The sequence below is a fragment of the Streptomyces sp. NPDC048419 genome, from assembly GCF_043200415.1.
Classification (GTDB): Bacteria; Actinomycetota; Actinomycetes; order Streptomycetales; family Streptomycetaceae; genus Streptomyces.
Genome location: NZ_JBICXT010000001.1, coordinates 461053 through 576395 on the forward strand (window position 1 = coordinate 461053; position 115343 = coordinate 576395).

The 115343-nt window shown below is 71.4% G+C and carries 96 protein-coding genes and 2 pseudogenes (2 of these 98 only partly in view); 51 read left to right on the plus strand and 47 right to left on the minus strand.

The window, feature by feature from the left end; genetic code table 11:
* The 9 genes from ACGFYN_RS02005 to ACGFYN_RS02045 all read left to right on the plus strand — a co-directional run.
* Window positions 1-407: the end of an ABC transporter substrate-binding protein gene (locus ACGFYN_RS02005; RefSeq protein WP_393863764.1), read on the plus strand. It extends 859 nt beyond the left edge of the window; 407 of the gene's 1266 nt are visible here — the last part of the coding sequence; its start codon lies beyond the left edge, outside the window; its stop codon occupies window positions 405-407.
* Between the two features lie 20 nt (window positions 408-427).
* Window positions 428-1396, plus strand: a complete 969-nt coding sequence (locus tag ACGFYN_RS02010; protein WP_393863765.1) for a carbohydrate ABC transporter permease — start codon at window positions 428-430, stop codon at window positions 1394-1396.
* Window positions 1393-2262, plus strand: a complete 870-nt coding sequence (locus ACGFYN_RS02015) for a carbohydrate ABC transporter permease (protein WP_393863766.1) — start codon at window positions 1393-1395, stop codon at window positions 2260-2262. The genes ACGFYN_RS02010 and ACGFYN_RS02015 overlap by 4 nt, the downstream gene beginning before the upstream one ends.
* Before the next feature lie 25 nt (window positions 2263-2287).
* Window positions 2288-5167, plus strand: coding sequence for a glycoside hydrolase family 2 TIM barrel-domain containing protein (locus tag ACGFYN_RS02020; protein WP_393863767.1), 2880 nt, complete (start codon window positions 2288-2290; stop codon window positions 5165-5167).
* Between the two features lie 299 nt (window positions 5168-5466).
* On the plus strand, window positions 5467-6798 hold the full coding sequence (locus tag ACGFYN_RS02025) for a jacalin-like lectin (protein ID WP_393863768.1): 1332 nt from the start codon (window positions 5467-5469) through the stop codon (window positions 6796-6798).
* Window positions 6799-6883: 85 nt separating this feature from the next.
* A complete protein-coding gene (locus ACGFYN_RS02030) occupies window positions 6884-7477 on the plus strand; it encodes a TetR/AcrR family transcriptional regulator (RefSeq protein WP_393863769.1) in 594 nt (197 codons plus the stop codon).
* On the plus strand, window positions 7470-8285 hold the full coding sequence (locus tag ACGFYN_RS02035; RefSeq protein WP_393863770.1) for an alpha/beta fold hydrolase: 816 nt from the start codon (window positions 7470-7472) through the stop codon (window positions 8283-8285). The genes ACGFYN_RS02030 and ACGFYN_RS02035 overlap by 8 nt, the downstream gene beginning before the upstream one ends.
* Before the next feature lie 50 nt (window positions 8286-8335).
* Entirely contained in the window at window positions 8336-9724 is a 1389-nt protein-coding gene (locus ACGFYN_RS02040; protein WP_393863771.1) for a hypothetical protein, read from the plus strand.
* A 43-nt stretch (window positions 9725-9767) separates the two neighbouring features.
* The gene (locus ACGFYN_RS02045; RefSeq protein ID WP_393863772.1) at window positions 9768-10499 is read left to right on the plus strand and encodes a hypothetical protein; all 732 of its coding nucleotides are present in this window, start codon (window positions 9768-9770) and stop codon (window positions 10497-10499) included.
* Here ACGFYN_RS02045 and ACGFYN_RS02050 read toward each other — a convergent pair.
* From ACGFYN_RS02050 to ACGFYN_RS02075, 6 genes are all read right to left on the minus strand, one after another.
* Window positions 10486-10905 (minus strand): NUDIX hydrolase, encoded by a 420-nt coding sequence (locus tag ACGFYN_RS02050; protein WP_393864145.1) that lies wholly within the window; start codon window positions 10903-10905, stop codon window positions 10486-10488. The genes ACGFYN_RS02045 and ACGFYN_RS02050 overlap by 14 nt on opposite strands.
* Before the next feature lie 79 nt (window positions 10906-10984).
* On the minus strand, window positions 10985-11764 hold the full coding sequence (locus ACGFYN_RS02055; protein WP_393863773.1) for an isocitrate lyase/phosphoenolpyruvate mutase family protein: 780 nt from the start codon (window positions 11762-11764) through the stop codon (window positions 10985-10987).
* Entirely contained in the window at window positions 11761-12219 is a 459-nt protein-coding gene (locus tag ACGFYN_RS02060) for a hypothetical protein (RefSeq protein ID WP_393863774.1), read from the minus strand. The genes ACGFYN_RS02055 and ACGFYN_RS02060 overlap by 4 nt, the downstream gene beginning before the upstream one ends.
* A gap of 55 nt (window positions 12220-12274) precedes the next feature.
* Entirely contained in the window at window positions 12275-12643 is a 369-nt protein-coding gene (locus tag ACGFYN_RS02065) for a VOC family protein (protein ID WP_393863775.1), read from the minus strand.
* A gap of 49 nt (window positions 12644-12692) precedes the next feature.
* Entirely contained in the window at window positions 12693-14408 is a 1716-nt protein-coding gene (locus tag ACGFYN_RS02070) for a DUF2264 domain-containing protein (RefSeq protein ID WP_393863776.1), read from the minus strand.
* A gap of 96 nt (window positions 14409-14504) precedes the next feature.
* The gene (locus tag ACGFYN_RS02075; protein ID WP_393863777.1) at window positions 14505-15560 is read right to left on the minus strand and encodes a rhamnogalacturonan acetylesterase; all 1056 of its coding nucleotides are present in this window, start codon (window positions 15558-15560) and stop codon (window positions 14505-14507) included.
* A 222-nt stretch (window positions 15561-15782) separates the two neighbouring features.
* Between ACGFYN_RS02075 and ACGFYN_RS02080 the strand changes: the two genes are divergently transcribed.
* Complete coding sequence (locus ACGFYN_RS02080; protein WP_393863778.1) at window positions 15783-17462, plus strand: rhamnogalacturonan lyase B N-terminal domain-containing protein; 1680 nt, start codon at window positions 15783-15785, stop codon at window positions 17460-17462.
* Window positions 17463-17464: 2 nt separating this feature from the next.
* On the opposite strand, the gene ACGFYN_RS02085 is transcribed toward ACGFYN_RS02080, so the two are convergent.
* Window positions 17465-18877, minus strand: a complete 1413-nt coding sequence (locus ACGFYN_RS02085; RefSeq protein ID WP_393863779.1) for an RICIN domain-containing protein — start codon at window positions 18875-18877, stop codon at window positions 17465-17467.
* Between the two features lie 20 nt (window positions 18878-18897).
* A pseudogene (locus ACGFYN_RS02090) lies at window positions 18898-19974 on the minus strand (family 43 glycosylhydrolase).
* Window positions 19975-20159: 185 nt separating this feature from the next.
* Between ACGFYN_RS02090 and mmuM the strand changes: the two are divergent.
* Complete coding sequence (gene mmuM / locus ACGFYN_RS02095; RefSeq protein ID WP_393863780.1) at window positions 20160-21077, plus strand: homocysteine S-methyltransferase; 918 nt, start codon at window positions 20160-20162, stop codon at window positions 21075-21077.
* A 39-nt stretch (window positions 21078-21116) separates the two neighbouring features.
* On the opposite strand, the gene ACGFYN_RS02100 is transcribed toward mmuM, so the two are convergent.
* The 7 genes from ACGFYN_RS02100 to ACGFYN_RS02130 all read right to left on the minus strand — a co-directional run bounded on the left by ACGFYN_RS02100 (window position 21117) and on the right by ACGFYN_RS02130 (window position 32235).
* Window positions 21117-22703: a carboxylesterase/lipase family protein gene (locus tag ACGFYN_RS02100; protein ID WP_393863781.1), complete on the minus strand. Its 1587-nt coding sequence runs from the start codon at window positions 22701-22703 to the stop codon at window positions 21117-21119.
* Between the two features lie 141 nt (window positions 22704-22844).
* Window positions 22845-24101 (minus strand): alginate lyase family protein, encoded by a 1257-nt coding sequence (locus ACGFYN_RS02105; protein WP_393863782.1) that lies wholly within the window; start codon window positions 24099-24101, stop codon window positions 22845-22847.
* A 35-nt stretch (window positions 24102-24136) separates the two neighbouring features.
* Complete coding sequence (locus ACGFYN_RS02110; RefSeq protein WP_393863783.1) at window positions 24137-27472, minus strand: alginate lyase family protein; 3336 nt, start codon at window positions 27470-27472, stop codon at window positions 24137-24139.
* Window positions 27469-28998, minus strand: coding sequence for a glycosyl hydrolase family 28 protein (locus ACGFYN_RS02115; protein ID WP_393863784.1), 1530 nt, complete (start codon window positions 28996-28998; stop codon window positions 27469-27471). Before ACGFYN_RS02115 ends, ACGFYN_RS02110 begins: the two co-directional genes overlap by 4 nt.
* A 32-nt stretch (window positions 28999-29030) precedes the next feature.
* Window positions 29031-29894: a carbohydrate ABC transporter permease gene (locus ACGFYN_RS02120; RefSeq protein ID WP_393863785.1), complete on the minus strand. Its 864-nt coding sequence runs from the start codon at window positions 29892-29894 to the stop codon at window positions 29031-29033.
* The gene (locus ACGFYN_RS02125; protein ID WP_393863786.1) at window positions 29891-30889 is read right to left on the minus strand and encodes a carbohydrate ABC transporter permease; all 999 of its coding nucleotides are present in this window, start codon (window positions 30887-30889) and stop codon (window positions 29891-29893) included. Before ACGFYN_RS02125 ends, ACGFYN_RS02120 begins: the two co-directional genes overlap by 4 nt.
* The gene (locus tag ACGFYN_RS02130) at window positions 30886-32235 is read right to left on the minus strand and encodes an extracellular solute-binding protein (protein WP_393863787.1); all 1350 of its coding nucleotides are present in this window, start codon (window positions 32233-32235) and stop codon (window positions 30886-30888) included. Before ACGFYN_RS02130 ends, ACGFYN_RS02125 begins: the two co-directional genes overlap by 4 nt.
* A gap of 470 nt (window positions 32236-32705) precedes the next feature.
* On the opposite strand from ACGFYN_RS02130, the gene ACGFYN_RS02135 reads away from it, so the two are divergent.
* From ACGFYN_RS02135 to ACGFYN_RS02165, 7 genes are all read left to right on the plus strand, one after another.
* The gene (locus ACGFYN_RS02135; RefSeq protein WP_393863788.1) at window positions 32706-33719 is read left to right on the plus strand and encodes a hydroxyacid dehydrogenase; all 1014 of its coding nucleotides are present in this window, start codon (window positions 32706-32708) and stop codon (window positions 33717-33719) included.
* A gap of 189 nt (window positions 33720-33908) precedes the next feature.
* Window positions 33909-34994 carry a LacI family DNA-binding transcriptional regulator gene (locus tag ACGFYN_RS02140; protein ID WP_393863789.1) on the plus strand — a complete coding sequence of 362 codons (1086 nt, stop codon included), beginning with the start codon at window positions 33909-33911 and terminating at the stop codon, window positions 34992-34994.
* A gap of 285 nt (window positions 34995-35279) precedes the next feature.
* Entirely contained in the window at window positions 35280-36614 is a 1335-nt protein-coding gene (locus tag ACGFYN_RS02145) for an ABC transporter substrate-binding protein (protein ID WP_393863790.1), read from the plus strand.
* 258 nt (window positions 36615-36872) lie between these two features.
* Window positions 36873-37757: a carbohydrate ABC transporter permease gene (locus ACGFYN_RS02150; protein ID WP_393863791.1), complete on the plus strand. Its 885-nt coding sequence runs from the start codon at window positions 36873-36875 to the stop codon at window positions 37755-37757.
* On the plus strand, window positions 37757-38662 hold the full coding sequence (locus tag ACGFYN_RS02155) for a carbohydrate ABC transporter permease (protein ID WP_393863792.1): 906 nt from the start codon (window positions 37757-37759) through the stop codon (window positions 38660-38662). The genes ACGFYN_RS02150 and ACGFYN_RS02155 overlap by 1 nt, the downstream gene beginning before the upstream one ends.
* A complete protein-coding gene (locus ACGFYN_RS02160) occupies window positions 38659-40263 on the plus strand; it encodes a family 43 glycosylhydrolase (protein ID WP_393863793.1) in 1605 nt (534 codons plus the stop codon). The genes ACGFYN_RS02155 and ACGFYN_RS02160 overlap by 4 nt, the downstream gene beginning before the upstream one ends.
* A gap of 173 nt (window positions 40264-40436) precedes the next feature.
* Window positions 40437-41477: a LacI family DNA-binding transcriptional regulator gene (locus tag ACGFYN_RS02165; protein ID WP_393863794.1), complete on the plus strand. Its 1041-nt coding sequence runs from the start codon at window positions 40437-40439 to the stop codon at window positions 41475-41477.
* Window positions 41478-41578: 101 nt separating this feature from the next.
* Here the strand turns inward: ACGFYN_RS02165 and ACGFYN_RS02170 are convergent, their stop codons facing one another.
* Entirely contained in the window at window positions 41579-42226 is a 648-nt protein-coding gene (locus ACGFYN_RS02170; protein ID WP_393863795.1) for a hypothetical protein, read from the minus strand.
* A gap of 81 nt (window positions 42227-42307) precedes the next feature.
* Between ACGFYN_RS02170 and ACGFYN_RS02175 the strand changes: the two genes are divergently transcribed.
* Window positions 42308-42940: a VOC family protein gene (locus tag ACGFYN_RS02175; RefSeq protein ID WP_393863796.1), complete on the plus strand. Its 633-nt coding sequence runs from the start codon at window positions 42308-42310 to the stop codon at window positions 42938-42940.
* Between the two features lie 63 nt (window positions 42941-43003).
* On the plus strand, window positions 43004-43399 hold the full coding sequence (locus ACGFYN_RS02180; RefSeq protein WP_393863797.1) for a VOC family protein: 396 nt from the start codon (window positions 43004-43006) through the stop codon (window positions 43397-43399).
* A gap of 10 nt (window positions 43400-43409) precedes the next feature.
* Here the strand turns inward: ACGFYN_RS02180 and ACGFYN_RS02185 are convergent, their stop codons facing one another.
* Window positions 43410-44090, minus strand: coding sequence for a helix-turn-helix domain-containing protein (locus ACGFYN_RS02185; RefSeq protein WP_393863798.1), 681 nt, complete (start codon window positions 44088-44090; stop codon window positions 43410-43412).
* Between the two features lie 5 nt (window positions 44091-44095).
* Window positions 44096-45049: an AraC family transcriptional regulator gene (locus ACGFYN_RS02190; RefSeq protein WP_393863799.1), complete on the minus strand. Its 954-nt coding sequence runs from the start codon at window positions 45047-45049 to the stop codon at window positions 44096-44098.
* A gap of 80 nt (window positions 45050-45129) precedes the next feature.
* Here ACGFYN_RS02190 and ACGFYN_RS02195 point away from each other — a divergent pair, with 80 nt between their 5' ends.
* Window positions 45130-45972 carry an NAD(P)H-binding protein gene (locus ACGFYN_RS02195; RefSeq protein WP_393863800.1) on the plus strand — a complete coding sequence of 281 codons (843 nt, stop codon included), beginning with the start codon at window positions 45130-45132 and terminating at the stop codon, window positions 45970-45972.
* 10 nt (window positions 45973-45982) lie between these two features.
* Here the strand turns inward: ACGFYN_RS02195 and ACGFYN_RS02200 are convergent, their stop codons facing one another.
* A complete protein-coding gene (locus ACGFYN_RS02200; RefSeq protein WP_393863801.1) occupies window positions 45983-47125 on the minus strand; it encodes a YihY/virulence factor BrkB family protein in 1143 nt (380 codons plus the stop codon).
* A gap of 854 nt (window positions 47126-47979) precedes the next feature.
* Between ACGFYN_RS02200 and ACGFYN_RS02205 the strand changes: the two genes are divergently transcribed.
* The 20 genes from ACGFYN_RS02205 to ACGFYN_RS02300 all read left to right on the plus strand — a co-directional run bounded on the left by ACGFYN_RS02205 (window position 47980) and on the right by ACGFYN_RS02300 (window position 70625).
* The gene (locus ACGFYN_RS02205; protein WP_393863802.1) at window positions 47980-50424 is read left to right on the plus strand and encodes a Pls/PosA family non-ribosomal peptide synthetase; all 2445 of its coding nucleotides are present in this window, start codon (window positions 47980-47982) and stop codon (window positions 50422-50424) included.
* Window positions 50425-50459: 35 nt separating this feature from the next.
* The gene (locus tag ACGFYN_RS02210; RefSeq protein WP_393863803.1) at window positions 50460-52553 is read left to right on the plus strand and encodes an amino acid adenylation domain-containing protein; all 2094 of its coding nucleotides are present in this window, start codon (window positions 50460-50462) and stop codon (window positions 52551-52553) included.
* A gap of 14 nt (window positions 52554-52567) precedes the next feature.
* Window positions 52568-53578, plus strand: coding sequence for a TauD/TfdA family dioxygenase (locus tag ACGFYN_RS02215; RefSeq protein ID WP_393863804.1), 1011 nt, complete (start codon window positions 52568-52570; stop codon window positions 53576-53578).
* A complete protein-coding gene (gene sbnB / locus ACGFYN_RS02220; RefSeq protein WP_393863805.1) occupies window positions 53575-54630 on the plus strand; it encodes a 2,3-diaminopropionate biosynthesis protein SbnB in 1056 nt (351 codons plus the stop codon). Before ACGFYN_RS02215 ends, sbnB begins: the two co-directional genes overlap by 4 nt.
* A 31-nt stretch (window positions 54631-54661) precedes the next feature.
* Window positions 54662-55627, plus strand: coding sequence for a 2,3-diaminopropionate biosynthesis protein SbnA (gene sbnA / locus ACGFYN_RS02225; RefSeq protein WP_393863806.1), 966 nt, complete (start codon window positions 54662-54664; stop codon window positions 55625-55627).
* Window positions 55628-55733: 106 nt separating this feature from the next.
* Window positions 55734-57368, plus strand: a complete 1635-nt coding sequence (locus ACGFYN_RS02230; protein ID WP_393863807.1) for an acyl-CoA dehydrogenase family protein — start codon at window positions 55734-55736, stop codon at window positions 57366-57368.
* A 295-nt stretch (window positions 57369-57663) separates the two neighbouring features.
* Window positions 57664-58953 (plus strand): GAF domain-containing protein, encoded by a 1290-nt coding sequence (locus ACGFYN_RS02235; RefSeq protein WP_393863808.1) that lies wholly within the window; start codon window positions 57664-57666, stop codon window positions 58951-58953.
* Window positions 58954-59163: 210 nt separating this feature from the next.
* Complete coding sequence (locus tag ACGFYN_RS02240; protein ID WP_393863809.1) at window positions 59164-60432, plus strand: hypothetical protein; 1269 nt, start codon at window positions 59164-59166, stop codon at window positions 60430-60432.
* Window positions 60433-60449: 17 nt separating this feature from the next.
* Entirely contained in the window at window positions 60450-61022 is a 573-nt protein-coding gene (locus ACGFYN_RS02245) for a GNAT family N-acetyltransferase (protein WP_393863810.1), read from the plus strand.
* A 127-nt stretch (window positions 61023-61149) separates the two neighbouring features.
* Window positions 61150-61233: a putative leader peptide gene (locus tag ACGFYN_RS02250; RefSeq protein ID WP_309486338.1), complete on the plus strand. Its 84-nt coding sequence runs from the start codon at window positions 61150-61152 to the stop codon at window positions 61231-61233.
* 128 nt (window positions 61234-61361) lie between these two features.
* Complete coding sequence (locus tag ACGFYN_RS02255) at window positions 61362-63062, plus strand: nitrite/sulfite reductase (protein ID WP_393863811.1); 1701 nt, start codon at window positions 61362-61364, stop codon at window positions 63060-63062.
* Entirely contained in the window at window positions 63059-63238 is a 180-nt protein-coding gene (locus ACGFYN_RS02260; RefSeq protein ID WP_384256866.1) for a hypothetical protein, read from the plus strand. Before ACGFYN_RS02255 ends, ACGFYN_RS02260 begins: the two co-directional genes overlap by 4 nt.
* Entirely contained in the window at window positions 63235-63945 is a 711-nt protein-coding gene (locus ACGFYN_RS02265; protein WP_393863812.1) for a phosphoadenylyl-sulfate reductase, read from the plus strand. The genes ACGFYN_RS02260 and ACGFYN_RS02265 overlap by 4 nt, the downstream gene beginning before the upstream one ends.
* 2 nt (window positions 63946-63947) lie before the next feature.
* Complete coding sequence (cysC, locus tag ACGFYN_RS02270; RefSeq protein ID WP_393863813.1) at window positions 63948-64517, plus strand: adenylyl-sulfate kinase; 570 nt, start codon at window positions 63948-63950, stop codon at window positions 64515-64517.
* Complete coding sequence (gene cysD / locus ACGFYN_RS02275; protein WP_393863814.1) at window positions 64514-65449, plus strand: sulfate adenylyltransferase subunit CysD; 936 nt, start codon at window positions 64514-64516, stop codon at window positions 65447-65449. The genes cysC and cysD overlap by 4 nt, the downstream gene beginning before the upstream one ends.
* A gap of 2 nt (window positions 65450-65451) precedes the next feature.
* Window positions 65452-66786 (plus strand): sulfate adenylyltransferase subunit 1, encoded by a 1335-nt coding sequence (locus tag ACGFYN_RS02280; RefSeq protein WP_393863815.1) that lies wholly within the window; start codon window positions 65452-65454, stop codon window positions 66784-66786.
* 219 nt (window positions 66787-67005) lie between these two features.
* Entirely contained in the window at window positions 67006-68109 is a 1104-nt protein-coding gene (locus tag ACGFYN_RS02285; RefSeq protein ID WP_393863816.1) for an aliphatic sulfonate ABC transporter substrate-binding protein, read from the plus strand.
* A gap of 35 nt (window positions 68110-68144) precedes the next feature.
* Window positions 68145-68930 carry an ABC transporter ATP-binding protein gene (locus ACGFYN_RS02290; RefSeq protein WP_393863817.1) on the plus strand — a complete coding sequence of 262 codons (786 nt, stop codon included), beginning with the start codon at window positions 68145-68147 and terminating at the stop codon, window positions 68928-68930.
* Complete coding sequence (locus tag ACGFYN_RS02295) at window positions 68917-69801, plus strand: ABC transporter permease (protein ID WP_393863818.1); 885 nt, start codon at window positions 68917-68919, stop codon at window positions 69799-69801. The genes ACGFYN_RS02290 and ACGFYN_RS02295 overlap by 14 nt, the downstream gene beginning before the upstream one ends.
* A gap of 5 nt (window positions 69802-69806) precedes the next feature.
* Window positions 69807-70625: a sirohydrochlorin chelatase gene (locus ACGFYN_RS02300; protein WP_393863819.1), complete on the plus strand. Its 819-nt coding sequence runs from the start codon at window positions 69807-69809 to the stop codon at window positions 70623-70625.
* Here ACGFYN_RS02300 and ACGFYN_RS02305 read toward each other — a convergent pair.
* From ACGFYN_RS02305 to ACGFYN_RS02325, 5 genes are all read right to left on the minus strand, one after another.
* Window positions 70603-72903 (minus strand): fibronectin type III domain-containing protein, encoded by a 2301-nt coding sequence (locus tag ACGFYN_RS02305; RefSeq protein ID WP_393863820.1) that lies wholly within the window; start codon window positions 72901-72903, stop codon window positions 70603-70605. The two genes, ACGFYN_RS02300 and ACGFYN_RS02305, sit on opposite strands and share 23 nt — an antisense overlap.
* A gap of 428 nt (window positions 72904-73331) precedes the next feature.
* Window positions 73332-73949: a DsbA family protein gene (locus ACGFYN_RS02310; protein WP_393863821.1), complete on the minus strand. Its 618-nt coding sequence runs from the start codon at window positions 73947-73949 to the stop codon at window positions 73332-73334.
* A gap of 55 nt (window positions 73950-74004) precedes the next feature.
* A complete protein-coding gene (locus ACGFYN_RS02315; protein WP_393863822.1) occupies window positions 74005-74598 on the minus strand; it encodes a TIGR03086 family metal-binding protein in 594 nt (197 codons plus the stop codon).
* 25 nt (window positions 74599-74623) lie between these two features.
* Window positions 74624-75664: a ketopantoate reductase family protein gene (locus ACGFYN_RS02320; RefSeq protein WP_393863823.1), complete on the minus strand. Its 1041-nt coding sequence runs from the start codon at window positions 75662-75664 to the stop codon at window positions 74624-74626.
* Between the two features lie 72 nt (window positions 75665-75736).
* A complete protein-coding gene (locus ACGFYN_RS02325; protein ID WP_393863824.1) occupies window positions 75737-76282 on the minus strand; it encodes a DUF1697 domain-containing protein in 546 nt (181 codons plus the stop codon).
* Window positions 76283-76678: 396 nt separating this feature from the next.
* Between ACGFYN_RS02325 and ACGFYN_RS02330 the strand changes: the two genes are divergently transcribed.
* Entirely contained in the window at window positions 76679-78940 is a 2262-nt protein-coding gene (locus ACGFYN_RS02330; RefSeq protein WP_393863825.1) for an MMPL family transporter, read from the plus strand.
* Window positions 78941-78992: 52 nt separating this feature from the next.
* On the opposite strand, the pseudogene mgt reads toward ACGFYN_RS02330, so the two are convergent.
* From mgt to ACGFYN_RS02350, 4 genes and pseudogenes are all read right to left on the minus strand, one after another.
* A pseudogene (gene mgt, locus ACGFYN_RS02335) lies at window positions 78993-80250 on the minus strand (macrolide-inactivating glycosyltransferase).
* Window positions 80251-80392: 142 nt separating this feature from the next.
* On the minus strand, window positions 80393-81679 hold the full coding sequence (locus ACGFYN_RS02340) for an ABC transporter substrate-binding protein (protein WP_393863826.1): 1287 nt from the start codon (window positions 81677-81679) through the stop codon (window positions 80393-80395).
* On the minus strand, window positions 81679-82512 hold the full coding sequence (locus tag ACGFYN_RS02345; RefSeq protein ID WP_393863827.1) for a carbohydrate ABC transporter permease: 834 nt from the start codon (window positions 82510-82512) through the stop codon (window positions 81679-81681). The genes ACGFYN_RS02340 and ACGFYN_RS02345 overlap by 1 nt, the downstream gene beginning before the upstream one ends.
* Window positions 82509-83417, minus strand: a complete 909-nt coding sequence (locus ACGFYN_RS02350; RefSeq protein ID WP_393863828.1) for a carbohydrate ABC transporter permease — start codon at window positions 83415-83417, stop codon at window positions 82509-82511. Before ACGFYN_RS02350 ends, ACGFYN_RS02345 begins: the two co-directional genes overlap by 4 nt.
* A gap of 189 nt (window positions 83418-83606) precedes the next feature.
* Between ACGFYN_RS02350 and ACGFYN_RS02355 the strand changes: the two genes are divergently transcribed.
* Entirely contained in the window at window positions 83607-84470 is an 864-nt protein-coding gene (locus tag ACGFYN_RS02355; protein WP_393863829.1) for a phosphotransferase enzyme family protein, read from the plus strand.
* Between the two features lie 93 nt (window positions 84471-84563).
* On the opposite strand, the gene ACGFYN_RS02360 is transcribed toward ACGFYN_RS02355, so the two are convergent.
* On the minus strand, window positions 84564-85463 hold the full coding sequence (locus tag ACGFYN_RS02360) for a LysR family transcriptional regulator (protein WP_393863830.1): 900 nt from the start codon (window positions 85461-85463) through the stop codon (window positions 84564-84566).
* Window positions 85464-85557: 94 nt separating this feature from the next.
* Here ACGFYN_RS02360 and ACGFYN_RS02365 point away from each other — a divergent pair, with 94 nt between their 5' ends.
* Both ACGFYN_RS02365 and ACGFYN_RS02370 read left to right on the plus strand, forming a co-directional pair.
* Window positions 85558-86505 (plus strand): DMT family transporter, encoded by a 948-nt coding sequence (locus tag ACGFYN_RS02365; protein ID WP_393863831.1) that lies wholly within the window; start codon window positions 85558-85560, stop codon window positions 86503-86505.
* Window positions 86475-86972 (plus strand): YbaK/EbsC family protein, encoded by a 498-nt coding sequence (locus tag ACGFYN_RS02370; protein WP_393863832.1) that lies wholly within the window; start codon window positions 86475-86477, stop codon window positions 86970-86972. Before ACGFYN_RS02365 ends, ACGFYN_RS02370 begins: the two co-directional genes overlap by 31 nt.
* Window positions 86973-87129: 157 nt before the next feature.
* Here the strand turns inward: ACGFYN_RS02370 and ACGFYN_RS02375 are convergent, their stop codons facing one another.
* The 4 genes from ACGFYN_RS02375 to ACGFYN_RS02390 form a co-directional block, all read right to left on the minus strand.
* Window positions 87130-87855: a 3'-5' exonuclease gene (locus tag ACGFYN_RS02375; RefSeq protein ID WP_393863833.1), complete on the minus strand. Its 726-nt coding sequence runs from the start codon at window positions 87853-87855 to the stop codon at window positions 87130-87132.
* Window positions 87856-87957: 102 nt separating this feature from the next.
* On the minus strand, window positions 87958-89205 hold the full coding sequence (locus tag ACGFYN_RS02380; protein ID WP_393863834.1) for an SAV2148 family HEPN domain-containing protein: 1248 nt from the start codon (window positions 89203-89205) through the stop codon (window positions 87958-87960).
* A gap of 172 nt (window positions 89206-89377) precedes the next feature.
* Window positions 89378-90682, minus strand: a complete 1305-nt coding sequence (locus ACGFYN_RS02385) for a copper amine oxidase (RefSeq protein ID WP_393863835.1) — start codon at window positions 90680-90682, stop codon at window positions 89378-89380.
* A gap of 92 nt (window positions 90683-90774) precedes the next feature.
* Entirely contained in the window at window positions 90775-91581 is an 807-nt protein-coding gene (locus tag ACGFYN_RS02390) for a Tat pathway signal sequence domain protein (RefSeq protein ID WP_393863836.1), read from the minus strand.
* Window positions 91582-91759: 178 nt separating this feature from the next.
* On the opposite strand from ACGFYN_RS02390, the gene glgX reads away from it, so the two are divergent.
* Window positions 91760-93889 (plus strand): glycogen debranching protein GlgX, encoded by a 2130-nt coding sequence (gene glgX, locus ACGFYN_RS02395; protein WP_393863837.1) that lies wholly within the window; start codon window positions 91760-91762, stop codon window positions 93887-93889.
* A 56-nt stretch (window positions 93890-93945) separates the two neighbouring features.
* On the plus strand, window positions 93946-94224 hold the full coding sequence (locus ACGFYN_RS02400) for a hypothetical protein (RefSeq protein ID WP_393863838.1): 279 nt from the start codon (window positions 93946-93948) through the stop codon (window positions 94222-94224).
* A 133-nt stretch (window positions 94225-94357) separates the two neighbouring features.
* Here ACGFYN_RS02400 and ACGFYN_RS02405 read toward each other — a convergent pair whose 3' ends face one another.
* A complete protein-coding gene (locus ACGFYN_RS02405; RefSeq protein WP_393863839.1) occupies window positions 94358-95158 on the minus strand; it encodes a hypothetical protein in 801 nt (266 codons plus the stop codon).
* Window positions 95159-95238: 80 nt separating this feature from the next.
* On the opposite strand from ACGFYN_RS02405, the gene treY reads away from it, so the two are divergent.
* Window positions 95239-97599 carry a malto-oligosyltrehalose synthase gene (treY, locus tag ACGFYN_RS02410; protein WP_393863840.1) on the plus strand — a complete coding sequence of 787 codons (2361 nt, stop codon included), beginning with the start codon at window positions 95239-95241 and terminating at the stop codon, window positions 97597-97599.
* Window positions 97600-97984: 385 nt separating this feature from the next.
* Window positions 97985-99235, plus strand: coding sequence for a M14 family zinc carboxypeptidase (locus ACGFYN_RS02415; RefSeq protein ID WP_393863841.1), 1251 nt, complete (start codon window positions 97985-97987; stop codon window positions 99233-99235).
* Between the two features lie 45 nt (window positions 99236-99280).
* Here the strand turns inward: ACGFYN_RS02415 and ACGFYN_RS02420 are convergent, their stop codons facing one another.
* The 3 genes from ACGFYN_RS02420 to ACGFYN_RS02430 all read right to left on the minus strand — a co-directional run bounded on the left by ACGFYN_RS02420 (window position 99281) and on the right by ACGFYN_RS02430 (window position 101798).
* Complete coding sequence (locus ACGFYN_RS02420) at window positions 99281-99715, minus strand: SSI family serine proteinase inhibitor (protein WP_393863842.1); 435 nt, start codon at window positions 99713-99715, stop codon at window positions 99281-99283.
* Complete coding sequence (locus tag ACGFYN_RS02425; protein WP_393863843.1) at window positions 99712-101076, minus strand: M14 family zinc carboxypeptidase; 1365 nt, start codon at window positions 101074-101076, stop codon at window positions 99712-99714. Before ACGFYN_RS02425 ends, ACGFYN_RS02420 begins: the two co-directional genes overlap by 4 nt.
* A 170-nt stretch (window positions 101077-101246) precedes the next feature.
* Window positions 101247-101798: an FHA domain-containing protein gene (locus ACGFYN_RS02430; protein WP_393863844.1), complete on the minus strand. Its 552-nt coding sequence runs from the start codon at window positions 101796-101798 to the stop codon at window positions 101247-101249.
* Between the two features lie 173 nt (window positions 101799-101971).
* Here ACGFYN_RS02430 and treZ point away from each other — a divergent pair, with 173 nt between their 5' ends.
* Window positions 101972-103717 (plus strand): malto-oligosyltrehalose trehalohydrolase, encoded by a 1746-nt coding sequence (gene treZ / locus ACGFYN_RS02435; protein ID WP_393863845.1) that lies wholly within the window; start codon window positions 101972-101974, stop codon window positions 103715-103717.
* Window positions 103718-103723: 6 nt separating this feature from the next.
* Here the strand turns inward: treZ and ACGFYN_RS02440 are convergent, their stop codons facing one another.
* The 10 genes from ACGFYN_RS02440 to ACGFYN_RS02485 all read right to left on the minus strand — a co-directional run bounded on the left by ACGFYN_RS02440 (window position 103724) and on the right by ACGFYN_RS02485 (window position 114003).
* On the minus strand, window positions 103724-104659 hold the full coding sequence (locus ACGFYN_RS02440; RefSeq protein WP_393863846.1) for an aminoglycoside phosphotransferase family protein: 936 nt from the start codon (window positions 104657-104659) through the stop codon (window positions 103724-103726).
* A gap of 50 nt (window positions 104660-104709) precedes the next feature.
* On the minus strand, window positions 104710-105837 hold the full coding sequence (locus ACGFYN_RS02445) for an aminopeptidase P family protein (protein ID WP_393863847.1): 1128 nt from the start codon (window positions 105835-105837) through the stop codon (window positions 104710-104712).
* 117 nt (window positions 105838-105954) lie between these two features.
* Complete coding sequence (locus tag ACGFYN_RS02450) at window positions 105955-106596, minus strand: LysE family translocator (protein WP_393863848.1); 642 nt, start codon at window positions 106594-106596, stop codon at window positions 105955-105957.
* A gap of 51 nt (window positions 106597-106647) precedes the next feature.
* Entirely contained in the window at window positions 106648-107238 is a 591-nt protein-coding gene (locus ACGFYN_RS02455) for a PDZ domain-containing protein (protein WP_393863849.1), read from the minus strand.
* A gap of 204 nt (window positions 107239-107442) precedes the next feature.
* A complete protein-coding gene (gene cyc2, locus ACGFYN_RS02460; RefSeq protein WP_393863850.1) occupies window positions 107443-109599 on the minus strand; it encodes a germacradienol/geosmin synthase Cyc2 in 2157 nt (718 codons plus the stop codon).
* A 122-nt stretch (window positions 109600-109721) separates the two neighbouring features.
* Complete coding sequence (locus ACGFYN_RS02465) at window positions 109722-110474, minus strand: ABC transporter ATP-binding protein (protein WP_393863851.1); 753 nt, start codon at window positions 110472-110474, stop codon at window positions 109722-109724.
* Entirely contained in the window at window positions 110471-111310 is an 840-nt protein-coding gene (locus tag ACGFYN_RS02470; RefSeq protein WP_393863852.1) for an ABC transporter permease, read from the minus strand. The genes ACGFYN_RS02465 and ACGFYN_RS02470 overlap by 4 nt, the downstream gene beginning before the upstream one ends.
* On the minus strand, window positions 111307-112107 hold the full coding sequence (locus ACGFYN_RS02475) for an ABC transporter permease (protein WP_393863853.1): 801 nt from the start codon (window positions 112105-112107) through the stop codon (window positions 111307-111309). Before ACGFYN_RS02475 ends, ACGFYN_RS02470 begins: the two co-directional genes overlap by 4 nt.
* Before the next feature lie 16 nt (window positions 112108-112123).
* On the minus strand, window positions 112124-113098 hold the full coding sequence (locus ACGFYN_RS02480; protein ID WP_393863854.1) for an ABC transporter substrate-binding protein: 975 nt from the start codon (window positions 113096-113098) through the stop codon (window positions 112124-112126).
* Between the two features lie 56 nt (window positions 113099-113154).
* Window positions 113155-114003, minus strand: a complete 849-nt coding sequence (locus ACGFYN_RS02485) for a TIGR03619 family F420-dependent LLM class oxidoreductase (RefSeq protein ID WP_393863855.1) — start codon at window positions 114001-114003, stop codon at window positions 113155-113157.
* Window positions 114004-114174: 171 nt separating this feature from the next.
* Between ACGFYN_RS02485 and ACGFYN_RS02490 the strand changes: the two genes are divergently transcribed.
* Window positions 114175-115343, plus strand: partial view of a cytochrome P450 gene (locus ACGFYN_RS02490; protein ID WP_393863856.1) — the 5' portion only. The gene runs 94 nt beyond the window's last position; the window shows 1169 of its 1263 coding nt (coding positions 1-1169); the start codon lies at window positions 114175-114177; its stop codon lies off the right edge, out of view.

The following is a 115343-nucleotide window of genomic DNA, read 5'->3' on the forward strand; positions in this document are numbered from 1 at the left end:
TCCCGAAGGTCGGCAGCAGCGGAAGGCCTTCCGTCTACAACGGCGGCTGGTCGATGTTCGTCAACGCCAAGGGCAAGAACGTCGAGGCGGCCAAGGAGTACGTGAAGTGGCTGTGGATCGACCAGAAGAAGGACCAGGAGGACTTCGCCACGTCCTACGGGTTCCACATCCCGCCGCGCACCTCCATCGCCCAGTCCGCCACCAAGCTCCAGTCGGGCCTGCCCGCCGAGGGGGTCAAGCTGTTCAACACCTACGGCCACTTCGACAACATCAGCTGGACGCAGGCCATGTACAGCGCCTGGGACGGCATCATCTCCGACTGCGTCCGCAAGGGCGGGGACCCGGAGGCCGCGCTCGACAGGGCCGACAAGACGGTCAACCGTGAGCTGAAGAAGCTGTTCGGATAGGCCGGCGGAGAGACCACGACATGTCGACCACCACCACGCGCGGGGTCGCCCGGCCCGCCCCGGCCAAGGCCTCCCCGGCCCGGCCGCGGCGGGGCCTGCGAGGCAACCCCACCTTCAACTTCTGGCTCTTCACCGGGCCGTTCCTCATCGGCCTGGTGATCTTCGTCTTCGTGCCGATCGGCTGGAGCCTCTGGCTCAGCTTCTTCGACGCCCGCTTCACCGTCACGCCGAGCCATTTCACCGGGTTCGACAACTACAGGCAGATGCTGACCAACAGCGACTTCACCGGGTCGCTGGTGACGTTCACGGTGTTCGCCGCGTTCATCGTGCCTACCACCTGGGCGCTGTCACTGGGCCTGGCCCTGCTGGTCGACCGGCTGCGGTTCATGCGGGCGTTCTTCCGGTCGGTGTTCTTCCTGCCGACCGCCTGCTCCTACGTCGCCGCCGCGCTGATCTGGAAGATGTCGCTCTTCAACGGCGTCCGCTTCGGTCTGGCCAACACCGTCATCGGTTGGTTCGGCGTGGAGAACATCGCCTGGGTGTCGAACCCGAGCCCGCCCTGGTACTGGATGGTCATCGTGACCGTACGCCTGTGGCTGCAGTCCGGCTTCTACATGATCCTCTTCCTGGCGGCGCTGCAGAACATCCCGGGCGAGCTGTACGAGGCCGCCGCCATCGACGGCGCCAAGTCGGGCTGGCAGACCTTCCGGTACATCACGCTCCCCCAGCTGCGGGCCACCTCGACCGCGGTGATCCTGCTGCTGCTCATCGCCGCCTACCAGGCGTTCGACGAGTTCTTCAACATCATCACCACCAGGGCGACCTGGGGTCAGACACCCCTCATGGTCCTGTACAAGACCGCCCTCGGCTCGGGCCAGGACTACGGCGCCGGCAGCGCGGGCGCGGTCATCCTCACGGTGCTGATCTGCGTCGTCACCCTCTTCCAGGGCAAGATCATGGGCTTCGGAAGGGGGGAGGAGTCCAAGTGACCACCACCGCACCGCGGGCCGCCGAGGGGCGCCGGAAGAAGCGCGGAAGCGTCATCGGCAACACGGGGCTCTACGTCTCCGTCGGCGTCGCCGCACTGCTGTTCCTGATCCCCTTCTACCTGATCCTGCGCAATGCCCTGTCCACGGACCCGGAGATCACGGGCGAGAACTGGAAGCTGCTCCCCTCCTTCCAGTGGGGCAACGTCTCCGAGCTCTTCCACGACACCCTGGTCGACTTCGGCCTGTCCATGTGGAACTCCATGGTCGTCGCCGTCCTGATGACCGCCGGCATCCTGCTGATCTGCTCGCTGGCCGGCTACGGCCTCGCCCGTATCCCCTACAGGCATGCCAACAAGGTCTTCTACGCCGTCCTGGCGACCCTGATGGTCCCGACGTCCGTCACCTTCGTGCCCAGCTTCGTGCTGGTCTCCTCCCTCGGCTGGGTGGACACCTACCGCGGTCTGATCATCCCGGGCCTTTTCAGTGGTTTCACCTGCTTCCTGTTCCGGCAGTACTTCCTGGGGTTCCCCAAGGAGCTGGAGGAGGCGGCGCGCGTGGACGGACTCGGCTACTGGGGCGCCTACTGGCGGATCGTCGTACCCAACTCGCTGAACTTCTTCGCGGCGATCGCCACGATCACGTTCATCAGCGGCTGGAACGCCTTCCTGTGGCCCTTGGTCATCGGGCAGGACCCGAGCTCCTGGACCGTCCAGGTCGCGCTCTCCTCGTACATGACCAACCAGACCGTCAACTACCACCTGATCTTCATGGCCACCGCCTTCTCGATCCTGCCCCTCGTCTTCGTCTTCCTCTTCCTCCAGCGCTGGCTGGTCCAGGGGATCGCGCAGACCGGCATCAAGGGCTGACCCTCCTCTCATGACCTGGAGACCGATGTCTTTCCGCACGACCTCCCCCGCTCTCGACTACGTCGAGGACGTCTCCCCGGGCAGCGGGGCGCTCCCGCCCCGCGCCTGGTACGCCTCCTCGGACGCGAAGTCCGTTTCACTGAACGGCAGTTGGCGGCTGCGCATGTCGCCGACCGCCGACGCCGAGGACGACTCGTTCGCGGAGCCGGGATTCGACGCCGGGGACTGGGCCGAGGTCACGGTCCCGGGTCACTGGGTGCTCCAGGGCGACGGCGCCTTCGGCCTGCCCGTCTACACCAACCACCTCTACCCCTTCCCGGTGGACCCGCCGCGCGTCCCGACGGAGAACCCGACCGGCGACCACCTGCGCGTCTTCGACCTGCCGCAGGACTGGCCGGACCTGTCCGACGGCGGTGCGGTGATCCGGTTCGACGGCGTGGAGTCCTGCGCCCGCGTCTGGCTCAACGGCACGGACATCGGCGAGTTCAAGGGCTCCCGGCTGCCGCACGAGTTCGCGGTCGGGCAGCTGCTGAGGCCGAGCGGCAACGTGCTGGCCGTCCGCGTGCACCAGTGGTCGGCCGGCTCGTACCTGGAGGACCAGGACCAGTGGTGGCTGCCCGGCATCTTCCGTGACGTGACGCTGCTGCACCGCCCGGCGGGCAGCGCACTCGACTTCTTCGTGCACGCCTCCTACGACCACCGCACGGGCGAGGGCACCCTGCGCGTCGACTCCGACGTCGACGGGCGGGTGTCCGTGCCCGCCCTGGACATCGATGTCGAGACCGGCGTGCCGGTGACCGTGCCCGTCGAGGCATGGACCGCCGAGACACCGAGGCTCTACGACGGCGTCCTCGTCACCGAGGGCGAACGCGTGCCGCTGCGCATCGGCTTCCGGACGGTCGTCCTCGAGGACGGCCTCATCAAGGTCAACGGCAGGCCGCTGCTGTTCAAGGGCGTCAACCGCCACGAGTGGCACCCGGAGCGGGGCCGCGCCCTGGACCTCACGACCATGCGCGAGGACGTGCTGCTGATGAAGCGGCACAACCTCAACGCCGTCCGCACCTCGCACTATCCGCCGCACCCGGCCTTCCTCGACCTGTGCGACGAGTACGGCCTGTGGGTGATCGACGAGTGCGACCTGGAGACCCACGGCTTCACCGAACAGGCCTGGCGGGACAACCCGGTGGACGACGACCGCTGGACCCCGGCGCTCCTGGACCGCGCCGCGCGCATGGTCGAGCGCGACAAGAACCACCCGTCGGTGGTCATCTGGTCGCTCGGCAACGAGGCCGGCACCGGACGCGGCCTGACCGCCATGGCCGACTGGATCCGCGGCCGCGACTCCTCGCGTCCGGTGCACTACGAGGGCGACATCGACTGCCGTGACACGGACGTCTATTCGCGCATGTACGCCGCCCACGCCGAGGTCGAGACGATCGGCCAGGAACTCGACGGCGGCACACACAGGCGGCGCGAACTCCCCTTCATCCTCTGCGAGTACGGCCACGCCATGGGCAACGGCCCGGGCGGCCTCGCCGACTACCAGCGGCTGTTCGAGGCCCACGACCGGCTCCAGGGCGGCTTCGTCTGGGAGTGGATCGACCACGGCATCACCCACCCGCAGCTGGGCTTCGCCTACGGCGGCGACTTCGGCGAGGAGCTGCACGACGGCAACTTCGTGTGCGACGGCCTGGTCTTCCCGGACCGCAGGCCCTCCCCCGGCCTGCTGGAGTTCAAGAAGGTCGTCGAGCCCGTCGGCATCGAGTCCGACGGCTCGGACGGCACCGTGCGGGTCACCAACAAGCGGGACTTCACCGACCTCTCCGACCTCGCCTTCGAGTGGTCGTACCAGGTGGACGGCGAGACGGTCGAGACGGGACGGCTGCCGGTCCCGGCACTCGCACCCGGCGCCTCGGCCGACGTGAAACTGCCGGAGCCGCCCGTGGAGACAGGGGGCGCCGAGACAGGATGGACGGTACGGGCGCTGCTCGCGGCGGACACCGCGTGGGGGCCGAAGGGCCACGAGGTGGCGTGGGGCCAAGTCCCGGTCATCGCACGGCCGTTGCCCGCCTTTGCCGCGACCGACGGACCGGTCCTCGGGGACCGGGTGATCACCCTCGGCCCGGCCTCCTTCGACGCCCGCACCGGCGCGCTCAGGACCATCGGCGGCATCGAGGTGAGCGGGCTGCGCCTGGACGTGTGGCGGGCCACCACCGACAACGACGCGGGCGCCGAGTGGCAGTCCGAGACCCGCTGGGCGACGGTCTGGCGCAAGTACGGGCTGCACCGCATGCGGCACCGCCTCGACGCCGTGGAGCTCGGCGGCGACGCGCTGACCGTGCGGACCCGGGTGGCTCCGGCCGCCTGGGAGTTCGGCCTGCGCACGGTGTATCGCTGGACGTCGGACGGCACCCGGCTGAAGCTGACCGTGTCCGTGGGCCCGGACGGCGAGTGGACGATGCCGCTGCCACGGCTCGGCGTACGCTTCGGGCTGACTCGGGCCGACGCCGTGCGGTGGTTCGGCGGCGGTCCCGGCGAGGGTTACCCGGACACCAAGTCGGCCTCACGGCTGGGACGTTGGGAGTCCACCGTGGACGGACTGCAGACGCCGTACGTGCGTCCGCAGGAGAACGGCGCGCGCGCCGACGTCCGCTGGGCGGAGATCGGCGGGCTGCGCGTCGAGGGCGACCCGGAGTTCTCCTTCGGCGCCCGGCGCTGGACGACCGAGCAGCTGGACGCGGCCGCGCACCTCACCAACCTCACGCCGGGCGACACGGTCTGGGTCAACCTCGACCACGGCCTGCACGGCATCGGCTCGGGCTCCTGCGGCCCGGGCGTACTGCCGCAGTACCGGCTGAGGGCCGAACCGGCCGAGTTCTCCTTCGTCTTCACGGAGATCGGTTGAGCGCCGCGGTCCCGAGATCACAGACGATGAGGAGCCTGCGCCGATCGGCCCGGTCCACCAGAGCCCCGGCGAACACCGCCGCGACCACGGCCCCGACCGACCCGACCGCCGTCAGCAGCCCCAGAGGGTCTGGGCCGCCCAGGAGACTCTCAAGTCCTTCGTCCCCGTTCGCTGTGAACTCGTCCTGCGATGTTCCCTCAACTGTCCCGTCCGGTCACACTGGTCGACATCGAACATGAGCAACATTCAGGTTTTCGGCGCTCGCACTCCCCCACTCCCCGACCGGAGACACCCCCACCATGAGACGACTCATCGGCACCCTCGCCGCCGTCACGCTCGCCCTCACGGGCCTGACGGCCACCGGCACGGCGTCGGCCACCGCCGCCGCGGACGCGGCGGCCACCGGATCGTTCAGCGTGCTCACGTACAACGTCGCCGGCCTCCCGGAGGGCCTCAGCTCCAGCCATCCGGCGGCCAACACCCCGCTGATATCACCGCGGTTGGGGTCCTACGACATCGTGAACGTCCAGGAGGACTTCAACTACCACGCGGCACTGTACGCGCAGGACGACCACCCCTACCGCACGGCGACGAGCGGCGGTGCGGGCATCGGTGACGGTCTCAACACCCTCTCCGACTTCCCCTTCGAGGACTTCGAGCGGGTGAAGTGGAACGACTGCACGGGCACCAACTGCCTGACTCCGAAGGGGTTCTCGCTGGCTCGGGTGCGGCTCGCCGAGGGCGTGTTCGTCGACCTGTACAACCTGCACCCCAACGCGGACGACACCGACGACGCGCTGGCCGCCCGCCGCGCCAACATCGAGCAGCTCTCCGCCTTCATCAAGGCGAACTCGGCGGGCAACGCCGTGATCGTCATGGGCGACACCAACACGCGGTACACGCGCACCGGCGACAACATCCGCACGCTGGCCGACGGCAACGGCCTGACGGACGCCTGGGTGCAGCAGGTCAAGGGCGGCACGGCTCCGGCTCAGGGCGCGGATCCGCTGCTCTGCCCGACGACGGCACCGACCAACGACTGCGAGGTCGTGGACAAGGTCCTCTACCGCGGCAGCAAGCTGCTCTCCCTGAACGCGACCCGCTACAACGACGAGTGGGCCAGGTTCCTGGACTCCGGCGGCGGCAACCTCTCCGACCACTTCCCGCACACGGTGGACTTCTCGTACACCCTCAACTCCTCGTTGCGGACGAGCGACTTCTTCGGCGGCCCGCACGGCACTGCCTTCGACGACGCCGACGACCTGCCGGCCGCCCTCGCGCCCCGCACCCTCACCCTGCGCGGCGGCGCCCGTCTGGACGCGGTGTCCCTCACCCACGACGGCGGCACGACCCTGTCCCACGGCGGCACAGGTGGCACGGCGACGTCCCTGACCCTCGCCTCCGGCGAACACCTCACCTCGGTGAAGCTGACGGAGGGCCAGAAGGACGACCACACCCGGATCTTCTCGGCCGCCTTCACCACGGACAGGTCCCGCACCCTCACCTCCGGCACCCCCACCACCGACACCACGACCTTCACGGCCCCGGCCGGCTGGCAGATCGTCGGCTTCACGGGCCGCGCGGCCGACGAGATCGACAAGCTGGGCGTCCTGTACGCCCCCATCGGATAAATCAATCGGCCGCCGACGCCTTCCTGCGTAGACTAGCTGAAAACCTAGAGCTCCTAGGTTTTGCTGTTCGCAGGAAGGCGTTCGCATGGTCCGAGCCGGTCTCACCCCCGAGCGCATCGTCGCCACCGCCGCGGATCTCGCCGACGAGGCCGGGTTCGAGAACGTCACGTTGTCCGCGCTGGCCCGCCGGTTCGGGGTCAAGGACGCGAGTCTGTACTCGCATGTCAGGAACCTTCACGACCTGCGGACGCGGATGGCGCTGCTCGCCGGGGCCGAGATGATCGACCGGATCGCGGCGGCCGTCGCAGGCCGGGCCGGCAAGGACGCGCTGGCCGCCTTCGCGGGGGCGTACCGGGAGTTCGCGCTGGAGCGGCCGGGGCGGTACGCCGCGACGCAGATCCGCATCGACCAGTCGCTGGTCGCCGGCTCCCCCGTCTTCAGGCGCACCGCCGAGATCACCTACGGCATGCTCCGCGCCTACGGCCTGAAGGAGCCCGACCTCACCGACGCCGTACGCCTGTTGCGCAGCACCTTCCACGGCTACTGCGCCCTGGAGGCCACCGGCGGTTTCGGCGCCCCGCGCGAGGTGCGCAAGTCCTGGGACAAGGCCGTCGACGCCCTGCACATCACGCTCGAGCACTGGCCTCGCGAGGAGGAGGAGAAGGACAACGATGACTGACATCCACTACGACGTCCACGGAACGGGGCCGGTCCTCCTCGTCGTCCCCGGAGGCGCCGGGCATCCCATGGGGCTCGACCGGATGACCGACGTGCTCGCCGACCGGTTCACCGTGGTGACGTACGACCCCCTCGGGCTCGCCCACGGGCGGCTCGGGGAGCCCGTGCCCGACCAGCGGGTGGAGGCGTGGAGCGACGGGGCGCGGCGGGTGCTCGACGACGTGCTGCCCGAGGGCGAGTCGGCGTACGTCCTCGGGACCAGTTCCGGCGCGATCGCCGTCCTGGACCTGCTCGCCCGCCATCCGGAGCGGCTGGGCCACGTCGTCGCGCACGAGCCGCCGTGTGTGGGAGTGCTGCCGGACGGGGCGCGTCAGCAGGCCCTGTTCCGGGAGGTGTGCGACACCTATCGCGCGGCCGGGCTCCAGGCGGCCGGCGCCCGGCTCGGCGCCGTACTGACAGAGACCGCACCCGCTCCGCACGTCGATCCGCAACCCCTCACGGAGCAGGAGGAGTTGGCGAGCCCCATGGCTCTCTTCCTCGCCCGTGTACTGCGGAACTTCACCGCCTACGCCCCCGACCTCACCGCGCTCGCCCGCACCTCCGCCCGCCTCACGCTCGCCGCCGGCTCCGACTCCCGCGGTCAACTCCTGCACCGCACCGCACAGTTCCTCGCCGCTGAGACGGGCCGCCGTTTCGTCGAGTTCCCCGGCGGGCATGTCGGCGTGGCCGAGCATCCCGTGGACTTCGCCGGACTGCTCGCGGAGACACTCGTTCCGGTCGGCGGCTCACAGGCCCCGCAGACCACTTAGACTGGAATCTTCGCGGAAGTCACGTGCAACCCCGGGGGAGGGAGCACGCCTTGTCTCAACAGCAGCTGGGACGCCGTCCCTTGAGAACCGACCGTACGACACCACCGGAACCCGGCGGGCCGAGCGAGACCGCGCGCTTCGTCGGCTGGCTGGGGAGTCTCGGGTGTGCGGCGGCCGGGTACGGGGTGTTCCAGTTCCTGTTCGGAGTGCTGCCCGACTCCCTCGGCGGCGAGCCCGCCCGGTACCTGGTCGCCGGGGTCAGCGGGATCGGAACGGGCGTCGCCGCCTGGCTGGCGGCGGCGCTGGTCCGGGCCCGGGGCGCGGCCGGGCCGTCCCGCCCCCTCGTCCGCGTCCCGCCCGCCGCGGAGCGGCTCTCTCCCGGCCCGCTCCCCGAGGTCTTCGCCTCCGCGTACGGCACGCTCGCCGAGAAGATCGCCGTGGTCGACGACCCGGCCCGCGGCCTGCTCACCGGCTGGTCGCACTCTCTGAGCGAGTCGGGACCACTCCGGCCCACCTCCGTGGGCACCGCGTACGGCCTGCACATCATGCTCGACCTCGGCGTGCCCGACGGCCGGCTGCGCACCGGCGACCTGGTCGACACGCTGTGGCGGCTCAGACTGTCCGACGGGGGCTGGTCGGCGCGGTCGCAGGGGGCCGAGGCCCGGCCCGAGGTGACGGCGCTGGTGCTGGGTGCGCTGGCCCGGGCCGGGGTGTCCGGCGAGCGGCTGGCGGCGGAGGTGGGTCACTGCACGGATGCGTTCACCCATGAACTCGACCGCGCCGGGCGGGAGTCGACGCATGTCGTGACGACCGTGCTGCGCGGGCTCATGCGCGCCGCGCCCGAAGCCGCCGTACTGCCGCCGCTGCGCGAGGCCCTGGCCGACGGCGCGATCGGCGACGCCCGCCGTGAGCACCTGCGCTGCTGGGGATACCGGCTCGACGCGCCGTACGGGCTGCCGTCCGCGCTGCACACCGCGCAGGCCGTGGTGGCGCTGGACCGGGCGGCTGGGGTGCTCGGTGAGGACGAGGCGGTGCGCGCCACCCGGGAGGACGGCGTCCGCTGGTTGCTGACCTGCACGGACGCTCCCCATCACCGATGTAAGGATCTGCGGAACCTGCGCGAGGAGGTGCGACGTCCGCGCACCGACGACCCCTCGCGCCACGAGGTGCTGAACGTACGGCACTTCACCGCCTCCTGGGTGGTCCGCGCCCTGATGACACCCGGCGCCCGCGAGGTCGCGGCACAGGACGGACTTCAGGAGGCATGGCGGGAGCGGCTGGACGGGGCCGCCGCCGCGGTGTGGGCCGGGCAGACCGACGGCATCTGGTCCTGGGGGCTGCCCGACGGCGGCGAGCTGAGGCAGCCCATGTGGATGACCTATCAAGGACTTTCGGCGCTGCGGGCCCATGCCGTATGGATGTATCAGCCGGAACAATGAACCCGGGCCCTGGGCGACCAGGGCCGGAGGTGGAGGAAAGTGCATGGGCGGTCGGCAGGTTCTGGAAGCGCGGCGGCTGCTGACCAGGACGCTGGACGGTGATCTGCCCGAGCACGAACTGGTCGCGGCGGCCCGCTCCGTCGTCGCCGAACTCGGCTCCCACGAGCGGCTGTTGGAGCTGGTCACCGATCTCGCCTCCGGGGAGGGCGATCCCGAGGGATGCGCCCGGCTGTCGTACCGGCACGTCCTCGGCTTCGACAAGCTGCTGCTCGTCGACGACGGACCGCGCCATATGCTCCGCGTCCATCTGTGGCACCGGGGCGCCGGCGCGATCGGCGAGGAGGACGTGCACAACCACCGCTCGGCACTCGCCTCGTACATCGTCCGCGGGCGGCTGTCGATGGAGCTGTACGAGGTCGGACCCGATGGTGACGGCGGCATCCCCACCGCCCGTTACGAGGAGTCGCTGTCCGAGCGGACGGCGGACTGGCTGCTGGAGCCGGCCGGTCCGGCACGGCTGCGGCTGACCCATGTGGGGCAGTACGCGGCCGGCAGCGCGTACGCCCTGCCGGCGCACACCCTGCACCGGGCCTGGTGCGACACGGACGAGCCGACGGTGACCCTGTTCCTGGAGACGGGGCCCGGACGACGGCCGCACACCGATGTGTTCACGGCGGCGGGCCCGCATCCGGGGGCGGTGGCCAAGGTGCCGCTCGGTGTGGACGACTATCTGGGAGCCCTCGGTGGGCTCGCCGAGCTGCTCAGGAGGTCGTGAACGCCTGGTCCACGATGTCGAGGTTGTACGCGTCGATGTCGACGGTGGTCAGCTCCGAGCGCGCCAGCCAGATGTGATCCTGGTCGGCCCGGGGCAGGGTGATCTGCCGGCTCAGCGGCCTGACCAGGAAGTTCTCCTGCCAGTTCTTGACCTCGTGGCCGCGGTACTCGCTGAGGAAGGACGACTCGCCGACCTTGCGGACGATCTCGCCGAGGAGCCCGGTCTCCTCCTTCAGCTCACGCAGCGCGCCGTCCTGGGCGCTCTCGTCCGGTTCGAGCTTGCCGCAGGGGACGCCCCAGACGCGGGGCAGGAACTTCTCCGTCTCACTGCGGCGGACCAGCAGCACTCTGCCGTCGTCGTCCATCACGACGGCTGCCGCCAGCCGCTTGTCGCCGGGGATGTCCATGTCCATGGTTCCTCGGTCCCTCGCCGGAGATGAGTCCAAAGGGTCTGATACCCACGAAAGTACCCACCGTACCAAGGAGTCACCGTCCCGCGCTGTGAGCCGGGTCGCTCCTCCGGGCCCAGCTGTCCACCTTCGCGTACGCCGGTGCCGTGCCCTGCGGTGCCCGGCCTGCGCGGATGTCCGCGACCGTCTCCAGGGCCGCGCCCAGGGCCCGCCGGTACAGCAGCGAGCCGAGGCTCACGCGCCGCACGCCGAGGTCGGCGAGCTGGGGAAGGGTGGGACCGGTGGGTGAGTAGAGGATGTTGAGGGGAAGGTCGCCCAGGTGCGCGACGAGACGGGCGATTTCGCGCGGGTCCGTCAGTCCGGGGACGAACACCCCGTCGGCGCCCGCCTCCCGGTAGGCGTCGAGCCGGGGCAGCGTGCCTTCGCCGTCGCCCGACCAGTGGGTGTCGGTACGGGCGTTGACGAAGAGGTCCGGTGCGGCGGCCTTCACCGCGGCGATCTTCGCGGCGTGCCGTTCGACGGGGCCGAGGCCGTCCTCCAGATTGATGCCGACGGCTCCGACGGCTGCCAGCTCGCGCGCGAACTTGCCCACCTCCTCGGGGACTTCACTGAAGCCGCCCTCCGCGTCGACGGACAGCAGGAAGGGTGCCGTGCCCAGGGTGAGCGCGAGCCGCAGGGTCTCGTCACGGGTCGCCGACGTCCCGTCGGGCAGGCCGGCGGCAGCGGCGACGCCCAGGCTGGTCGTCGCGACGGCGCGGAAGCCCTCGGCCGCGAGCGCCGTGGCCGAGGCATGGTCCCACGCGTTGGGCAGCAGCAACGGCTCGGCGGTGTGGTGCAGGTCGGCGAACTCGGTCATGACAGATCGCCCACCGAGTCTGCGTAGTAGGTCGATCCCTTGAGATGCAGGGCCAGTTCGCGAAAGCTCCAGCCCTCGCCGGGCGAGCGGTCCAGCTGCTCCTCGGTCAGGGTGTCGAGACGGTTCGCCCAGATGCGGGCGAGGCGGCTCAGACGGCTGCGGGCCTCGTCGAGGTCCGCCTGGGTGAACGGCGCGAGGTCCGCCTCGGTGGTCACCATGGAGGCGTGCCAGTGGTCGGGCTGCGGCGCTTCGCCGGCCAGCCGGGCCTCCAGCTCGGCGAGATGGTCGACCAGGTGGTCGGCGACCCGTCGGATCGCCTTGTGCGGGGTGTAGACGCGGTCGTCGACGTGGGCGGGCCTGCCGTCCCAGTTCGTCCAGCCGGCGGCCAGTTCCAGGACGTGGCCGACCATGCCGGTGACGGCCTGGGCGGGGGTCTCCTGCGAGGTCTCGGTCATACCGGCACGCTAGAGCCGTATTGCTTCGGCGCCCGCCGAAGTGTCCCGGCGTGCGTCAGTTCCCGCGCTCCGCCGCACTCCGCTCGACACAGAACTCGTTGCCCTCGGGGTCGGCGAGGACGACCCAGCCCTTGCCGTCGTCGGTGCGCCGGTCGTCGAGGAGTGTGGCGCCCAGGGCGAGCACGCGGGCGACCTCCTCGTCCCGGGTGCGGTCCTGCGGCTGAAGGTCGAAGTGCAGCCGGTTCTTGGCCTTCTTGTCCTCCGGCACGGTGACGAAGAGCAGGCCGGCGCCCTCGATCAGCGCCTCCGGGTCGCCGGGGTGGTCGTCCTCGTGCAGCGGCCGGCCCAGCACCTGGGACCAGAACTGGGCGAGGGCGTAGGGGTCGGTGGAGTCGAACGTGGTGTGACGAATGGCGGAGGTCATGGGAGGGATTCTCAGGTGCGCCGGACGGCCGCGGCAACCGAGATTCGGTTCACCGGGCGTCCGCCGGCACAACTTCCACCGCTGAGCCGTCCCACCGGACGTGCACCTCGGACCTGTCGCTCCACCGCAGGGTCAACTCCCGTTCGCCGTCGGCCCGTACGCTCACCTTCTCCTCCAATGGCACCGGATCCGGCTCCCCGGTCAGCCGGGCCAGCGCGACGAACAGGGTGTCGCCCTCGCCGGTGAGTCCGGTGAGCCCGGCGACCCCGGTGGGCGCCTCCGACAGGCCCACGGCGGGCAGCAGTTCGGCGCGCGCCCCGTCCGAAGCCGCCCACCCCGTCACCCGCACCGGCGTTGCGGGCCGCGCGCCCGCGACCAGATGAGCCCGCACTTCCACGGCTCCCCGGGCCAGCACCACGCTCGTCACCGTCGCTCCCCCGCCGGCCGTGTGCCGCGAGGCCACCCAGCCGTCGCCCACCCCCAGGGGCACGATCTCCGTGCGGCCCGGGTCGTCGCCGACGATCACGCTGTTGTCGTACGACGACGACGGCTCCGTCACCGTCGAGTAGGCCAGGCGCGTGTAGTACGGGTCGTAGCGGACGTCCTCGCTGCCGTGATTGTGGAGCCGGACGAGGCCGTCCGAACGCGTCGACTGCAGCAGCCAGTTGGGGGCGGAGATCGCCGTGAGCGCGTCGGAGCGCTCCGCCGGGCCCGGCTCCTCCTGCGCCGTCCACACCGGGTGGTCGCCCGGGAGGAGCAGCCCGAGGAAGCCCTTGCTCGCCCAGTATGGCGACGCGGGGCCCGAATAGCCTTGCAGGAGCGCCGTGCTGGGCCCGTGCCAGCCGAGTGTGAGCAGGCCGCGGGAGTCCACGGCGCCCCGCTCCACGAAGTACTTCAGCGCCCCGGAGGCCAGTCTGCGCGTCTGTCCCGGCGGCAGCGGCGTATGCCCTGTCAGCGCGCCGAGCCACAGCGGGGCCGTCGTCGCGAAGCGGTAGGTGAGGCTGCGGCCCTGGTGCATCGGGGCACCGTCGGCGCCGAACAGCCGGGCGTAGTCCGCCAGATGGCGGGAGAGCCGGCCGCCGTAGCGGTCGAGCAGGTCGGCGTCGTCCGCCAGCCACGCGTGCAGCACCGGATAGAGGTGCATCGCCCAGCCGTTGTAGTAGTCGAACTTGCGGCCGTCGCCGTCGGTGTACCAGCCCTCCCCGACGTACCACTCCTCGATCCGCGCGAGGCCACGCTCGATCGCCTTGCGGGAGGCCTCGGGCTCGTGGCCGACCTCCTGGAGGAAGCCGCCCACGGTGACCGGGAACAACTCCCAGTTGCAGGGCCAGGCTTCGGCGGTCAGCGCGTCCCCGAGCCAGGCGGCCGCCCGCTGCCGTACGCCGTCGTCGAGACGGTCCCAGAGCAGCGGACGCGTCAGGCGCAGGGCGAGGGCGATCGACGCCGCCTCTACCAGCGGCTGGCCGCGGTTTTCGACCCGGGGCCAGACGCCCGCGACACCCGCCGCGAGTCCTTCGGCGTACCGCTGGAGCACCGTCTCGTCCCGGCGGAAGGCCGCGGCGAGCAGCGTACGGGCGTAGCCCTCCAGACCGTCCGAAAGCCGGCCCGACCAGCTCGGGTGGTCCCCGGGGAGGTCGTAGAGCGCGCCGCCCTCGGTCGCGTACGGCTCGACCGCGGCGAGCAGGGAGTCGGCGGCGGCCTCCCAGTGGGCGCGGGTGTATCCGGTGTGCGGGCTGAGCGTGCGGTCGTCGGGCGGCAGCTGCATCGGCTCTCTTTCACGGCGTACGGCCTCAGGGCGTACGGCGGCGGACGAAAGGTGAGACCTGGGGCGCCCCGGTTCCGGTCGAGACGCCCCAGGGGTTCATCCCACCCGCACAAGGCCCTTCGGCACCAGATGCTGGGCGACGAGCGCGTCACGGACAAGCCCTGCGTACACCGTGGCGCCGTGGGCGGACGTGTGGGTGTTGTCCTTCTTCTCGTTGTAGAGGTAGATCGCCTTGGAGCCCTCGACGCCCAGGGACTCCACCAGTGTCTTCGTCCGCGCCGTCAGGTCGATGAGCGGTACGCCGTGTTCCGCGGCGACCGAACGGATGACAGCAGGATGGTCCACGCCGAGGCTGTTGACCAGCAGGGCGGTGCCGTTGTTCAGAGTTCCGTCGGCGTTGAACCAGCGCCGCACGATGGGGGTCACCAGCACCGGACGTCCGCCCTTCTTCCGTACACCGGCCACCAGTGTCTCCAGATTCGCGCGATACGTCGCCCCGTCGGTGGTCTTGTCATTGTGGGCGAGCTGGATCAGGACCAGGTCACCGGGGCGGATCAGCGGCTGAACGGTGGCCCACAGCTGCGGATTCCCCAGATAGGTGACCGTACTCTCCCCGGAATCGGCGTAGTTGGCGACGGACAGGCCTTTGTGCAGGTACTGCGGCAGCTGCTGGCCCCAGCCGGAGTACGGGTCGGCGGGCTGGTCGCAGACGGTCGAGTCGCCGACCAGCAGGATCTGGCGCGTGTGCCGGGCGGGGGTGACCCGGATGTCGGCGAGCGCGGGCGCCGGGCCGCCGATCGCCAGATCCAGGCCGGGAGTTCCCTGCGGGCCGGTCGGTTCGCCCTCGGGTGTGCGGACGTTCACGGTGAAGCTGCGGGCGACGTGCTCACCGGCCGCGACCGGTGTCTCGGGCAGCAGCGAGCGGCGGGTCTCACCACTGACGGCGGTGCTGGAGGCGGTCCCACCGCCGAGCAGGACCCGGACGTCGTACGTGCCGGGCGGGACGTCGAAGTGGCAGGCGGTGGCGGTGCAGTCGGCGATGCCGAGGGTCTTCGGACCCTCGTGCGCCTGGGCCGGTACCGCACCCAGACCGGCGCTCAGTGTCAGCGCCGCCAGCACGGCGAGGTGCAAACGTGGGTGAAAACGTCTCATGCGCGCATCCCTCCGGGGATCGACCGGACGACAAGGCCTGGCGGCAGGGACCGTACCGCCGTACGGGAAGCGCTTTCTAGTCATTCGACCAAATCCACAAGACTGCCGACTTCCTGCCGTCGAAAGCCCTTTCGCGAATCCGATTCGACTGTCACTCTCACAGTCACTTGCACTCCCGCGCACCCCGCGCCCCCCACCTGGCTTCAGAAGGAGGCACCCCCCATGTCCGACCCCGCGAACAGACCGGTCGGCCGCCGCACCTTCGTCCTCGGTTCCGCTGCCGCCGCCGGCACGGCCGCCCTCTCCGGCCCGCTCGCCGGGCGGGCGTCCGCCGCGGGCTTCGGCTGGAGCGACGACGGCTCCGACTACGTCGTCGACACCGGCGCGAGCCTGGTCCTCAAGGTCAGCAAGACCAACGGCGATCTGACCTCGCTGGTCTACAAGGGCACGGAGTACCAGGGCTACGGCGGCAAGAACTCGCACGTCGAATCCGGCCTGGGCACCTCCACGGTGACCATCCGGCAGTCGGGTTCGACGATCCTGGTCTCCGTCGCCCACGGCACGCTGAAGCACTACTACGCGGCACGCAGCGGCGAGAACAACGTCTACCTGTGGACCGACAAGGCCGACGACTCGGTGAGCGCGACCCGGTACATCGTGCGCGTCAAGGCGGGCATGTTCCTCAACGACGAGCCGGACTCGTACACCTACGCGCCCACGACCATCGAGGCTTCGGACGTCTTCCGGAAGTCCGACGGCCAGACCCGCTCCAAGCACTACTCGAGGCTCCGGGTCGCCGACTACGACTACGTCGGCTGGTCGACCGGCAGTGCCGGCCTGTGGATGGTCCGCAGCAACCACGAGAAGGCTTCGGGCGGCCCGTTCTACCGCTCCCTGCTGCGGCACCAGAGCGCCGACGGCGGCGGTCTGTACGAAATCCTCCACTACGGCGAGAACCAGACGGAGGCCCAGCGTTTCGGCCTCCAGGGCCCGTACGTCATCGCCTTCACGGACGGCGGGGCGCCCTCGTCCGCGCTCTACCACGCCACCATGGACACCTCGTGGGCCGACTCGCTCGGCATCTCCGGGTACGTGGCGGCGAGCGGGCGCGGCCGGGTCGCGGGCGTCGGGATCACCGGGCGCGACATGGCGTCCCCGTACACGGTCGGGCTCGCCGACCCGGCGGCGCAGTACTGGGGTTCGGCACGCGTCTCGGACGGCTACTTCTCGATCGGGGGCGTCCTTCCGGGGACGTACGCGCTGACGGTGTTCAAGGGCGAACTCGCCGTCCTCACCAGCTCGGTGACGGTCACGGCGGGTGCCACGACCACCCTCAACACCCTGGCGATCCCGTCCTCCAACGACCCGAGCAACGCGAGCGCGATCTGGCGGATCGGTGACTGGAACGGCTCGCCCAGCGGGTTCAAGAACGCGGACCTGATGACGTACGCGCACCCCTCCGACGTGCGGGCGGCGTCCTGGACCGGGAACGTCGTCGTCGGCAGCGGCACCGAGACCTCGGCCTTCCCGTGCTACCTGTGGAAGGACGTCAACAGCGGCGTCGCCGTCTACTTCAGGCTGACCGCCGCCCAGGCCGCGGCCGCGCACACCCTGCGCATCGGCGTGACGACGGCCTACGCCAACGGCCGGCCGCAGGTCGTCGTCAACGACACCTGGACCTCCGCCGTCCCCTCGCCGCCAGCCCAGCCGGGCACCCGGTCGCTGACCGTGGGCTCGTACCGGGGCAACAACCACACCTTCACCTACAGCGTTCCGGCGTCCGCCTGGCTGACGGACACCGGCGCCTACAACACGCTGAAGATCTATGTGGCGAGCGGCTCGGGGTCGACGTCCTTCCTGAGCGCGGGCACGTCGATCGACGCGATCGATCTGCTGATCTGACGTCAGTTGCCGCGCGTCCACTGCTGGTTGGAGGCCCCGTTGCAGGTGTACGTGATGATCGCGGCGGAGTTGGCGGTGGACGCGCCGGACACGTCCAGGCACTCGCCGCTCGCGCGGGACCTGAGCGTGACGTAGGAGCCGGACGTGGTCGGTGACCACTGCTGGGCGGTGGCCGAGGAGCTGCAGTTCTCCTGGGTGACGGTGCTCGCGTCCTCCTGCACGCACAGGGAGCTGTTCCTGACCATCAACTGGTAGTAGCCGCTGCCGACGGACCTGAACCAGTACTTCTGGTTGGCGCCGCCGTTGCAGTCGTACTGCTTGAGCTGGGCGCCCTGCCACAGCGACTGGCCGGTGACGTCGGCGCACCTGCCGCTGTGCCGGGCGATCAGCGTGTTGTACGTGGCGCCGGTGCCGGTGACGGTCCCGGCAGCGGTGTCGACGGTGACCTCCGGGGACCAGGACATCGACATCGAGGTCGAGTTCGGGAAGGCCAGCGGCAGCCACACGTACCGCGAATCGTCGACGGTCCCGCCGAAGGAGTTGCCCCAGCGGTCGCCCATGTAGAGGTACGAGGTGCCGGACGTGCCCGTGACCGGGAGGACGTACGCGGTCTGGGAGTCGTACGCCGTGGAGTCGCCGACGTTCGTCCACGCGGTCCACGGGCCGGAGAGCGAGGTGGCGGTGGCGTACTGCTGCTGGTTGGCGCTCCAGCCGGTGGCGCCCGAAGTCAGCATGAAGTACACGCCGCCCCGCTTGAAGAGCGCCGGGGCCTCGCGGTGCCCGCCCGGCCAGGGGTTGGCGACCAGGCTGTCGATGCCGGTGTAGTCGGCGGTGAGCTTGTAGATGTGCAGGTCGTAGTTCTCGTTGGCGGCGGAGACCATGTAGCCGGTGCCGTCGCTGTCGACGTAGGTCGTGATGTCCCGGGACATGGAGTCGCCGAGCGGGCGGAAGCTGCCCTGGTAGGTGTAGCCGCCGTCGACCGTGGACGAGACGGCGACGGCGGCGCGGGCCTCGCTGTAGTCGACGCCGTTCTCCTTGTGCATCCACATCACGAACTTGCCGGTGGAGGCGTTGTAGACGACCTTGGGCCGCTCGATGTAGGCGGTGCCCAGCTCCGCGGCGGACGACTGGGTCAGGACATGGTTCCTGAACTCCCAGTTCTTCAGGTCGGTGGAGCGGTAGGCGTCGACGTACCTGAAGGTGTTGTCGGCGTTGCGGTCCTCGCCGAACCAGTAGTAGTAGGAGCCGACCTTGATGACCCCGCCGCCGTGGGCGTGGACGATGTTGCCCGAAGTGTCGGTGAACTGAACGCCGTTGGTGATCGTCCGGGCGGCGGCCTGCGCCGGGCCCGCGGTCGCGAGGGCGCCCGCGAGCGCCAGGCAGAGGGCGAGCAGCACCGCGTACACACGTCTCATCTCACACACTCTCCTTGGCCTCAGCCGGCGGCCGTGCCGGCCGCCGTGTCGGCGACGGGTATGCCGAAGTCCGGGGTGCCGTCCGGGTTCCATCCGAGGTTCTGGATCCGGGTGTGGCGGTTCGGGTCGTTCAGGGGGTCGCCGGTGATCTCCTTGTACTGGCGGGCGTGGTAGACGAGGACGTCGCTGCGGCCGTCCTCGGCGACCGTGAAGCAGTTGTGGCCGGGGCCGTACTGCTTGGTGGTGTCGTTGCTGGTGAAGACGGGGACGGGCGACTTGGACCAGTTGGCGGGGTTCATCAGGTCGGCGTCCGCGTCCACGGTCAGCAGGCCCATGCAGTAGTGGTGGTCCGTGGCGGCGGCCGAGTACGACAGGAAGATGCGGCCGTTGCGGGCGAGCACCGCGGGGCCCTCGTTTACCTTGTAGCCGACGCACTCCCAGTCGTACTCCGGTATGGAGAGCCGCACTTGGGGTCAGGCCAGGGTCCACGGGTTCGCCATCTTCGACAGCCACAGGGCGGTGTTGTTGTCCATGTCCGGCTCGTGCTGGGCCCAGACGAGATAGCGCGTGCCGCGGTGGGTGAAGGTGGTGGCGTCGAGCGAGAAGGTCTCCCAGGCCGTCCTGATCCGGCCCTTCTCCGCCCAAGTCCCCTTGAAGGGATCGTGGTCGGCGTTCTCCAGGACCCAGATGCGGATGTCCCACACGCTCTCGGCGGGCGCGGACGCGAAGTAGATGTACCACTTGCCGCCGATGCGGTGGATCTCCGGGGCCCAGATGTGGGCTCCCATGGCACCGGTGGCGTGCTTGGTCCAGACGACGGACTCTGCGGCGGTCGCCAGGCCGTTCAGCGTGCGGGAGCGGCGCAGGATGATCCGGTCGTACTCGGGGACGGTGGCCGTGAAGTAGTAGTGGCCGTCGGCATGGCGGTGGATGTACGGGTCGGCGCGCTGACGCACGAGCGGGTTCAGGAACGGAGCCGGCCTCGGCGCGGCCGCCGCCACGGCCGGGGTGGCCGCCAGGGCGCCCGCGGCGAGGGCGGCACCCTTCAGCATCAGGCGGCGACTCGGGGGCTCGGGGAAGTCGTCGTTGCGGCTCATACGGCTGCCTCTCGCGGGGGCGGGGGGATGCAGAGCTCGTTCGAGATAACGAACGCTATCTGCCATTACGAACGTCGAAAAGGTAGAGGTGCGGCGCAACGAGGTCAACGGGTCCGGCGGGACCAATAGACAGCGCTTTCCCCCCTGTTCGGCACGTGCTCACAGGTTCGGCTACCGTCAACCGCATGACCAGCACGAACAGCCTTGCCGCAGCCCTCGCCGCCGGGACCGTCGTCCTGGACGGCGGCCTGGCCAACCAGCTGGAGTCCGCCGGGTACGACCTGAGCGACGAGTTGTGGTCGGCACGGCTGCTCGCGGACCGGCCGGAGGCGATCGTCGAGGCGCACCTCGCGTACTACGAGGCGGGCGCGGACGTGGCGATCACGTCGAGCTACCAGGCCACCTTCGAAGGCTTCGCCAAGCGGGGCATCGGCCATGACAGGGCCGCCGAACTCCTGGCCCTCAGCGTGGAGTTGGGGCGCACGGCGGTGCGGCGGGCCCGGGCGAAGGGGATCGCGCGGCCGCTGTGGGTGGCGGCGTCCGCCGGGCCGTACGGGGCGATGCTCGCGGACGGGTCCGAGTACCGGGGGCGGTACGGCCTGAGCGTCGACGAGCTGGAGCGTTTCCACCGGCCGCGTCTGGAGGTGCTCGCCGCGGCCCGTCCCGACGTACTGGCGCTGGAGACGGTGCCCGACGCCGACGAGGCGGCGGTGCTGCTGCGGGCGCTGCGGGGGCTCGGCGTGCCGGCCTGGCTGTCGTACTCGGTCGCGGGCGGCCGCACCCGCGCCGGCCAGCCCCTGGAGGAGGCCTTCGCGCTCGCCGCCGAGGCCGACGAGGTCATCGCGGTCGGCGTCAACTGCTGTGCCCCCGCGGACGTCGGCGGCGCGGTCGGGACCGCCGTACGCGTGACCGGCAAACCGGTCGTGGTCTATCCCAACAGCGGCGAGGCCTGGGACGCTGTGGCCCGCGCCTGGGACGGCCGGGCGACCTTCACCCCGGACGAGGTCGCCGGCTGGCGGGCGTCCGGCGCCCGGCTGATCGGCGGGTGCTGCCGGGTGGGACCGGAGGCGGTCGCGGGCATCGCGCAGGCCTTGCGGGGCTGAAACGGGGCCGGACGCCTTCGGGATCTTCAAACTCTGTGGTCACTGCCTGCGGACCGAGCCGGGCAGCCGCAGCCGTCGGACGACCGAGCGCAGCTCCGTGCCGCGCGGGGGCGCGGCAAGCAGGGGGACCGGCACGCGGGCGGCCTCCGGCAGGGGAAGGGCGTCGGCGCTCCACAGGGCGAGCTCGGCGTCCCGCGGTCCGTGCGCGACGCGCGGCAGGCCGGCGTCGAAGATGCGCACGGGATGTGTCGCGTCCCAGGGCTGCCAGCCGGGGTTTCCCTCGGCGGCGAACCGGACCCACGCGGCGTGCATCGCCCGGGCCAGTTCGTCGGGACCACCCTCGCCGGCCAGCTTGCGCGACTCCGGCACGTCACCGGTGTCGAACACGAAGCCGAGTTCCAGCGCGTGGCAGGCGCCGAGGCCGGGGAGGTTGGAGGGCCAGGCGAACTCGTAGACGTACGAGGAGCCGCTGCGGGCGTCGGCCAGCCGGTGCAGCGGGACGCGCAGCAGATGGTCGGTGACGATCTGCCCGACGATCTCGGCGGTCCCGGCCTCCGGGTGCAGGGTGCGGTAGCCGCGCGGCACCTCCGTGCCGCAGTGGCAGCGGGCCATGGCGCCCGCCAGAGCGACGGGCCCCAGCCGGTCGACGCGTTCCACCAGTCCGCCGGGGACGAGCCAGAGGCGGTACTCGTCGCTGGTCCAGCCCATCATCAGGTCGACACCCCGGGCCGCGTCGCCCTCCACGAGGGCCTCCAGGGGGTCGCGGGGCACGAGGTCGCCGTCGACGACGATGCCGAAGGAGGGACCGCCGAGCACGGGGCTGCTGAGCCGGCCCACGTCCCCCTGGGTGCGCAGCAGCAGCTCGCGGTCGACCTCGGCGAAGGCCGCGGCGGTCGCGGGAATCTTCAGCCGGGTCGCCATACGGCGCACCATCCGGCGCACCTTGTCCCGTTCGAACGCCTCGGGCGGCCCACTCTGCAGGACCGCCCGGCGTATCAGCCCCTGTGTCTGCGGGGCGGCCAGCAGGGCCCCGATGCTGATCGCCCCCGCCGACTGGCCGAAGAGGGTGATCCGGTCCGGGTCGCCGCCGAAGGCCGCGATCGACGCGTGCACCCACTCCAGGGCGGCCAGCTGGTCCCGCAGACCGGGGTTGGCGGGAGTGTCCGGGAAGAGGCCGAAGCCCTCCACGCCCAGCCGGTAGTTCACCGAGACCAGGACCACGCCGTCCCGGGCGAAGGCCCGCCCGTCGTACACCGGCACGGCGGACGAGCCCCTGGTCAGGGCGCCGCCGTGCAGCCACACCAGGACGGGGAGCCGGGCACCTGGGCCCGGCTCCGGCGTCCACACGTTGAGGTTGAGGCAGTCGTCACCGGGCACGTCGGGGTCCGACAGGTAGGTGGCGAAGGACTCGGAGTACGGCGGCTTGGGCGCCGTCGGCCCGAAGGAACCCGCGTCGCGCACACCGTCCCAGGGCTCGGGAGGCACGGGGGGCCTGAACCGCCGGGGGCCGAAGGGTGGCGCGGCGTACGGGACGCCGCGGAACACGGCGATCCCCTGCTCGTACCGGCCCCTTACGGCTCCGTACGGCGTGCCGACCACGGGGTCTGCAGGGACTGCTGCCGTCATACGACCACCAGCTTCCTCACGCGCTGCTGCACCGTGAACAACAGAGCACCACAGGACGGCGCGGTATTCCGGTGCAGAGCGCGTTTCGGCCGCCGGCCGGGGGACACGGTTACTGTGCGTATCCTTTCGCGCGGGGCACGGCTACTTTGCGTACATCAATGTGCCGAGGCCGAGCTGGTCGTAGCCGCCGCTGTTGGAGCCGTAGTCACCGCCGCCTCCCTCCGGGGCGACGGAGAAGCACATCTGGGAGATGTACTTGTCGTCGAGGGTCAGGCGCCGGTTGTAGTGGTAGTGCAGCATCGCCCACACCGGGCGGGCCTGGCCGCGGGAGGCGGCGGAGATCACGTTCTGTGAGTTCTGCGCGCAGTTCTGCCCGCTGCCCCAGGTGTAGGTGGTGAAGGGCACGTCGCTGCCCAGGTTGTACTTGGCCACGTACTGGGCTGCCTTCATGAACCGGCGGCCGTCGTACGAGTACAGGTCGTCTCCCTGATTCCAGGCCATCTCGCAGACCGCGCCCATCTGGCCCATGCCCATCACCGTGTGGCCCTGGTCGCGGCCGGACTCCTGCCACTGGCCGAGGGCGTAGCCGTCGGAGTCCGTGTAGAGGTACGGCACGGCGTGCGCGATCGAGCCGTTGCCCGCACCGGACTTGAAGTAGGTGACGGCCTGGTCGTACTTGGCGCCGTCGTCGTTGAGGATTCCGATGGCCATGACCGAGGCCATGTTGCACAGGTCCCAGTTGGCCCAGTAGTTGGTGATGCAGGCGTCGTTGTGGCCGGTGAGGAACTGGTTGTTGAGCGGGTAGAAGACGTCGGCCATCATCTGCTGGAAGGCGGCCAGGTCGAAGTCGCCGTAGTCCCGCATGAGTTCGGCGGCGTTGGCGAACTCCCAGCCGTAGATGCCGGCGGCGAGGAACCGGTCGGCGTTGCCGGTGACGGTCTTCAGGGTGGCGGACCAGGCGTTGAGAATCCGTGCCGCGCACGCCGCGTTCGCCTCGGTGCCGCCGACCTTCCAGCGCAGGGCGTTCTGGTAGGCGGCGGCGATGTCGTTGTAGAGGGTGCCGTAGTTCTCGCCGGTGCCGCCTCGCACGATCGTGGCCTGCGGGCTGGGCTTCCAGGTGGACACGGAGTGGGAGTTGGCGGTCAGCCTGTTCCAGCCGGACAGCCAGGGGTCGGTGCCCGCCGCGACCCTGACCTTGGCGCGGTTGATGTCACCGGCGTTGTGGAGCATGCCGGGATGGGTGAAGGCGGACGGGGCGGCGCTCGCGGTGCTGCCGGCCAGCGCGGCCGCCGAGCCCCCGAGGGTGAGGGCGGCGGTGACGCCGCCGGCGGTCTTCAGCAGACCGCGGCGGCTCAACCCGCTCTGCCTGGGCGCTCGGTGGGGGGAAGTGCGGCTCATCGTGCGACTCCGATCCGTGGGGAGGACATGGGTGGTCAGTCGGTGGTGATGCTCACCTCGTCGAACGTGGCGGTGCCGAGGGCCTGCGGACTGCGGGAGCAGACCACGAGACCCACGTGGCAGGGGGCGTCGCCGAAGCCGGGGATCTCGCCGGAGGCGAGCGCGGTCCAGGTGGCGCCGTCGTCGGTGGAGACGGCCGCGGCGAAGGCGGTCCCGGTGCGCTTCAGCCGCAGCAGCAGGGGAAGTTGGACGGTCGCGGTGCCGGAGAACGCGGAGGCACCGGCCACGGTCCTGCGCAGCATCAGCTGCGCGCTCGTCCCACCGGACACGATCGCCCCGGCGGCCTGGTCGAACGGCGACAGCGACTTGGCCATCAGCAGGCCGACCCGGTCGGCGGTGGCCCCGTCGCGGGACACCAGCCGGGCGGTGACCTCGCAGTCGCCGGTGACGGGCCGCCGTACGAACTGCCCTGTCATCCCCTGGTTGTTGACGGTCAGGTCGACGCCCGCGCCGCGGACGGTGAAGGTCCCGCCGTCGTACGACGTGCTGCCGGGCGTCCGGATCGCGACCACGCCCAGGGTCCCGTAGACGCGGTCGTCGAGAATCACGTCGCCGAGGTCGCCGTAGGACCAGGGCGCGGGCGGAGGTGTGCCGACCGTGAGGGAGAGGGTGCCGGTCGTGTCGCCCGACGCGTTGCCCGCGGTGGCCGCGACCGTGAACTCGCCGTTCCGGTCGGGCGTTCCGGAGATCAGGCCGGTGCGTCTGTCGATACGCAGGCCGCCGGGAAGACCGCGAGCGTCGAAGCGGACGGGCTCGTGCGTGGCGCGGAGGAGGTACTGGAAGGGCACACCCCTGTTGGCGAAAGCCGTTACCGGCGAGGTGAGTTGAGGTGTCCTCGGAGACGGCATCTCGGCGGACGCGGGCTCCGAGAGCGGGCCGCGGCCACCGGCGTTCGTCTTCACGACGGCGTAGTGGTACGTCGTCCCGGGAGCGCCGGTGGCATCCGCGTACCTCACGCGGGTGCCGAAGCCGACCGAGCCGACGCCGGTCGCGATGGTGTGGAACGGGCCGTCGGCGTCCGTGGCGCGCAGCACCTTGAAGCGGGCGGAGAGGTCGGGGTCGGTCCAGGCCAGTTCCACGGCATCGCTACCGCTGGAGGCCCGCAGGGCGGTCGCGGCCCCGGCGGGGCGCGGCACGGACCACACGTTGGACGGTCCCGACGTCACGGTGACGTTGTCGAAGGCGCCGGTGCCCATCTCGGCGTAGTCCTCGTCGACGCCGAGGCAGGAGGTGAGGACGAGGCCCGCGTACGCGGAGTTCCCCAACTCGACGTCCGTCGAACCGACTTCGGTCCAGCGGATGCCGTCCGGGGAGATGGCGCCGGTGCAGCGCCGGCCCTTGCGGGTCACACGCACCCAGTACGGCGCCCGCAGCCGGTAGCCGTCGCCCGCGCCCTCGACGTAGGGCGCCTCCAGCGGCGTCGCGGACTGCGGAAGCGCCCCCAGGTCGGAGATCGGGAAGGCGGCAGCGGTGGTGATGGCGTTCTGCTGGGCGGGCGGCACGGGGGTGCTGCCGGTGGCGGCGATGTCCGCCCCCGCCTCGGGCCGCACGCTCCACACACCGCTCCAGGTGTGCAGGGGCAGCCCCTGGATCAGCATCGCGGCATGCGCCGCGTCGGAGTCGGGTGAAGCGAGGACGGTGACGCCGATCCTGGAGTACTGCGAGCTGAGCGGCCACACGATGCGCGCGGTGACCGCGCCGTCGCCGCGCAGGGGCAGATGCACGAGACGGCAGGTGTCGGCGGTGCCGCTCGCCTCCAGCACGAACCGCTCCCCGTCGAAGGCGGCGGAGCCGGGGATCCGCACGTCGCCGAGGTCGCGGGTGGACCAGGGGGTGGGGAGGCCGGTGGTGGCGGAGGCTATGCGTGAATCACCGCTGACTCCCCGGGAGTTGAGGGCGCGGACCGTGTAGTGGTACGTCCGCCCCGAGCGGGCGTCGCCGTCGCTGTACGACGCCCTGTCGACCTTGCCGATCTCCACGTACGGGCCTTGGGGACGCGTGGCCCGGCGGACGACGTAGCCGGTGGCCCAGGCCGAGGGCAGCCAACTCACCGTGATCGCACGGTCGTTGCCGAGCGCGGTGACACCGGCCGGAGCCGTCGGCACGTCCTCGGCGGGAGCTGTCGCGTCGGCGTAGGCGAAGGTTCCCCAGCTGGGCAGGTCGTCGTTGCTGCCCTCGACGACGCGGGTACCGCCGGTGCCGCGGAAGAGCGCGGCCTTCGTGTACGGGGCGTCGAGACCGCGTACACCCGCGTAATGGGCGTACGCCATCTCGTAGATCGGCGGCAGGCTGCCGCGGCCGGTGGCGGAGACGGCGGTCTTGATGTACTTGCCGGTGCGGTCGAGGTCGGGGGTGAAGGGCACATCGCCGCCGAGGTTGTAGCGGGCGGCGTACTCGAAGTTGGCCAGGACGCGGTTGCCGTCGAAGCCCCACAGGTCGACGCCCTGGTTCCAGGCGACCTGGGCGACGTCGCCGGTCAGGCCGACCGCGAGCTGTTCGTGGCCCTGGTCGCGGCCGGACTCCTGGCCCTGTCCCGCCTCGGTGACCACGCGGTGCGGGACGCTGCCGTTGCCGGCGCCGGCCGCTGCGAAGCGCAGGGCGTCCTCGAAGAGCACGGGCTCCTCGCAGAACACGCCGATGGCCAGAATCGTCTGAATGGCCGTCAGGTCCCAGTTGCCGTTGGCGTAGAGCATGTAGCCGGACACGGCCGGATACCAGACGTCCAGGAAGGACCGGACGCAGCGGGCGACGTCCGCCTCGGCCCATCCGTCGTAGCCGGTGTGGCGCAGCAGTTCGGCCGCGTTGAGGAACTTGAAGGCCTGGAGGCCGGCGCCGAGCGGTCCGTCCGCGCCGGTGATCGCCGTGAGCGAGGCCGACCAGGCGTCGAGGATGTCGCGGGCCTTGTCCGCGTGCGCCCGGTCGCCGGTGACGGCCCACATGAGGGCGTTCTGGTAGGCGGCGGCCGAGTCGGCCACGGCCTGGCTCTGGAAGTCGGCGGGCCCGCGGCCCCAGGACGTGATCTGCCCCGTGTTCTGGATCGTGTACGTCGCCTGCGAGCGGGCGTGCGCGGCGAACGCCAAGTACCCGTCGTGGACCGGGGATTGCTTCGCGGCGACCGCTGCCTTCATCCTCGCCAGGTCGGCGGAGGAGTGCAGCAGCCCGGGGTGGGCGAAGGCCCTGGAACCGGTGTCGCTCCCGGCGGCCTCCGCCGCGCCGGGCACGAGCAGTGCGCCCGTACCAGACGCGAGCAGCAGCGCGGCCGTACCGCCGAGAAAGCCGCGGCGGCTCGGCGCGGGGGTCGGGATCGTCATGACGCGGCGGCCGCCTCGGCCTCGGCGGTGGTGAGGAACCTCAGGTTCGTCACGTGCTCGTTGTAGAACCACTGGACGGCGTCGGTGGTGTAGTACCAGGTCGGCTTCTTCATCGAGTCGGCGATGACGACGCCGTTGATCACCAGGTTCTCGAACGTGACGTTCTTGACGGCGTGGTCGGCGTCGTAGCCGAGGAACAGCGACGGGTTGGCGTGAGTGCCCGTGTAGCTGAGGTTCTTGACGTAGACGTCCTCGATGCCGCGGCCCACCGAGGTGTTGTACTTCGGGTTGTACATCACCTTCATGTAGATGACCTGGCCCCGGCGGAAGTCCTCGATCCGGACGTCCTCGATGCGCACGTTCCTGATCAGGTTGGAGTCACCGGGGTTGAGGGCGATGCAGCCCTGGTAGTTCATCTGCGGTTCGCGGTGGTCGAGGACGTCGATGTTCCTGATGACCAGGTTCTCGATCACCTCGGGCGCGTCGGTGTTCCCGTGCGTGCCGACGTTGATCGGATGCGCGACGTCTGCCCACAGGGTGCAGTTCTGGATGGTGATGTCGCGGGTGTCGCCGTAGTAGTCCCAGCGATGGCAGTAGATGGCGAGGCAGTCGTCGGAGTTGCGCATGAAACAGCCGTCGAAGACGATCCCGGTCGAGGAGAAGACGTCGAAGCCGTCTCCGTTGCCTTTCGAGCTGAACGCGCGTGCCTTCTTGACGTGGACGTTCTCGCTCATGCCGAACGTGCCCGCGTAACCGTTCGGGTTCATGACGATGACGTCCTCGACACGGATGTTCTTGCTGCCTTCGCAGAGGATGCCGCCGGGGCCGGCGTTGAGCATGCCGTGGCCGGTGAGGGCTGCCTTCTCCACGTTCTTGAAGAACACCTGCGCCTGCAGGACCGCGCCGCCCGCGAGATGCACGGTCTTGCCGCTGGGGACGGTGAGGACGTCGCCGGTGACCTTGTGCAGGCCGGGACCGAAGTAGATGACGTCCGGGTCGTCGGGGCTGCACGGGTGGTGGTCGACATGGTTGGTGATGACGTGCAGACAGTCGAAGATCTCCTCGTTGATCTGGACGACCAGGTCCTTGGGCTCGTCGAGCGTGAACGCCAGGGTGTCACCGCCGAGTTCGGGCCTGATGCCGTACGAGTCCGGTCTCACCCGGGCCTTGGTGGTCCCGCCCTTGAGGTACGTCACCTCGACCTCTGCGGAGCCCTGGAAGTCGAAGTACACCATCGAGGAGTCGTAGACCTTGCCCGAGCCGGTGGTCGGGTTGATCTCCTCCAGCTGGGGCCGGTAGACGTCGAGCGTCTGCCAGTCGCCGTCGGGTGCGGTGCGGACCCGCACCCTGAAACTGGTGTTGGTCGGCATACCGGACGGGCGGGGGTAGGTGACCAGCCTGGGCGCGGAGTTGACGCCGGACTCGTCGCCATGGGCCGCCGTGGCCGTCAGATCGGTGAGCCCGGCGGCGAGCACCGTGGCGCCGGCCGCCTGCAGCGCGGTGCGGCGGGACAGGGGTGTGTTCATCAGGTCTCCTTGCAACAGGTGGTGACAGGGGGTTACTTGAGGCCGGACGTGGACATTCCGGAGACGAAGCCGCGCTGGGCGACGAGGAAGATCAGCAGGATCGGGACGACGTACATCACGGACGCCGCGGCCTGGAGGTTGGTGATGGGCGTGCCGGCCGTGGAGACGTACGTGGACATCACGGCGACGGCCAGCGTGGAGTGGTCGGTGGACAGCAGGAGCTGCGGCGCGATGTAGTCGCCCCAGGTCCAGGTGAAGGCGATGACGAAGCTCGCGGACAGCACCGGCCAGGACTGCGGAAGGAAGATCCGCCAGAAGACGCCGCCGTAGCCGCAGCCGTCGACGATCGCCGCCTCCTCCAGCTCACGGGGCAGACCTGCGAAGAACTGCCGGAAGAGGAAGACCAGATACGGCGCGGACGACAGGCCCCACAGCACCCAGGGCCAGTAGGTGTCGACCATGCCGAGCCTGGCGAAGATCAGGTACGTCGGCAGCAGGGTGATCATCTGCGGCAGCATCATCGAGCCGATGAGAATGCCGAACAGAGTCTTCTTGCCGGGTGCGGCAAGACGGGCGAACCCGAAGCCGACCCAGGCGGAGCTCAGGGTGACGAGGGTGGCGTAGATGAGGGAGATGATCAGGGAGTTGCGGGCGTAGCCGAGGAAGTCGATGAGGTGGAAGGCGTCGGCGAAGTTGTGCCACTGGAAGTGGTCGGGCAGCCAGTGCACGGGCGCGGCCGCCAGTTCGGACGGGGCCTTGAGGCCGGTGAGGACCAGCCAGCCGAAGGGACCGAGAAGGAGCCCGGTGACGCCGACGAGGACGGCGTAGAGGACAAGGCGGCTGCCGCGTATGCGCATACGGGCCGAGGACTGGGGATCGAGGCTGGTGGCGGTCACTTCTTCGCCTCCGGGTCGACGTTGTAGAACACCACGCCGGACGTGAACCTGAAGATGAGCCCGGTGGCGACGAGGATCAGGACGAAGAGCACCCAGAGCAGCGCGGAGGCGTATCCGTAGCGACCGAGCGCGAAGTACTCGGAGAAGACATGGATCATGTACGTGTAGTCGGACTGCGGAATCGTGGTGAGGCCGGCCGTGGTGGCCGTGGGCGCAAGCAGCATCGGCATGATGGTCTGCACCGAGGCGATCACCCCGGTCACGGTCTGGAAGAGAAGCACCGGCGACAGCAGCGGCACGGTGATGCTGCGGAAGGACCGCCAGGCGCTCGCCCCGTCGATGCGGGCCGCCTCGTGCAGTTCGCGAGGCACGTCCTGGAGCCCGGCCAGCGAGATGATCATGACGTTTCCGGCAGCCCACAGCACGGTCATGACGAGCACGTACCGGGCGTAGGGGTCGGCCAGCCAGCCGATCGCGTCGAAGCCCAAGAAGGTCAGCACACCGTTCGCGGCGCCGGAGTTCTGGTCGAAGAGGTTCTTGAAGGCGATCCCCGCGCCGACCGGTGGCACCACCGCCGGGAGATAGAGCAGGGTACGGAACAGTCCGCGCACCTTGACGGGCCGGTTGATCAGGACGGCAAGCGCCAGCCCGGCGACGATCGACAGCGGCACGGACAGGACCGCGAACAGGCCCGTGCGCCCCAGGGCGTCCCAGGTCCGGGAGTCGTTCAGCAGCTCGCGGTAGTTGCCGAGGCCGACGTAGTGCCAGTTCGGCGAGATGCCGTCGTAGGTGGTGAAACTCAGCCACAGGGCGTATGCCATCGGCGCGATGGTCAGCAGCGAGAACCCGATGATCCACGGCGAAGTGAACATGTAGAAGGCGCGGTGCCTGCGCGTAGTCATCGAGGGTCCGGTACCGCCGACGGACCGGGATCGGCCGGCGCTCGCGGGCGAACGCGGCCGGTCCGCCACCGGAGAAACCTGATCGACCGTCATCCCACCTGCTCCTTACCGCGCTTGAGCTGGTCGTTGATGGCCGAGTTCAGATGTCCGGCGAGAGTGACGACGGACATCTCCCCCCTCATCGCGGCCGGGGTGAGCTGGTTGAAGAGGGAGTCGAAGGCGTCGCCCGTGATGTACGGGGTGACGGAGACGACCGAGAAGTGCTCGAGCTCGCTCTCCTGTGCCTTCAGCGCCCGTTCCTGGTAGTCCTCCTTGCCCGGCATCAGCGGACGCAGAGACTTCAGAGTCGGGATCCCCCAGCCGCCGGCCGCGCGTGCCTTGGCCGGTGCCTCGCCGAAGAACCACTCGAAGACCCGCCACGCGGCGTCCTTGTTCCTCGCCTTCCGCGGCATCCACAGACCGGTGCCGCCCTGGCAGGCGCTGATGCGCGGACCGCCAGCGAAGACCGGGGCCGGAGCAAGACGTGACACCTGCGCCAGCTTCCTGTCGGTGCCGATCATGCCGCCCAGCCAGTAGCCGGAGTTCGACATGGCCATCCGTCCGGCCTGGTAGCTCGGCCCGTCCCAGCCTTCGGGGGCGGGATCGACGGGCGTCGGCCCGACGTTGAGTCTGCAGTAGCCGATGTACCAGGCGAGCGCCTTGCGGGCTTCGGACGAGGTGAAGTCGGCGCGGGAGAAGTCGTCGCTGAACAGGCTTCCTCCGGCGGATGCCGTCAGGGTCGCCATCAGAGTGAGTCTGGTCAGGCCGTTGTAGCTGCCGCCGAACACGGTCGTCTGGCCCTTCGAACGCTGCACGAGGCGCTGGGCGTTCTCCAGCCACTCCTCGAAGGTGACGGGCTCCGTCTCTGCCGGGTAGCCGACGCCCTTCTTGTCGAAGGCAGCAGTGTTGTACCAGTACATGGAGTCCTGGGAGAAGTCCTTCGCCATGCCGTAGCGGGGGCCCTTGCCCTGGGTTCTGCCGTCGTAGCGCCACAGGTCGTTGACCGGGTCGAGGTCGTCGACCCTGAGCACGCTGCTCCTGGCGAAGTACGGGTCGAGCTCCTCCATCACGTCCCGGGCCGCGAAGTACGCCGCGTCCGTCGCGCCGACGGCGCGCACCAGGTCCGGTGGGTTGCCGCTGGTGAGCATCGCGATCAATTTGGTGATGTCGAAGTCGACCCGCCTGATCGTGATGCCGGTGTCCTTCTTGGCCTGCTTGACGAGATCGGGCGTGATGTCGTCGGGCTCGACCATCATCGTGACGGTCTCGACCGAGTCGCCCACCCCGGTGGAAACCTGCATGGCGCAGCCACCGAGGGAAGCCGTACCGGCCGCGGCACCGGCTGCCGAGAGGGCGAGAAAGCGGCGGCGACTCAGCGGAGCACCGGCCTGGGAGCGCATGAACGACCCACTCTCTTCGCGGAGTTGGATGACTGGGGCTTGGGCACGCGGCTCGGGACGGCGGCAACGCGTGAATGTTTCGGGAACCGTTTGCTATGCGGTGCACGGAGCTTCCGCCGAGGAACACGGCACGTCAAGGGGCTGGGTGGACTTTCGAAAAGAGTGGGTTCGCTGTGTTCAGGGGGTGGGAGTGGCTACGGTGCAGGTCAGTGCGGAAACCGGTTGTGAGAGCACGCTCCGAGACGGACCGTGCCGACCGCACCGCAGTAACCGATTTCGCGGCACGGCGGGATCGCGGACCGTGCCCATGGCGGCAAGGCCGGCACCACACGTCTCGACCGGGCGATTGACCGCCGCTTCCATACGGATCTACGGTAGAAGGCGTTTTCAGAAAGCGTTTTCATCATCGTGTCATCCACGAGCGGTCCACCTGCCGTACGACCTTGTCGTCCAAGCCTTTCAGGAGTGCCATGCCCGACCCCCAGCCACCGAAGGCCGCGTTCGCGATGGATCCGGTACACCTCCCGCTGCTCTTCCCGCCGCCGCTGATGGCCCGGCTGCGGCGGGCGTGCGACCTCGACCCCTCCTTCGTCGTACGGGACTTCGGGGATCCGGCGGCCGCGGACAGGCTCGCCCGGACGGACGTACTGATCACCGGGTGGGGCTGCCCAGGCCTCGACGCCGCCGTTCTGGCCGCCGCGCCCCGTCTGCGCACCGTCCTGCACGCCGCGGGCTCGGTCCGCTCGCTGGTCGGCGACGCCCTGTGGGAGCACGGGATCACCGTCTCCAGCGCGGTGACCGGAAACGCCCTGCCGGTCGCGGAGTACACGCTGGCCATGATCCTGCTCGCCGGGAAGGACACCTTCGCCCACCGCGAGCGGTTCCGCGCCACGCACACCTACCCGACCGTCGCCGAGACCGCGCACACCGGCAACGTCGGCCGCCGGATCGGGGTCATCGGCGCCTCGCGGGTGGGCCGCCGGCTGCTGGAGCTGCTGCGGCCGTTCGACTTCACGGTCCTGCTCCACGATCCCTACGTCGACCCGGCCGAGGCGGCCGCCCTCGGTGCCGAACCACTGCCACTGGACGAGCTGTTGGGACGCAGCGACATCGTGTCGCTGCACGCCCCCGACATCCCGGAGACCTACCGCATGCTCGACGCCGGCCGGCTCGCGCTCATCCGGGACGGCGGCGTGCTGATCAACACCTCGCGCGGCGCGCTGATCGACCACGGCGCGCTCACCGACGAGTTGGTCTCCGGCCGGCTCCAGGCCGTCCTCGACGTCACCGAGCCCGAGCCGCTGCCCGCCGCGTCCCCGCTCTACCGCCTGCCCAACGTCTTCCTCACCCCGCACATCGCGGGCTCGCTCGGCAACGAACTGGAACGCCTCGGCCGTATCGTCGTCGAGGAGCTGGAGCGCCTGGCCGCGGGCCTGCCTCCGGCCCATGAGGTGCGGCACTCGGACATGGTGCGTGTGGCGTGAGGCCCCCCGGGGCCGCTGCTGCCCCGCCCCTGCGGCCGGTCCCCGACGGAAAGCAATGGGATACGGTTTCCGCACCGGCCAGGGGCACGCTTTCCGGCCGCCCGGCGAGGGTCGACCACCTGGGCCGGACGGCGAAGCGCCGCGCTCCCGCACAGCCGGCGGGGCAGTCGTGAAGGTGAAGGAGCCGCGGTGAGTCAGCGCAAGGCGTCCGGTGACGCCGGACGGTCCACCATCCGCGACGTGGCGGAGCGGGCGGGCGTGTCCGTCGCGAGCGTCTCGCGCGTCCTGTCCGGCAACTATCCGGTCTCCGAGGACCTGCGCCGCCGGGTGATGAAGGTCGTCCGGGACCTGGACTACGTCACCAACGCCCACGCCCGCTCCCTCGCCGGCGGTGGCACGCCGACGGTCGCCATCCTCATCAACAACATCACCGGCGCCGCGTTCGCGCACGTGGCGAAGGGGGTCGAGGGCGCGGCCACGCTACGCGGCTGGCTCTCCCTGGTGGGCACCACCGGCGACGACCCCGAGCGGGAACTCGCGCTGGTCAACCTCATGCGCCAGCAGGGCGTGGCCGCGGTGGTCCTGCTCGGCGGCGCCTACGACTACGACGAGTACCAGCTGCGCATGGCCCGCTTCGCCCGTTCCCTCGACGCGGCCGGCTCCCATCTCGTCCTGGTGGGCAGGCCACCGCTGGAGGGCGACGTCCCGGCCACCACGGTCGACTACGACAACGAGGGCGGCGCCTACGCGATGGCCAGCCACCTGCTGTCGGCCGGGCACCGCAGAATCCTGCTGCTGCCGGGACACGCCGAACTGACCACGGCCCAGGGGCGGTTGAGGGGCGCGCAACGGGCCTTCGAGGCCTACGGCGTGCCCTTCGACCCGGGCATGGTGCGGCACGGTCCGTACGACGACGAGCACGGCCACAGCGCCGTGGAGGCGGCGCTGCACGAGACGCCGGACTTCACCGCGGTGCTCGCCGGCACGGACGTGGTCGCCGCGGGCGCCCTGCAGGCCCTGCGCACGGCCGGGCTACGGGTGCCGGAGGATGTCTCCATCGTCGGCTACGACGACATCCCGCTCGCCTCCCAGCTCACGCCGCAACTGACCACCGTGCACGTGCCGTACGAGGAGATGGGCCGGGTGGCCCTGCGTGCGGTGGCCGACCGGCGCGAGGGCGGCGCGAGCCGCCGCAAGGGCGCCGACGGCGACCACCTCGTGCTGGGCACCCATGTCGTCGTACGGAACTCCGTGCAGCCGCCGACCCGGCGCTGACCGGCACCGGCCCGCACCAGAACCCGGCCACCGGGAAGCAACCGTTTCGTAACCGGTTTCTCTTCCTCACCAGCACCTTTCCGCTCTTGACGGAATAAGTCCCCGCACACCCCTTGCTACGGCCGGACTGTACGGCCTACCGTCACGGCAACCGCTTTCTACAGCTTCCGCCTGGCCGGCCCCTCAACCGCGCGCCGACGGATTCCCGGCCGCCGTTCCCGGCCTGCGCATCGAGCCGTCGTCTGCTCTCTCCCAGACGCCCAACTTCCGAAGGAACACGGTCAGATGAACTTCACCAGCCCCCGGAGAAGGTTCGCCCACGCCGCTGTCGCGGGACTCGCGCTCACCGGTCTGCTCACCGCCTGCGGCGGTTCGGACGACGGTGGGGGCGCCAAGTCCTCGGGTCCGCTCACCCTCCCCTTCTGGGGCTGGGCCAACGGCCAGGAGGCCGTCGTGAAGGCGTTCAACGCCTCCCACAAGGACGTCAAGCTGAAGTACACGAAGGTCACCGACCAGCTGACCATGCAGAAGCAGCTGACCAACGCGGTCAAGGCGGGCAACGCGCCCTGCCTGGTGCAGAACACCGCCGAGTACGTGACGAGCTGGGTCTCGCAGGGCGCGCTCGCCGACATCACGCGGTACGTGGGCCCGAGCAAGGACAAGTTCAACCCGGGCTCCTGGGCGAGCGCGCAGGTGCAGGGCAAGAGCTACGGCGTGCCCACCAGCTCGTCGCCGAACTTCACGATCTACCGCAGCGACATCTTCGCCAAGTACGGCATCAAGCCCCCGGTCACCTGGGACGACTTCATCGCCGCGGGCAAGGTCCTGAAGAAGCACGGCGTCAAGATCACCAACTTCGCCGGTGAGGACCCCAGCACCCTGGAGGTGCTCGCGATGCAGGGCGGGGCGCACTGGTACGCCATCGACGGCAACTCCTGGAAGATCGACTTCCAGGACGCCGGCACCCTGAAGGCCGCGAAGGTGATCCAGCAGATCATCGACAACGACCTCGACTCCAAGCTGTCGTTCGCCGACTACGCGGCCGTGCAGCGCAACTACGACAACGGCGGCACCGCGACCCGGCAGATCTCCACCTGGCAGATGGCCGGCATGGTGCAGAACTTCACCAGGTCCTTCGGCAAGTGGGCGCTCTCGCCGTGGCCCACGTACACGGGCGAGGCGGCCAGGACGCCGGCCGGCACCAACCTGACCGGCAGCGTGACGCTGGTGACCAAGCAGTGCGGGAACGCCGAGCAGGCGGCCGACGCCGCGCTGTGGATGTCCACCGACACCGGCGCGGTCAAGACGATGGCGAGTCCGACGACCGGCAACGGCGTGATGCCCGCGCTCGCGGACAGCAAGGCCTACGTCGCCGACTCCATGTCCGGCAAGCTGCTCGGCAAGAACTACCGGCCGGCCCAGCAGGTCGTCACGGACAGTCTGGGCAAGGTCACCACCGACTGGACCTTCGGCCCCAACTGGACCGCGATGTTCACCGAGTTGCAGAGCCAGTGGGCGAAGGTCGTCAACAAGCAGGAGAAGGTCACCGATCTGCTGGCGCACATGCAGCAGTGGACGGTCAAGGACCTGAAGTCCCGCGGCATCAGTGTCCAGGGCTAGGGGGCGTCCGGTGGATCAGGTCGGCTGCAGGAAGCGGCGCGAACCGGCGGGCCCGAGCGGGATCCGGTGCGGGAAGTTGCAAGGCGGAGGCGGGGGTCGGCGCGACGGGGGTCGCCCCACTCCGGCTGAGCCGAGAGTCGGGGAATCGGGGACCGGCGGCAACGCTGCCGGGGGCGTCCCCTCCGGGGGAGGGCGTGCCGGGGCGCGCGACGCCGAGCTGATCCGCCGGGAACTCCCCAGGGACTGGAGCGACCGCTCATGATCCGCTCGGTTCGCTGGAAGGGGGCCGCCTTCACGGTGCCCTTCCAGCTCGGCTTCGTCTTCCTCTATCTGGTGCCGATCGGGTACGCGATCCATCAGTCGCTGTATCGCGAGCAGCAGTCCGGCCTCGGACTCGGCGGCTCGGCACAGAAGTTCGCCGGCCTGGCCAACTACCAGCAGGGCCTGACCGACTCGGCGTTCATGGGCTCCGTGCTGCGGGTGGTGCTCTTCGCCTGCGTCCAGATCCCGGTGATGCTGCTCATCAGTCTCGTCCTGGCCCTGTTCCTGGACGCCTTGAGCTCCAAGGCGGCCGGACGGTTCCGGCTTCTGCTGCTGGTGCCGTACATGATCCCCGGAGTGGTCGCCGCCCTCGTGTGGATCAACCTCTACAGCCCCGACGTCGGCCCGCTCACCCCGCTCGGCAAGGTCTTCGGCTTCGACTGGAACTTCTTCGCGCCGTCGCTGGTGTGGCCGTCCATCGGCAATCTGCTCACCTGGCACGGCGTCGGCTACAACATGGTGATCATCTACTCGGCGCTCCAGGGCGTCCCTCGTGAGCTGTTCGAGGCCGCCCGGCTCGACGGTGCCTCCGAGTTGCGGATCGCCCGCAGCATCAAAATCCCGTACGTGCGCGGTGCGTTGGTGCTCACCGGCATGCTGTCGGTCATCCAGATGCTGCAGATCTTCAACGAGCCGGCGCTGTTCCGGAACATCACGCCGCAGACGGTCGGCGACTCCTTCACCCCGATCATGATCATCTACAACCAGGCGTTCAACGCCGGCAACTACCACTACGCCGCGGCCCTGTCGGTGCTGCTCGCCCTGATCCTGGGTGTCGCCTCCTTCCTGTTCTACCGGCTGACGTCGAAGGAGGCCGACTGATGGCCCTCACCGAGGAACGCACGAAGCAGCAGCCTCTCCGGCGGCTCAACCGGCCGGATCCGGCGGCCCGTTCGCGGGGGAGCCAGCGCTTCCTCCTCGTGGGACTCGCCCTGGCAAGCGTCTACAGCCTGTTCCCGGTCTGGTGGCTGATGGTCGCCGCCACCAAGAACCGCGTCGGCCTCTACCAGAGCAGCGGCCTCTGGTTCTCCGGCTGGCACCTCTGGGACAACCTGCATCAGCTGTTCACCTACGAGGACGGCATCTTCCTGCGCTGGACGGCCAACTCCCTTCTCTATGCCGGAGTCGGCTCCCTCGGCGGCACGCTGCTCGCGCTCGCGACGGGCTACGGCCTCGCGCGCTTCCAGTTCCCGGGCCGCAACCTGGTGTTCGCGTGCGTGGTCGGTTCGTTCCTGATCCCGATCGCCCTGCTCACCCTGCCGCTGTACCTGCTGTTCTCCCGGATCGGCCTGGTCGACACGCCCTGGGCGATGCTGGTCCCCTGCCTGATCAACCCCTTCAGCGTCTACCTCGCCAAGGTGTACACCGAGGCCACGATCCCCTACGAGCTGCTGGAGGCGGCCCGCATCGACGGCGCCGGCGAGCTGCGCATCTTCTTCAGCATCGTGTTGCGCATGATGACCACCGGCGGCGCGACCGTCTTCCTGCTCGCCTTCGTCAACACCTGGAACGCCTTCTTCCTCCCCCTCACCGTGCTGCGCGGCGAGCAGAACTGGACTCTCAACCTGGGCCTGTACAACTGGTCCGGCAAGCGCCTGGAGTCCGGCGTCGACCTCACCAGCCTCGTGCTGACCGGCGCGCTGCTGTCCATCGTGCCGATGGCGATCATGATGGTGGCGATGCGGCGCTACTGGCGGACCGGCGTCACCCTGGGAGCCCTCAAGTGACCTTGCTGGACAACCCGGTTGTGCGGGGCTTCGCCCCCGACCCCTCCATGGTCCGGGTGGGCGACTGGTACTACATCGCGACGAGTTCCTTCGAGTGGTTCCCGACCATCCCGATCCACCGCTCGCGGGACCTGGCCCACTGGCAGTACGCGGGGCATGTGCGCGGCGCCGCCCCGGGCGGCTCGCTGGCCGGTGTGCCGGACTCGGGCGGCATCTGGGCGCCGTCGCTGAGCTGGGACGGCGAGCGGTTCTGGGTCGTGTACTCGGTGGTGCGGTCGGTCGGAACGCCGTACTTCGACCTGGACACCTATGTCAGTACGGCCACCGAGGCGGGCGGCACCTGGTCGGCGCCGCGCCGGGTGGCCGGCCATGGCTTCGACCCCGCTCTCTTCCACCACGAGGGCCGGCTGTGGCTGCTCAATCTCCAGAACGACCACCGCCCGGGCGGACGGCGCTTCGCGGGCATCGTGCTGACCGAGCTGGACCGTCAGACGCTGCGCCCGATAGGTGATACCCATCTGCTCCTCCAGCACGAACGGCTCGTCGAGGGGCCGAAGTTGGTGCACCGGGAGGGCTGGTACCACCTGGTGCTGGCGGAGGGCGGCACCGGCTTCGAGCACGGGGTGCGGACGGCGCGCAGCCGTGAGCTCACCGGCCCGTACGAGCTCGCCGACCGGCCGCTGCTGACCTCGCGGGACGACCCGTCGCTGCCCTTGCAGAAGGCCGGGCACGGGGAGCTGGTGCGGACCGCGGGCGGGGACTGGGTGCTGAGCCATCTGGCGGCCCGCCCGGTGCAAACGCCCCGGGGCCCGCGCTGCACGCTCGGCCGGGAGACGGCGATCCAGGCGGTGGTCTGGGACGCGGACGGATGGCCGAGGATGCCGCACGGAGACTGGCATCCTGCCGTCGAGGTCGACGTGGCGACGCATCCGGCGCCACTGCCGCAGCAACCGGCCGATACCACCGATCCGTTGGGCTGGCCGTGGAGCACGCTGCGCGCGGCGCCCGATCCGTCCTGGGCCGACACCACGAGCCGTCCGGGCTGGATCCGGCTGCGCGGACGGCACGGACCCGAGTCACGGTGGGCGCACAGTCTGCTGGCCCGGCGGATCACCGAGCACCGGGCGGAGGCCGAGGTCACCGTGGAGGCGCGGCCCGTCACCTTCACCCAGGCTGCGGGCCTGGTGCTCCGGTACGACGCTCAGGCGTATCTGAGCCTGGATCTGACCTGGGCGGAGCCCGGAGGCGAGGGGCAGCGAGGGCAGCAGTGGCGGGGTGGCGGCCGTACGGTGCTGCGGCTCGTTGAGCGCGACGAGGCGGGCGCCCGCACGGTGGCGGTCGTGGGCGTCGGCACGGACGCCCCGGTGGCCCTGGGGGTGACGGTCGACGGGGCCGAGGCGCGGTTCTGGTACGTGCGCGACGGCGTACGTACGCCGGTCGGGGAGCCGCTGGACTTCGCCAAGCTCTCCGACGACCACGGTTGCGGGCTCCGCTTCACCGGGGCGATGGCCGGCATCCATGCCATGGACCTGGTGGACGCGGCGTTCACGGCCGACTTCACCGGATTCGCCCTCACCTGCCACCGTCGGCCCTCCCGGTAAACCGCCAACACGCCTCGCCACGTTCGAAGTTTCGAAAGTTCGGGACCATCGAGACCTGCGAAGCCCGGGCTCTTCCCGTGATGAGCCGGTGAACCTAGGGTAGGAAGCGCTTACTGTTTCCGCGCTGGTCGAAACTTTTCATGGCCCTCGGGCGGGCCGGAGAGGTGGTCCCGATGGTCCGCACGGGAAGTGCGAGCGTGGCGGCCGGGCCGACGCTGGCCGTCGTGGCCCGCGAGGCCGGGGTGTCCGTGCCGACCGCCTCCAAGGTGGTCAACGGCCGGGACGACGTGGCGCCGGAGACCCGCCGCCGCGTCACCGAGGCGCTGGACCGGCTCGGCTACGTCCGCAGGCCCCGCTTCGACGCGGCGAAGGTGCCGGGGCTGGTCGACCTGGTCGTGCACTCCCTGGAGAGCTCCTGGTCGGGTGCGGTGCTCCAGGGCGTGGAAGCGGCGGCGCACGACGCCGGCCTGGAGGTGGTCGTCTCGGCGGGACTCACCCGCACCCGGGGCGCGCGCCCTGAGCGCGGCTGGCTGGACAAGCTGATCGCCCGCGGATCGTCCGGAGTGCTGTTCAACCTGGCCGAGTTGACGACCTCGCAGTACGCCTGGCTGGACCAGCACCGCATCCCGTACGTCCTGATCGACCCGGTCCTCGAACCGCCGCCGGGCGTGGTGTCGGTCGGGGCCGCCAACTGGCAGGGCGGGGTCACCGCGACCGAGCATCTGCTCTCCCTCGGCCACGAACGCGTCGCCGTCATCGCGGGCCACCAGCGCAAGATGTGCAGCAGCGCGCGGGTCGCCGGGTTCCGTTCGGCGCTCGCGTCGGCGGGCGTCCGCCATCGTCCGGAGTACGTCCGCCACGCCGGCTTCGACGAGACGGTCGCGCACCGCCGCATGCTGGACCTCCTCGACCTGCGCGAGCCGCCGACGGCGGTCTTCGTCTGCTCGGACCGGATGGCCCTGGGCGTGTACCAGGCCCTGGCGGAACGGGGTTTGCGGGTCCCGTACGACGTCAGCGTCGTCGGCTTCGACGATCTGCCGGAGTCGCGCTGGATCACCCCGGCGCTCACCACCATCCGCCAGCCGCTGTCGGAGATGGCGGCCACGGCGCTGCACCAGTTGGTCCGGATGATGGAGGGGGACCGGCCGGAGAGCACGCGTACGGAGCTGTCCACTCGGCTGGTGGAGCGTTCCAGTACGGCGCGCCCGCGCTGAGCCTTCGCCGGGGTGTGCGGCGTGGCTGACGGTCCGTCTTCGACTGCGGGTGCGTCGTGGCCGGTCGCGCAGTTCCCCGCCCCTGTCGGGGCGCGGTCCGCTCAACCCCCTTCGCTCGGAACCGCGTTGTTCGGGGCTCCGTCGCCGTTCGGCGGGAGGTCGCCTCGTCGTACGGGTGCGGTGGGGGTCGAGGTGGGCGCGGGCGGCAGGAGGTCGGCGAGTTCGGCGGCTGAGGGGTGGTGGGCGGCGAGGAGTGCCTTGTGCAGGGTGGCTCGCGGGACGCCGGCGCCGGTGAGCCAGATGACATAGCCCTTCCTCGGCTGCGCGTATCCGTGCTGCCGGCCGGCGCTGCGGTACCAGGCGTCGCCCTCGCGCGTGCACCTGGTCTGCCCGTCGGGTGCGTCGCCGACGGGTTGCCGCGGGCAGGTGGCGGCGGTCAGCGTGCCGCGGTCCACCCGGATCTCGATCTGCGTGTTGGTCTTCGGCGACCAGTACACGGCGGAGAAGCCGTCGTCGCCGGACACGCCCACGGACTGCCGGGCGAGGGTGTAGCCGGGCGACCCGGTGACGTAGACGAGTTCCGGAGCGATGCCCAACGCCTGTGCGCGTGCCTTGAGTCGGGCCGGGTCGGCGGGTGTGGCCGAGCCGCCGGCCCCGGCGTTCGCGCCTGCCTTCTCGGTGCCACAGCCGGCTGTCAGCAGCACCGGCAGGAGCAGAAGCGGCGGCAGGGCGCGCAGGGTTCGGATCACTCCCCCATCCTGCCGCATGCGACGCAACGCCGCCGCACAGGTGTTCCATCACGGGGGCGGGGCTGCGTAGCCTCGACTCCGATGAACACAATCCCCTCACACCTCGACCACCTCGTGCTCGCAACCCCCGATCTGGCGGCGACGGTCGCCGAGTTCGCGCGCCGCACCGGCGTGACGCCCGCCCTCGGTGGCGCCCACGTCGGGCGTGGCACCCTCAACTTCCTGGTGTCGCTGGGTGGTTCGAGCTACCTGGAGATCATCGGGCCGGACCCGGAGCAGGCGGAGCCGGACGGCCCCCGCCCGTTCGACGTCGACGAGGTGGACCGCGCGCGGACGGTGACCTGGGCCATCAGCCCGCCTGACCTCGACGCGGCCGTGGCCACCGCCCGCGCCCAGGGTTACGACCCGGGCGACGTCCGCCCGATGAGCCGCCGCCGCCCCGACGGCACCCTGCTGGAGTGGCGGCTGACCGACGGCGACACCCAGCACCCCTCCGGTCTGGTGCCGTTCCTCATCGACTGGGGTGCGTCGGTCCATCCGACCGCCACGGACCTGCCCGTCACTCCCCTGGTACGGCTGTCCGCCACCGCACCGGACCCGGAGGAGCTGCGGCCCCTGCTGGCCGCCGTAGGGGCCGAACTGCTCGTGGCCGAGGGGCCGGTGGGGCTGTCGTTCACGGTGGAGACGCCCCGGGGGCCGGTGACCTTCGGGTGAACCTGGCGCGCGATGTCCGTTTCCTTCAAGACCCGCCGCCGGAGTGCTGCCTACCGTGACCGCATGACTCCACGAATCGATGCCGTCGGGCTGGTCGTCTCCGACATGGCGGCCGCCGTCACCTTCTACCGCCGGCTCGGCCTGGCGTTCCCCGAGGGCGCCGAGAGCGGGCCGCACTGCGAGGCCGAACTGCCGGGCGGGCTGCGCCTGCTGCTCGACACCGAGGACACGGTCCGCTCCTTCCACGCCGGGTGGCGGCCGCCCACCGGCGGCTACCGCACCGGACTGGCCTTCCGCTGCGACAGCCCGGCGGAGGTGGACTCGGCGTACGAGGAGCTGGTCGGGGCGGGACACCACGGGGAGCTGAAGCCCTGGGACGCGTTCTGGGGCCAGCGGTACGCGGTCGTGCACGACCCGGACGGCAACGGCGTCGACCTGTTCGCGCCGCTGCCCCGGTAGCCGCGCGCCGTCACCTCAGCAGCTCGCGCAGCGGGACGCCCGCCAACTCCTTGACGTCACGGGAGAGATGCGCCTGGTCGGCGAACCCGGTCCGGGCCGCCGTCTCGGCGAACGGGACGCCCTGCCGGGCCAGCCCGAGCGCCCGTTGCAGCCGCAGCACGCGGGCCAGCGTCTTGGGACCGTAGCCGAAGGCGGCCAGGGAGCGGCGGTGCAACTGGCGGGCTCCGAGGCCGAGTTCCCCGGCGGTGGCCGCGACCGGGCGGCCCGCGTCGAGGGCGGTCACCAGGTGCCGTAGCAGCGGGTCGGGGGGTGCGGCGCCGGCGGCCAGCCGCAGGGCCAGCTCGTCGAGCCCGCTCGCCGGTCCGGCGGCCGCGTGCATACGGGCGGTGAGGCGGCGGACCTCCGCGGCCGGCCACAGGTCGGCGAGCGCCACGCGCCGGTCGCGCAGTTCGTGCGCGGGCACGCCCAGCAGGGCGGGGGCTGTTCCGGGGCGGAACCGCAGGCCCGTCCACACACCGGGGGCGCCCTCGGTGACGTAGGCCCGGGTGTCGGGTCCCGCGACCAGCAACCGGTCCTCGTGCCAGAGCAGATCCATGCAGCCGTCGGGCAGCACCCGCCCCACGCCGGCCTCGGCCGGGGTGTTGCGCCACACGACCGCTCCGGGCAGCCGGGACGGTCTCTCCTCGTACACGTTCGTCAGCCTACGCGCGCGGTCTCCCCCGCCCGCCCCCGATGCTCCTGCGGGCTCACGCCGTACACCCGCTTGAAAGCGCTGGACAGGGCGAACGCGCTGCCGTAGCCGACCCGCCGGGCGATCGCCTCCAGGGTGTCGTCGGTGTCGCGGAGCGCGTCCGCGGCCAGGGCGAGACGCCAGCCGGTCAGGTACGTCATCGGGGGCTCGCCCACCAGCTCGCTGAAGCGGCGGGCGAGGGCGGCGCGGGACACCCCGGCCTTGGTGGCCAGGGAGGCCACCGTCCAGGGGTGCCCGGGGTCGTCCTGGAGCAGGCGCAGCACCCGGCCCACGACGGGGTCCGCGAGCGCCCGGTACCAGGCCGGGGCCGCCGCCTCGGGGCGGGAGAACCAGGCCCTGAGCGCGGCGATCACCAGCAGGTCGAGCAGCCGGTCGAGGACCACCTCCTGGCCCGGTTCGTCACGTACGATCTCCTCCATGAGGAACGGCGTGAGGGGGCAGTCCCACACCTCGGAGGTGAGGGTCAGCAGGGGCGGCAGGGCGTCCAGCAGGCGCCCGCTGACCTCGCCCTGCCACAGATAGGTGCCGATCAGCATCACGGCGGAACCGTCGAGCCGGTCGCCCCAGGTGCGCACGCCCAGGTCCATGGAGCCGTTCAGGGACCGCCCGTCGGGGTAGCTGCACTCGGCGCCCGGCAGGATCAGCGCCTGCGGGGCCGTGTCCGGGTCGTCGGCGCAGCTGTAGGGGTCCGGGCCACGCGCGATGGCGAGGTCGCCGGGCCGCAGCAGCACCCGCTCCGCGGCGTCCGGCACGACCCACGCCTCACCGCGGACCATCAGCATGACGGTGAGGGGTGCCCGGTCCTCGATGCGCACGCACCACGGCGGATCGAAACAGGCGCGGATCATGAAGGCGCCCCGCGCGCGGGGGCCCTCCAGAAGGCCGGCCAGAGCGTCCATGGGGTCAGCGTAGACGGCCGGACATGGGAATGAGCCGTTCAGCCATGGGGGTTGGGGGCGCACGCCCGTTGACTTGAGGCATGGCGGACAACGCGGCGAACACGCAGGACATGACCGTTGTGGTGACCGGTGCCTCGGGGCGTACCGGGAGCCGGGTGGTGCGGGCGGCACGGGCGGCGGGGCTGACCGTCAGGGCCGCCTCCCGCGCGCAGGGCTTCGACTGGGAGGATCCGGCGACCTGGGCACAGACCCTGCGGGACGCCGACGCGGCGTACCTCGTGCATCCGTCCGACGTCGGCGCGCCCGCCGCGACGGAGGGCGTCGCGGCTCTCGCCCGGGAGGCCGTCGGTCTCGGGGTCCGGCGGCTGGTGCTGCTCTCGGCGCGCGGCGAGGAGCAGGCTGGGGCGACAGAGGAGGCGCTGCGGACGTCGGGCGCGCACTGGACCGTCGTACGGGCCGCCTGGTTCGCGCAGAACTTCAGCGAGGGGCCGCTCCTCGACGAGCTGTGCCGGGGCGAGCTGACGTTCCCGGCGGGCGAGGTGCGGGAGCCGTTCATCGACGTACGGGACATCGCGGACGTGGTAGCGACCACGCTGACCTGCGGGGACCGGTATGTGGGGCACACGGTGGAGATCACCGGGCCGCGGCTGCTGTCCTTCCGGGAGGCGGTCGCGGAGATCTCCGAGGCGACCGGCACCAAGCTCACCTACACGCCGGTTGCCGCGCGCGCCTACGGCGAGGCGCTGACGGGCTTCGGGGTGCCTTCCGCGGAGGCGGAGTTCCTGGTGGAGGTCTTCGAGGGGCTGCTCGACGGCCGCAACGCCCACCTCAGCGACGGCGTCCGCGAGGTGCTGGGACGCGAGCCGCGCGACTTCTCGGACTTCGTGGGGGAGGCCGCCGCGGCGGGCACCTGGAAGGCGTGAGCCGAGAGGGTCAGGGAGTGTCCGGCTTGTGATGGTGGGGCGGGTGCGTGCTCTTCACATGGGTGCGCAGGCGGGACGTCACGTCCTCCGGAGGCAGGAAGCGCGACCAGCGCTCGGGGAACTCGGAGGGCATGTCCGGGTCGTCCGGATCGGGGTCGACGCCCGCGGCGGCGCGGGCCACCTGCTCGGCCAGCTGCGCCTCGCGCACCCGCTCGTTCGCGGCGCGGGCCGCGGCGGTCGCGGCGGCCGGCCAGACCCGGTCGATCGCGGCGTTGACCGCGGCCCCGACGAGCACGGCGAAGGCGGACACACCGATCCACAGCAGCACGGCGACGGGCGCGGCCAGTGAGCCGTAGATGGTGGGGCCCTCGACCGTGCTGGTGAGGTAGATGCGCAGCAGGAAGCTGCCGAGCACCCACATCGCCAGGGCGACCAGCGCGCCCGGCACGTCCTCGATCCACGGGGAGCGGACGGGCACCGAGACGTGGTACAGCGTGGTCAGGAAGACGACCGACAGGACGATGACGACGGGCCAGTACAGCACCTGTACGACGGTCGTCGACCACGGCACGACGTTCACCACCGCGTCCGGGCCTGCCACCATCAGCGGCAGGGCGACCGAGCCGATCAGCAGGGCCACGATGAAGAGCGCGAAGGACAGCATGCGGGTCTTGACGATGCCGCGGACGCCGTCGAGGCCGTACATCACCGTGATGGTGTCGATGAAGACGTTCACGGCGCGGGAGCCCGACCACAGGGCGAAGAGGAAGCCGATGGAGATGACGTCGGGTCTGCCGCCCTTCATCACGTCGTGCAGGATCGGCTGGGCGATCTCCGAGACGCCCTTGTCGGACAGGACGGTCCGGGACGCCTCCAGCAGGTTGTTCTCCAGGCTGGCGATGGTGTCGGCGCCGGTCCAGTCGTCGACGTAGCCCAGCAGGCCGATCATGCTGAGCAGCAGCGGTGGCACGGACAGCAGCGTGAAGAACGCTGCCTCTGCCGCGAGGCCGAGGATGCGGTACTCCATGCACGAGTTGACGGTGTCCTTGAGCAGCAGCCAGGCGGTCCTTCGCTTCGAGACGTTCCGGTAGAGGGCACGCGCCCGATGGAGACGCCCTGAAGGGCCCTGTGGGGATTCACTTGCTGGCTGCACGCCCTAAAGGTATCCGCCGTTGCTCGGTGCACTCACCCCCCGGCCCGCCGCCCGTCGGGGCGCGGGGACGGAAACGGGGCGGCTACGGACCGGAAACCGGGCGGGCGGTTCCGGCCCATTCTTCTGTCATGTCCCTGTTGGCCGGTTTGTTCCACCTCTCAACCGGAACCGCGCCCGGCACATGTACCGCCGATGCGGCGATATCCCCGGTCACGCACGGGGGCACCGGAAAACCGTGTCATGATCCAGGCCCTCCGGAGCGACCGGAATGCGCCAATGGGTGAAACGCCCTTGAAGCGTTCATGAACTCTCCGAAAGAATTTCCATTGCATTCGTTGCGCTGCTGAGGACGACTTAGGCGTACACGACACGGGGGACTTCGAGGGCCCAGGACCAAGGCCCGATCCAGCCGCGTTACCCGTGATCCGCATGGGATCCATGTGGGTCGCGCCGTGCTGCCCTGCGCCATTTTCACGCGGCCACTCCATACTCTTCCGCATCATTTTGAACTCGAATCCCAATGGTATGGAATTCCGGCTTCCCGTGAACAGCGGGCGGAGTTCCACCGTATTTGTCTCGGGGGAATTCTCATGCCAGCTCCGCATCCGTTGACGCATCCGCCGTCACAGGCCCATCGAGACGGCGCGGGCCGCGCCGTGCCGCGGATCGCCGGGGCGGACGACTCGCCGACGCTCGCACGCGCGTTCCCGGACGAGGCCCCGCCGGACTCCCCCGATCCGCTCCCCACCGCCCCCGCCGCCCCCGCCGCCGGGTCCCGTGCAACAAGCCTGTCACCGACGGAACCGGGCAACCGGCAAAGCGCGTAAAGACTGCAAAACCCGTAAGGAGCGGACGTGCTGGAGAAAATAGACACCGCCACCGAATCTGTACTCGCCGAGGTTCTGGCCGGCGTCGTACGCAAGGACCAGATACCGGTCGACAGCCACTTCTTCGACGATCTCGGCGCCAACTCGCTGACGATGGCCCACTTCTGCGCCCGGGTCCGCAAGCGTCCGGATCTGCCGTCCGTGTCGATGAAGGACGTCTACGGCCATCCGACGATCCGCCGCCTGGCCGCCGCCCTCGACACGGCTCACGACACCCCGGCGCCGGCCCCTGTCCCCGAGACGCCCGCCCCGCAGCCCGGCAGCACCTCGATCCATCTGCTGTGCGGCGCACTGCAGTTCCTGGTCTTCGCCGCGTACTGCGTGCTCGCCGGGATCGTCATGGGCCAGGGCTACGAGTGGATCTCCGCCGTGGACGGCGTCGTGGACATCTATCTGCGCTCGCTCCTCTTCGGCGCCGCGGTGTTCGCCGGGGCCTGTGTGATCCCGATCGCCGCCAAGTGGCTGCTGATCGGCCGCTGGAAGGAGACGGAGTTCCCGGTCTGGAGCCTCGCCTACTTCCGCTTCTGGACCGTCAAGGCACTGCTGCACGCCAACCCGCTGGTCCTGTTCACCGGCAGCCCGCTGTACGTGCTGTACCTGCGGGCGCTCGGCGCGAAGATCGGCAAGGGTGTCACGATCCTGACGCACACCGTGCCGGTCTGCACCGATCTGCTGACGGTCGGCGCCGGCTCGGTGATCCGCAAGGACACCTTCGTCCTGTGCTATCAGGCGGACGCGGGCCGCATCCGCACCGGCCGGGTGACGCTCGGCCGGGACGTGTACATCGGTGAGAAGTCGGTCGTCGACATCGGCACGACGATGGGCGACGGCGCCCAGCTCGGCCACTCCTCCGCCCTGTACGGCGGCATGACGGTCCCGGCGGGCGAGCGCCGGCACGGCTCGCCGGCCCAGCCCACGGACGTCGACTACGTCCGCGTGCCCCCGGCCCGCGTCTCCACCCTGCGCCGCACCGTGTACGGCCTCGGGGGCCTGCTCCAGATGCTGGCCGTCTACGTCCCCGTCGCGGTCGGCGGCACCTACCTGGTGCTCACGGTGGTGCCCGGCCTCGACATGCTGCTCGACCCGACCTCCCAGGACCTGGGCTCGGCCGCCTTCTACGGCGAGGCCCTGGGCTTCTCGCTGGCCGCCTACGCGGGCTTCCTGGTCCTCGGCTTCGCCGCCGTCTCCGTGCTGCCGCGCCTGCTGAGCGCGCTGCTGCGCCCGGACCGTGTCTATCCGCTCTACGGCTTCCACTACTCGCTGCAGCGCACCGTCGCCCGCATGACCAACATCAAGTTCTTCAAGTGGCTGTGCGGCGACAGCTCCTACATCGTCCACTACCTGCGGTCCATCGGCTACGACCTCTCGCACGTGGAGCAGACCGGCTCCAACTTCGGCACCGAGGTCCAGCACGAGACGCCGTACCTGGTCTCCGTGGGCAGCGGCACGATGGTCGCCGACGGACTGTCGATCGTGAACGCCGACTTCTCCGGCACGTCCTTCCGCGTCTCCCGCGCGACGATCGGCGCGCACAGCTTCCTCGGCAACAACATCGCCTACCCGAGCGGCGGCCGCACCGGCGAGAACGTCCTGCTGGCGACGAAGGTGATGGTCCCGCTGGACGGCGAAGTCCGCGAGGGCGTGGGCCTGTTGGGCTCGCCCCCGTTCGAGATCCCACGCTCTGTGGAGCGCGACAGCCGCTTCGACCATCTGCGCGAGGGCGGCGAACTGCACCGCCGGCTGGCCGCGAAGAACCGCTACAACCTGCGCTCGATGGGCCTGTTCCTGTTCGTGCGCTGGCTGCACTGGTTCGCCCTGAGCGTGCTCGGCTTCGCCGCCTTCGACCTGTACGGCGCGAACGGCGTCGTCGGCGGTCTGCTGATCGGCGCGTCACTGGTCGTGGGCCTCGTGTTCAGCACCGGCTACTACGTGCTGGTGGAGCGGCTGATCACCCGCTTCCGGCCGCTCCAGCCGCAGCTGCGGTCCATCTACGACCCGCACTTCTGGTGGGTGGAGCGGCTGTGGAAGGTGCCGGACAACCACCTCGTGGTGTTCAACGGGACGCCGTTCAAGGCCTTCGTCTGGCGGCTGCTGGGCGTGCGGATGGGGCGCCGGGTCTTCGACGACGGCTGCTACATCACCGACCGCACGCTGTCCGCGATCGGCGACGACTGCACGCTCGCCGCGCACACCAAGGTGCAGGCCCACTCGCAGGAGGACGGGACCTTCAAGTCCGACCACATCACCATCGGCGCCGGCTGCACGCTCGGCACCGGATCACTCGTGCACTACGGCGTCTCGATGGGCGACGGCGCCGTGCTCGCGCCCGACTCCTTCCTGATGAAGGGCGAGGAGATGCCGCCGAGGGCGCACTGGGGCGGGAACCCGGCGGTCGCGCCGCGGCACGGGTGACAGGAACAGCAGGGAAACACAGGGGGGAACCACCGATGGAAACCATTCCGCGCTGGACGCTCGACCCGGTTGTGGGCGTCGCGGAGTACGAAGTCCCGCTGCCGGACGGCGTGTCCGGCACACCGGCCGCGCTGGCGGCCGCACACACCAGGGTGCTCGCCGCACTGTCCGGCGAGGACGACGTGACGGCCGGGCCCGACGACGGCGCCCTGCACGTGACCGTCACCGGCCGCACGCTGCGCCTGCACTACCGCACCGACGTCCTCGACGCCGGGGCCGCGGCCCGCATCGCCGGCTACCACCTCACCGCGCTCGCCGGGCCAGACCGGCGCAGCCTGCTCTCCGAGGAGGAACTCCGCTTTCAGCTCGAGGAGTTGGCGGGTCCCGAGCGGGAGCTGCCCGACCGGCGGGTGCACGAGCTGTTCGAGCAGCGGGTGCTGCTGCACCCGGACGCGGTGGCCGCCGAGCAGGACGGACGGCGGTGGACGTACCGGGAGCTCAACTCCCGGGCCAACCGCGTCGCCCGGGCGCTGCTCGACCGCGGACTGCGGTCCGAGGACGTGGTCGCGGTGGTGATGGAGCGGAACCTGGACTGGCCGGCGGCCGTGCTCGGCGTCCTCAAGGCGGGCGGCGTGTATCTGCCGATCGAGCCGCACTTCCCGGCGGACCGCATCAGGACCACGCTCAACCGGGCGGGCTGCGAGCTCGTCCTCACCGAGCACGGCAGCGCCACCCACGTCGACCCGTCCGTCCGCAGGCTGTTCGTGGACGACGCGTACGCCGAGGGCCACTTGGACGCGAACCCGGCCGTGCCGGTCGCGGCCGGCCAACTCGCGTACATCTACTTCACGTCCGGCTCCACCGGCGAGCCCAAGGGCGCGATGTGCGAGCACGCGGGCTTCCTGAACCACGTCCTCGCCAAGATCGACGACCTGGCGGTCGGTGCCGGGCGGACGGTCGCGCAGACCGCGCCGCAGTGCTTCGACATCTCCCTGTGGCAGCTCGTCTCCGCACTGCTCGTCGGCGGCCGGACCCTGCTGATCGGGCAGGAGACGATCCTCGACGTGCCGCGGTTCGTGGACACCGTCGTACGGGGCCGGGTGAACGTGCTCCAGATCGTGCCGTCGTATCTGGAGGCCGTGCTGGCCGAGTTGGAGCAGCGGCCGCGCGAACTGCCCGATCTGCGCTGCGTGTCGGTCACCGGTGAGGCGGTCAAGAAGGAGCTGGTGCAGCGCTGGTTCGACGCCATGCCCGGCATCCGGCTCGTCAACGCCTACGGCCTGACGGAGACTTCGGACGACACCAACCACGAGGTCATGGACCGCGTGCCGGAGCAGGAGCGGGTCCCGCTCGGGCCGCCGATCGCCAACGTACGCGTGTACGTCGTCGACGAGGACCTGACGCCCGTACCGCTGGGCGCTCCCGGCGAGATCGTCTTCTCCGGAGTCTGCGTCGGCCGCGGGTACGTCAACGACCCCGAGCGGACCCGCGCGGCCTTCGGCGAGGACCCGTACCGGCCGGGCGAGCGGCTGTACCGCAGCGGCGACCACGGGCGCTGGCTGCCCGACGGGAAGCTGGAGTTCCTCGGCCGCCGGGACAGCCAGGTGAAGATCCGCGGCTTCCGCGTCGAGATCGGCGAGATCGAGAACGCGCTGCTGCGGGTGCCCGGTGTCCGGGACGGCGCCGTGGTCGTCGTACGGGGCGCGCAGCTGGCCGCGTTCTGCACCGGTGCCGAGCCGGTGGGCGCCGAGGAGGTGCGGAACAAGCTGGCCGCGTCGTTGCCCTCGTACATGGTCCCGGCGGTCGTGCACTGGCGCCGGGAGCTGCCGCTGACCGCCAACGGCAAGGTCGACCGCAAGACGCTGACCGCGCTCGCCGAGGAGCTCCAGACCGACGGTTCCGGTGCGCCGGACAGCCCCGCCGAGCGGCGGCTGGCCGCCGCCTGGGCCGAGGTCCTGGGCATCCCCGCCGACCGGATCGGCCGCCTCGACCACTTCTTCGACCGCGGCGGCACCTCGCTGTCCGCGGTGAAGCTCGCGATCGCCCTGGACCGCGCGATCACTCTCAAGGACGTCACCCGCCACCCGGTACTCGCCGATCTGGCGGGGCTGCTGGATCAGCGCCACTGAAAGGAACCTGTGCAATGTCGCACGCGTCCCCGACCTATCTCCCCGACATCGAACTGGCTCCTGGCCGGCCGCCGCTCCTGCACGTCAACCCCGACGGCGACGTGGCCGGCTGGGTCGCCGGGAACCGCGAGGCGCTGCGTGCCGCGGTCGCCGAGCACGGCAGCCTCCTCGTCCGCGGACTGGGCCTCGAGGGGCCCGGCATCACGGAGGAGGTGTTCCGGCGCCTCTCGGGCGGCCGGCTGATGGCCGACCGGGAGCCCTTCGCACCGCGCCGCTCCTACTCCGACGGCGTGTACTCCTCCTCCAAGTGGCCGCCCAACCAGCAGATGTGCATGCACCACGAGCTGAGCTACGCCCTCGATTTCCCGGGCCTGCTGCTCTTCGCCTGCCTGGTGGCGCCGGAGGCGGGCGGTGCCACCGCGGTCGCCGACGGCCCGACGGTGCTCAAGGCGCTGCCGCCCGAGCTGGTCGAGCGGTTCGAGCGGGAGGGCTGGCTGCTGACCCGGACCTACAACGACGAGATCGGGGCGTCGGTCGCCGAGGCCTTCGGCACCGACGACCGGGCCGAGGTCGAGCGCTACTGCCGGGCCAACGCCGTCGAGTTCGCCTGGCAGGACGACGGCTCGCTGCACACCAGGCAGCACCGCAGCGCCGTCGTGCACCACCCGGTGACCGGCCGCCGCTGCTGGTTCAACCAGATCGCCTTCCTCAACGAGTGGACGATGGACCCCGAGGTGCGCGAGTACCTGGTGGACGTCTACGGACCGGACGGGCTGCCCTTCAACACCCGCTTCGGCAACGGCGACCCGCTCGACGAGGACATCGTCCGCACCGTCAACGAGGCCTACGAGGCCCACACCCTGCGCGAGCCGTGGCACTCCGGTGACCTGCTGCTCGTCGACAACATCCGCACCTCGCACAGCAGGGAGCCCTTCGAGGGGCCGCGTGAGGTGCTGGCCGCGCTCGGCGACCCGGTGCGGCTGACCGACTGCGCGCCGACCATCGAAGTGAGGATGCCCGCATGACGACCACCGACAGTGCCGCCCTCGGCGCCCCGGGCGCACCGCCGTTCGCGGTGATCTCCGGGGAGCAGGTGCAGCAGGTGCTGCAGGGCCGCGAACGGGAGATCGGCGAGCTCGTCGAGGACGTGTACCGGCTGCACGGCGCGGGCGACTCGGTGAATCCGCCGTCGTTCTTCCTGCGTTTCCCGGACCGTCCGTCGTCGCGGATCATCGCGCTGCCGGCCTCGCTCGGCGGAGACCTGCGGGTGGACGGGCTGAAGTGGATCTCCAGCTTCCCGGAGAACACGAGGTCCGGGCTGCCGCGGGCGTCGGCCGTGCTGATCCTCAACGACCCCGACACGGGCTATCCGTTCGCGTGTCTGGAGAGCTCGGTCATCAGCGCCGTGCGCACGGCGTCCTCGGCGGCGCTGGCCGCCGACCGGCTCAGCCGCACCCGCGAGCGCCCCACCCGCGTCGGCTTCGTCGGCACCGGTCTGATCGCCCGCTACATCCACACCCATCTCGCCGCCACCGGCTGGGACTTCGAGGAGACGGGCGTGTACGACCTGTCGCCCGACAGCGCGGAGGGGTTCCGCGGCTACCTGGAACGCTCGGGCGCCAAGGGCCGGTTCAAGGTGCACGACGATGCCGAGAGCCTGGTGCGCTCCAGCGACCTGCTGGTGTTCGCCACGGTCGCGGCCACGCCGCACATCCACGATCCGTCGTGGTTCACGCACCACCCGCTGGTCCTGCACGTGTCGCTGCGCGACCTGGACCCGAGGATCCTGCTCGCGTCGGCCAACTACGTCGACGACGTCGAGCACTGCCTGAAGGCGCAGACCTCGCCGCACCTGGCCGAACAGCTCACGGGCGGGCGGGAGTTCCTCGACGGCACGCTGAACGACGTACTGACCGGGCGGGCGGCCGTCCCGGGTGACCGGACGGTGGTGTTCTCCCCGTTCGGCCTGGGGGTGCTCGACCTCGCGGTCGGCAAGTTCGTCCACGACGAAGTGGCTCGCGGGGGCGGGCTGCACGTCGTCGACGGGTTCTTCCACGAGCTGCGCCGGCATGGCTGACCGGCCCGTGGCGCATGAGGAGGGGGGCATCATGCCCGTCATTTCTGATCCTGTTCAGTTCAACGAGGAGGAGCTCTACGTCGACCTTCGGGCCGCACTGGGGCTGCCTCTGTACCTGAAGTGCGAGGGCTTCAACTTCGCCGGGTCCATCAAGCTCAAGGCGGCGACGGAGATGGTCGACGCCGCCGAGCGCGAGGGACGGCTGCGGCCGGGCTCGGTCCTGGTGGAGTCCTCGTCCGGCAACCTGGGCGTGGCGCTCAGCGTGCTCGCGGCGAGCCGGGGCTACCGGTTTCTGTGCGTGACCGACGCGCGCTGCAACAAGCCGACGATCCGGCTGATGGAGTCGCTCGGCACCCAGGTCCACGTCATCGAGGAACCGGACGTACGCGGCGGCTTCCTGGGGGCGCGGATGGCGTACGTCGACGCCCTGTGCGCCTCCGACGAGCGGTACGTCTGGCTCAACCAGTACACCAACCAGGGCAACTGGCGGGCGCACTACCGCACCACCGCCCCGGCCATCGCCCGGCGCTTCCCCGACCTGGACGTGCTGTTCGTCGGGGCCGGCACGACCGGGACCCTGATGGGCTGCGCCCGCTGGTTCTGGCAGTGGCGGCGCCGGGTGCGCATCGTCGCGATCGACAGCGTCGGCTCGGTGAGCTTCGGTGGGGCACCGGGACGCCGGATGATCCCCGGCCTCGGCACCAGCGTGCCGCCGCGGCTGCTCGACGAGTCGTACGTCGACCACCTGGTCCGCGTCGAGGAGAGCGACGCCATCCTCGCCTGCCGCAGGCTGGCGGCCCGGGGCTTCATGTTCGGCGGCTCGACCGGCACGGTGATCAGCGGTGCCGGCCAGTGGCTGGCCGAGCACGGCCGGCAGGGTCTCACCTCGGTGGCGATCGCCCCGGACCTCGGCGAGCGCTACCTGGACACGGTGTACCGGGAGGGCTGGCCCGCGGACGCGGTCGAACCGGAACCGGCCATGGCCAGGCTGGCCTGATCCGTACGGCGGGGAGTCCGGGGGCGGCAGCCCCCGGACGGCAGCACGGGGGCGGCATCCCGTGTCCCCGGTGTGACGAAGCCAAAGCCCGGGGTACGTTCGCCCCATGGCACGCCGCACGCACACCGTGACCAACCAGCCCCCGCCCCTGGTCGGCTACGACGTCTACAGCGCCGACCGTGCCCTGACCGAGGCCGTCGAGCGGCACCTGGACCCCGGACTGCTCGACGAGGGACGCGAGGAACTGGCCGCCCTGGGGCGGGCCTCGGGCTCCCGGCAGCTGCAGGAATGGGGCACCCAGGCCAACGAGAACCCGCCCCGGCTGCGCACGCACGACCGCCACGGCCACCGGGTCGACGAGGTCGACTTCCATCCGGCCTGGCACCGGCTGCTCGGCAAGGGCGTCTCGGCGGGCCTCACCTCGGCCTGGACCCGGCCCGGCGGCCATGTGCGCCGGGCCGCCGCGTTCGTGGTCTGGACGCAGGTCGAGGCCGGCAACCTCTGCCCCCTGTCGATGACCCACGCCGCCGTACCGGCCCTGCGCACGGACCCGGCGCTGGCCGCCGAGTGGGAGCCACGGCTGACCTCCGAGGTGTACGACCGCGAGCTGCGCCCCGCCCGCCTGAAGGCCGGGGCCCTGTTCGGGATGGGCATGACCGAGAAACAGGGCGGCAGCGACGTACGCGCCAATACGACGACCGCACGGCCGCTCGACGAGGCCGGGACGTACGAACTGACCGGTCACAAGTGGTTCTGCTCGGCCCCGATGTCCGACGGATTCCTGGTGCTCGCGCAGGCACCGGGCGGGCTCACGTGCTTCCTCGTACCGCGCGTTCTGGACGACGGCGCACGCAACGTCTTCCTCCTCCAGCGGCTCAAGGACAAGCTCGGCAACCGCTCCAACGCCTCCGGCGAGGTCGAGTTCGACGGCACCTGGGCGCGCCGGGTCGGCGAGGAGGGGCGCGGGGTGCGCGCCATCATCGGCATGGTGGCGGCCACCCGGCTGGACTGTGTGCTGGGCTCCGCGGGCCTGATGCGGCAGGCGGTCGCGCAGGCGGTGCACCACTGCACCTACCGGGAGGCGTTCGGCGCGAAGCTGGCCGAGAAGCCCCTGATGCGCAACGTCCTGGCCGACCTGGCGCTGGAGTCCGAGGCGGCGACCACCCTCGCGCTGCGCCTGGCCGCCGCCTACGACGAGGGCGGCGAGCAGGAGCGGGCGCTGCTGCGGATCGCCGTACCGGCCGCCAAGTACTGGGTGACCAAGCGGTGCGCTCCGGTCGCGGTCGAGGCCGCCGAGTGCCTGGGCGGCAACGGCTACGTCGAGGAGTCGGGGCTGCCCCGCCTGGTGCGCGAGTCGCCGCTGAACTCGGTCTGGGAGGGCGCGGGCAACGTCCAGGCGCTGGACGTACTGCGCGCGCTCCAGCGGGAGCCGCAGGCCCTCAACGCCTATCTCCAGGAGGTCGGCAGGGCGCGCGGCGCCGACCACCGGCTGGACGCCGCGATCAAGAACCTGCTGACGGACCTGGCCGACCTGGAGGGCGTCGAGGGGCGCGCCCGGCGGCTGACGGAGCGGATCGCGCTGGTGCTCCAGGGTTCGCTGCTCGTCCGGTTCGCACCGCCCGAGGTGGCCGACGCCTTCTGCGCCTCGCGGCTGGGCGGCGACGGCGGCTCGGCCTTCGGCACCCTGCCCCACACCCTGGACCTGGCGTCGGTCGTGCGGCGGGCCCGGCCGCTGTCCTGAGGGGTCACCGCGGGACGCGGGGGTGGTGCTGCGCCGACACGGCACCACCCCCGCTGAAGCTGGCCCCAACAAGGCCATGAACGCCGCTCGGGACGGCTTCGCTCAATATTCAAACAAGTGGGAGCGGTTCACCAGGGTTGCAAGGGGTTGCAACTTGCTGCTGTGTGTGGCTGGACTGTCTCCGTCCGTCAGCACCGGACGGCAGTATGAGACGGACAGTGCGGACGACCCGGGAACCCGTCGCCGAAACGCCACGGGAAAACGGTTGTCCCGAGCCCTTCTTGGGGGAGGACCAGTGGCGCATCCGCCGACGGACGTGACGCAACTCGCCATGGTCGACACGGCACGGGCGGCGCGGGTACTGAGCGAGCTGCGCACCGCCAGGCTCTCGGGGCAGCGCACGCCGGTCGCCCCGCGCCCGGTGATCGAGCAGTCCTGGGGGCGGATGCTGCGCGGCGGCATCGACCCCGACCACGACCACCGTTCCGGGCTGCTCTCCGCCGACGAGGTGCGCCGGCGCCGGGAGACCTCGGTGCTGCGGCACGTCCTGCCGGTGCTGCGGGAGGGGCTGCTGTCGGTCGCGGACGTCGCCCACCACATCATGGTGGTCGCCGACGAGGACGGCCGGGTGCTGTGGCGGGAGGGCAGCCCGGCCGTGCTGCGCAGGGCCGACGGGCTGGGCTTCGAACTCGGCGCGGACTGGCGGGAGGACGTCGTCGGCACCAACGGCATCGGCACTCCCGCGGTGGTGCGCCGGCCCGTGCAGGTCTTCGCCTCCGAGCACTTCGTGCGCTCGCAGACCACCTGGACCTGTACCGGCGCGCCGATCACCGATCCGCGCGACGGCCGGCTGCTGGGGGTCGTGGACGTCAGCGGGCCGCTGGAGACGATGCACCCGGCCACCCTCGCCTGGGTCGACTCGGTGGCCAAGCTCGCCGAGGCGCGGCTGCGCGAGCTGCATCTGGCCTCGCTGGAGCGGCTGCGGGCGGTGGCCGCACCGGTGCTGGCACGGGTGGGCGGCCGGGCCCTGGCGGTGGACCGGGACGGCTGGACCGCGGCGGTGACCGGGATGCCGTACACCGGCCGGGTCACCCTGCCCAAGTCCCTGTCGGCGGGCCGCCGGTGGCTGCCTCCGCTCGGCCTGTGCTCGGTGGAACCGCTGGCCGAGGGGTGGCTGGTCCGGGCCTCGGACGAGCCGTTGCCGCCGGGCGCCACCCGGATCGTGCTGGACCTTTCGCAGCCGCGCCGCTGGTCGGTGACGGTGTCCGGAAGCGCGGGTTCCTGGTGCCACGAACTGAGCCCCCGGCACGCCGAGTTGCTGTATCTGCTCGCGCTGAACCGCGACGGGTGCAGTGCGGCGGGCCTGGCCGAAGCGGTGTTCGGCGACCCGGCCCGGCGGGTGACGGTGCGCGCGGAGATGTCCCGGGTGCGGCGCTATCTCGGGGGGTTGCTGGAGCACCGGCCGTACCGCTTCGTCGAGGGCTCGGAGGTGGAACTGCACCTGCCTGCCGACCCGCGTGACCTGCTGCCGCAGTCGACGGCGCCGGCGGCGCGGCAGGCGCGGGGGCCGGCCGAGACGCCCTGAGCGCGGTGGCCGGCCGAGGCGCCGACCGCGCACACTGCGTCACCGCCGCGCGCCGCTACGTGACACCGGCAGGGTCATCTTCCGCATATTTGCAGGTTCTTCGCCCCCCACCGCACCGGACTGCCGTAGCATCCCCTTCGGGCCACCCCACCTGCTTCTTTGGTCAACACACAGACCAATGGCCGCAGTTGGCTCGCCTCGGGAGGACATATGAAGCAACGTGGCCGACATCGCAGGCAGAAGCGGGGCCGAGCGCTGCGCGCCGTGCTGGCCGGGACCGCCCTCGCCCTCACCGCCGCCGCCACGATGATCAGCGCCTCGCAGGCCACGGTGAGTGACAGGACCGGGGCCCTGAAGGCGCTCTCCTCCTCCGACCGGGCGGCCGCCGGACTGCGGCTCCAGGAGCGCGCGGTGCCGCAGCGCACGCTCGACCGGCTCGCCTCCGCGATGGGCCGGCCCGTCGGCGTCACCACCGTGCTCGGCGACGCCGACCACTCCCTGCTGGACGCCGCCGACTGCCCGTCCACCGAGCGCGCGGCGCTGCCCGTCGCCCCGGCGGCCGGGCGCGCGTACTGCTGGGACGCCGCCGACACCCGCGGCTGGCGGGCCGGCGCGGTCACCACCTCCGCGGACGCGGACGACGACGGCCACTGGGGCGAGCACCGGGTGATCCTCTCCGGCTGGAGCCACGGCAGCGGCCGGGCCGGCCACGCCCGGGTCGCCTTCGTCGACGCCACCGATCCGGCCCGTCCGACCTACACCTGGGCGGCGCTCGCCGTCCCGGTCGACGGCGGCCGCGACTACCGCGGGCTCGCCTCCCGCGTCTCCGGGATGGTCTGGTACCAGGGCAAGCTGCTGGTCACCACCGCCGACGGCCTGTACGTGTACGACATGCACCGCATCCAGCGGGCCACCGTGGACAGCGGCGCGGTCGGCCGGGTGCCCGGCGGCTGGTCGGCGTACGGCGCGAAGTACGTGCTGCCCGCGGTCGGTTCGTACCGGCCCACCGGGCGGGCCGCGAACCCGGCGGCGATCTCGCTCGACCGCAGCACCGCGCCCGACAGCCTGGTCGCGAGCGACCGGGTGCCGGCGGACGGCGGGCGGACCACCCTGCTGTGGCGCTACGCCTTCAGCGGCAACCCGGCACGCGCCGGCCTGCCGGCCACCGACGCCGCGGGACGCGCGGTCCCGACCCAGGCGTACGAGACGCGGACGACCGGTGTCGGCGGGGTCCTGTCATACCGCTCGAACTGGTACCTGGCGCGCTCGGCGGACACCCCGGACGGCCGCGGCACCCTCTGGCGGCAGAACACCCGCAAGGCGCGGGCCACCGAGTGCGGCGCGGACGAGTCGAACCACTGCTGGACCGGCCGGGCCGGGTCGCTGTCGTACTCGCCGGAGAGCGGCGAGGTCTGGTCACAGTCGGGCCGGATGCTCTACTCGCTGCCGCTGGCCTCGATCGACAGATCTCTGCGGTAGATGATTCCCTGACGGGCATGACCAACATCCCCGTGACCACCTGGTCCCTGGAGCAGACCGCCCCGGCCGACCTCCTGCCGGCCGCCGCGCCGGAGGGGGACGTGCGGATCGTCCGCTCCGAGGTCCCCTCCCCCGAGTTCAGCCGCTTCCTGTACGCGTCCGTCGGCGGCGACATCCGCTGGATCGACCGGCTGGGCTGGACGTACGCGCGGTGGCAGGAGCAGCTGGACCGGCCGGGCACGGAGACCTGGGTCGCCTACGACCGGGGCACGCCCGCGGGGTACATCGAGCTCGACGCGCAGGACGACGGGGTCGTGGAGATCGCCTACTTCGGGCTGATCCCGGCCTTCCGGGGCCGCCGCATCGGCGGGTACCTGCTGTCCTACGGAACCGCCCGCGCCTGGGACCTCGCCGGGCGCCGGCCGGAGCGGACGCCGACGAAGCGGGTCTGGGTGCACACCTGCAGCCTGGACGGCGAGCACGCCATGGACAACTATCGGCGCCGGGGCTTCAAGCTCTTCGACACCAAGGTCGAGGAGCAGCGCGAGGTGCCCGCGCCCGGCCCGTGGCCCGGCGCCTACCCGGTCTGACCTGCGTGGACAAGACCGGTCGCAGCCAATGTGATCGACGACACCCTTGTCTCACATTCCGGGACAAGGATGTCCGCATCGTGGACGAAGCTGGACTGTGTCCAGATTGCCGTGCCACGCTTCCGTCATGTCTGGAACTGGAATTGCCTTGGTGAGTCGGCGGCACGTCGACCTCGGCCGCATGTCCAGCGCCATCTGTCCGGCGAGCTGACAGCACAGCACGCCCGGCATCTCCTGACTTTCCCCCTTTCTCCTGCGCAATGACGCGCATGTCTGCCCCTGCGCCCGCGCGCGCAGGTCAGAGCCGCATTCCCGCCTGTCCCGAAGGACGTATCAACCATGGCCGCCACCCCGCCGAAGCCTGCCGCCGCGACTCCCCGCCGCAAGGTGAGCCGTCACCGCGGCGAGGGCCAGTGGGCCGCGGGACACTTCACCCCGCTCAACGGCAACGAGCAGACCAAGAAGGACGACGACGGTCTCAATGTGCGGACACGCATTGAGACGATCTACTCCAAGCGCGGCTTCGACTCGATCGACCCCGGTGACCTGCGCGGGCGGATGCGCTGGTGGGGGCTGTACACCCAGCGCAAGCCCGGCATCGACGGCGGCAAGACCGCGGTCCTGGAGCCGGAGGAGCTGGACGACGAGTACTTCATGCTGCGCGTCCGCATCGACGGCGGTGCGCTGACCACGCAGCAGCTGCGCGTCATCGGCGAGGTCTCGCAGGAGTTCGCGCGCGGCACCGCGGACATCACCGACCGGCAGAACGTCCAGTACCACTGGATCCGCATCGAGGACGTCCCGACGATCTGGAACCGCCTGGAGGGCGTGGGCCTGTCGACGGTCACCGCCTGCGGCGACACCCCGCGCGTCATGATCGGCTCCCCGGTGGCGGGCATCGCCGAGGACGAGATCATCGACGGCACGCCGGCGCTCGAGGAGATGAAGCGCCGGGTCCTGAACAACAAGGCGTACTCGAACCTCCCGCGGAAGTTCAAGACGGCCATCTCGGGCTCGCCGGTGCTGGACGTGGTGCACGAGATCAACGACGTCGCGTTCGTCGGCGTGCGGCACCCGGAGCACGGCCCCGGCTTCGACGTCTGGGTCGGCGGCGGCCTGTCCACCAACCCCAAGCTGGGTGTGCGGCTCGGCGCCTGGGTGCCGATCGACGAGGTGCCGGACGTCTACGAGGGCGTCATCTCGATCTTCCGTGACTACGGCTACCGCCGGCTGCGCAACCGCGCCCGGCTGAAGTTCCTCGTCGCCGACTGGGGCGCGGAGAAGTTCCGCCAGGTGCTCCAGGACGAGTACCTCGGCGGCCGCAAGCTGCTCGACGGCCCGGCCCCCGAGCAGCCGGTCCAGCAGTGGCGCGACCACATCGGCGTGCACCGGCAGCAGGACGGCCGGTTCTACGTCGGCTTCGCCCCGCGCGTGGGACGCGTCGACGGCGCCACCCTGACGAAGGTCGCCGACCTCGCGGAGGCGCACGGCTCGGGCCGGGTGCGCACCACCGTCGAGCAGAAGATGATCATCCTCGACGTCGAGCAGGACCAGGTCGAGTCGCTCGTGGACGAGCTGGAGGCGCTGGACCTCACCGCCCGGCCCTCCACCTTCCGGCGCGGCACCATGGCCTGCACCGGCATCGAGTTCTGCAAGCTCGCCATCGTCGAGACCAAGCAGCGCGGCTCGCAGCTCATCGACGAACTGGAGCGCCGCCTCCCGGAGTTCGACGAGCCGCTCACCATCAACCTCAACGGCTGCCCGAACGCCTGCGCCCGTATCCAGGTCGCGGACATCGGTCTCAAGGGCCAGTTGGTCCTCGACGGGAACGGCGAGCAGGTCGAGGGCTACCAGGTGCACCTGGGCGGCGCGCTCGGCCTGGAGGCCGGGTTCGGCCGCAAGGTCCGTGGCCTGAAGGTGACTTCGGACGAGCTGCCCGACTACATCGAGCGCGTCCTCAAGCGGTTCCAGGCCGAGCGCGAGGACGGTGAGCGGTTCGCCGCGTGGACTGCGCGCGCTTCTGAGGAGGCACTGTCGTGAGCGAGCGCGCCGCCCCCTTCTACTGCCCCTACTGCGGCGACGAGGACCTCCGTCCCGGCGAACAGGGCCATGGCGCATGGGAATGCGCGGCGTGCAACCGGGCTTTTCAGCTGAAGTTCCTCGGGCTGCTCGCCCGGGGCCTGCAGCACTCCGAAGCAGGGGGAGACGAGACATGACCACGGTGACGGAAGAGCAGACGACCGAGGATCTGAAGGCGCTCGCCGAGCAGGCGGGCCGCGACCTGGAGGACGCCTCCGCGCTGGAGATCCTCCGGTGGGCGGCCGGCACCTTCGGCAAGCGCTTCTGCGTGACCTCGTCCATGGAGGACGCGGTGGTCGCCCACCTCGCCTCCCGGGCCATGCCCGGCGTGGACGTCGTGTTCCTCGACACCGGCTACCACTTCCCGGAGACCATCGGTACCCGTGACGCGGTCGAGGCCGTGATGGACGTCAACGTCATCACGCTGACGCCCCGTCAGACAGTCGCCGAGCAGGACGCGGAGTACGGCCCCAGGCTGCACGACCGCGACCCCGACCTGTGCTGCAAGCTGCGCAAGGTCCAGCCGCTGGAGCAGGGCCTGAAGAAGTACGTGGCCTGGGCGACCGGTCTGCGCCGCGACGAGTCCCCGACCCGGGCGAACACCCCGGTCGTCGGCTGGGACGAGAAGCGGCAGAAGGTCAAGATCTCGCCGATCGCCCGCTGGAGCCAGGAGGACGTGGACGCGTACGTCGCCGAACACGGCGTCCTGACCAACCCGTTGCTGATGGACGGCTACCCGTCCGTCGGCTGCGCCCCCTGCACCCGCCGGGTGCTGGAGGGCGAGGACGCGCGGGCCGGCCGCTGGGCCGGGCGGGGCAAGACCGAGTGCGGGCTGCACGGCTGACCATGACTGTGACATCGACGAATCAGGAGACGCACGTGACGACCGGAGCCACCGTCTGGCTCACGGGTCTGCCGAGCGCAGGCAAGACCACCATCGCGTACGAGCTGGCGGGCCGGCTGCGCGAGGAGGGCCACCTCGTCGAGGTGCTCGACGGCGACGAGATCCGCGAGTTCATCTCGGCGGGACTCGGCTTCACCCGCGAGGACCGGCACACCAACGTGCAGCGCATCGGCTTCCTCGCCGAACTGCTCGCCCGCAACGGCGTCAAGGCGCTCGTCCCGGTGATCGCGCCCTACACCGACAGCCGCGAGGCCGTGCGGGGGCGCCACCAGAAGAGCGGGGCGCCGTATCTCGAGGTGCATGTCGCGACTCCGGTCGAGGTGTGCTCCGTACGTGACGTGAAGGGCCTCTACGCCAAGCAGGCCGCGGGCGAGCTGAGCGGGCTGACCGGGGTCGACGACCCCTACGAGACGCCCGAGTCGCCCGACCTGCGCATCGAGTCGCAGCACCAGACCGTCCAGGAGTCCGCGGCAGCGGTCCACGCGCTGCTCACCGAAAGGGGACTGGCATGACGACCGTCGCCACAGTCGAGGAGGGCACGGGCGCCCCGTACGCCCTCTCGCACCTGGACGCGCTGGAGTCCGAGGCGGTGCACATCTTCCGTGAGGTGGCGGGTGAGTTCGAGCGGCCGGTGATCCTCTTCTCCGGCGGCAAGGACTCCATCCTCATGCTGCACCTGGCGCTGAAGGCCTTCGCCCCGGCGCCGGTTCCCTTCTCGCTGCTGCACGTGGACACCGGGCACAACTTCCCCGAGGTCCTGGAGTACCGCGACCGCGTGGTGGAGCAGCACGGACTGCGGCTGCACGTCGCGTCGGTGCAGGACTACATCGACCGGGGTGTGCTCAAGGAGCGCTCGGACGGCACCCGCAACCCGCTGCAGACGCTGCCGCTGACGGAGAAGATCCAGGCGGAGAAGTTCGACGCGGTCTTCGGCGGCGGACGGCGCGACGAGGAGAAGGCCCGGGCCAAGGAGCGGGTGTTCAGCCTCCGGGACGAGTTCTCGCAGTGGGACCCGCGCCGCCAGCGCCCCGAGCTGTGGAACCTGTACAACGGCCGGCACGCCCCCGGCGAGCACGTCCGGGTGTTCCCGCTGTCCAACTGGACCGAGCTGGACGTGTGGCAGTACATCGCCCGCGAGGGCATCGAGCTGCCGCAGATCTACTTCGCGCACGAGCGCGAGGTGTTCAAGCGCGGCGGGATGTGGCTGACCGCCGGCGAGTGGGGCGGGCCCAAGGACGACGAGAACGTCGAGAAGCGGCAGGTGCGCTACCGCACCGTCGGCGACATGTCCTGCACCGGCGCCGTCGACTCCGACGCGGTGACCCTGGAGCAGGTCATCACCGAGATCGCCGCCTCCCGGCTGACCGAGCGCGGCGCCACGCGCGCCGACGACAAGCTCTCCGAGGCCGCGATGGAAGACCGCAAGCGCGAGGGGTACTTCTAAGCATGAGCACGATCACGACCGAGGAGCTCTCGGCCACCACCCTGCTGCGGTTCGCCACGGCCGGCTCCGTCGACGACGGCAAGTCGACCCTGGTGGGCCGGCTGCTGCACGACTCCAAGTCGGTCCTCACCGACCAGCTGGAGGCCGTGGAGCACGCCTCCCGCAACCGCGGCCAGGAGGCCCCCGACCTCGCACTGCTCACCGACGGCCTGCGCGCCGAACGCGAACAGGGCATCACCATCGACGTGGCCTACCGCTACTTCGCCACACCCAAGCGGCGATTCATCCTCGCCGACACCCCCGGCCATGTGCAGTACACCCGCAACATGGTCACCGGCGCCTCCACCGCCGAACTGACGGTGATCCTCGTCGACGCGCGCAACGGCGTGGTCGAGCAGACGCGCCGGCATGCCGCGATCGCGGCCCTGCTCCGGGTGCCGCACGTGGTGCTGGCCGTCAACAAGATGGACCTGGTCGACTACAAGGAGCCCGTCTTCGCCGCGATCGCCGAGGAGTTCACGGCGTACGCGACCGAGCTGGGCGTCCCCGAGGTCACCGCCATCCCGATCTCCGCGCTCGCCGGTGACAACGTGGTGGAGCCCTCCGCCAACATGGACTGGTACGGCGGCCCGACCGTCCTGGAGCACCTGGAGACGGTCCCGGTCAGCCACGACCTGAGCCACTGCCACGCGCGGCTGCCCGTGCAGGTCGTGATCCGGCCGCAGACCGCCGAGCACCCCGACTACCGGGGCTACGCGGGCCAGATCGCCGCCGGCTCGTTCCACGTGGGCGAGCCCGTTACGGTGCTGCCGTCCGGCCGTGCCTCGCGGATCGCCGCCATCGACCTGCTCGGCGAGCCGGTCGACGTCGCCTGGACCACCCAGTCGGTGACCCTCCTGCTGGAGGACGACATCGACATCTCGCGCGGCGACCTGATCGTGCCCAGCAAGGACGCCCCGGCGACCACGCAGGACATCGAGGCGACCGTCTGCCACGTGGCCGACGCCGCCCTGACCGTCGGCCACCGGGTGCTGCTCAAGCACGGCACCCGCACGGTCAAGGCGATCGTCAAGGACATCCCGTCCCGGCTCACGCTGTCGGACCTGTCCCTGCACCCGCACCCGGGACAGCTCATCGCCAACGACATCGGCCGGGTGAAGATCCGCACCGCCGAGCCGCTGCCGGTCGACTCCTACGCCGACTCGCGCCGCACCGGCTCCTTCATCCTGATCGACCCCAGTGACGGCACCACGCTCACCGCCGGCATGGTCGGCGAGTCGTTCGCCTCCCCCGAGCCCGTCAAGGACGACGGCGACGACGACGGGTGGGACTTCTGACATGAACTCCACCGACTACTTCTCCACGTTCGCGAAGGAGGGCGGCCGCATCGGCAGCGGCGACCTCGGCAGCGGGCAGGGCGGGGTGCCGCGATGTGTGCGCTGACGTACGCGCACCGCATGCGCGCCCTCACCCCCCGCCGCCGTAGACGCAACCTGCCGACGTCCCGGCCACGACCTGAGAGGCCGTGACCCGGGCCTCCGAGAGGAACACCTCCCGTGCCTGCAACAACCGCCCCGCGCCGCAGCCTCGCGGTCCTGGCCGCGCTGCCGCTGCTGGCCCTGGCCGCCTGCGGCTACGGCTCGCAGGCCAGGACCGACGACACCGCGAAGGTCCCCGCCGGAGCCAGGAGGGTCGAGGGTCTGGACTCGGTCAGGATCGGGTACTTCGGGAATCTGACCCATGCGACCGCGCTGGTGGGGACGGAGAAGGGCTTCTTCCAGAAGGAGCTCGGCGCCACCCTCGTCAGGCCCGCCGTCTTCAACGCCGGGCCCTCCGAGATCGAGGCCCTCAACTCGGGCTCAATCGACATCGGCTGGATCGGCCCCTCCCCCGCCGTCAACGGCTACACCAAGTCGGGCGGCAAGAACCTGCGGATCATCGGCGGTTCGGCGTCCGGCGGGGTGAAGCTCGTCGTCAACCCGAAGAAGATCAAGTCCCTGGACGACGTCAAGGGCAAGAAGATCGCCACGCCGCAGCTCGGCAACACGCAGGACGTGGCGTTCCTCAACTGGGCGGCGGAGAAGGGCTGGAAGGTCGACCCGCAGAGCGGAAAGGGTGACGTCACGGTCGTCCGTACGGACAACAAGATCACCCCGGACGCGTACAGGTCCGGTTCCGTCGACGGTGCCTGGGTGCCGGAGCCGACCGCGTCGAAGCTGGTCGCCGAGGGCGGCAAGGTGCTCCTCGACGAGTCGTCGCTGTGGCCGGACAAGAAGTTCGTGATCACGAACATCGTCGTGTCGCAGAAGTTCCTCAAGCAGCACCCGAAGGCCGTCGAGGCCGTGCTGAAGGCCTCCGTCGAGACCAACAGGTGGATCAACGCGAACCCGGACGAGGCCAAGGCAGCCGCGAACAAGCAGCTGGCGGAGGACTCCGGCAAGGGGCTGCCGGCCGACGTCCTCGACCCGGCCTGGAAGTCCATCCGGTTCACCGACGACCCGCTGGCCCCGACCCTCGGCACCGAGGCGGAGCACGCGGTCACGGCCGGACTGCTGGACAAGCCCGACCTCAAGGGCATCTACGACCTCGCGCCGCTGAACAAGGTCCTCAGGGCCGCGGGCCGGCCCACGGTCGACGACGCCGGTCTCGGCACGAGCTGACGCAGCACCCGACGAGTTCCCAGGAGGTGACGACCATGGCCACGACCACGATTCCCGCCAAGGCCGCCGAGTCGGTCGAGTACGCGGCACGACTTGAGCATGTCTCGAAGTCCTTCGCCACTCCGGGTGGGCAGCAGCTGGTACTGGACGACATCAGCATCGATGTCGCACCGGGCGAGTTCGTCACCCTCCTGGGTGCCTCGGGCTGCGGCAAGTCCACGCTGCTGAACCTGGTGGCGGGCCTGGACCGGCCGAGCGCCGGCGGCATCACCACCGACGGGCGCCCGGCCCTGATGTTCCAGGAGCACGCCCTGTTCCCGTGGCTGACCGCGGGCAAGAACATCGAACTCGCGCTCAAGTTCGCGGGAGTCGCGAAGCCGGAGCGGCGCGGCAGGGCCGAGGAGCTGCTCGAACTGGTCCGGCTGCAGGGCGCGTACGGCAAGCGCGTGCACGAGCTGTCGGGCGGTATGCGCCAGCGTGTCGCGCTGGCCCGCGCGCTCGCCCAGGACAGCCGGCTGCTGCTGATGGACGAGCCGTTCGCGGCGCTGGACGCCATCACCCGGGACGTCCTGCACGACGAACTGACCCGCATCTGGGCCGAGACCGGCCTCTCCGTCCTGTTCGTGACGCACAACGTGCGCGAGGCGGTACGGCTGGCCCAGCGGGTCGTCCTGCTCTCCTCCCGCCCGGGCCGCATCGCCCGGGAGTGGACGGTCGGCATTCCGCAGCCGCGCCGTATCGAGGACGCGCCGGTGGCCGAACTGTCCCTCGAGATAACCGATGTACTGCGTGGGGAGATCCGCCGTCATGGCCAGCACTGACACGACACCGGCGCAGGACGCCGGAAGCGTCGAGGCCGGTCTCGACGCGCTGGAGACCACGGCCACCGGCCGGGCGTCCCTGCGGCAGACCCTCGTCACCAAGGTCCTCCCGCCGCTCACCGCGGTCGTCGTGGTCCTGGTGGTCTGGCAGGGACTGATCACCTTCAGGATCGCGGACGACCCGACCAAGCTGCCGTCGCCGGGCGCCGTGTGGCAGGCCGTCCACCGGTCGTGGCTCGAGGGCACGCTGCTCGGCTACATCTGGACCAGCGTCTCGCGCGGCCTGCTCGGCTTCTGCTTCGCCCTGCTCATCGGCACCCCGCTGGGGCTGGTGGTGGCCCGGGTGAAGTTCGTGCGCGCGGCCATCGGCCCGATCCTGTCCGGCCTGCAGTCGCTGCCGTCGGTGGCCTGGGTGCCGCCCGCCGTGATCTGGCTGGGCCTGAACAACTCGATGATGTACGCGGTGATCCTGCTCGGCGCGGTGCCCTCCATCGCCAACGGCCTGGTGTCCGGCGTCGACCAGGTGCCGCCGCTGTTCCTGCGCGCGGGCCGCACGATGGGCGCGACCGGTCTCAGGGGCACCTGGCACGTCACACTGCCCGCAGCGCTGCCGGGCTATGTGGCCGGTATGAAGCAGGGCTGGGCCTTCTCGTGGCGCTCGCTGATGGCGGCGGAGATCATCGCGAGCTTCCCCGATCTGGGCGTGGGCCTCGGCCAGTTGCTGGAGAACGCCCGCACCGCGAGCGACATGGCCATGGTGTTCGAGGCCATCCTGCTGATCCTGTTCGTCGGCATCGCCATCGACCTGCTGATCTTCAGTCCGCTGGAGCGGTGGGTGCTGCGCAGCCGCGGCCTGCTGGTGAAGAGCTGATCGCCATGCGTCCTGTGAAGCCCGTCCTGCTCGTCATCGCCCACGGCAGCCGCGACCCGCGGCACGCCGCGACCGTCCACGCCCTGGTGCGCCGGGTACGGTCGCTGCGGCCGGGGCTGCGGGTGGAGACCGGCTTCCTGGACTTCGACATCCCGTCCGTGAGCGGGGTGCTGGAGTCGCTGGCGGCGGAGGGTGTCCGTGACGTCGTGGCCCTCCCCCTGCTTTTGACGCGCGCCTTCCACGCGAAGGCGGACATCCCGGCGGTCCTGCGGGACGCGCCGCCGCAGCTGCGCATCCGCCAGGCGGAGGTGCTGGGCCCCTCGCCGCTCCTCCTGTCCGCCCTCGAACGACGTCTCCACGAGGCGGGGCTGACCCCCGCCGACAAGTCCTCGACCGGGGTCGTGCTGGCCTCGGCGGGGTCCTCCGACCCGGAGGCGATCGCAGTGATCGCAGAAATCGCGCGGGAGTGGCGGCACACCGGTTGGTGCGCCGTGCGGCCTGCGTTCGCCTCCGCATCTCTCCCCCGCACCGAGGACGCGGTGCGCGAGCTGCGCGCCCTCGGCTGCGAGCGGGTCGCCGTCGCCCCGTACGTACTGGCGCCGGGCTTTCTGCCGGACCGGATCGCGCGGGGCGCGGGCGAGGCGGGCGCCGACGTGCTCGCCGACGTGCTCGGTCCGGCGCCCGAGGTGGCGCGGGTGCTGCTGCGGCGGTACGACGCGGCATGCGGCACGGCGTGGGCGGTCGATCGTGTGCGGCACCGTCGTGGCTGGTCGCGCACTTCCCCGCGCCTCTTGTCCAGGCCTACGGCATGGTCGTTGCCTTGACCGTGGCGGTCGGACCTGTGCCGGCCGCCGTCACCGCGGCGACCGTCACCGTGTAGGACGTCGCCGGCTTCAGATCTCCGATCACCCGGAACATGCCCTTGGCGGAGGGCTGGGTGACCAGGACGTCCCGGCCGGTGACGTCGATGGGGGCGCGGCCGTCGGAGACGGTGATCCGGTAGGCGACGATCTTCGCGTCGCCCGTCGCGGTGGGCGGGGTCCAGGCGAGAGTGGCCGCCGTGGACGCCGTGCGCAGTTTGGGACTCGTGGGTGCGCCCGGCAGGGCGGTGACCGTCGTGGGTGTCAGCGCGGGTGAGGCGAGGGACGGAGCGCCGGCGCCGACGTCGTTGCTCGCGGTGACCGTCACGGTGAACGGGCCGCCGGCCGCCGGCAGTCCGCCGATCCGCACCAGTGCCGTGCGCTTGAAGTCGGCCGCCGACACGCTCTGCCGGCCGACCTGCCTGCCCGTCGTGTCGTACGCCCTCGCCGTGTACGACCGCACCGGCGAACCGCCGTCCGCGAAGGTCGGGTTGAAGGTGACGTACAGCGCGTCCGGGCCCGCGGTGCCGGTGCCGACGCGGGACGGCGCCTCGGGCACGGAGCGCGCGCCGACGCTGCGGTCGAGCAGGGACCGGTACGCGGGCTCGAGTCCGGCGTCGGCCAGGATCTGCGGCGGTACGTCGGAGGGGGACGCCATGATCTTGTTGCCCGTCGTCACCAGCCCCTTGCTGTCGCCGTCGGCCGTGCCCTCCTCCCACCAGTTGTCCTTGACGAGGGTCGGGTCGTTGTTGCCGAGGCCGTCGCGGTAATCGGTGTGCCGGGAGGCGACGTTGGCGTAGGAGGCGCGGTAGAGGACGTTGCCGTCGACGGTCTCGTACGTGCAGCCGTTGTCGGTGTAGACGCTCTTGCCGAGACCCCACTGGTCGTGGACGACGTTGCCGGTGACCTTCTCGCCGTCGGTCATGGAGGTGCCGGTCAGGCCCTGGGTGTAGATGCCGCCGCCGTCGTCGAGCATCTGCATGTAGTCCGAGATGAGGTTGGAGCGGACGGTGTTGTCGTGGCTCGGGTTCGGCGTCGCCGGGTCGCCGATCTTGTCGGGCCAGCCGCCCCAGCCCATCGAGATCGCGGAGTAGCCGACGTGGTCGATCTGGTTGTGGGCGATGGTGTCGTTCTGGGTGTAGCCGTTGAGGACGGCGACGCCGCCGTGGTACTCGCGGGGCAGGCCGTAGAGGTGATTGTCCGTCACCTGCACGCCGGAGGCGGGGGTCCGGCCGTCCACTCCCCCGATCTCCAGCCCGTTGCCGGAGATGTCGGTGAAGATGCTGCCGCGGACGGATGCGTCCTTGCTTCCGGCTCCCAACTCCAGTCCCGACGCGCCGAGATGGGCGAAGACGTCGTCGGCGAACTCGATGCGCTGCGCGTGGGCGAAGGTCAGGTTGCCGGGCATCTTCGTCCAGGACGCGAACGGGCAGGTGCCGCCCTCGACGTACTGGCACAGGCCCTGCGTGGCCCAGCCCTTGTCGCCGGTGATGGTGTAGCCGGCCTGGATCTCGGAGAATCCCTCCGCGCTGTTCGGCGTCAGCCAGGTCGCGTAGCTGAACCGGACACCGCGGAAGGCGATGTCGTGGACGGGCGCGTCCGCCGTGCCCCGGCCGTCGACCAGCTTCTCGGCCGCCGCGGCCTCGACGTCGGCGCGGTCGAGGTCCTCGCCCTTGCGGGGCAGGTAGTAGACCCGGTGCGCGCTTCGGTCGAGATACCACTCACCGGGCTGGTCGAGGAGTTCGTAGGCGTTCTCGACGTACGACGCCTTGCCGTCGTTCGTGAGATGCCCCGGGCCCACCATGCTGACCGTGCGGCCGGGGATGTCGGGGAACTCGACCCGCTTGTTGGAGTTGTCCCAGCAGGGCTGGGCCATCGTGATCGTGGTGCCCTCGGCGGAGGCGATGCGGCAGCGCGGCTCGGTCCACTGGCCGAGGCCGTTCCGCTCGACGTTCCACAGCGCCTCGCCGCTGGTGTAGACGAACTCGGCGTCCGAGGGGTGCTTCCAACGGGCGATGGTGTCGGACGAGGCGGTGTATCCGGTTGCCGTCTGGGTCAGTTGGACGGGCACGGTTCCGCTGGCGCGCTGGGCGCGCACGCCGTCGACGTACAACTGCCGTGTGTCGGTGAGCCCTTGGGGCGCGGGCGCGGACCACAGGCCCCTGCGGCCCGGGACCTGGCGCCAGCCCACGACCTGGCGGCCGCCGCTGACGACCGTCGTGCCGGTGCCCTGCCAGACCACCCGGTGGCCGTTCGTGCCGGAGTCACGGGCGTCGAGGACGAGCGGACCGGACTGGCGGTAGGTGCCGGAGGCGAGATGGACCGTGAGGTCGGACGTGAGGTCGCCTGCCCGGGCCCGGACCAGGTCGCGGGCGTGTTGCAGGGTGCGGACGGGATGCCGCGCGCTGCCGTCGGCGTGGTCGTCGCCCGCGGGCGAGACGTAGAGGTCGGACGACTCGGCCTGCGCCGGGGACGCGAGGGCCGGGACGCCGAGGGCGAGAACGGCGGTGACGAGGGTGACGACGGCGGCTCTTCGGTGCGTGGCATGTACCCCTCCCGTGGGATCAGCCTGAACCCAACGCCGGGAAAGGTAGGAGCACTTAGGTGCTCAGGTCAATGAATGCGACGGAAAATGGCCTGAACCTTCAAGGAGCGGGAACATTCGTCCGATCAATCAAAAGCAAGTGATCCCGTTCGGGTGCGCTTGAGTTCGAAGAAGTCCGGGCAGGTGGCCAGCGTCCGGAAGCTGTCGAAGAGCTCGGCCGCGCGGGCGCCTCGGGGGATGGCCCGCAGCACCGGGCCGAACCACACCGTCCCGTCGACATGGATGGTGGGTGTGCCCACATAGCCGCCGGACTCGGGTTCCACGCCCGTCTCGTGGCTGCGGCGTACGGCCTCGTCGTACGACTGGTCGTGGGCGGCGGCCGCCAGATCGGCCGGGAGGTCCAGCTCGGCGAGGGAGGCGGCCACCACGGCGTCGAAGTCGTCGGCCTTCTGCTCGTGGATACGGGTGCCGAACGCGGTGTACAGCTCGCGCAGGACCTTCTCGCCGTGCCGTTCGGCGGCGGCCACGGCGACCCGCACCGGGCCGATCGACTTGTCGACCAACTCCCGGTACCACTCCGGGAGTTCATTGCCGATGTTGTGCAGGTAGAGGCTCATCGCGTGGAAGCGGAGGTCGAGCGGGCGTGCGCGCTCGACCTCCAGCAGCCAGCGGGAGGTGATCCAGGCGAAGGGGCAGGCGGGGTCGAACCAGAAGTCGACGCGGGTGGGCTCGGTGCTCGTCATGGCGTCAACGCTAGCCGCACAATGGTGCAATGCACTGGCCCATTAGTTGGCCATTTCAGTGACCCAATTTCGGGTCCCGTCCGCTGGAGGCGAGCGCTCGGTCGAACACGGGGGCGTCGTCCGGCACGGGCACCGGGGCGGCGAAGCCGTCGTACTGCCGGTAGAGGTCGCCGTGTTTCTCGACCACGTCGAGGACGAAACGGGCCGCGTCGTCCGAGACGTGGAACCGCTGGCCGGTGGCGGTGGCGACGTCCCAGCCGTGCACGGCCGTCTCCTTGACCACCATCGAGGCGATGTCGAGGGCCGGGACCTTCGCCATGCCGAGATCGACCTCGCCCTCCCACACGGCCGGGTCGGCCCAGGCCGCCACCGCGCGGTCCAGCTGGGCGGCGTAGGCCGTGGCCCAGTCGGGGTCGGCGGTGAAGTCGCGGGCGGTCAGCTCCTCGGGGAGCTGCTTGCGCAGGGCGCGGTGCTCAAGGCCGTAGGAGGTGTAGAGGACCCAGTGGTTGACCAGGGCGCGCACGTCCCAGTCGGTGCAGTGGGTGGGCTCGCCGAGCCGGTCCGCCGGGACGCCGCGCGCCACGCGCGCCGCCTCGGCGGCACATTCGCTCATGAACGGGTGCAGTTGCTTCGGGTCGTCGTACGTCATGCACCCCACGCTAGAAAGACCCCGCTCAGGACTCTTGAACAAACGCGACAGGCCCGGCCGCCTGCGCCGCCTGGTCGGCGAGGCGGACGAGCTGCTCGATCGGCATCGAGCCGGGCTCCCGGCGTTCGCGCGCGAAGGTGTTGGCGAGCTGCTGGAGCAGGTCGTTGAGCGGTGTCGGTACGCCGTGCAGGCGGCCCAGCAGGGCGATCTCGCCGTTGAGGTAGTCGGCCTCGATGGTGCCGGTGCCGCGGCTGAGGGACTGCCAGGAGGAGCCGCCGCCGCGCGGAGCGCCGTCGAGCGGCACCAGGTCGACCTTGCGGCCGCGTACCGCCTGCTGCTCCTCGACGCTCGCGTACGCGATCCCGGCGGCGTCGAGCACGGCCTCCCCCTCGGCCCGCACGCGCGCGTACAGCGCGCCGGCGTCGTCGCGGGCGATCGGCCCGGCGACGGCCTCCAGGGCGTTGCCCAGGTTGGACAGCAGCTTGGCGTACTGCCAGCGCGCCACGTCGGCGGCCACCGGCGCCTCGAAGTGCGCCTTCTCCAGGTCGGCGGCGACCAGGCGGGTGGTCTCGTCGGTGCCGTGCGGGTGGCGGCCCACGTGCAGCATGCCGGTGAGCGGGGCACCGGCGGCGGAGACGGCGCCCGGTTCGACGAAGGTGGCCGGCAGCCAGACGCAGACGCCGTACACATGCCGGAAGACCCGCAGGGCGAGCCGCTGGCCCTCCACCCCGTTCTGCGCGCAGAACAGCGCCAGCCGCTCCGCCGCGGTGCCGCCGCCCGCGACCGGTGCCGGGCCCCACACCTGCAGCGCGCCCACGGTGTCCTGGGTCTTCACGGCGAGGACGAGTACGTCGTCGGCCCTCAACTCGCCCAGCTCGTCCGGTCCTTCGACGGCCGGCAGCCGGTGGGTGTACTCGCCGTCCGGCACCTTCAGCCGCAGCCCGCCGTCGCGCAGCGCGGCCAGGTGCGCGCCCCGCGCGACCAGTACGACCTCGTGTCCCGCACCCGCGAGCCGCCCGCCGATCGCGCCGCCGACGGCGCCTGCCCCGATGATGATGTAGCGCATGGGACGAGCCTCGCACACGCGTGCGCGCGGCCGGCCTCGCCCCTGGCCACTGCGCCCGGTGAGTCCGCCCGGTCACTCCGCCGTGAGCTCGACCAGCTTCACCACGGTGTTCCAGTTGCGGGTGGTCGCGATCACGCCCTTGTTGATACGGGGCTTCGCCAGGTGCTCGGCGAGCTTGGAGCGGCCGAGTCCGTCCGGGGCGTAGAGGTACAACTCCCTTTCGCCGAGCCGGAATTCCTCGGGCAGGTACGCCTCACGGTCGATCTCCGCGAAGCGCGCCGCGTCGACCGGCGCGGAGAAGTAGGTGACGTGCAGCTGCTTGGCCTCCAGCTCGGCGGCCGGGAAGGGACAGGCCGCGGCGACGGCCTCGAGGTAGGCGTGGTCGCGGACGATCACGTCCACGGAGAAGCCGAAGTGCTTCTCGATCGCGTCCGCCAGCTCGGCCGCCAGGGACTCCTCGTCGCCGTGCCCTGAGGTGAAGACGGCCTGGCCGCTCTGCAGGTGGGTCCGTACGCCGTCGTGACCGAGGCCGTCCATCAGCTGCCGCAGCTCGGCCATCGGGAGCTTCTTCTTCCCGCCCACGTTGATCCCGCGCAGCAGCGCCGCATACGTCGTCATGGGCACACCCTAAAACGGCCGTCGTGCCCCGTGGGGGCGGGCACGACGGCCGTGTCCGCACAGGCGGACTGCGCGAAACTCTGGCCGACCGACCGGGTCCGGAGCAACACCTACACGCAGCTGTGACTTGTTCAACAAGGTTTTGTAATCACAAAGAGGAGCGATGCCGACGGACCGGACACGACCCCGCCACCCTGATCATTACTTTCGGGTAGCCCGGATAGATGTAAGGGGCCGTGGTCCTCCCCAGCGGTGAGGCCGCCGGGTCCGAGCGGATGAGTTCCGGCCGCGGCACTTCACCGGGCAGTACGACGAGATGCGCTTATGCCGGCCATACCTTCGAAACGAAAGGTGGCGGCAGGGGGCTGTCACCGTACACAAGGGGGCAAGCCCGTCATGGGGAACGGAGATTCACGGGTGCGGGGCATGGCCGCGCGGGCCGGCGGCTGGAGCGCCCGGCACCGATGGGCTGCCGTCGGCATCTGGGTGCTGTTCGTGGTTCTGGCGATGGGACTCGGGTCGGCCGCGGGCCGGGTCGACCTCAAGGAGAGCGACCAGCTCAAGGGCGAGACGCACACCGCGGCGAGCATCATCGACGACGCGGGGATCAAGGAGCCGGCCGGTGAGACGGTCCTGATCCAGGCCAAGGACGGCGAACTCAAGGCCACGGACGCCGAGTTCAAGACGGCCGTCGGCGCCGTCCTGAAGGCCGTCGACGCGACCGGCAAGGTCACGGACGTGAAGTCGCCGTACATCACGCAGACGATCTCCAAGGACGGGCGCAGCGCGCTGGTGCAGTTCGACATGCGCGGCGACGCCGAGACCGCGGGCGACCGCGTGGCGCCCGTGCTGAAGGCCGTCGACGGGGTGCAGAAGGACCACCGGACGCTGCGGATCGAGGAGATCGGCAGCGCGAGCATGCAGAAGACGTTCGACGACGCGTTCGGGGACGACTTCCAGAAGGCCGAGCTCTCGGCGGTGCCGGTGGCCCTCGGCATCCTGCTCATCGCCTTCGGTGCCCTGGTGGCCGCGCTGCTGCCGGTAGCTCTGGCGATCACCGCGATCATGGCGACGATGGGCCTGATGGGCATCGTCAGCCACATCCAGCCGATGACCGACACCGCCAACTCCGTGATGCTGCTGGTCGGTCTGGCCGTGGGCGTCGACTACTGCCTGTTCTACCTGCGCCGCGAGCGCGAGGAGCGGGCCGCGGGACGTGACGCACAGACCGCGCTGCAGATCGCGGCGGCCACCAGTGGTCGCGCGATCATCGTCTCGGGCATCACGGTCTGCGTGGCGATGGCGGGCATGCTGCTCACCGGGCTCGCCACGTTCCAGGGCATGGGCCTGGCCTCCCTGATGGTCGTCGCGGTCGCCATGGTCGGCTCCGTGACGGTGCTGCCCGCCCTGCTCTCGCTGCTGGGCGCGCGGGTCGAGAAGGGCAAGGTCCCCTTCCTGGCCAAGGCCATGGAGCGCCGGGCCGCCCGTACGGGCGGGGAGAGCCGGTTCTGGACCGCCGTCCTGCGCGGCGTGCTCGCGAAGCCGCTGGTGTCGGTACTGGTCGCGGCCGGCGCACTGCTCGCCATCGCGGCCCCCGCGGTCGGCATGAAGACCCAGAACCTCACGCTGGACCAGGAGTTCGGGAACTCGCTGCCGATCGTGCAGACGTACAACCGCGTCAACGACGCCTTCCCGGGCGGCTCCGAACCGGCCGAGGTGGTCGTCAAGGCGAAGGACGTCAACGCCCCCGAGGTGAAGTCCGCGCTCGCGGACTTCAAGGCGCGGGCGATCAGTTCGGGCGCCTCGCGCGGCCCGGTCGAGATCAAGCTGCACGACGCGCAGAACATCGCCTACGTCTACGTCCCGCTGGTCGGCGGCTCCGACCTGGACAAGGCGGGCGCGAGCCTGGAGAAGCTGCGCGACGAGGTGCGGCCCGCGACCCTGGGCAAGCTGGGCGGGGTCCAGGCGCCGATCACCGGGCAGGTGGCCGGCTCGCACGACTTCAACGACCAGCTCGGCGGCGCCGTCGTCCCGGTCTTCGCGTTCGTCGTGGTCTTCGCCTTCGCGCTGATGCTGCTGTCGTTCCGCTCGCTGACGGTGGCGATCACCTCGATCGTGCTCAACCTGCTGTCGGTGGGCGCCGCGTACGGCATCCTCGTCGCCGTCTTCCAGCACGGCTGGGGAGCGTCCCTGGTGGGTGCGGAGGGCGTCGGCGCGATCATCACCTGGCTGCCGCTGTTCCTGTTCGTGATCCTGTTCGGGCTGAGCATGGACTACCACGTGTTCGTGGTCTCGCGGATCCGTGAGGCACGGATGCGGGGCCGTACGACGCGGGACGCGATCCAGCACGGTGTGGTCACCACGGCCGGTGTCGTCACCAGCGCCGCGGTCATCATGGTGGCCGTGTTCGCGATCTTCGGCACGCTGTCGATGCAGTCCATGAAGCAGATGGGCGTGGGCCTCGCGGCCGCGGTGCTCATCGACGCGACGATCATCCGGGGCGTGCTGCTCCCGGCCGTGATGGCGCTGCTCGGCGAGCGCAACTGGTACCTGCCGAAGTGGCTGCACCGGCTGCCGGACCTGACGCACGACGAGGCCGCGGACGCCGTGGTGGCGCCCACGGCGCGGGACGACGAGGGCGAGCCGCTGAGGGTGTGAACCCTCCTTGAACGAGGGCCCGTTGGCCACCGGGGAGCCAACGGGCCCTCACTCATGCCCGGTGCGCGGGCAGTTCGGCCTCGATGAGGTCGGCCGCCCGTCGCGTGCCGCCCTCCTGAGCCATCCCGGCCTGGATGTCCTTGAGTCGCCGGGCGACCTCGGGATCGCCGACGAGCGAGAGGGCCGCCTCGCGCAGCACCCCGGCACTCGCCTCCTCCGTGTCGACGCGGCGTGCCACCCCGAGGCCCACCAGCATGTCGGCGTTGCCGAACTGGTCCACGGCCTGCGGTACGGCGATCATCGGGGTGGCCGTGCCCAGGCCCTCCTGGCTGCCGCCTGCCCCGGCGTGCGTGACGAACAGGTCGGCCTGCTTGAGGATCGCCAACTGCGGGACCCAGGACCGCACTTCGACATTGTCCGGTACGGCGCCCAGCTCGGCCGGGTCCACATGCCTGCCGATCTGGAGCACGAGGTGCCAGTCCGGCAGCTCGCCGAAGGCCCGCACGCACTCGCGGTAGAACCCCGGCTGCTTGGTGAAGGCCGACCCGAGGGAGACGAGCACGACCTTCTCGGCGCCCGCCGGGCGCTGCCAGTCGCCCTCCGCGGAACGGTCGCCCTGACAGGCGCCGACGAAGGTGTGGACGCTTTCGTCGACCCGGTCGGCGTTCGGCTGCATCGCCCTCGGGATCAGGACGAGCGAGCGGCCGGGACGGCCTGCGAAGGGATCGGGGTGCTGGGTGATCCCGTTCTCCCGCAGCCAGCTCTCGAAACGGGCGTAGTACGCCTGTCCGCGCGCAGTCCGCTTCGGGCCCGCCCACATCGGCTCGGCGACCTCCTCCTCGTAGCCCTCCCAGGCGACGAGGTTCGGCGACAGCGAGACCGCGGGCACGCCCCAGCGGTGGGCGAGGACGCGGGCCGGGTACGACGTGATGTCGTGCAGGACGAGGTCCGGCTCGTCCCCCTCGTACGCCTCGGCGAGCCGCGGCAGCGCCTGGATCGCGTCGGCCAGGAACGGCTCGACGTGGTCCAGCAGCGTGCTGCCCCAGGCCTCGGGGTCGGCGTCGGGCCCGGGCAGGGTGGAGTTCCACAACCTCGGTTCGGCGCCGGTCCCGGCGACCTTCTCCGCGAACACCGGCGGGATCGCGTACGTCACCCGGTGCCCGCGGGCGACTAGCTCGCGGATCACCTCGAGACTGGGGTTCACATGGCCGTGGGCGGCGACGGAGAACATCGCGATGTGTGCGGGTCGGGTCCCGGGGGCTCGGCTGGTCATGAGATCGACCGTAGGCGAGACGATACGTCTCGTGCAAACGAAATACGGGAGGAGCCGCGTGTGAACCGGTTGCCTCATGCCCCCGGCGCCATCGCGTCGAAAGCTGCCACGGACGGGACGCCAGGCGGGTGGGCCGTTCGCGGGGCAACGGGTCTTCGCCCGGGCCACGCCCGGTCGGCTCAGCGCTGGTACCGCGCGAGCACCAGGTTGCCGTCCTTCTCCAGCCGTCTGCGCAGCTCCTGGGTCCCGATGGCTCCGCTGTAGTACTCCTGGAAGGCGGGTGTCGCCACCTTGTCCTTCCACTCGGGGTAGCCGCGGACGGACTGCGCGGGCGCGGAGCGGAGGTGGGTGGCGAGGGCGGTGCCGGTCGCCCAGCCGTCCTCGGAGGTGTGCAGGGCCGGGTCCGCGAGAGCCCGGGTACCGGTCGGCAGCATCCAGTCCCCCAGCGCGAGCCGCACCATGTTCCTGGGCCGCAGCAGGAAGGCGACGAACTCGGCGGCCTCCTTCTTGTGCGGGCTGTCCTCGGCGACGGACAGGGTCTGCGGACTGACGCCCTGGGTGAGCCCGTCGGCGCCGGCCGGGGCCGGCAGCACCTGCCACCGGAAGCCCTTGGGGGCCTGCTGCGCGATCTGCTGGCGGTAGGAGAAGCCGAGCGGAACCATCGCGTACCTGCCGGCGAAGAAGCCGGGCAGGGTGTCGGAGCCGCCGCTGCCGAGGGTCGTGGGCGAGGCGCTGTGATCGGTGTTCGCCTGGGCGTGGATCGTGCGCGGCACCACCTGGTCGGCGGCCCCGAAGCGGATGGTCACCTTGCCGTCCGCGCCACGGTGGAACAGTTCCCCGCCCGCCGACAGGGAGAGGTTGAGCGTGGCGGAGACGGGCTCCTTGAGCGGCCAGGCCACGCCGTACCTCCCCTGGCCGCTCAGCCGTTTCGTCACCGTCCTGAACTCATCCCAGGACCACGGCTGTTCGGGTGTCGGGATGCGTACGCCCGCCTTCTTCAGCCAGGCGGAGTTGGCGATGAGCACCCGCGGCTCCTGGAGGAAGGGCACGCCGTAGACGCCGTCACCGAAGGTCGCCGTCTCCCAACTCCGCTGCGGGATGTCGGACTTCAGTCGCGGCGGCAAGAGGCCGGTCAGGTCGGCGAGATAGCCGCCGTAGGCGAAGTCCGCGAGGTCGTCCGAGGCGTCGTGGATGATGTCGGGGGCCTCACCGCCCTCGAAGGAGGTGAGGAGCTGGTCGTGGACGCTGTCCCAACTCCCCTGGACGTACTCGACCTTGACGTCCGGATGGCTCGCGTTCCACTCCTTCACCAGTTCCTTGTTGGCCTCGACCGACTCCTGCTGCCAGGCCAGGGACTGGAAGCGCAACGTGATGCGGCCGCCCGCCGGGCCGCTGCCGCCGCTCGTACAGCCGGCCAGCAGCAGGGTGAGCGCGAGGGCGAGCACGTAGACCGTCCTGGTGCGCATCAGTTCTTCACCGCCCCGGTGAGCATGCCGCCGGTGATCCGCCGCTGGATGAGGGCGAAGACGACCAGGGAGGGCAGGGTCGCGAGGAACGCGGCCGCCGCCAGCGGGCCGAGGTCCGCCACTCCCTCCGCGCCGATGAAGTGGGTGAGGACGACCGGCAGGGTCTGTTTCTCCGGGGTCTTCAGCAGGACCAGCGCGAAGAAGAACTCGTTCCACGCGGTGACGAAGGCGAACAGTCCCGTCGCCGCGATCCCCGGCGCGAGCAGCGGCGCCACCACCGACACCAGCGTCCGCGCCCGCCCGGCGCCGTCGACGGCGGCCGCCTCCTCGATCTCGGCCGGCACGGCACGGACGTATCCGGCCAGCATCCACAGCGCGAACGGCAGCGCCCACACCACGTACACCAGCGTCAGCCCGAGCAGCGAGTCGATCAGGCGCAGGTTCTTCAGCACCAGGAACAGCGGGATGATCACCAGGACCAGCGGGAAGGCCTGGCTGACCACCACCCAGCCGGTGGCGGCCCGGGTCAGCGCGGTACGGCGGCGGGCCATGACGTAGGCGAGCGGGGTCGCGATCACCACGGCGACGACGGCCGCCCCGGCCGCGGCGAGCAGGGAGTTGAGCGCGGCGTGCAGCAGGGGCTGCTCGTCGAAGGCCTGCCGGAAGTTGTCGAGCGTGGGGTTCCGGGGGATCCAGGTGGGATGCAGACTGCCCAGCTCGCGGGGGGACTTGAAGGCGGTGGACAGCAGCCAGAGCAGGGGGAAGGCGAGGAAGACGAGATACGCGAGCAGCGCCGCGTACTGGCCTGCGCGGGTGCGGGTCCTGGCTCTCATGCGTCGTCGCCTCCGCTCAGCCGGCCGACCAGGAAGAGGGCCAGCAGCACCGCGACGACGGCCACCATCACGCATCCCATCGCCGCCGCGTACCCGAACTGGCCGTAGCGGAAGGCTTCTTCGTAGGCGAAGAGCATGGGCAGCCGGGTACGGCCGCCGGGTCCGCCGCTGGTGAGCACGTAGACCAGGGCGAAGGAGTTGAAGTTCCAGATCAGGTTGAGGGCGGTGATGGCGAGGGCGACCGGCCGCAGCGCGGGCCAGGTGACCGTGCGGAAGCGGCGCCAGGCGCCGGCCCCGTCGACGGCGGCCGCCTCGTGCAGTTCGCGCGGGGTGTTCTGCAGTCCGGCGAGCAGCGCGACCGTGGTCTGCGGCATCCCGGCCCAGACACCGACGACGATCACCGCGGGCAGCGCGGTCGCGAGCCCCGCGAGCCAGTCGTGGCCGCCGCCGAGGCCGAGATCGTGCAGGGTCTCGTTGAGGACGCCCGCGTCCGGGTTGTAGACCAGCCGCCACATGACGCCCACGACCACTTCGGGCATGGCCCACGGGATGATCGCCAGGGCGCGGGCCACCCATCTCAGCCGCAGGTCCTCGTTGAGCAGCAGCGCGAGGCCGAGCGCCAGCAGGAACTGCGGCACGGTCACGCCGACCGCCCACACCAGCCCGATGCGGAACGACTCCCAGAACAGCGTGTCGTGCAGCAGGTCCTGGAAGTTGAGTCCGCTGATCCACCGCGTGGCCTGGGTCCGGCCCGACTGGGCGTCGGTGAAGGCCAGCAGGACGCCGTAGAGCAGCGGTCCGACGCTCAGTACGAGGATGGGGATCAGCGCGGGGAGGACGAGGAACCAGGCGCCGCGGTCGGTGGAGCGCCGCGCCGGTCTCACCGCCTGGGTCACTGCCGCCACGGCATCTCCCTCTCTGTACGGCGCGGCCGGGTCGTTCGGCACGGCCGGGCCCGGTCATGGTCGTGAGGGCAATGTGCCCCGCGAAGTGCCCGCGCACCCGGCGCGACCTGTACGGATGCGAGACTGATCGACGTATGGCGTGATTCCGACGCTGTTCACGGCAGGGGTGCGACGACACGGAGGCGGGCGATGGACGAGGCACGGGCGCGGGACGTACTGGACTCGGCGCGGGTGCTGCCGGGCCCGGCGCGGGACGCGCGGCTGCTCGCCCTGGGCGAGAACGCCGTGTTCGCCGCCGGTGACCTGGTGGTCAAGGTCGGCCGTGACGCGGAGCTGCTGGACCGGGCGCGCCGCGAGCTGGACATCGCGCTGTGGCTCGCCGAGGCGGGCGTGCCGGCGGTGCGGGCCGCGGAGCCCAAGCCGCTGCTGGTCGAGGGGCACCCCGTGACCGTGTGGCACCGGCTGCCGGATCCCGTGCGGGACGCCGAGCCGCGGGATCTGGCCGAACTGCTGCGGGTGGTGCACGCACTGCCGGTTCCCTCTTTCCGTTTGCCGCCGCGGGAGTTGCTGGGTGGCGTGGAGCGTTGGCTGCGGCTCGCGGGGGACGCGATCTCTCCGGCGGACGCGGCGTATCTGCGTGCGCGGCGGGACGGGTTCGCGTCCGCCGCGGCGGCGTTGACGCCTCGTCTGGCACCGGGGCCGATCCATGGGGACGCGCTGCCGCGCAATGTGTATGTGGGGCCGGACGGGCCGGTGCTCGTCGATCTGGAGACGTTCTCCGCCGATCTGCGGGAGCACGATCTGGTGGTGATGGCGCTGTCGCGTGACCGGTACGGGTTGCCTGCGGCGGCCTATGACGGATTCGTCTCTGCGTACGGGTGGGATGTACGGGAGTGGGAGGGGTGTTCCGTGCTGCGGGGGGCTCGGGAGACGGCCAGTTGTGCGTGGGTTTCTCAGCATGCGCCGAGTAATCCGAACGCGCTGGTCGAGTTCGAGCGTCGGGTGGCGTCGTTGCGGGACGGGGACGAGACGGTGCGGTGGTGTTCGTTCTGAACGTGTGATGTCCCGGGACGCGTTGGCCATGGGCGGGTGCGGATCGTTCGTGGCTGGTCGCGCAGTTCCCCGCGCCCCTTTGGGGAGTTGCCGTCACCTGGCCTGGATTGTTCGGGCCGCCTCCTGAAGCTCCTTGAGGACCGTGCGGACCGCTGTGCGGGCGGTGCGTTCCGGCCGGTGGAGGGCGTCGATGTGGCGTTTCGCCTGGACGCCGCTGAGGGGTTTGAGGACCAGGGCGGGGTGCGGGCGCGTGGTCCAGCGGGGCATCAGGGCGAGGCCGCCGCCGGCCGCCACCACCTCGGCGGCCACCGCGAACTCGTTGATGCGGTGGGCGAGATGGAGGCGCTTGCCCGCCGCTGCGGCGATGGCCTCGACGGTCGCGAGGACCGGGAAGCCGTCGTGCACGGTGATCCACGGCTCGCCGGCCACGTCGCGCGGGGTCACGCGGCGCTTGGCGGCGAGCGGGTGGCCGGCCGGCATGGCCACGTCCAGGGGCTCGCGCAGCAGCGTCGTCGCGGTCACCGTGTCCGGCCACGGCGGGGCGTGCTCGAGACGGTGCGCGAGGACGACGTCGTACTCCCGCGTGAGGCGCGGGAAGTCCTCCTGCGGTACGTCCTCGTCGGCGAGCCCCGGCACGGGTGTGCCCGGCCCGGCGAGCGCGCGCAGCAGCAGCGGGAAGAACGCCGCTGCCGCACTGTGGAACGCCGCCACCGACACCTCGCCGTCGGGCCGGTCCAGGAACTCCCCGACGCTGCGGCGGGCCCGCTCCAGCGCGCTCTCCACCTCGATCGCCGAGCCCGCCAGCGTCTGCCCGGCGTCGGTGAGCACCAGGCGCCGCCCCTGGCGCTCGGTGAGCGGCACCGGGATGGAGCGCTGGAGCAGCCGCAGCTGCTGGGAGATCGCCGACGGGGTCACGAGCAGCGCCTCGGCGACCGCGGTGACACTGCCCAGCTCGCCGAGCTCCCGGAGGATGCGCAGCTGCCGTTCGTCCATGGCTTCAGTGTAGGGACTCGATGTAGCTCTGCTAAAAGATCGTTGTAGAAGGTGGTACTAGGCTTCAGAGACGTGTCCGGTGCACGGTGGGACGGTGTCCGACGCCCGCCGTACCGATGCGGTACTCCTCCTTGTCGCCGTCGTCTGGGGTTCGAGCTATCTCTCCGCCCGGACGGCCACCGCCGCGCTCCCCGTCCTGCTGGTGCTGTTCGCGCGCTACGCCCTGTCCGCGCTCGCCTGTCTCGCAGTCGTGGCCGCCCGCCGCGGGCCGCGCCGGTGGAGCCGCGACGAGCTGCGCGCGGGTGTGCCGCTCGGGCTGACGCAGGCCGCCGTCCTGATCGTGGAGACGTACGGCGTCGCCCACACCAGTGCCGCCAACGCGGGGCTGATCATCAGCCTCACCATCGTCCTCACCCCGCTCCTCGACCGCGCGCACGGCGGGCCGCCGCCCCTGTTCTTCGCCGCGGCCGGCGTGTGCGTGCTGGCCGTCGGGGTGCTGATGTCCGGCAACGGCTTCCACGCCCCGCGCCTCGGCGATCTGCTGATGCTCGGCGCCGCGGTGGTCCGTGCCGCCCATGTCGCGCTCGTCGGGCGGCTCACCGGCGGCCGGGACATCCGCCCGCTGCACCTGACGGCCGTGCAGACCCTCGTCGGCACGGCGCTGTTCCTGCCGGCCGCCGCGCACGGCCTGCCGACGCTCGCCCGGGCCGGCACCGCGACCTGGACGCAACTGGTGTATCTCGCCCTGTTCTGCAGCGTGTTCGCCTTCCTCGCGCAGACCTGGGCCGTGCAGCGCACCTCCGCCAGCCGGGCCAGTCTGCTGCTGGGCACCGAGCCGGTGTGGGCCGTCGCCGCGGGCATCGCCCTCGGCGGCGAACACCTCACCGCGCTCACCGCGCTCGGCGCCGCCATGATGGTCGCCGGCACCTACTGGGGCCAGTCCGTGGAGCGCGCCCATCGCGCCGCGGCCGCGCCCAGGACCCAAGTCGACGCCCACGAAGGGGACGCCCAATGCCGGACCACGGCACCTACGACCGTCTGATCTCCCTGCTCGACTCCTCCTCCGTCGACCACAAGCTCATCGACCACGAGCCCGAAGGCACCACCGAGGCCGTCAGCGCGCTGCGCGGGCACCCCGTGTCCGAGGCCGCGAAGTGCATCGTGCTCCGGGTCAAGGTCGACCGCCGCACGACCCGGCACGTCCTCGCGGTCGTCCCCGGGGACCGCCGGGTGGACCTGGACGCGGTGAAGACGCTGTTCGCGGCTCGCTACGTCGGCTTCAGCGACGCGGAGACGGCCGAGCGGCTCGCCCAGGCCGTCCCCGGCACCGTGCTGCCGTTCAGCTTCGACCCCGAACTCGAGCTGGTGGCCGACCCGGACGTCGTCGCGCTGCCGCGGCTGTACTTCAACGCGGCCCGCCTCGACCGCTCCCTGTCCCTCTCGGGCGCCGACTACGAGCGGGTGGCCCGCCCCCGGGTGGAACGCGTGGCGAGCCCCGCTCAGGCGTGAGAGCAGCGCCGACCCCGGTCCCGAGGAGACTTCTCCCCTGAGCGACGGCTCGCCTCACAAGCCCCGCCCCCGCACGGACGCCGTGGGAACAACCCCTGCCCTCGCACCCCCGACGGAGACGCAAGCCCCCACCCCCGCGCAACCGCCGGAGGCCCCGTCACACCACCGGCTCGTCCGAAAGCACCCGCAGGGGCCAGGTGCCGTCGACCACCGCCGTCGCGTCGCCCTTGCGGCGCAGGAAGTCCTGGAAGTCCGCCGCCCACTCGGCGTACCACTCGATCTGGCGGCGGTGCAGCTCCGCCGGGCCGAGGGCCGCGATCTTGGTGTGGCGGCCGGCTATCGCACAGGCCAGTCCGGCCGCGGCGAGGGCGTCCGCCGCCGCGTTGTGCGCGGCGTCGAGGGGGACGCCGTACTCCGTGCAGACCGCTTCGAGGTTGCGCTTGCCGCGACGGTAGCGGTCCACCCAGCGGTCGATGCAGTACGGGTCGATGACCGGGGCGGGGTCGATGCCGCCCAGGCGGTCGCGCAGCGACGGCAGTGCGTAGCGCCGCAGTTCGGCGGAGAGCAGGCTCAGGTCGAAGGCGGCGTTGTAGGCCACGACCGGGACGCCCGTCTTCCAGTACCCCGCGAGGACGTCCGCGATGGCGTCGGCCACCTGGTCGGCCGGGCGGCCCTCGGCCGCCGCGCGTTCGCTGCTGATCCCGTGGACCGCCACCGCGTCCGCCGGAATGACCACGCCCGGATCCGCCAGCCACTCCCGGCGCCCTATGGGCTGCCCGCCCCTGACCTCGATCACGGCCCCCGTGACGATGCGCGCCTCGCGCGGATCGGTCCCGGTCGTCTCCAGGTCGAAGCCGATCAGCAGCTCCTGGTGCCAGCCCATCGGCGGCCCCCCTTCTTGGTGGTGCTTTCCCCCAGTGGTCTCCACCTTCCCATGCGCCACTGACAATCCGAGGAGCGCATTCCGCTTACCACCGGGGACGGTTCAGGACACGGGACGTGAATCGGCCCAAGTCATCTCGAACTCCTCGCGGTAGGTGGGGAAGAGTCCACTGTCGACCCCCTTGTCCAGATCGCCCGGCTTGACCACGCGGTTGCCGTTGCGCAGCACCAGCACCGGTGCCTCCATGCCGCGCGAGCGCCGCAGATAGGACTGCACGACGGCGACGCCGTCCGAGCCGTCCCCGTCGACGAGGTAGGCCGTGCAGCGCGGGGTCTCGTCGTAGACCTGGATCTCGAAGGCGCCCGGGTCGCGCAGCCGGGACCGGACACGGCGCATGTGCAGGATGTTCATCTCGACGGCACGGCTCAACTCGCCCCGCTTCATGCCCAGTTCGCGCTCACGCCGCTTCACCGAGCTGGACGCCGGGTTGAGGAACAGCAGCCGTACCCGGCAGCCCGCCTCGGCCAGGCGCACGAGCCGCCGCCCGGAGAAGTTCTGCACGAGCAGGTTGAGGCCGATGCCGACGGCGTCGAGGCGGCGGGCGCCGCCGAAGATGTCCTCGGCCGGGAAGTGGCGCAGCAGCCGCACCCGGTCGGGATGCACGGCGACCACGTCCGCGTACCGGTCGCCGACCAGGTCCTCCACCGCGTCCACGGGCAGCCGGCGGGCCGAGGGCACGTCCCCGGCCGCGCCCAGGACGTCCAGCAGCTTCGCGGAGGCCCGCTCGGCCTGGCTCAGGACGGTCTCGGACAGGGCCCGGTTGCGGGAGACGACGTTGCGGGTGACCTCGAGCTCGTCCAGGGCGAGTTCGACCTCGCGGCGGTCGTCGACGTACGGCTCGAAGCACGGCCAGTGCTGCACCATCAGCTCGCGCAGCTGCGGCAGGGTCAGGAAGCTGAGGACGTTGTCGTCGGCCGGATCGAGCAAGTAGCCCTTGCGGCGGCTGACTTCGCGCACGGCGACCGCGCGCTGCACCCATTCCTGGCCGGCCGGGCCGGCCGCCGCGACCACCCAGTCGTCGCCGTGGACGGGTTCGTAGATGGGCCGCAGAACAGCGCCGACGACCGCGCGCAGCCGCTGTTCGACGAGGTTCAGCCATATGTAGGCCCGTCCCGCTCGCTGGGCGCGCGTACGCACCTCGCGCCAGGCGTCGGCGTCCCAGTCCAGCTCCGGCCCGATGGAGTTCGTCGCCATGGGCCTGGCCAGAGACACCGTGCCGGGCGGGACGTCTGTGGAGTTCCCCTCGTGACCCTCGTCACCAGGGGGCAGCTCCAGCCCTCCCGAGCCCACCCGCGCACCGCCTTCCGCTCCCCCGAGCTCTCCCCGGGGGGCTCGCGTCGCCTTCCCGTCTGCCCCGCCCTTCGGGCGAACGACGGGAAGGCGACGCCAGACCCCACTCAACGATCAAGGAAGGGTACTCCGGGACCGGTCGGCGATGCAGCAGGATGGACAGGGTCGTTCCTCAACTACGCGGTTCCCAGTGGCCGTTCTGGGCCGCGAGGGCGTCGGGCGTGAGCGGATTCATAGCGGTCACGTCGCGCGGGGCGATGGAGAAGCCCTGCCAGTGGACCGGCATGGGCTGCTGGTCCTCGTCGCGCGCTATGTGGTGGAAGCCCACGTTCATCCAGACGATCGGATGCGTGAGGGTCTGGCCGTTCACCCACTTGTCCACCGACTTGCCCGCCCCGGCGGCGCAGTTGCCGGTGTTGTTGCTGGCGAACTGCTCGCACTTGTTGTACTCGGTGAAGTACAGGTCGTGCTGGGTGAAGCTGCGGCCCGGGTACTTCGTGGTCGGGCCGGGGACGATCTCGTACGAGCGCGCGTGCCCGTCCTTGTTCTTGCCGGCCGCGCTGACCATCCGCCACCAGCGGTAGGTCTTGTAGTCGCCGGCGAGTTCCTTGGTGACCTTGGTGCGGGTGGTCTTCGCGGTCGGGGCCTCCTGGCCGCGGGCCGGTGCGCTGACCTTCGAGTCGTACTGCTCGACCTTGGTCTTGGAGGAGCCGTCGAGACCGAAGTCCAGCCGCCAGAAGACGTTGTGGGTGTGGCTGGTGGCGGAGGCGGTGGCGCCCTTGCCGATGGGCCAGCCGCGGCCGTCGCCGGCGTCGTAGTCCTCGTAGGAGAGGCTGCCGGTGGCGCCGACGTTCATGTTGATCGTGCCGTCGTCCTGGAAGCGCCACTCGGTCATGTACTCGTACCAGCCGACCTGGTTGACCGTGTAGACGAGCAGGTCCTTGCCCTGGGCCTGGTAGACCTTGTTCGCGCTGTCGCCCTGCATGCGGTAGGCGTGGCCGCGCGAACGGGTCGTGGTGCACAGGCCGTTGACGTTCGGGTGCTGCGGGTCCCAGGAGTCCGGCACCTTGACGGACTTGATGGTGCCGCCGGGGCACTCGCCGGGCGCCAGGTTCACCAGTCCCTGGGCGAAGCCGAAGCCCGTCAGGTCGTCGTACTCGACGCTGCCGTCGTCGTAGGGGACGTCGATCTGGGCGAGCCGGGCGCTGTTGAGCACCTTGATCGGCTTGGTCTCGCCCTTGGGCTGGTAGGAGACGTCGTCGAGGACGAGGCCGGCCTTGCTGTCGTAGCGCCAGCACATGGTCCAGGTGGTGCCGCTGGAGAGCTTCTGCTGGATCTTGTAGGCGGCGCTGCAGCCGGCGGCCGGGGCGGCGGCGGTCTTCGGCTGGGCGGCGGCGGGTCCCGCCCCGGCCATCGCTCCGGCGGCGAGCGCGGCCACGGACAGACCGACGGCCGCGTGGGTCCGTGCACGGCTCATTCTCCGCGGCCGGGGGCCGCTGATCGGACGCTGTACGTGCATGAAGAAGTGACTCCCTTACAGGAGGAGCAAGTTGGAAAAGCTGACGAGGGTCAGCGGTCGAGCTTGGCGACCTTGCCGGCGCTGAGGTCGATGATCAGCTTCCTGGCGTCGATCCACGGGCCGTTGACGACCTTCGGGAACAGCCGCACGCACCGGTGCTCGCCGCACTTGTCCAGCACGGCGGGCTGGGCGCCCGGGGTGGCCCGGTAGACGGCGCCGTTGAGCAGCAGCTGGTCCGGCGAGGTGAGTGCCTTGCCGGTCGCGTCCTTGTAGTCCGCCTTCAGGCCCGCGCCGAGCGGGTCGGCGATCAGCAGCTTGGCCGCCTCGGCGTTCTCGGCCCGGCTCAGCGGCGGCTGGACGCCGTGCTGCGTGCCGGTCTCCTCGACCTTCCCGGTGTCCAGGTCGACCGTCTTGGTGACGAGGGTGTCGTTCTTGTAGTCGTAGAACGTCACATCGGCCTGGCGCGGTGCGTTCGCGCCGTCCGTCCCGTCGTCCTCCGGGTCGACGAGGTCGACGGTGAGGCGCTGCGGCCCCCGGTCGCCCTTCACGTTCTGGGCGGAGTTGAGCAGCTGCCGGTTCGCGGCGATCTGCTCCGCCCGCTTGATCTCGTCGTCGGTCAGCGGGTCGCTGCCCTTGCCCCGGTCACCGTCGGCCGGTGCCTGCTGGACGACGCCGGGCCGGACCGCCCCGTCCTGCCCCGCCTGCTGCGCGGCCTGTGTCCCCGCCCCGCTCCCTCCCGACTCGTCGGCCCCCGCCGTCCCCGGCAGGGTGATCCCGACCATCACGGCGGTCCCTGCCACCGCTACGGCCGCACCGGCCACCACCTTCCCCAGATGGCGGTGCACTATGTTGCGCACATCTTCCCCCTACTCCCCCTTGGTCACGGGAGTACCTGTTTGCCCCACTGGTTCGGCATACCGCGTATGCCTGGTCGAGCCGTAAGAGGGACGTAAGTCATAGGTGGTTCCATCACTTTCGGGGACACTCGACGCGAAGGCGCCCCCCGCGTCGCGCTCCAGCTGAAAGAGTCGATCCATGCAGGTCTGGCCTGGCGAGGCGTATCCGCTCGGTGCCACGTACGACGGCGCCGGCACCAATTTCGCGGTCTTCTCGGAAGCCGCGGACCGAGTAGAGCTGTGTCTGCTGCACGACGACGGCTCGGAGACGGCGGTGGAACTGCGCGAGAGTGACGCGTTCGTACGGCACGCGTACGTGCCCGGCATCATGCCCGGGCAACGGTACGGCTTCCGTGTGCACGGGCCGTACGCCCCCGAGCGCGGCCTGCGCTGCAATTCGGCGAAGCTGCTGCTCGACCCGTACGCGCGCGCGATCAGCGGCTCCATCCGCTGGGGCGAGGAGGTGTACGGCTATCACTTCGACGCCCCCGACGAGCGCAACGACCTGGATTCGGCCCCGCACACGCAGACGTCGGTCGTGGTCAACCCGTACTTCGACTGGGGCGACGACCGGCGGCCGCGCCGCGGCTACCACGAGACGGTGATCTACGAGGCCCATGTGAAGGGCCTCACGATGCAGCACCCGGGGCTGCCCGAGGAACTGCGCGGCACCTACGCGGCACTCGCGCACCCGGTGATCATCGAGCATCTGGTGGAGCTCGGCGTGACCACGCTGGAGCTGATGCCGGTGCACCAGTTCGTGAACGACCACCGACTGGTCGACATGGGGCTGAACAACTACTGGGGCTACAACACGATCGGCTTCTTCGCCCCGCACAACGCCTACGCTTCCTGGGGCGACCGCGGACAGCAGGTCCTGGAGTTCAAGTCGGCGGTGCGGGCCCTGCACGAGGCCGGCATCGAGGTCATCCTGGACGTCGTCTACAACCACACCGCCGAGGGCAACCACCTCGGCCCGACGCTGTCCTTCAAGGGCATCGACAACCCGCAGTACTACCGCCTCACCGACGACCCGCGGTACTACATGGACACCACGGGCACCGGGAACTCCCTGCTCATGCGGTCCCCGCACGTCCTGCAGCTGATCATGGACTCGCTGCGCTACTGGGTCACGGACATGCACGTCGACGGCTTCCGCTTCGACCTCGCGGCCACGCTGGCCCGGCAGTTCCACGAGGTGGACCGGCTGTCGTCGTTCTTCGACCTGGTGCAGCAGGACCCGGTGGTCTCCCAGGTGAAGCTGATCGCCGAGCCCTGGGACGTCGGCGAGGGCGGCTATCAGGTGGGCAACTTCCCGCCGCTGTGGACCGAGTGGAACGGCAAGTACCGCGACACCGTGCGGGACCTGTGGCGCGGCGAGCAGCGCGCGCTCGCGGAGTTCGCGTCCCGGCTGACCGGCTCCTCCGACCTCTACCAGGACGACGGCCGCCGTCCGCTCGCCTCGATCAACTTCGTCACCTGCCACGACGGTTTCACCCTGCACGACCTGGTCGCGTACAACGACAAGCACAATCAGGCCAACGGCGAGGACAACCGGGACGGCGAGAGCCACAACCGGTCCTGGAACTGCGGGGCGGAGGGCGAGACCGACGACTTGGGCGTGCTGGAGCTGCGGGCCCGCCAGATGCGGAACTTCTTCGCCACCCTGATGCTCTCCCAGGGCGTCCCGATGATCAGCCACGGCGACGAGTTCGCGCGCAGCCAGCGCGGCAACAACAACGCCTACTGCCAGGACAACGAACTGGCCTGGGTGAAGTGGCCGGACCCCGACGCGGAGGAGGGTTCCGCCGACCGCGCACTGCTGGACTTCGTGCGCGCGATGGTGTGGCTGCGCAAGGACCATCCGGTCTTCCGCAGGCGCCGCTTCTTCCACGGCCGGCCCGTGGAGGGCACCCACGACGACCTGTCGGACATCGCCTGGTTCACCCCCGAGGGCAAGGAGATGACCCAGCGGGACTGGGACAAGGCGCCGGCCTCCGCGCTGACGGTGTTCCTGAACGGCAACGCGATCTCCGAGCCCGGAGTGCGCGGGGAGCGGATCGGCGACGACTCGTTCCTGCTGATGTTCAACGCCTCGCCCGAGCCGCTGGACTTCGTGGTGCCGGTCGACCACGGCCGGCAGTGGCAGGTCGTGGTGGACACCGCCCGCACGGACGGGCTGCCGCCGGACGGGGAGCAGAAGGTGCAGGCCGGTGACCGCCTGACCCTGGTGGACCGGAGCATGACGGTACTGCAGAGGCCGGTCTAGGGCCGGTCCAGGGCCTGACCGGCGGGCCCTCCCCGCGCGCGTGGAGAGCCGCTTCGGTGGTGCTTCCGGGGTACGGCGCCGGACGCGCCGCGAAGGCGATCGCGCGGGCGAGGGCGGCGGCCAGGCTCGCCGCCGCGAAGGCGGCCGCGGGGCCGTGGGACTCGGCCGTCCGGCCGGTGACGGCGACCGCGAGGCCCTGGCCGCCGACGATCGCGCTCGTCGCGAACGCCACGGCCTCCGCGAGGCGCGAGGGCATCACCGCGCGCTCGATGAGCCCGAACACCGTGATCAGGTGCGGGGCGCTGGCGACACCCAGGACGGTGACGACCGCGTAGAGACCACCCAGGCTGTGCGCCCACAGCAGCGTCAGTGAGAGCGCGAGTGCGGCCGTGGTCGCCGTGCGCCGGCGGGCGGTGAGGGGGATGCGGGCGGGCACGGCGGCCATGGAGAGCCCCGCGACGGCGCTCATCACGCCCATGGCGGCATAGACGAGCCCTGCCTGGTCCTGTTGCCCGAGCCGCCCGGTGAGCGCGGTGATGCCCGCCTGACAGGCACCGAACATCGCCCTCTGGACGGCGAGGGCGGCGCACAGGGGGTGGCCGGAGCGCGGCATGCGGGGGCGGTCGCCACGCGTGCGTGGCGTGCCGCGGGGCGTACGGTCGCGCCGGGTCGCCGTCGGATGCAGGGCGAAGCCCGTGCCGCAGACGGCGACCAGGAGTGCGGCGGCGGCGAGGGCGTACGCGGGGTGGGCGACCACGGCGGCCAGGCCGACCAGCGCGGGCCCAGCACGAAGGAGGTCTCGTCGAGGGTGCTCTCGAAGGAGAGTGCGGTGCCGCCCGTGGTCTCGGGGGCCCCGGAGCGGCGCGCCAGAGCCACCGGACGGGCGCGGCCCAGGGGGCCGATCAGCGGTACGGTCGCCCCCGCCGAGGCCCCGAGGAGGGCGAGCGCCGCGGTCGGCAGTCCCGCGAGCGCCCCGGCCACCAGGGCGGCGATCGCGACGGCGTTGGCGAGACAGCAGACGAGCACGACCGTGCGCCGGCCGTGCCGGTCGGCTGGCCGGCCCACCAGCGGGCCGCAGCTCACCTGCCCGGCCGCCGGCGCCCCACCGGTCAGCCCCGCGGCCGCCGGTGAGCCGCTCGTCCGGACGACGAGCAGCACGCTGCCGAACTGGATCGTGGCCGTCGGCAGCCGCGCCAGGAAGGACACCACGGGCAGCAGCGGCCCGGTCAGGCCGATGACGTCCTTGTACGTGCGCCCCGTGGTCCCCATCGCTCGAAGCCGCCACGCGCGCGTGCACCCGTGCAGGGGACGATGACACGAAGGGCGGCAGGGCGGGTACGTAGCTTTGCATGACACCTGAGCGACCCGACCCCATGGCGCCCACGGCCACCTACCGGCTGCAGCTGCAGCCCGAGTTCCCGTTCGCGGCGGCCGCGGCCGCCGTGCCGTACCTGGCCTCGCTCGGCGTCTCGCACCTGCATCTGTCGCCCGTGCTGGAGGCCGTGCCCGGTTCCCTGCACGGCTACGACGTGGTCGACCCCGCGCGCGTGCGCGAGGAGCTGGGGGGCGAGGAGGGGCTGCGCGCGCTGTCCCGCACGGCGCGGGAGCACGGTCTCGGCCTGGTGGCCGACATCGTGCCCAACCACATGGCCATGTCACCGCGGCACAACCACGCCCTGTGGGAGGTGCTGCGGGAGGGCCCCAAGTCGCCGTACGCGCGCTGGTTCGACATCGACTGGGAGGCGCAGGGCGGCCAGATGCTGCTGCCGGTGCTCGGGCAGCCCGTCGGCTCGGTCATCGGCGAGCTGCACGTGGACGGCGACGTGCTGCGCTACTACGACCACGCCTTCCCGCTGCGCGAGGGCACCGGGGAGCTGCCGCTGCCGCAGCTCCTGGACGCGCAGTGGTACCGGCCGGTGTGGTGGCGGCTGGCCCGCACCGAGCTCAACTACCGGCGCTTCTTCAGCATCTCGGAGCTCATCGGGGTGCGGGTCGAGGACCCGGAGGTCTTCGAGGCCACGCACGCGAAGATCCTCGGGCTGCTGCGCGAGGGCGTGGTCGACGGGCTGCGCATCGACCACCCGGACGGGCTCGCCGACCCCGACACGTATCTGCGGCGCCTGCACGAGGCGACCGGAGGCCGCTGGACGGTCGTGGAGAAGATCCTCGCGGACGGGGAGTGCCTGCCGGCCTCCTGGCCCGTCGCGGGCACCACCGGCTACGACGCCCTGCGGCACATCGACGGCCTCTTCACGGACCCGGCGGGGTTCGGCGAACTCCTCGGCCAGTACCGGCGGTTCGCGGCCCCGCAGACGGACCGGGGCGGCGACTGGGCCGCGACGGTGCGGCGGGCGGCGTACAAGGTGATCACGCACGAGCTGGCCACCGAGATCAACCGGCTGACCGGGGTGGCGAGCAGGCTGTGCGCCACCGCCCCGGACCCGGCGCTGCGCGACCGCGCCCCCTGGGCGCTGCGCACGGCGCTCCAGGAGCTGCTGGTCCGCCTGGAGGTCTACCGGCCGTACGCCTCCGGGGAAGCGGCCTCGGTGGTCACCGAGGAGGCCGCCGCCGAGGCCCGGCTCGCCTTCGTCGTACCGGAGGAGGCCGGCGCGGTCGACGTGGTGCGCGATCTGGTGCTGGGGCGGGGCGGTGGCGGCTCCGGGCCCGACGAGGACGAGTTCCGGACACGGTTCGCGCAGACGGCGTCGGCGCTGCGCGCCAAGTCCGTGGAGGACACGGCGTTCTACCGCTATGTGCCGCTGCTGTCGGCGAACGAGGTGGGCGGCGACCCGGGGAGCCCGGCGATCTCCCCGGAGGACTTCCACGGCTACTGCGCGCGCGTGCAGCGCGACTGGCCGGCGACGGGGACCGTCGTCTCGACGCACGACACCAAGCGCAGTGCCGACGTACGGGCGGCCCTGGCGGTGCTCACCGAGTGCCCGCAGCGCTGGGCGGACGTCCTGGCCGAGGTGACCCGGGCGGGTGACGGCGTGCCGGACGCGCAGCTGGCGTGGGCGGCCTGGCAGACGGTGTTCGGGCTCGGGGAGGCGGCCGAAGAGCGTGTGCAGCAGGCCCTGTTGAAGCATGTGCGCGAGGCCGGGCTGCTGACGAGCTGGACGGAGCAGGAGCCCGCGTACGAGGAGGCGGTGGCCACCTTCGTCGCGGCGGGGCCGTGCGGGCCTCCGGGCGAGCACGTCAGGGCCCTGCGGCGCGCGCTGGAGCCCCACATCCGGGCGAACGTGCTGGGCACCGCCCTGGTCCATCTGACGATGCCGGGCGTACCGGACGTCTACCAAGGCACCGAGGGCGAGTCCCTGGCGCTGGTGGACCCGGACAACCGGCGGCCCGTGGACTTCCCGCCCGAGGCCCCCGGCGACAAGGACGCGGTGACCGCGGCGGCGCTGCGGCTGCGCGCGCGGCGGCCCGGCGCCTTCGGGGACGCGGCCACGTACGCGCCGCTCACGGCGGAGGGCCCGGCGGCGGCCCACTGTGTGGCGTTCGCGCGCTCCTCGGAGGTCGTCACGGCCGTGACGCGGCTGTCGCTGCGGCTGGCGGAGGCGGGCGGCTGGCGGGACACCCTGCTGCCGCTGCCACCGGGACGCTGGTCCGACGCGCTCGCCCCGGGGCGGGAGTTCACCGGGCACGCACGCGTGGCGGAGCTTTTCGAGCGGCTGCCGGTGGTGCTGCTGGAACGGGTGGACACGGAGTAGTCCGCGCGGCGCCGGTCGGCGGCACGCGCGTGAAGGCGGCCAGAGGCGCACCGCGAGGCCGGCGCGCGCCGCGGGACCGCGCCGGCCACCGGCTCACGGCCGCGCACGCTCCCGGGGCTCGGAACGGACGGCCGGCGCGTCGTGACGTGCGACGACGCCCGCTGCGCGCCCAGGCTTTCCGGTGACCGTCATGGTTCCGCCATGGTGCTCGGAGGCAGCTGAGGGGTGGAACGACGCGTACTCGGGCCGATGCGCCGCAGGGCCCCGTTCCCCGCCTGCGGTGAATGCATCTGGGCGCCCCCTGGAGCCTCCCCTTGATGTCATTGACACTTCGGGGAGAGCGTGGCGTACTGCGGATTGCGAAGGCCGGGCGGATGTGACGGGGGTGAGTCTCCTGCCTCAGCGGCGCTATCCCACCGTGACCCAACTCGTCGCGTGCGCACGGTCGTTGGCCACTCGGAGACCCGGACTGTGCACCCTGAGGGAAGTGGGCGTCTCCCGGGCGGGCAGGCCCCTGCACCTGCTGTCCGTGGGCCATGCCCGGCGGGCCGTCCTCGTCGTCGCCGGCGCCCACGCCAATGAGCCGACCGGCGCCTGCACGGTCCTCTCGCTCGCCGAACGGGTGCTGGCGGAGCGGGAGTTGCGCCATGACACGTCCTGGCACTTCCTGCTCTGCGTGGACCCCGACGGAGCGAGCCTGCACGTCACGCCGGCGCCGCGAAGCCTCTACGACTACCACCTAGGGTTCTTCCGGCCCGCCGCCGAGGAACAGCCCGAGTGGTCGCCGTCGGTGCTGCCGGCACACCGTCTGCCGCCCGAGACGCGCGCGCTGACCCGGGTCATCGACGAGCTGCGCCCCTACCTCCAGGTCACCCTGCACGGAACCGATCTGGGCGGCAGCTGGGTGCAGTTGACCAAGGACATACCGGGTCTCGCCGAGCCGTTCGCCAAGTCCGCGGCGCAGCTGCACATCCCGGTGGAGACGGGCGCCTCGGACGCGGCGGGCTGGGCCGCGTCCGGACCCGGGGTGCATGTGATGCCCGCCCCCGGGGCGAGCGCCGCGTACCCGAGCATGCCGGACGACGCGCGCCACAGCACCTGGTACGCAACGCACCGCTACGGCGGTCTGACGGCGGTGGTCGAGGTGCCGATGTGGGCGAGCGACCTGGTGGACGACCCGGCTCCGCACCCCGCGCCGGCCGCGGCGATACGGCGGGTGGCCCGCCGGCTGCTGCGCGACGCCTTCGAGGTGGACCGGGTGCTCGCGGAGGCGCTGCCCCGGCTGGAGGGCGTCGACGGGCCGCTGCTGCGGGCCGCCCGGTGGGTACTGGACCTGGTTCCGGGCCTGGCCGCGGACTGGACCCACACGCCGCCCGCCGACGGCACGATGGCGTACGTCAGCAGTGTGGACGCGTTCGGCCGCCGCCTGCCGCTGCGCGCGGCGGCCATGCTGCTACGGGTCCTGCGGGAGAGCGGCGACCGTGCGGCACCGGGTCTGGAGCGGCTCGTGGCGACCTGGAGCGGGGCCTTCGCGGAGCGCTTCCGGGCGCGCTGGGTGCCGCTGGAGCACCAGGTGGAGCATCAGTCCCGCACGGTGGTCACGGCGGCGCGGTACGCGCGCGACCGTGCGGCGTGAGCACGCCGGACGGGTTCGCGCGCGCCGCCCGCCGCGGCGCGGGCGTCAGTTGTCGAGGGCGAAGACCGACCCGGTGCGCGCGCTCATGAAGCACGCGCTGGAGAAGGTCTGGGTGTAGTCGACCTTCCGGTTGCTCCACTCCCCGCGCGCGTGGACGGTCACCGGCGCGTAGATCATGGGGCAGTAGGAGTCCCTCGCCGGGATGCGGGTGATGTCGCCGTCGGCCGCCGTCAGTTCGCTACACGCCTCGGCCGCCCGTGCGTGGCCCTCGGGCGGGTCGCACAGCAGCAGGGTGTCGTGGTGGCCGGTGGTACGGGCGTCACCCTTGGCGACGGTGAGGTAGAGCCAGTTGTCCGGCGGGAAGTGGTGGGAGGCCGCCTGCGCCGGGGCCGCGCCCGTGAGGAGGAGCGCGGCCGCGAGCAGTCCGCCTCGTACCGCTTTCGCCGTGGTGCTGATCGCTTCTGTGGTACTGGTCGTCATTCCCGATGCATCGGCACGGTCGCCTGGGAACCCCAGCCCGGCTCACCCGAACGGGAGCACGCGGGCGCGTACTGCCCGGCGAGTTCGAACGCGGCGAGCACCACGCGTGACTGGTACTCCACCTGGCGCGCGACCGGGATCCAGCGCGCGCCGATGGCATCGCGGTAGTCGGCGCACCACTCGTCGATGAGCCGGTCCAGGTCCGGCAGCACACCGGCGGGGTCGCGGCCGGCGGCCGTCACGAGCTGGTGCAGCAGACCCGCCGTGCGCAGGGCCAGGCGGCGCCCCGCGATGCGCAGGGCCGCCAGGTGGCCGCTGCTGAGCGGCGGCAGCGGGCGCGCGCCGGCGGCGACGTCGGGGTCCCATGCGTCGGCGAGGCCGGGGCAGACCAGTAAATAGTCGTCCACCGGGGCGAGCAGGGCGGCCGCGTCCGGCGTCCGCGCGAGGTGTGGCCGCAGCCGGGCCAGGAGCACCTCCAGGAGCCGTGTGTCGCGCCGCAGCGCGTGGCTGACGGTGCGCAGCACCGCGGCCGCGTCGGCGGGCGGGGAGCCGTCCTCCACGGCCGCCACGCCCCACATGGGCGCCTCGACGACGGCGGTCACCGTGCCGTGCCGGTACGGGTGGAACCAGGTCGACTCGACGGCCGCCTCGGTGATGGCCGCGGCCAGGTCGCCGATGCGCGGCGGCGGGATGCGGTAGACGGCGGGGCCCAGGCTCGGCCAGTACAGGGTGTCGTAGGGGCCGAGTTCGCGCGGGATGCCGAGGCGGGTGGCGGCGCGGGCGACGCGCCCCGGGAGGCCCGGCAGGTCGTGGGTCAGCTCGACGAAGCCGCCGCCGACGTCGACGCCGTGCAGGGAGCACTGGAGGAAGGGCCGCAGTTCGTCCTGAAGTTCGAGCAGCGTGCGGGTCTCTGGAAGCGTGGCACCCGCCGCGCCGTCGGGCAGCCACTCGGGCTGTTCGAGGAAGCCGGGCCGGAAGAAGTTCCGGAAGTACCGGCCGAGGCTGTACGGGCCCTGCAGCCAGCCCTCGTTGCGGCGCAGGCCGTCGGGGTCGAGGGAGAGCAGCAGGTTCCAGGTGGCGTCGGAGCCCTCGGTGAACCGCGGGTCGGCGAGGGCGCGTTCGGCCAGCCGGAGCACGGTGCCGCCACCCACGGGTTCGTTGGCGTGCGGCCCGGCGACGACGAGGGCCTGACGGCTGCCGTGACCGACGGAAAGCAGCCACATCGGGTTGCCCGCGCGGGAGGTGCCGACGCGCCGCAGAGATGCGTCCGCGGGACGGCGGGCCACGAGTGCTGCCGCCCGCGCGCCGAGCTCGTCGACGGTCGGGTAGCGGAGGAGGGGCGGCAGGGCACACCTCCACAATGTGGTGCCGACGTTTCACCTGATGTACATGGCGTACGCACAGTCAGTCACGACTTCAGGGGTACGTCAACACCGCGGAACGGAAACCGCTTTGCTCCATCGCAGCACGTCAACGCGATGTCATGCTCAGGCCAAAGCTCTTCGCGAACCGATCGCGCTCAGTCGCACGTTCAGTCGCAGGCGAGCCGGAACGACATCCGTCCGAAGCCGACCTGATCACCCTCGCGCACGACTGCGGCACCGATGACCCTTCGCCCGTTCACCGTCGTGCCGTTGGTCGAGCCGAGGTCGCGCAGCACCCACATGCCGCCCTGGCGGCGGAGTTCGGCGTGCACGCGGGACACGGTTTCATGCGTGAGGCGCAGCCCGTTGGCCGGATCGCGTCCGATGCGCAGCGGGTGGCTGTTGCCCGGGTGCGGCAGCAGCAGCTTGGGCAGGCGCTCGGCCTGCCACGCCCTGCGCAGCCGTACCGTGAAGCCGGAGACCGCCTCCACGGTGCCGAACACCAGACGCGAGAGACGGTTCTCCTGGGGGAGGTCGGCGGTGAGGACGGCGAGTTCGTCGGAGCGGCGGGCGGCGAGCGCCAGTTCCATGCGGTGGATGAACGTGTCGTGCGACAGCCGTCCCATGGCGACGCCGTCACGCAGCACCTTCAGCGCCTTGTCGCGCTCCGCGTCGGACAACCGCGCGGGGTACGTGTGGAACTCGAAGGACGACGTCACGTTCGTGATTGTCGGTCAGTGAACTCCGGGTGTCCAGAAAACGAGAAAAGGCCGGGCACGCGTGCGTACGCGGCGACACCCGCCGCAAAACGGCGGATGCGAAAGCGGATTGATCTCGTTTGGAGCACCATGGACGGGCTACATCACGGTGAGCAGACGAAGGGGAACCGTCCGTGCAGTTCGAGGTGTGGGCACCACAGGCCGAGCGCGTGACGCTCCAGTGCGACGACGCCACGCGCGCGTTGGAGCGCGATCCCGGACGGGAGGGGTGGTGGCGGGCGGAGGCCGGGGCGCGGGACGGCTCGCGGTACGGGTACGCGCTGGACGACGGTCCCGTGCTGCCCGACCCGCGTTCGCGCCGGCAGCCCGACGGCCCCGACGGCCTGAGCGCCGTCGTCGACCACCAGCAGCATGCCTGGCGCACCGAATGGGCGGGACGCCCGCTGCCCGGTGCGGTCCTGTACGAGCTCCATGTGGGCACGTACACCCATGAGGGCACCCTGGACGCGGCCGCCGGGCGGCTCGGCCACCTCGTCGAACTGGGCGTCACCCACGTCGAGTTGATGCCGCTGTGCCCTTTCCCGGGGCGGCACGGCTGGGGCTACGAGGGCGTCTCGCTGTGGGCGGTGCACGAGCCCTACGGCGGCCCCGAGGCGCTGAAACGGTTCGTCGACCGGGCGCACGAACTCGGCCTGGGCGTGGTCCTGGACGTCGTGCACAACCACCTCGGACCCTCGGGCAACCACCTGCCGGCGTTCGGGCCGTACTTCACGGACACCCACCACACGCCGTGGGGTTCCGCCGTGAACCTCGACGCGCCGGGCTCGGACGAGGTGCGGGACTATCTGCGCGAGAGCGCCCTGTCGTGGCTGCGCGACTACCGGATCGACGGGCTGCGCCTGGACGCCGTGCACGCGCTGGCGGACACGCGCGCGTGCCACTTCCTGGAGGAGCTGTCGACGGCCGTGGACGCCCTCGCCGCCGAACTGGACCGCCCGCTGTTCCTGATCGCCGAGTCCGACCTGAACGACCCACGGCTGATCACCGCGCGCGAGGCGGGCGGCCTCGGTCTGCACGCGCAGTGGAACGACGACTTCCACCACGCCCTGCACACCGCGCTGACCGGCGAGTCCCAGGGCTACTACGGCGACTTCGCACGCGCCCCCGTGGCAGCGCTCGCCAAGACGCTCACCGGCGGCTACTTCCACGACGGCACGTACTCGAGCTTCCGCGGCCGGCGCCACGGGCGCCCTTTGGACCGTACGCGCGTGGCCGCACACCGGGTCCTCGGCTACAGCCAGACGCACGACCAGGTCGGCAACCGCGCCCTGGGGGACCGTCTGTCGGCCTCCCTCTCCCCGGGTCTGCTGGCCTGCGCGGCCACGCTGGTGCTGACCGCCCCCTTCACGCCGATGCTGTTCATGGGCGAGGAGTGGGCGGCCGGCACGCCCTGGCAGTTCTTCACCGACCACACCGATCCGGAGCTCGCCGAGGCCGTACGGCGGGGCAGGCGGCGGGAGTTCGCGTCCCACGGCTGGGCGGAGGAGGACGTACCGGATCCGCAGGACCCGGCGACCCGCGACCGCTCCTGCCTCGACTGGGCGGAGCCCGCCGAAAAGACGCACGCGCGCGTGCTGGACTGGTACCGCGCCCTGATCGCGCTCCGGCGCGAGCAGGCCGACCTCACCGATCCCGACCTGGCCGACATCAAGGTGGCGTACGACGAGCGGCAGCGCTGGCTCGCCTTCCGCCGCGGGGACGTCCGCGTGGCCGTGAACCTCGCCAAGGAGCCGGCCGAGATCCCCCTGGGCCCGCGCCACGCGCGCGTGCTCGCCGCGTGGGAGCCCGTCGAGGCGCCGGGCCCGGACGGGGTGCTGCACCTGCCAGGGGAGTCGGCCGTGGTCCTGCTGCAGGGCTGAGCCGAGTCAGCCGTCCGGCTCGCCGTCCCGCAGCTCCGTCACCCGCTCCAGGAGGATCGCCTCCCAGGCGCGGCGGAGCCGGAGCCTGAGCAGCGGCAGGGCGGCCGCTTCGCGGGCCTGGAGGGCTGCGGCGAGGCGGATGACGGCGTCGCAGCGGGCCAGCCAGAGGCCGCGCAGGCAGGGGCGGGCGCCGTACCCGGCGAGGGTCGCGGCGCGGACGGCGGCCGGTGAGCCGACGGCGCCGGCCAGCCCGGCGATGTCCTCGGCGGGGTCGCCGACGGCCGCGTCGGACCAGTCCAGGACGCCGCGCACCCGGCCGTCGGGGCTGACCACGAGGTGCTCGCCCTTGAGGTCGTGGTGGACGAGCACCGCGGTGCCGGGCTGGGCGGCCAGTTGCACGGCGGCCGCGCCGGTGAGCTGGTGCAGGCGTACGGGGTCGAACTCGTCGGCCGCGGCGAGCCGTTCGGCGGCGCGCTCGGCTGCCCGGCGCAGGGCCTCCAGGGAGCGCGGGGCGACGCGCGGGACGCCGAGCGTCTCGGCCTGCCGGACGGGCACCTCGCGCAGCCCGGTGAGCAGCCCCGCGAGGTCGGCCTCGCCGACGGCGGACACGTCGTGCTCCTCGCCCGAGCCGCCGGGCACCTTCGTGTCCAGCGTGTACGTCAGCCCGGCCGCCCACTCCCCGTGCGCCACGCTGGTGGGCACGGCGACCGGCAGGTGCGGGCGCAGCAGGTCGCGCAGACGCAGCTCGCGGCGCTGGCGGACGGCGGCCTCGCGGTCGGGGGTGAGGCGCAGCACATGCCGGGAACCGACCCACCAGGTGCCGTGCCCGGGGCCCTCGGCGACGGGCCGCACCTCGGGTCCGGCGCCGGCCGCACCGTCCTTGAGCAGGGAACTGACCAGCCGGCGGACGGTGTCCGCGGTGGGTGTCGGTGCCTGGGTCATGGTCCGCGCCGTCGTCGCTCGGGGGTCTGCTGGGGGCTCCTGCTGGTCGCTCAGTCCACTATGACCATCTCGCGGGTCGTGTCGTTCAGCCGCCGCCCGCCGTCCTCGGTGACGGTGACGATGTCCTCGATGCGCACACCGAACCGGCCGGGCAGATAGATGCCGGGTTCCACGGAGAAGCACATTCCGGGCACCAGGGGCTGCCGTTCGCCCTCGATCATGTACGGCGGCTCGTGCGTGGTGACGCCGATGCCGTGGCCGGTGCGGTGGATGAAGTACTCGCCGTACCCGGCGCCGGCGATCACCTCGCGGGCGGCCCGGTCGACGTCCTGGCAGGCGGCGCCCGGCCGCACCGCCGAAAAGCCCGCCTCCTGGGCCTCGCGGACCAGGTCGTGCACCCGGCGCTCCTCGTCGGTGGGCTCGCCGACGTGGACCGTGCGGGAGGTGTCGGAGCCGTAGCCGTCCTTGAGGCCGCCGAAGTCCAGGACGACCATGTCGCCGTCCTCGATGACGCGGTCGCCGACCTCGTGGTGCGGATCGGCGCCGTTCGGGCCCGAGGCGACGATGGTGAAGTCGACCTGCGAGTGGCCGAACTGGCGCAGCAGATCGGCCAGGTCCGCGCCGACCGCGGACTCCTCGCGGCCGGCGAAGGGGACTTTCCGGATTTCCTCGAAGGCCGCGTCCGCCGCCGCGCCCGCGGCCGCCATCAGTTCCAGCTCCGCCGCGTCCTTGACGGCGCGCAGCATCGGCAGGGCCTCGGTGAGGGAGTCGTAGGTGGTGCCGGGCAGCGTCCGCTGCAGACCCAGCAGGTGCAGCGCCCAGGCGTTGTCGCTGACGCCGAAGCGGCCGGTGCCGGACAGGAGCGCGGCGGTCGCGGCGTACGGGTCCTTGCCGTCGGTCCAGTCGCGCAGGTTCAGGGCGGGCGCGCCGGGGGCCTGCGCGGCGTCCGGGGCCTCCAGCGTGGGGACGACCAGGACGGGGGCCCGGCCCTGGGCGAGGACCAGCAGGGTGAGCCGTTCGGTGACCGCGGTGGGCGCGTAGCCGGTCAGCCACACCAGGTCGGGTCCCGGCGCCACCAGGAGCCCGTCGAGACCGGCGTCCGCGGCGGCCCGCGCGGCGCGGTCCATACGGGCCCGGTAGTCGTCGGCGGTGAAGGGCGCGCGCGTGCTGCCGGTCATCCGGGCCTCCCTGGGCGGTTGCAAGGACCACATAGGACTACGGGCAGCATCCTGCCCGGACAGCGGGGGCCGCGCGACCGGTCTGCGGGGCTTTCGTGCACCGTGCCGTCCATGGCGTCAGCTCTCCAGGGCCAGGCGGACGCCGAGGAGGAGCAGCACGCCGCCGGAGATCTGCTCCAGGCGCCGGCGCACCCCGGCACGGGACAGGACGGTCCGCATCCGGCCGACGAACCACACGTACAGGCCGTAGTAGCCGACCTCGTAGACCGCCCAGAGCGCGGCGAGCCCGGCCGTGGCGGGCAGGTGCGGGGCGCCCGCGGGCACGAACTGCGGCAGGAAGGACATGGCGAAGATCGCCGCCTTGGGGTTGGCGAGGTTCATCAGCAGCCCGGCGCGGTAGGCCGCCCAGCCGCTCTTCCCGGCGCCCTCCCAGGCGTCATCCCCGGGCGCCTCCTTCGCCCCCTTCGCTCCCTTCGCCCGCCGCGACTGCCGCAGCGCCTGGACTCCGAAGCCGACGAGGACGACCGCGCCGACGACGCGCAGCACGTCGTAGGCCACCTCGGAGGCCGCGAGCAGCCCGGTCAGGCCGAAGGCGGCCACGACGCCCCAGACGAAGATGCCCGTCTCGTTGCCGAGCACGGTCAGGAAGCCGTCGCGTCTGCTGCGCAGCGACTGCTTGATGATCAGCACCGTGCTGGGGCCCGGCGAGGCGGCGATGAGGGTGCAGGCGCCGAGGAAGGCGAGGAGCGTGCTCAGCATGAGGGCCATCGTGGCCGGTGCCGCGGGACAGGGCCAGTGTTTTTCCGGTGGTCACATGACGAATCCGGGTACCGCCGTCAGCTGCTGGTAGGTGCCGCTCCGGTGCCGGATCGTCAGGACGACCTCGGAGCCGGGGCGGGCGTGCGCGACGGCGCGGGCGAGGTCCGCGGCCGATGCGACCCGGGTCCCGCCGAACGCGAGGAGCACGTCGCCGCGGACCAGTCCCGCCGTGTAGCCCGGGCCGGGGACGTGGACGCCCACGATCAGAGCCCCCTTCCGGTAGGCGTCGACCGCCTCCAGGCCGAGGGTCGCGGTGGCGGGTGCCGGGGGCGCGGACGAGGTGGTGGGGGTGGGTGTGGCCGGAGGTGCGGACGGGGGGTGGGGGACGGCGGGCGGCCGTTGCGGCGCCCGGCGTTGCAGGTCGGCGAGCTTGCTCATCCCTATGACCGTGGCGCCGACCGTCCCGATGCCGACCCCCGAGAGCACCAGGGCCCCGGCCACGAGCAGCCCGAACAAAAGGGTCCTGAGCCGTCGGGCCCGCTTCCGGGCGGCGTGCGGGTGCCGTACGGGCGCACCGGGCCGGGTGCCGCGACCGGGGTCCTGGCCGGGCATCGGCTTGGGCCGCAACGCAGTCTGTTCCATGGATCGCCTCCTGCTGAAGCTCTACCCGGGAGTCCCGGCGCGCGACGAGCCACGAACGAGTGAGACTGACCGGCGAGCAACGCCGGCGGACGCGACCTGGACACCAGTTCGACGCGAGGGACGCGCGCGCCCGCACCCGACGTCCCGGAGCGGGCGCGGGCGCGGGCCGATGCCGCGTTCTCACCGCTGTACCCGGTGATCCCGTCAGAGGACGGGCACGGCGGGCGGCCGCTCCGGGAGGAAGCCGTGGGCGCGCCGTGCCAGGAAGCCGGCCTGGTAACGGTCCACCTTCCGATGCCAGTTGAGGATGCCCGACAGCCAGTTCTGCAGGTCCCCCACATAGCCGTGCATCGCCTCGCGTGCCTCTGCCGAGAGGCCGAAGTCGTCGTAGACGACCGGGAGTTCGTGTGCGGCGACATGCTCGAACTGCTGCATGCGCCGGGTCATCAGGTCATGGACGACCGAGAGGGCCGTCGGGTAGTCGATACCGAAGAAGTTCTGCACGACGAGGATCGCGTTGTGGATCTCGCCCTCGTACTCGATCTCCTTCTGGTACGAGAAGACGTCGTTGAGCAGGCAGGCGTAGTCGATGGCGGCGTTCTCCAGCGAGCGGACGGGGCCGCTGCGGTAGACCTCGGGCGGGACGGCGGGACCCCGGCCCCGCCGGCACAGGCTCAGGGTGAGGTCGGAGCCGAAGGTGGCACGGCGCATCTCCAGGTAGTCGACCGGGTCGGGGATGCGGTTCTGCATCTGGTTGGACAGCTCCCAGACCCAGCTCTCGGTCATCACGTTCACCGAGTCCTTGAGGGAGCGCCGGTCCTCGGCGGACATCCCCGCGCTCGTCCGCGCCCACAGGTCGGCGAGGCCCCGCTCCATGCCGTTGAGCGGCGTGACGGGCACCTCGCCGTCCAGGGGCATGCACTCCGACAGGCGGCGCGTGGTCAGCCGGGCGGCGGCCAGGTCGCGGCGGTGGCCGTACACGAGCGGGTAGTAGTCGTCGGCGTACGTCCCCCAGGCGAGCCACCCGGCGCTGAGGTCGAGGGCCTCCGGTGTCGCGTCCGGGTCGATGCCCGCGGAGCACAACGGCAGGTCGTAGGCGGCGAGTTTGTCCTCGTCCCAGACGCCCTCCTGGAGCATGCCCATGGCGTGCATCCAGGCGGTGAGGCGGGGCCGGGCGGCCTCCAGGTGCGGGCTCACCTCGACCTGGAAGGGCATGTGGAAGTCGGGCAGCAGGGACGGGCCGACCTTCTGGTACGGCATGTGCGTGTAGGCGCGCAGGCGCTCGGCGCCGGCCGCCGCGAGCAGGGCATTGACGTCGGCCGCGAAACCGCCCGCACCGGCCGGTCCGTGCCACGGATTCCCGGACTGCGCGCGGGCGTTCATGTAGCGGCTGGAGCGCATGTGCCATTCATGGCCGCCGGACTGCCAGTCCTGCAGGCCCTGCGTGTACTTGGCGACGGCCGCCACCTCGGGCGGGGTGAGGCCCAGATCCAGTGCCAGTACGGGCACTTCGGTCAGGGCGGTGTGCTCGAACTGGTGGAGGCGCGAGGTGAGGATGTCGTTGACGGTGTCGGCGGCCTGCTGGGTGGTGCAGCCGAAGAAGGTCTCCAGGACGAGCACGCCGTTGCTGTTCTCGCCCTCGTCCTCGACCTCACGCTGGTAGGAGAACAGGTCGTTGCGCAGGTGGACGGCGTCGGCGAACGTCTCCATCAGCACCGTCAGGGGCCGCGAGCGGGCCGCGGCGGCGGGCACCTCGGCCGTCGCGTACTCCACGAGCCCCGCCGACCAGGGGGCGCCGCCCACCTTTCGGCGCATCTCGATGTACTCGACGGGGTTGGCGATGCGCCCCTCGTTGATGTTGGACAGCTCCCACAGGGATTCGTTGAGGAGGTGCTCGGTGGCGACGGCGAAGCGGTGGCGCCAGTCGGCGGACATGGCGGGCACGGTGCGCGTCCACAGATCGGCGAGGCCCGCCTCGACCGGGTTCTGCGGCTCGGGCATCGGGGTGCCGAGGTCCATCGGCATGAACAGCGGGAGCCGGTCCAGATAGGCCTTGCCGCCCGCACGGTCCTGGGTCCGTTTGAAGATCTCCAGGAAGTGGTCGTCGAAGAAGAAGACCCACACGTACCAGTCGGTGATCAACGACAGGGCCGGGCCGTCGCACTCGGGATGGGTGTAGGCGCAGAGCAGTCCGTAGTCGTGCGCCTCGAGGTCGGACTGCTCCCAGATCCCGGACCCCTCCAGCATGCCCATCTCGCGTGCCCACCCGGTCGAATGGGCGCGCGCCTGGTCGACATGCGGGTTCAGCCGCGCGGGATACGGCATGTAGAAGTGCGGGAGTTCGAAGGGCTGGTGCGTCATGGCCGGGCCCTACCCGGGGCTCTGTGGCGCCATCCCCCGGCCCGGACATGATCACACCATCGCGTGAATCGGCGGGGAAACCGGGAAAAGCGCACACCGGCGGTGGCACTCTGCCGCCGGCCTCAGCTCCCCCGCACCGCCCGCCCCACCTCCGTCCGCAGCGCCACGAACTCCGGCAGCCCCCGGGTGCCGATCTGCTCGCGTTTTCCCGGGAGTTCGACCGGCAGGTCGAGGACGACGCGGGAGGCGGGCCCCGGGGACAGGACGACGACGCGGTCGCCGACGTAGACGCTCTCGTCGATGTCGTGGGTGACGAAGACGATGGTCGCGCCGTCGGTGCGGTGGACCTCCAGGAGGAGGTCCTCCAGGTCCTCGCGGGTCTGGGCGTCCAGGGAGCCGAAGGGTTCGTCCATGAGGAGCAGAGCGGGGCGGCAGACCAGGGCGCGGGCGATGGCGACGCGTTGCTGCATGCCGCCGGAGAGCTGCCAGGGGTGGCGGCGGCCGGCTCCGTCGAGACCGACGCGTTCCAGGATGCGCTCGGCCCGCGCGCGGCGCTCGGCGCGGGGCAGGCCGCGGCGGCGCAGCGGGAGGGCGACGTTGTCGCGGACGGTGAGCCAGGGGTAGAGGGAGCGGCCGTAGTCCTGGAAGACGACGGCCAGTTGGTCGGGTACGCCGGTGACCGGGGCCCCGTCGAAGGTGACGGAGCCCTCGTACGCGGGCTGCAGACCCGCGACGGTGCGCAGCAGCGTGGACTTGCCGCAGCCCGACGGGCCCACGACGCACAGGAGTTGGCCTTCGGGGACGGTGAGGGTGATGTCGTGCAGGACGGACTGGTCGCCATAGCGCTGGCCGAGGCCGTCGAGACGGAGCTTCACGCCGTGCTCCTTCCCCGGCCGACGAGCCGTCTCTCCACCGCCAGCAGCACGGTGTTCAGCACATGTCCGAGGACACCGAGCAGGAGCAGCGCCGCCCAGACGGTGAGCAGGTCGGAGCGGGACTGGGCGTCGGTGAGAGTGAAGCCGATGCCGTCGGCGGTGCCGGGCAGCAGCTCGGAGAAGACCATGAGGATGAGGGAGAGCGACAGGCTCAGGCGCAGGCCCGCGAAGATGCGCGGCAGCGCGGAGGGCAGGAGCAGGAACCGCAGCCGTTCCACGGGGTTCAGGCGCAGCACGGCGGCCACGTCGAGCCGGAGTGGATCGGTGTTGCGCGCCCCCTCCGCCGTGTTGATCAGGACCGGCCAGACGGCGCTGAAGGCGATCGACGCGATCTGCATCGGCGTCCCGAGGGCGAGGACGACGACGAAGACGGGCACCAGCGCGGGCGGCGGCACGGCCCGCGCGAACTGCAGCACCGGATTGCAGAGCGCGTACGCCCACCGCGACCGCCCGACCGCGAGGCCCAGCGCGATCCCGGTGACGGCGGCGATCCCGAACCCGGCCGCCATCCGCCCGAGGCTGGGCAGGATGTCGGCCACGGCGGCGTCCGTCAGGAACACCCGGCCGGCGGGGCCCGAGAACCACAACTCGTGGGCGCGGCCCGCTATTCGGCCCGGTGGGGGAAAGTACACGCTGCCGTGCGCCTGTGCGGCCACCTGCCAGAGGGCCACCACCACGGCGAGCACCACGACACGCAGCAGGACATGGCCGCCGGCGCGCCCGAAGGCCACCGGTCCTCGCGCGGCGCTCCGCACCTTGGTACCGGCCGCCTTCACGACCGCCCTCCGCGTGCGTCCGCCCGCCGCTCGGGCGTCCAGGGGAACAGCCGGCGCTCGCCCCACACCAGGACGCCGTTGATGACGAGGCCGAGGGCGCCCGCCCAGACCACGCCGGCCAGGACGTCCCGGGTGCCGTCGGTGGCCGATCCCGCCTGGGCGATGAAGATGCCGAGGCCCTCGCCGAAGCCGGAGAGGAGTTCGGTGGCGACGGCGAGGATCAGCGCGACGGCCGCCGAGATGCGGATGCCGGCGGCGATGAACGGTGCCGTGCCCGGCAGTTCGACCCGCAGCAGCACCGAGAGCCGGCCGAAGCCGAAGGCGCGCAGGGTGTCCTTGGCGAGCGGGTCGGTCTCGCCGAGGCCGTAGACGGTGTTGAACAGGACGGGCCAGACGCACGCGTACGTGATCAGCGCGACCTCGGTCCGGGTGCCGGTGCCCAGGAGCAGGGAGACCAGCGGGATCAGCGCGACCGAGGGCAGCGGCCGCAGGAACTCCACGATCACGCGTACGGCGGAGTCGACGAGCGGCACGCTGCCCAGCAGCAGCCCGAGCGGGACCGCGATCGCGACGGAGAGGCCGAGGCCCAGCGCCCAGGCCTTCAAGGTGGCGCCGACCCCGTCCAGGAAGGCGCTGTCGGTCCCCAACTCCACTGCGCGGGCGAGGACTTCGGAGGCGGGCGGCAGATAGCTGCGGCGCACGACGCCCGAGCGCCCGACGGCCTCGCAGGCGCCGAACGCGAGCAGTACGCCGAGAAGCCCCAGCAGCAGTTCCTGACGTCGCCTCAGCCGCCTCACCTGACCTTCAGCCGCTTCACTTGACCAGCAGCGTGGCCGGGTCGAGATCTTTCTTCAACAGCCCCTGTTTCCGCATGAGTTCGGTCAGCCGGCGCAGCTGCGCCGGGTCGGTGGCGGCCGGATACACCGGCAGCTGGATCCTCTCCGCCTGATCGGCGGTCACCTTGGTGTACTTGGGCAGTTCCTCGCGTACGGCGTCCGGGTCCCGCGTCGCGATCTTCGACGCGGCCTCGATGGCGCGGTGGAAGGCCGCCGCCTCCTCGGCGTGCCCGGCGGCGAACTTCCGCGTGGTGACGTATCCGCTGATGGGCAGCGACTGGACGGGCGCCGAGCCGCCGTCCAACAGCACCTTCGCCTTCAAGTCGCCCTGGATCGCGCTGTCGAAGGGCTCCACCGCGTGCACGGCGTCGACCTGGTCGCGTTCCAGGGCAGGCCCCATCTGCGGGAAGGCGATCTGCCGGTAGACGGGCCGGCCGACGCCCTTGGCGTCGAGGATCGCGTTCAGGGTCAGCGACTGGATGTTGTTGAGGATGTTGACGGCGACCTTCTTGCCCGCCAGGTCGGCGACGCTCTTGACGGCGGAGTCCTTCGGCACCAGGACGTCCATCATGTGCGGTGCGACCCGTACGCCCTCGGCGAGGATGCGGACGTCGAGGGTGCCCTTCTCGTCGGCCTGGAGGAAGGTCACGTAGTTCGCGCTCGCGATCACGTCGACCTGACCGTTGGCCAGGGCGGGCAGTGCCTGGATGCTCTGCTGGACCGGCTGGATCGTGACGTCCAGCCCTTCCTTCTTGAACAGCCCGCGGTCCCGGGCGATGTAGAGCGCCGCCGAGTCGGTCAGCGGCAGTGCGGCCACTCTCAGCTTGGTGTTTCCGGCACCTGTGGACGTGGAGCCGTCCTTGTCGTCGCCACAGGCGGCGAGGAGCAGGGTCAGGGCGGCCAGGACGGCCGCCGGTTTTCCGATGCCCGGCCGTAATCGACGTAACGCCATGCGGGCATGACTACCAAAGATTTGTCATGATCACTACAGAGCGATCGGTACAACCGTCAATCTTTGGAGAAAAACGAAAGGGCTTCCTCGGCCGTCCAGGCGAGCGCGTCCGGCAGTGCGTCGGCCGCGACCGGCAGCCACAGCGAGCAGGAGGAGAGCCCGGCGTCGGCCAGGGCGGCCAGCTCCTCCCGTACGCTCTCGGCGCTCGCGTCCGCCCCTCCCAGCGGGCGCCCGGGCAGCCGCACGGCCGGTGCGAAACCCGGCGGCACGAGGAAGAGGCCCGCCGTCAGCCCCAGGGTCCGCGGGTCGCGTCCGGCCTGCTCGCCGAGGGGGACGAGCCGCTCGCGCACCGCCCTGAGCCCGGCGGCGTCGATCCCGGAGCCGTGCCAGGCGTCCGCGAACCGCAGCGCCCTGCGCAGTGCCGCGTCGCTCTCCCCGCCGACCCAAACGGTCGGCCCGCCCTCGGTGCGCGGCAGCACCCCCAGCCGCGCCGACCCTTCCCCGCGCCACAACTCCCGTACGGCGGCGAGCAGTTCGTCCGCACGCCGGCCCCTGCCCGGGAAGGGCACACCGACGGCCGCGTACTCCTGCGTGTCCCAGCCGGTGCCGACGCCGAGCGTGAAGCGGCCGCCGGAGAGGCGGTCGAGGGTGGCGGTCTGGTGGGCGAGGACGACCGGGTTGTACAGCGGCAGCACGAGCACGCTGGTCACCAGCCCGATGCGCCCCGTCGCGCCGGCCACGGCGGACAGCGTGACCAGCGGGTCGGGGGTCACCCCCAGCTCGCCCGCGACCGCGTGGCCGCTCGCGAAGACATGGTCGAAGCCCAGTTCCTCGGCCCTGCGCGCGGTCGTCAGGATCCCGTCGATCTCGGTCTCCCGCGCGGGCCACAGACGATGGGGTGCCACTCCGATACGCAACATGTCGTTCCGTCCCCCTGGACCTGTCGTACGGATCAGCTCGGCGTCGCGAGCCCTGGCCCGGCGACGCTCACACTAGGCCCAACACCGCCACCGCCACACGCATGCCCGCCGCGCGCTCCCTTGCCGCGCGCCCGTCCGCCGCGCCACCGTGGGCGCATGAATGTGCGCGAGGCCCCGCCGGTCCCGGACGTCTTCGACCCGCGGCAGTACGCCGCCGGGGTGCCCCATGCCGCCTACCGCGTCCTGCGCGACCACCACCCCGTGGCCTGGCAGGAGGAGTACGAGGTGCTCGGGTGGCCGGCCGGCCCCGGCTTCTGGGCGGTGACCCGGCACGCGGACGTCGTCCGGGTCCTCAAGGACGCGGCGACGTACTCCTCGTATCTCGGCGCCACCCAGATCCGCGACCCCGAACCTGCCGACCTGCCCTTCATCCGGCGCATGATGCTCAATCAGGACCCGCCGGACCACGGCAGGTTGAGACGGCTGGTCAGCCGGGCCTTCACCCCGGGCCGTATCGAGCGCTTCACGGCCGTCGCCCAGGAGCGGGCGCGGACGCTGCTCGCGCGGGCACTGCGGGACGCCCGCGCGAAGGACGGGACCGTCGACCTCGTCGGCGCCGTGACCGACGACTACGCCCTGCTCAACCTCGCCGACCTGCTCGGCGTCCCGGACGGCGACCGCGGGCTGCTGCTGCACTGGACGCAACGGGTCATCGGCTACCAGGACCCGGACGAGGCCGGCGCACCGGTGCTCGACGCGGCGGGCAAGCCGGTCAACCCACGCTCCCCCGCCATGCTCCGGGACATGTTCGACTACGCCCAGCAGCTCGCCGCCCACAAACGCCGGCATCCCGCCGACGACGTACTGACGACTCTCGCGCACGAGCCCGAACTCGCCGACGCCGAACTGGAGATGTTCTTCTTCCTGCTCACCGTCGCGGGCAACGACACCGTCCGCAGCGCGGGTCCCGGCGGACTGCTCACCCTGGCCGAGCACCCGGAGGCGTACGAGGCGCTCCGCGCGGGCAAGATGGAACTCCCCCCGGCAGTCGACGAGTTGCTTCGCCGGCACCCACCCGTGCTCACGTTCCGCCGCACCGCCCGCCAGGACACCGAGCTGGCCGGCCGGCGCATCCGGGCCGGTGACAAGGTGGTCGTCTTCCACGCCTCCGCCAACCGCGACGAACGGGCCTTCGCCGCACCGGAGAGCCTCGACCTCTCGCGCAGCCCGAACCCGCACGTCTCCTTCGGGGACGGCCCGCATGTGTGCCTGGGCGCGCACTTCGCCCGCCTGCAACTGCGGGTGCTCTACGAGGAGGCGCTGCG

What these genes read in the sequence shown, in the direction of transcription:
- ACGFYN_RS02010 (WP_393863765.1), top strand. Translation starts at nt 428, where the DNA reads ATGTCGACCACCACCACGCGCGGGGTCGCCCGGCCCGCCCCGGCCAAG.
- ACGFYN_RS02020 (WP_393863767.1), top strand. Translation starts at nt 2,288, where the DNA reads ATGTCTTTCCGCACGACCTCCCCCGCTCTCGACTACGTCGAGGACGTC.
- ACGFYN_RS02025 (WP_393863768.1), top strand. Translation starts at nt 5,467, where the DNA reads ATGAGACGACTCATCGGCACCCTCGCCGCCGTCACGCTCGCCCTCACG.
- ACGFYN_RS02030 (WP_393863769.1), top strand. Translation starts at nt 6,884, where the DNA reads ATGGTCCGAGCCGGTCTCACCCCCGAGCGCATCGTCGCCACCGCCGCG.
- ACGFYN_RS02035 (WP_393863770.1), top strand. Translation starts at nt 7,470, where the DNA reads ATGACTGACATCCACTACGACGTCCACGGAACGGGGCCGGTCCTCCTC.
- ACGFYN_RS02045 (WP_393863772.1), top strand. Translation starts at nt 9,768, where the DNA reads ATGGGCGGTCGGCAGGTTCTGGAAGCGCGGCGGCTGCTGACCAGGACG.
- ACGFYN_RS02050 (WP_393864145.1), bottom strand. Translation starts at nt 10,905, where the DNA reads ATGGACATCCCCGGCGACAAGCGGCTGGCGGCAGCCGTCGTGATGGAC.
- ACGFYN_RS02055 (WP_393863773.1), bottom strand. Translation starts at nt 11,764, where the DNA reads ATGACCGAGTTCGCCGACCTGCACCACACCGCCGAGCCGTTGCTGCTG.
- ACGFYN_RS02060 (WP_393863774.1), bottom strand. Translation starts at nt 12,219, where the DNA reads ATGACCGAGACCTCGCAGGAGACCCCCGCCCAGGCCGTCACCGGCATG.
- ACGFYN_RS02065 (WP_393863775.1), bottom strand. Translation starts at nt 12,643, where the DNA reads ATGACCTCCGCCATTCGTCACACCACGTTCGACTCCACCGACCCCTAC.
- ACGFYN_RS02070 (WP_393863776.1), bottom strand. Translation starts at nt 14,408, where the DNA reads ATGCAGCTGCCGCCCGACGACCGCACGCTCAGCCCGCACACCGGATAC.
- ACGFYN_RS02075 (WP_393863777.1), bottom strand. Translation starts at nt 15,560, where the DNA reads ATGAGACGTTTTCACCCACGTTTGCACCTCGCCGTGCTGGCGGCGCTG.
- ACGFYN_RS02080 (WP_393863778.1), top strand. Translation starts at nt 15,783, where the DNA reads ATGTCCGACCCCGCGAACAGACCGGTCGGCCGCCGCACCTTCGTCCTC.
- ACGFYN_RS02085 (WP_393863779.1), bottom strand. Translation starts at nt 18,877, where the DNA reads ATGAGACGTGTGTACGCGGTGCTGCTCGCCCTCTGCCTGGCGCTCGCG.
- mmuM (WP_393863780.1), top strand. Translation starts at nt 20,160, where the DNA reads ATGACCAGCACGAACAGCCTTGCCGCAGCCCTCGCCGCCGGGACCGTC.
- ACGFYN_RS02100 (WP_393863781.1), bottom strand. Translation starts at nt 22,703, where the DNA reads ATGACGGCAGCAGTCCCTGCAGACCCCGTGGTCGGCACGCCGTACGGA.
- ACGFYN_RS02105 (WP_393863782.1), bottom strand. Translation starts at nt 24,101, where the DNA reads ATGAGCCGCACTTCCCCCCACCGAGCGCCCAGGCAGAGCGGGTTGAGC.
- ACGFYN_RS02110 (WP_393863783.1), bottom strand. Translation starts at nt 27,472, where the DNA reads ATGACGATCCCGACCCCCGCGCCGAGCCGCCGCGGCTTTCTCGGCGGT.
- ACGFYN_RS02115 (WP_393863784.1), bottom strand. Translation starts at nt 28,998, where the DNA reads ATGAACACACCCCTGTCCCGCCGCACCGCGCTGCAGGCGGCCGGCGCC.
- ACGFYN_RS02125 (WP_393863786.1), bottom strand. Translation starts at nt 30,889, where the DNA reads ATGACGGTCGATCAGGTTTCTCCGGTGGCGGACCGGCCGCGTTCGCCC.
- ACGFYN_RS02130 (WP_393863787.1), bottom strand. Translation starts at nt 32,235, where the DNA reads ATGCGCTCCCAGGCCGGTGCTCCGCTGAGTCGCCGCCGCTTTCTCGCC.
- ACGFYN_RS02135 (WP_393863788.1), top strand. Translation starts at nt 32,706, where the DNA reads ATGCCCGACCCCCAGCCACCGAAGGCCGCGTTCGCGATGGATCCGGTA.
- ACGFYN_RS02145 (WP_393863790.1), top strand. Translation starts at nt 35,280, where the DNA reads ATGAACTTCACCAGCCCCCGGAGAAGGTTCGCCCACGCCGCTGTCGCG.
- ACGFYN_RS02150 (WP_393863791.1), top strand. Translation starts at nt 36,873, where the DNA reads ATGATCCGCTCGGTTCGCTGGAAGGGGGCCGCCTTCACGGTGCCCTTC.
- ACGFYN_RS02155 (WP_393863792.1), top strand. Translation starts at nt 37,757, where the DNA reads ATGGCCCTCACCGAGGAACGCACGAAGCAGCAGCCTCTCCGGCGGCTC.
- ACGFYN_RS02165 (WP_393863794.1), top strand. Translation starts at nt 40,437, where the DNA reads ATGGTCCGCACGGGAAGTGCGAGCGTGGCGGCCGGGCCGACGCTGGCC.
- ACGFYN_RS02175 (WP_393863796.1), top strand. Translation starts at nt 42,308, where the DNA reads ATGAACACAATCCCCTCACACCTCGACCACCTCGTGCTCGCAACCCCC.
- ACGFYN_RS02180 (WP_393863797.1), top strand. Translation starts at nt 43,004, where the DNA reads ATGACTCCACGAATCGATGCCGTCGGGCTGGTCGTCTCCGACATGGCG.
- ACGFYN_RS02190 (WP_393863799.1), bottom strand. Translation starts at nt 45,049, where the DNA reads ATGGACGCTCTGGCCGGCCTTCTGGAGGGCCCCCGCGCGCGGGGCGCC.
- ACGFYN_RS02195 (WP_393863800.1), top strand. Translation starts at nt 45,130, where the DNA reads ATGGCGGACAACGCGGCGAACACGCAGGACATGACCGTTGTGGTGACC.
- ACGFYN_RS02210 (WP_393863803.1), top strand. Translation starts at nt 50,460, where the DNA reads ATGGAAACCATTCCGCGCTGGACGCTCGACCCGGTTGTGGGCGTCGCG.
- ACGFYN_RS02215 (WP_393863804.1), top strand. Translation starts at nt 52,568, where the DNA reads ATGTCGCACGCGTCCCCGACCTATCTCCCCGACATCGAACTGGCTCCT.
- sbnB (WP_393863805.1), top strand. Translation starts at nt 53,575, where the DNA reads ATGACGACCACCGACAGTGCCGCCCTCGGCGCCCCGGGCGCACCGCCG.
- sbnA (WP_393863806.1), top strand. Translation starts at nt 54,662, where the DNA reads ATGCCCGTCATTTCTGATCCTGTTCAGTTCAACGAGGAGGAGCTCTAC.
- ACGFYN_RS02230 (WP_393863807.1), top strand. Translation starts at nt 55,734, where the DNA reads ATGGCACGCCGCACGCACACCGTGACCAACCAGCCCCCGCCCCTGGTC.
- ACGFYN_RS02240 (WP_393863809.1), top strand. Translation starts at nt 59,164, where the DNA reads ATGAAGCAACGTGGCCGACATCGCAGGCAGAAGCGGGGCCGAGCGCTG.
- ACGFYN_RS02245 (WP_393863810.1), top strand. Translation starts at nt 60,450, where the DNA reads ATGACCAACATCCCCGTGACCACCTGGTCCCTGGAGCAGACCGCCCCG.
- ACGFYN_RS02250 (WP_309486338.1), top strand. Translation starts at nt 61,150, where the DNA reads ATGTCTGGAACTGGAATTGCCTTGGTGAGTCGGCGGCACGTCGACCTC.
- ACGFYN_RS02255 (WP_393863811.1), top strand. Translation starts at nt 61,362, where the DNA reads ATGGCCGCCACCCCGCCGAAGCCTGCCGCCGCGACTCCCCGCCGCAAG.
- ACGFYN_RS02265 (WP_393863812.1), top strand. Translation starts at nt 63,235, where the DNA reads ATGACCACGGTGACGGAAGAGCAGACGACCGAGGATCTGAAGGCGCTC.
- cysC (WP_393863813.1), top strand. Translation starts at nt 63,948, where the DNA reads ATGACTGTGACATCGACGAATCAGGAGACGCACGTGACGACCGGAGCC.
- cysD (WP_393863814.1), top strand. Translation starts at nt 64,514, where the DNA reads ATGACGACCGTCGCCACAGTCGAGGAGGGCACGGGCGCCCCGTACGCC.
- ACGFYN_RS02280 (WP_393863815.1), top strand. Translation starts at nt 65,452, where the DNA reads ATGAGCACGATCACGACCGAGGAGCTCTCGGCCACCACCCTGCTGCGG.
- ACGFYN_RS02290 (WP_393863817.1), top strand. Translation starts at nt 68,145, where the DNA reads ATGGCCACGACCACGATTCCCGCCAAGGCCGCCGAGTCGGTCGAGTAC.
- ACGFYN_RS02295 (WP_393863818.1), top strand. Translation starts at nt 68,917, where the DNA reads ATGGCCAGCACTGACACGACACCGGCGCAGGACGCCGGAAGCGTCGAG.
- ACGFYN_RS02300 (WP_393863819.1), top strand. Translation starts at nt 69,807, where the DNA reads ATGCGTCCTGTGAAGCCCGTCCTGCTCGTCATCGCCCACGGCAGCCGC.
- ACGFYN_RS02310 (WP_393863821.1), bottom strand. Translation starts at nt 73,949, where the DNA reads ATGACGAGCACCGAGCCCACCCGCGTCGACTTCTGGTTCGACCCCGCC.
- ACGFYN_RS02315 (WP_393863822.1), bottom strand. Translation starts at nt 74,598, where the DNA reads ATGACGTACGACGACCCGAAGCAACTGCACCCGTTCATGAGCGAATGT.
- ACGFYN_RS02320 (WP_393863823.1), bottom strand. Translation starts at nt 75,664, where the DNA reads ATGCGCTACATCATCATCGGGGCAGGCGCCGTCGGCGGCGCGATCGGC.
- ACGFYN_RS02325 (WP_393863824.1), bottom strand. Translation starts at nt 76,282, where the DNA reads ATGACGACGTATGCGGCGCTGCTGCGCGGGATCAACGTGGGCGGGAAG.
- ACGFYN_RS02330 (WP_393863825.1), top strand. Translation starts at nt 76,679, where the DNA reads ATGGGGAACGGAGATTCACGGGTGCGGGGCATGGCCGCGCGGGCCGGC.
- ACGFYN_RS02340 (WP_393863826.1), bottom strand. Translation starts at nt 81,679, where the DNA reads ATGCGCACCAGGACGGTCTACGTGCTCGCCCTCGCGCTCACCCTGCTG.
- ACGFYN_RS02345 (WP_393863827.1), bottom strand. Translation starts at nt 82,512, where the DNA reads ATGAGAGCCAGGACCCGCACCCGCGCAGGCCAGTACGCGGCGCTGCTC.
- ACGFYN_RS02355 (WP_393863829.1), top strand. Translation starts at nt 83,607, where the DNA reads ATGGACGAGGCACGGGCGCGGGACGTACTGGACTCGGCGCGGGTGCTG.
- ACGFYN_RS02360 (WP_393863830.1), bottom strand. Translation starts at nt 85,463, where the DNA reads ATGGACGAACGGCAGCTGCGCATCCTCCGGGAGCTCGGCGAGCTGGGC.
- ACGFYN_RS02370 (WP_393863832.1), top strand. Translation starts at nt 86,475, where the DNA reads ATGCCGGACCACGGCACCTACGACCGTCTGATCTCCCTGCTCGACTCC.
- ACGFYN_RS02375 (WP_393863833.1), bottom strand. Translation starts at nt 87,855, where the DNA reads ATGGGCTGGCACCAGGAGCTGCTGATCGGCTTCGACCTGGAGACGACC.
- ACGFYN_RS02385 (WP_393863835.1), bottom strand. Translation starts at nt 90,682, where the DNA reads ATGAGCCGTGCACGGACCCACGCGGCCGTCGGTCTGTCCGTGGCCGCG.
- glgX (WP_393863837.1), top strand. Translation starts at nt 91,760, where the DNA reads ATGCAGGTCTGGCCTGGCGAGGCGTATCCGCTCGGTGCCACGTACGAC.
- ACGFYN_RS02405 (WP_393863839.1), bottom strand. Translation starts at nt 95,158, where the DNA reads ATGGGGACCACGGGGCGCACGTACAAGGACGTCATCGGCCTGACCGGG.
- treY (WP_393863840.1), top strand. Translation starts at nt 95,239, where the DNA reads ATGACACCTGAGCGACCCGACCCCATGGCGCCCACGGCCACCTACCGG.
- ACGFYN_RS02420 (WP_393863842.1), bottom strand. Translation starts at nt 99,715, where the DNA reads ATGACGACCAGTACCACAGAAGCGATCAGCACCACGGCGAAAGCGGTA.
- ACGFYN_RS02440 (WP_393863846.1), bottom strand. Translation starts at nt 104,659, where the DNA reads ATGACCCAGGCACCGACACCCACCGCGGACACCGTCCGCCGGCTGGTC.
- ACGFYN_RS02445 (WP_393863847.1), bottom strand. Translation starts at nt 105,837, where the DNA reads ATGACCGGCAGCACGCGCGCGCCCTTCACCGCCGACGACTACCGGGCC.
- ACGFYN_RS02450 (WP_393863848.1), bottom strand. Translation starts at nt 106,596, where the DNA reads ATGCTGAGCACGCTCCTCGCCTTCCTCGGCGCCTGCACCCTCATCGCC.
- ACGFYN_RS02455 (WP_393863849.1), bottom strand. Translation starts at nt 107,238, where the DNA reads ATGGAACAGACTGCGTTGCGGCCCAAGCCGATGCCCGGCCAGGACCCC.
- cyc2 (WP_393863850.1), bottom strand. Translation starts at nt 109,599, where the DNA reads ATGACGCACCAGCCCTTCGAACTCCCGCACTTCTACATGCCGTATCCC.
- ACGFYN_RS02480 (WP_393863854.1), bottom strand. Translation starts at nt 113,098, where the DNA reads ATGGCGTTACGTCGATTACGGCCGGGCATCGGAAAACCGGCGGCCGTC.